The organism is Pacificibacter marinus, from assembly GCF_018860665.1.
In the GTDB taxonomy this organism is placed as follows: Bacteria; Pseudomonadota; Alphaproteobacteria; order Rhodobacterales; family Rhodobacteraceae; genus Celeribacter; species Celeribacter marinus_A.
This window is the reverse complement of record NZ_JAHKPK010000018.1, coordinates 57672-170336: the sequence shown is the minus strand read 5'-3', so window position 1 is coordinate 170336 and position 112665 is coordinate 57672. Positions and strand designations below refer to the sequence as shown.

The following is a 112665-nucleotide window of genomic DNA, read 5'->3' as shown; positions in this document are numbered from 1 at the left end:
CAAGGTTGCGCGATCACCAGCCATCGCGGCGATCATAACGCAGGCCCCCGCGTCTCGCACTGCGGCGAAATCCTCTGTGCCTTCTGGCAACGTAAACTCAACGATTTGCGGTGCGAGATCGTCGAGTGTGTCTTGGAGCGTGGCGTAATCCTGTCGCCGCGCCATGATGTTCGCCTTTGGCGCGAGGACGCGTAACTCTTTGAGGGCGGCGTGATTGAAGGACCAGAAAAACACGCGATCTTGCAGTCCTGCATCACATACCTTCTGCCACGCGGGTGCGGGAGGGGCGGATTTGAGTTCCAAGTAAGCTCGCCCGTCGTAGCGGTGTAGGAGATCGAGAAGCTCGGTCAGTGTCGGTATCTGCGTCCCTGCGAAATGCGGGCTGAACCAATGCCCGGCATCCAGCGCGCGCAACTCAGACAGGGTCAACGCGGTGATTGGCCCCCGTCCATTCGTCGTCCGCTCCAGTGTCTGGTCATGGTGGAGTACAATTTCCCCGTCAGCGGTCAGTTGTAGGTCGCATTCTACATATTCAAATCCAGCGGCGAGAGCACATTCAAATGCGGGCAAAGTATTCTCAGGCGCGATCTTGTTGGCACCGCGATGGCAGGCTGTTTCAAACGGCAAGCCGTGCCCGGGTTGATTGACCAACTCGGGTAGGTCAGAGCAAATGCCGATGACAGGACGGTTGCGGATCGCAGCCATGCGCAGGGGGTCTTCTTCATGCCAGATCGCAATCGTTTGACCATTGGCAAAGGCGCGCTCGAACAGTTCATCCGTTAGGGTGTCCTGCGGGCGTTCCATGCGCTCCCAACACAAATGGATCACATCTGCGCCATCGGCATAGGAAAATGGTTCGGCCCCAAGCGGGACAAGCACGGAACGCGGGTAGGGGCTGTCTGCCTCGGCCAGAATCTGTGCGGCTTTCGGATTAAACGCCCCAAGGATCGCGCGGGTGATACCGTGCTCTTGCAGCATGTGAAGGGTCGGCAAGGTGGCATCCGTGTCTTTGATGTCGGCATAGATGCCCGCACCAAGTTTTGCAGCCTCGGCCACCACATCGCGCAGCAGCGGGCAGGGGCGGTGTTCTGCGGTGGTATGGGCAAGGATCTCGGCAAAGGGCGTGTCGATAATCTTGCGCCCGTCCGAGAGTATTTTGTCGTGGAAGGCGATGATTTCACCATCAGAGGTCACGCGGATGTCAACCTCCCACATATCCGCGCCAATGCGGCTGGCGATGCGAAAGGCCTCTATCGTGTTGTCGGGCGCATAGGCCGCCGCACCTCGATGGGCGATAGAATAAGGGCGCGCGGGGCGGGTCCAATCAATAGCGGTCATAGACGTGCCCCATCGGCGTTAAACAAATGCGTGCGCGATAAATCCACTTGCCAACTGACATCCTGACCAAGTGCGAAGTTATGACCAGCTGGCACGATGGCGCGCAGACGTTGGGTATCGGGCAGGGTCACGTCGATCAAATCCTCGCGCCCCTGCGGTTCGATAAAGCTCACGCGACCAGACACAGAAGGCCCTTGATGCTGCGGCCCGAAATGTTCAGGGCGGATGCCAATGGTGATCGCGCCGCGAGCGGAAATGCCCTGCGGCATTGGCAAGGCGTTTCCTGCGCCGAGTATGAGTTTCCCATTGGCTTCGGCCTGCACAAAGCTGATCGGCGGATTGCCAAGAAAACCTGCAACGTAATGCGATGCGGGGCGTTCATACATCTCGGATGGCGTGCTGATTTGCTCAATCCGACCGTCCCTCATCAAGGCGATGCGGTCACACATGGACATGGCTTCGATCTGGTCATGGGTGACGAGGATCGCGGTGATGCCCGTTTCGCGCTGAAGGCGGCGGATTTCCGACCGCATTTCAAGGCGCAACTTGGCATCTAGATTGGCGAGCGGTTCGTCAAGAAGCAACACGTCGGGCTTGCGCACCAAGGCGCGGGCCAGTGCCACACGTTGCTGTTGTCCGCCGGAAAGCTGCTGCGGTCTGCGTTTTAGAAGGTTTCCGATTTGGACCAGCTCAGCCATTTCCCCCACGCGGCGTTTGATCTCTGCCGTCTTCAGTTTTTGCACCCGCAGCGGAAAGCCGATGTTTTCGGCCACGCTCATATGCGGGTAAAGCGCATAGTTTTGGAACACGACACCCACGGGGCGGTCTTGCGGTGGCAGCGTGGTCACGTCGCGGTCGCCAAAGTGTAGCGATCCACCATCGATGCGGTGAATGCCACTGATGGCGAAAAGCGTTGTCGACTTGCCGCACCCCGAGGGGCCAAGCAGCGCGATCATTTCGCCCGAGGCGATCGAGAGCGACATATCCTCGATGACAGTTGTGTCACCAAAGCGCTTGGTAAAATTTTGCAATTTGATCTGCATTAGCCTTTCGTGCCTCCGCCATAGATGTTCATGAGCCGTTTTTGGAACAGCAGGTAAATAGCGATTACGGGCAATGCGTAGAACATGCCGATCGCCTTGAAGAGCCCGTAGTCTGGGCGTGTGTCGTCCGCGATGACCGCGTTCATGTAAGTGGCCAACACCTGCGCATCGGCGCCAGGGGCCAGCACGAGTGGCAAAATGAATTCTGACCAACCCGCAAGAAAGGAAAAGATCAACAGCGCTAAAAGGCCCGGCTTGACCTGCGGCAGGATCAGTTCCCGCCAGACACGGAACCGCGAGGCACCATCTTGGACGCCTGCCATCTCTATTTCCCAAGGTACAGAGTCGTAAAACCCCTTCATAATCCAAATCCCAAAGGGCAACTCCAATGCGGCTTTGACAAGGATCACCCCCATTAAGCTGTCGTAGAGGCCAAGGAATTGCAGCACGATGAAGATCGCGATGATTAAGGTGATCGTCGGGAATGCGTGCAACATAATCAGCCCCGCGAGGAAGAACCGCCGCGCTGGAAAGTTTAGCCGCGAGAGCGCATAGGCCGCCGTGATGGAGAAGGCGCAGACCAAAAGCGCCGTGCTGCTGGCGAAGACAAAGGTGTTAAAGGTCACGCGCCAGATCGAGGGACGCGCGCTGTCTATAGGCTCCCACAAAAATCGCCAATTGGTCAGTTCCCATTCCTGTGGAATGATCCCACCGGGGGCAGGGCGCGAGATGCTATCGATCAATTGGAAACCATACATGATGACCAATGGGGCGGACATAAGCGACATGGCGAGGACAAGTAGCCAATTGCCTTTGAGTGATGTGTTCATTGTTCGATCCTCGGTTTGGCGACAAGATCGCGGAAATTGAAGAACCGTAAATAAAGCGCGGAAAGCAGAATGCCGATGATGACCAGCGCAAGTGCATAGGCCGCGCCAAGCCCGTATTCGAGGTTGCCACCGTAGTTCGACAGCGCCGTGTGATAGGCCGCAAGCGCCCAAACTTCGGTCTGACGTCCTGGGCCGCCGTCAGTGGCGAGCAGAATGTATTCAAACGAAGTCAACAGTGAGAGCGTTTGGTAGGACGTGATAAATAGGATCGGCCAGCGCATTTGCGGCAGCAGCACAAAGCGCACTTGTTGCCAGCGGTTGGCCCCATCCACTTGCGCCGCAAATAGATGTGTTTCGGGGATCGCGCGCAGGGATGATGAAAACAAAATCATGCCCAAAGACGCGCCCACGCAGCCGTTGATCAGCACGATAAAGGTCCATGCGTGAGTGGCCGTGTGGCGCATCCAGTTGATCGGCTCGATGCCAAAGGGGCGCAATATGGCAGATATGAACCCTTGATCCCAGGTCAGCCATTGCCACATCACCACATAGAGGACGGGCGGCAGAATGCGTGGCAAAAACCAGATGGCGCGGAAGGTCTGTGCCGTGCGTGTTGGCAGGTAAAAGGTAGAGAACGCCAGAAAAAGCCCAAACCCCACGTTGAATGCCAAGGTCAAAACCACGTAGATTGTTGAATTCAGTGCATAGCGCCAGGTGGCGGGAAGCTCCCACAAAAGCTCGAAATTCTGGGTGGTAAAGGTCCAGCCTGTATAGGCGGCCTTGGTCAATGCCGCATGGTCGGCCTCGGGGATGCCTAACTCGCGGATCGCGGTTTGAAATTCGGCTTCGGTAGGATAGCGCTGGCCAAGGATGGAAACGCGAAAAAGCTCTGCCGCCGCCTTGCGCTCGCGTACGACACGGATCGGATCACCGCGTAGGTCCTTAAGCGCCCGCTCCATCGCGCGGCGATCATTGAAAGTGGCTCCGCCATGCAGCGTGTCAAATTCATCGGCGCGATCTTTGCCAAAGTCAGCCGCAAAAAGTGCCAGTGTTTCGGGACGCACGGCATAGCCCGCGCCCGTCAACATTTCGGCGACTTCGTCACTCACTCCCGCTGCGGGGAGGCGACGCAGATCGCTTTCACTGATTTGGTATTCGCCGCCAAGAATACCAGTTGAGGTGCTCATATTGGTGAAGGCAAAAACAACGGTCAAAACGACCGGAAGCAGAAAGAACATCACCACAGCCAGCAGTGCGGGGCTGATAAAGCTCAAGCCCAATAGGGTCTGTCGGTTCATGTTGCACCTCGTCATGAAATAGGAGCGGCGGCACGCATTGGGCGCACCGCCGCAAAGGTTGGATTAAGTGATTTAGCGGATGATCAACTCGTCACCGAGTGTGGCGCTCATCTGTGCTTCGATTTCGGCCACGGCCTCTTCAGGGGTTTGAACGCCTGCCCAAGCGGCCTCTAAGCCTTTGAACATCGCTTCCGAAAACGCCCCGTAGCTTGGGTGGTTCGGCTGCGCATTTGCGTGCGGCAAAAGGACGTCCGTTGCTTCGGAGGCCCAACGATCGCCCGCATAAAGGTCCAGATCAGACTCTGCTTTGCCGATAGCCAAGTGCGAGGATGCAATCGCATGAAGGGTATTCAAGCGCGGCTCGGACGCGATGGAGACCAATTGCGCGGCAATCTCTTCGGCACGATCTTCTTCTTGATCCGTCACGAGATAAACCAGCGGATGTGTGATCGTGTTGGCACGGCCCGCTTCATTGCCCGCTGGGATCAAAGTGAAACCAATGGTGCCAAAAAAGTCGTCGTTGCCTTCTTTGCCAGTGTAGCGGCCATAGTGCCATGTCCCACCGTGCCAGAACGCGGCCTTACCGCTGGCCACTTCAGAATACCATTGGTCCCAATCGGTGCCGATATGGTTCTTACGCGTCACGCCGGCCTCAACAGCATCCACAAAGAATTGATACATCTCGGTCATGGCTGTGCGGTCAAGTACCAGTTTGCCCGTTTCAGGATCCATCAGCTCGCCGCCGAAAGATTGGTAAAATTGAGCATAATCAGGACCGTTAGATACGCGTGGGTAGAAGCCGTATCCCTCGTCCACAAGACCCATATCCACGGCCTTTTTGGCATCTGCAAGCATATCACGCAATGTGTAGTCACCAGCTTGAACGCGGGCGGCCATGTCATTCATGTCAGCGTCGCTATAACCAAGCTTTGCCATAGTGTCTTTCCAGAAGAAAAACGGGCGGCTTTCAGCATCTTGAGGGACGCCCCATTGCGTACCGTCAAAGGTCGCTATTTCCATCAGGTTTGCATAAACGTTGTTCAGCGGCCATGAATCCAGATCGACGTAATCTTCAATCGGCACGATGTAACCGGCACTGGCCCAAGGTGCGATATCCAGATGCGATGTGACGACGATATTGGGCGCATTGCCCGCTTCAGCGCCAAGGGTTACGGCTTGCTTGAAACCGTCCCAGCCATCAAAATCGCGCTTGCCTTCTACGGTGATGTTAAGTTCTTCACCACGGATGGCAGCTTCGCGCGATAAAAGATCGGCTGCGATCATGATGTTATCAATACGGTAATGATCGCTGTCGTTGGACCCACCGGCCCAAACTGTAATGGTTATGTCTTCTGCCAGAACCGGCATAGCGGCTGTGGAGGCGAGCAGCGCGAGAGCGCAAGTTATCTGTTTCATCAGGTCGGTATCTCCAAAAAATGAGGTGCGCGACAACAGTTTGCACACGTGTGCATAGATTTGATGAAGTCTGTAACAGCAGCTTGCGAACTCCGTGACATTTCTGTGAAACATTACTGAGCGGGGTTGGAGGTTGGGTTTTAGGTTAAAGCGAACGCATCAATCTATGTTCCGGCGTAAGTACAGGTAGTTGTTCGCAAATGATTTCTAGCATGTTCTCGGAGGGTGCCATTTCACGAAAGCGCCCCAAAATGTTAGCCAAACCGCCTCCAGCTCTGGCCAGAGGCATCTTGGGAAACTGGAGAGCACTCCGTTCACATTTTCAAGCTGAGGTATGTGGCTTGGCTCCATCCCCGTTGATCGGCGAGACCCAACCTTTGCGATGATAGGCGCTGTCCCAGAACGTCCACTCATGCCAAGACGCTGCGGCAAAGGCTTTTTGCATAGCAGTACGTGTCGAGATGTCGGCGGCTTTTCCCAGAACGTCCGTCAGATCAAGCATGCCTTGCACCGATGCCTCGAAAGCGTCGCTGGCATAGGTATCAATCCAAGCGCGATAAGGATGATTTGCCGCCGCTTGGGCGTGGATAGCGGCGCCAACGCGCTGATATATCCAAAAGCAAGGCAGCAGTGACGCCACAGCGACCGGAAAGGGATCAACGGCCGCCGCGCGGATGAGAAAGTTGACGTAGTGATCGCAGGCGCACGATGGTGGTGTTGCCGCGAAATCCGCAGGCGAGACGCCGTAAAGCACCATATATTCGCTGTGCAACTGTCGCTCCACCGCAATGGCCCCACTGGCGGAGCCGGCCAGCCGCGCGATGGTGTCTGCATCCGGCGCACGGGAGGCCGCAAGCGCGAGGGCCCGCGCGAAGCCTTCCAGATAATGTGCATCCTGAATGATGTATTCACGAAAGGTCTCTGATGGGAGAGTGCCTTGCGCCAGTTCTGTATTGAACGGCATCGTGCGAATTGCGTCTTGGAGGTCGGACGTCATGGTCCATAGGTCTTGGGTAAAGCTCATGTCTAGCCCTCGGTTCGGGGATGAAAATGATGAACGGGGCCGTGTCCTTTACCGACTGACAAATCATCGGCGGCGATAATCGCACCGGTGATATAGATCTTGGCGAGACGGGCGGCGTCGGGCAGGGCGTGGCCAAACCCGATCTGTGTCGCCAGCGCAGAAGACAATGTGCAGCCGGTTCCGTGTGTGTTGCGCGTTTGAAACCGCTGAGCAGGCAGTGTTGTTTCGCCGCGTGACGTGATCAACAGATCCGTCGCCATATCATGCGCCAGATGCCCGCCCTTGATCAAAACGGCACCGCAGCCCATCGCCTTGAGTTGTAAGGCGTGGTCGCGCATTTCGCCCAAGGTTTTGGCCTCAGATGTTTGCAACAGGTCCGCAGCTTCGGGCAGGTTTGGGGTCAACACACTGGCGCGGGGCAACAGGCGCTCGCGCAGGGCCGCAACGGCATCCGCCGCCAACAACCTATCGCCACCTTTGGCCACCATCACAGGGTCCAGCACTATGGGCACATCCAAACCTTCCAGAGCATTCGCCACGGTTTCAATCGTCGCGACATCCCCTAGCATCCCAATCTTGACCGCGTGAATGTCTATATCTGCGCGAAGCGCTGCGATCTGGGCCATAATCATAGAGGCAGACACCATTTCGACAGACGTGACGCCGCGTGTATTTTGAGCCGTCAGCCCAGTGATGACCGCCATTGCATAACCGCCATTCGCCGAAATCGATTTGATGTCAGCCTGAATGCCGGCCCCGCCTGACGGGTCCGACCCCGCGATGGAAAGTATGTTGGGGATCATGTGTCGCTCCATTGATCAAGAAAATCACGCGCTGCACGATCTGGCTGCGCCGCACGCGAAATGGCGGACACCACAGCAATGCCAGCGCAGCCTGCGCGGCGCACGTCAGCCACGTCCACAGAGGTCAGCCCGCCAATGGCCATGCTGGGCAGCGATATCGCTCTGGCGATACTTGCGAGACCATCAAAGCCCAAAGGGCTGGCATGGTCGGGTTTGGAAGCCGTCGCGCGCACCGGACCGACGCCCAAATAGGTAACACAATCACGTGGAATTGCCGCCAGTTGCGTCTGCGTTTCAATTGACAGGCCAAGCACGGCGTCCGGCCCTATCCGTGCGCGAATAGCGGCAGGATCGCCATCTGATTGGCCGACATGTACGCCAAAACAGCCTAAGGCACGGGCGATTTCGACACGATCATTCACAATCAGTTTCGCGCCCAATGGATCAAGCCGCGCAGCTATAGCCCTCGCAAGATCAGCAAACTCTGCGTCATTCAGTGTTTTGTGGCGCAACTGAACCCATTTTGCCCCGCCGCGCGCGGCCTGTTCAGCCTGGTCGACAATGGGCAGCGGCGCAGCGGCATCGGTGATGAAGCAAAGAGGCGGGATCATGCTGCTTCGATCCGCGCCGCCGCGTCCAGCGCCTCGCCGGTCATAGCGAACAAGGCATCTATAAACGCCACCTGAAAACGACCAGGACCACAAGCGGTTTGCGCCGCCACTTCGCCGGCAGCACCATAATAGGCCAATGCGGCAACTGTTGCCTCAAAGGGCGGGGAAACGGCGCAAAACGCGGCCACAATGCCCGTCAGTGAACACCCCAAAGCCGTGATGCGGGGCATCATCGCATCACCGTTGGTTATGCGCGCAGACTGGGTGCCATCCGTGACGAAATCGACCTCTCCGGTCACCGCCACAACGGCGTTTGTGCGCCTCGCAAGATCGCGCGCAGCAGCCTCGGCGGCAAAGACAGGATCGGCAGAATCGGCACCACGCCCTCGTGCTGCCGCGCCCGACAAGGCGAGAATTTCAGACGCATTCCCACGGATGACGGTTGGCCCCAATGCCAGTAAGCGCGCGCCAAGGTCACGCCTCAACGCTGTTGCGCCCACGGCAACTGGATCCAAAACCCAAGGCTTTCCAAGCTCACTCGCCGTTTGGGCCGCGATATGCATGCACGCGGCCCATTCATCATCAAGCGTGCCGATGTTAATGCTGAGTGCGGATGCCAGACCTACGAACTCAGCGGCCTCGCCCCGCGCATGAGCCATGGCAGGCGACGCCCCCGCCGCCAGCATGATGTTGGCCATCACATTCATGGCCACATAATTGGTTATGTTCTGCACCAGCGGCGCTGCAGCACGCATGGCGTTCAGGTGGTGTGATGGTTGGTTCATATGCATCCCTTTCTAAGACGAAGGGAATCGGTCTGGCCCAGTAAATCACAGGGTCCAAAACAACTTCCTACGCCGGTATGAGCCGGTTCAGGTTCAAAGGGTACGTCTCAACCCGACTGATGTCGGATGCCCCTGTTGTGTGGGTGATGCTAACGATTTCAATTCTCGTGTCAAATGCCGAGTTAACTTCGACCCCTCGATGAATCCAGTCAAAGTCAGCCATTTAGTCCTTGCTGAGCAAGGCTAACCTTCGGCCCGTTTCCTCGCTTGTGGCCGCAGACGTGCCCGCGACGACCTTTGCAGCGATTGAGGGTCAGGCGAAGCTAGATGAACGAGCACGGCACGTCGTTTGGCTATCAGGGGCCGCGATGCACGACCCGCTATGGGGCTTTCCGGCCTGCCATGTGGTTAGGGTAGCCGGAGGGCAGCCCCCTTGCTCGGAAAAGGGGATAAATCGCCTTGTCGAACTCATGGGTTCATTCACGGGGTATTCGTAAGGTTTGATTCTAAAATTCTGATTTAATGACATAAAAATGTAAAAATGGCGGAGAGACAGGGATTCGAACCCTGGGTGCCCGTAAAGGCACAACGGCTTTCGAAACCGGCCCGTTCGACCACTCCGGCACCTCTCCGCGGTGGTGTGGTGGCGGGTGATTAGCGTTGCTGCGACCTCTGCGCAAGAGGTTTTCGCATGTCTGAGGTGTTTAGAACTTGTTTGCTTCAGCCTCGTATATGAGATTCACTATTGTGTGTGTTCTGTGTAAGATGCAGCCGCGCCACTTGGAAATGGTCACACGCTTGCTTAACTGTTGGTCATGAATTTATTTTAAAGGGGCGGCAATGCTCAATCTCATCACGTTGAAGTTTGGCGACACCTCTGCGCGCTCACTTGGGGGGGCGGCCTTGCTGTTTTGTATGACAAGCATGCCATTGGCTGCGGCGCCGATTGATCACCTGATGACGTTAATGAAATTTCCCGAAGTGATCGAACTTTTGGCGGAGGAGGGGCGCAGCATGGCTGACGACACTCCCGATATCGACCTTGGAATGCCGCGATACGCTTGGGACAGTATGATCACCAAGCTGTACAACGAGGAGGCGATGCATGAGGCCTTTCGGATCGAGTTGGAAACAGCTTTTGGTGCCACCGATTTGACGCCTATCGTCGCATTTTATGAAAGCGATCTGGGGCGCGAAATTGCCGATCTGGAACTGGATGCGCGCAAAGCGATCACAGATGACGCGGTGCTGAGTGCTGCTGGCGACATGTGGGCAGAGCTGGACCCTCAAAGTCAGCGCGCGCAATTGATCGAAGACTATGTGACCTCAAACGATTTGATCGAGTTGAATGTCGTCGGCGCGATGAATTCTGACATCGCCTATTTTAGGGGATTCAGCGCTGGGGCCCAAGAGGGTATGGGGTTGAGTGAGGCGGATATCATGCGCGAGGTTTGGGCCGGCGAACCAGAGGCCCGCGCGCAGGTGATGGAATGGGTTTACGGGTTTTCCGCCTTGGCCTATCAGCCGCTTGATGAAGACGAGTTTGATGACTATATCGCCTTTGGTAAATCGGATGCGGGGCGGGCGTTGAACACAGCCGTCTTTGCGGCTTTCGATAATGTCTATGCCGATCTGGCACGCGGTCTTGGCGCAGGGACAGCCCTGTTGATCCAGACATTTGATGGGCAAGAATTGTGATCTAAGGCGCTTTGTGCGCTTTTAAGCAATAAGCGCGGCAATAAAGCCAATCGCAGCTTGACTTATAGTATAAGATTCTTGATACACGCGCCACTTGGCGTGCCATCGGTACGACCGAGCGCTATTGTTTTGGGAAAACCCTGTCGCAAGATAGGCCCCAGTCAATGGGTTTAGATAATCTCGTCCCCACAGAGGGACGCGCTGTTTGAGGTAACAAACGCTGGCGCTTATCGGGTAACTGATTGGCAAAGGGACCAAAAAACGCGGGTATATTGAAAGGACGACTGCATGTTCGCAGTTCTGAAAACTGGCGGTAAGCAATACAAAGTCCAAAGCGGTGACGTTTTGCGCGTGGAAAAGCTTGCTGTCGCTGCTGGTGAAAAAATCCAGTTCAACGAGATTCTCATGGTGGGCTCCACTGTTGGTGCCCCTTTGGTCGAGGGCGCTGGCGTCCAAGCTGAAGTGATCGACCAGATCAAAGGCGAAAAGCTTATCAACTTCGTTAAGCGTCGTCGTAAGCACTCTTCCAAGCGTACTAAGGGTCACCGTCAGCAGCTTACATTGTTGCGTATTACGGATATCCTTGAAACAGGTGCAGACGCATCTGGCGTGAAAGCGGCAATCGGTGCAAGCCTTGCTCGTAAAGAAGCCCACGGTTCTGGCGCAGCTGCTGCTCCAAAAGCTGCGGCTGCTAAAAAATCTGCTCCGAAAGCTGCCCCTGCAGCCGCTGGCGCAGACGATCTGAAACAATTGTCAGGCGTTGGTCCTGCTCTTGAGAAGAAATTGCACGCTGCTGGCGTGACAAGCTTTGCTCAAGTTGCAGCTTGGACTGAAGCGGATGTTGAAGAATTCGGCGAGAAACTGTCTTTCAAAGGCCGTATCGAGCGCGAAGGTTGGATTGATCAAGCCAAAGCTTTGGCGAAGTAAGTAGAGTTAAGGAGAGCACACCATGGCACATAAAAAAGCAGGCGGTTCATCCCGCAACGGTCGCGACTCAGCTGGTCGTCGTCTCGGCGTTAAACTCTACGGTGGTCAGTCTGCAATCGCAGGCAACATCATCGTGCGTCAGCGCGGTACGAAATTCTACCCAGGTGAAGGCGTTGGCCTTGGCAAAGACCACACAATCTTTGCAACAACTGACGGCGCTGTGAAATTTCACAAGGGCTTGAAAAAACGGACTTTCATCTCTGTGCTTCCAGTGGCAGAGGCCGCTGAATAAGCCGACCTTGATGGTTTAAAATTCAAGGGATCGGCCTTCGGGCCGGTCCCTTTTTCTGTGTGGGGCTTGTGATTTTTTACCTGCCACACCAAGTACGTTAACGAATGTTAAAATTGCTTAGCTATACGGCTATGTGAAAACGTCCTTCGCCGCAGGCGCCCCTTGGGAGGGGTGGCGTTGTTTTGAGGTACTCTTCGAGGAGGAGAGATATGAAATTAGATCACACCATCGTTCGCGATTTGAAAGTGACACAAGACCCTATTGAGGCTGACCGGTTTACGTTGCGGGGTCCTAAATCCTCTGATGTGGGGCTGTTGTCACTCTATGCCAGCGACAAGCGCGTGGCGAACGCGTCACGGTCCTTGCCGCACCCATTGCCACCAGGGGCGACTGAGGCCTTCATCGCGCGATCTCTTGATCCGGCTGTGCCATTGCACACCTTTATCATCGATGGCGAGGCCGCGGGCCTGTCCGAAGTTCTGGGCGTTATGCAGTTGAAACCGCTTGAGCGCGACCAATCCGAGGTCAGCTTTTGGGTCGCCCCGTCGTTTTGGGGCACTGGCATTGCGTCATCGGCGCTGAAGGCACTGGTTGCAGCAAATCCTTTGGGGGACAAAACCATGTTCGCCGAGATTTTCCAAGACAACCAAGCCTCGGCCCGCGTGGTGACAAATGCAGGCTTTGAATATCTCGGAGACGCCGAAACATTCAGTGTCTCACGTGGCGCGCGGGTCCCGACATGGACCTATGTGTGCAAGCTCGACTGACCCCATGAGCCAAAACGGGGTCGCCAAAATCAAGGACGACCCCGATGACCCAAATATTAACCACCAAAAGACTGATCCTGCGCCCTTTTCGGGGCGATGATGCGCCTGATCTTGTGCGCCTGCTCAACAATCTTGACGTGAGCAGCTGGTTGACGCGCGTCAGCTTTCCCTATTCGATTGTCGAGGCACATTGGTATATCAGCGCGGTGAGCAACCCTTGGCGCTTTGCGATTACTTCGCGCGACACTGGCGCATTTATGGGCAGTGTCGAAGTCGTTACCGAATTCGGCTATTGGCTTGGGCAACCGTTTTGGCGTCAAGGATACATGTCTGAGGCGGCCAATGCGGTCGTCAACCATTGGATGGGCCAATATGGCGACACGCTGGCCTCATCGTATTTTCTGGGCAACAGGGGTTCCAAGGCCATTCTGACCGCCTTGGGCTTTGAACCGCGCGAAATCACCTATAAATTCTCGAAAGCACGGGATAAAGAGGTGAAAACGCGCATTTTAACCCTTACGCCCACGCGCTATCACGCGCATAAGGCACATTGAATTTGCCGCCAACGCAGGCTAAGTCTTCGATCTGAAAGGATCACCACATGAAATTTCTCGATCTTTGCAAAGTTTACATTCGATCCGGCTCAGGCGGCAACGGCTGTGTATCGTTTCGGCGTGAGAAATACATCGAATATGGTGGTCCAAATGGCGGTGATGGCGGACGCGGCGGCAGCGTTATTGTTGAAGCCGTTGACGGTCTCAACACCCTCATTGATTTTCGCTACCAGCAGCATTTCTTTGCCCAAAACGGGCAGGGCGGCATGGGCAGCAATCGCACCGGTAAAGACGGCAAAGACATCTATCTGCGGGTGCCTGCGGGCACTGAGATTATGGATGAAGATCAAGAAACTGTATTGTTTGACATCACCGAAGTTGGCCAAAAGATCGTTTTGATCAAAGGTGGCAACGGCGGATGGGGCAACTTGCACTTTAAATCTTCGACCAACCAAGCGCCGCGAACCGCAAATCCGGGTCAAGAGGGTATCGATCGCACGATCTGGTTGCGCCTGAAATTGATCGCGGATGCGGGGCTTTTGGGCATGCCAAATGCCGGTAAATCGACGTTTTTGTCCGTGACATCAAATGCTCGTCCCAAAGTGGCCGATTACCCGTTCACGACCATGCACCCGAATTTGGGTGTTGTGGGGATCGACAATACAGAATTTGTGGTCGCCGACATTCCAGGTCTGATCGAGGGCGCCTCTGAGGGGCGCGGTCTTGGCGATCTGTTCCTTGGTCACGTGGAACGTTGTGCGGTGTTGTTGCACCTTGTGGATGGAACGTCCGAGGATGTGGCCCATGATTACAACGTGATCATTGGCGAGATTTCGAATTACGCCGATGAACTGGGTGACAAGCCGCGCATCACGGTGCTCAATAAAGTTGACAGCTTGACCGAAGAAGAAATCGCCGAGAAAACAGCAGCACTTGAAAAAGCGTCTGGCGGACGGGTTTACACCATGTCCGGCGTCAGCCGTGACGGGGTGGATACCGTTCTGCGCGCGTTGAAGGCCGAGATTTCAATGGACCGTTTGCGCACCAAACAAGCCGACGGAGGCGATGAGGAAGAAACATCGTGGCGACCTTAAAAGATGCAAAACGCGTTGTCATAAAAATCGGATCGGCCTTACTGGTCGAATCCGGTGATCTTCGCAAAGCTTGGCTGACGGGTTTGGCCGAAGATGTGGCGATGCTTAAAGCCCGTGGCATGGATGTGATCATCGTGTCCTCTGGCTCTATCGCTTTGGGGCGTGGTGTGCTGAATCTGCCCGTCAAAGACTTGCCATTAGAGCAATCACAGGCCTGTGCTTCAGTGGGGCAAATTCGTCTTGCGCGGGCGTATCAAGACTCCTTTGATGCGCATGGCATCATCGCGTCGCAGGTGCTTTTAACGTTGGACGACACCGAAGATCGCCGACGCTATTTGAACGCCCGTGCGTCTCTTGAGGCGCTTTTGGCGCTTGGAGTCGTGCCCATCGTCAATGAAAACGACACGATTGCCACTGATGAAATTCGCTATGGCGACAATGACCGTTTGGCGGCGCAAATTGCGGTCACGGTCGATGCTGATACCTTGGTGCTTTTGTCTGATATTGACGGGCTATACACGGCCAATCCGAATACAGATCCAACGGCAAAGCATATCGCGCAAGTTTCTGAAATTACGCCTGATATCGAAAATATGGCTGGCGATCCAATATCCGGTCTGTCCAAGGGCGGGATGAAAACCAAAATTCTAGCTGCCAAAACGGCGATGGCAGGCGGTTGTGCGATGGCCATCACCCAAGGGGCTGTTGACCGCCCGCTTCAAGCATTAGACAATGGGGCTATGGCGACATGGTTTTTACCATCGGTTGATCCCAAAAGGGCACGCAAAAACTGGATTGGCGCGATGAAATCCAAAGGGACTTTGACAGTAGATGCCGGCGCGATCCATGCGTTGAACAAGGGCAACTCTTTGTTGCCGGCAGGTGTCACAGAGGTGTCAGGTCAATTTGGCCGTGGTGAACCGGTTGAGATTGTGGGGCCGGATGCCGTCCGTGTCGGACTTGGACTGACACGGTATACATCTGACGAAGCCCGGGCCATCAAAGGGGCAAAGACACAAGATATTCAAACGATCCTTGGTCACTCGGGCCGAGCCGCAATGATTCATAGGGATGATATGGTGTTATGACACAAGACGTTAACATAACTGAACTGATGCAAGACATCGGCAAACGGGCCAAAGCAGCTTCAGCGACCTTGGCTTATGCTTCGGCCGAAACCAAACAGGCGGCCTTGATTGGTGCGGCAGAGGCCATTTGGGCCCGCCGTGACGAAATCCTTGCAGCAAACGAAAAAGACATGGCCTTTGGTCGGGACAAAGGTCTGAGTGATGCGATGTTGGATCGGTTGTTGCTGACCGAAGATCGCATTGCAGGGATCAAAGAGGCTTTGCGCACCATCGCAGAGCAAAAAGACCCTGTCGGCGATGTGATTGCCGAATGGGATATGCCCTCTGGTTTGCACATCAAACGTACGCGCACGCCTTTGGGCGTTATCGGCGTGATCTATGAATCGCGCCCCAATGTGACCGCCGATGCGGGGGCTTTGTGTTTGAAAGCTGGCAATGCGGTGATTTTGCGCGGCGGGTCAGAAAGTTTTCACTCTTCAGGTCTGATCCACGACTGTCTGGTCGATGGATTGGTCAAAGCAGGCCTGCCTGCGGATGCCATCCAGCGCGTGCCAACCCGTGATCGCGCAGCGGTCAGTGAAATGCTGTCGATGACAGATTATATCGACGTGATCGTGCCGCGCGGCGGTAAGGGGCTTGTGGGCCTTGTGCAACGCGAAGCGCGTGTGCCGGTGTTTGCGCATTTAGAGGGCATCGTGCATGTATTCATGGATGCCTCAAGCGATCCCAAAAAGGCGATGGAGGTCGTGGTCAACGCTAAGGCGCGCCGCACTGGTATTTGTGGCGCGGCAGAATGTTTGCTTATTCATAAAGACTTAGCGGGCACTCTTGGCGTGGATGTGATCCAGGCATTGATGAAAGCTGGCATCGAAGTGCGTGGTGACGAGACCTTGCAATCGATTGCGGGCGTCGTGCCTGCAACCCAAGACGATTGGGGCTGTGAATATGCTGATGCCATCATTGCGGCCAAGGTTGTTGACGATATCGATGGCGCAATTGCGCATATCCATCAGTATTCGTCGTCTCACACCGACTGCATCATTTCCGAGACGGCTGACAATGTCGCCAAGTTCTTTGAGCGGATTGATAGCGCGATTTTGATGCACAATTCCTCGACGCAATTCGCGGATGGTGGCGAGTTTGGTATGGGCGGAGAGATCGGCATTTCAACAGGTAAAATGCACGCGCGCGGCCCTGTGGGCGCTGAGCAGTTGACCTCGTTTAAATATTTGGTGACATCGGACGGCGCGACGCGCAAGTGATCTGAAACACTAACCGGTCACGGATATAAAGAAGGCGCGCCGGAGAGGCGCGCCTTTTGTGTGACCTTGGGGAGGACAACATCACGGGACTCAAACGGGTTTAAGCTATGAGGCGCAAAACGCCTTCTTGGGTTTGGGCGGTGATGTGTCTGTTGAGCAATTCCGCTTGTAGCGGGGCCAAAATAAACTGAACTTCGGATGGCTTCAGCCCATCAGCGGTGGTGGTGGCGCCCAATCGCGCCCACAAGTCAGGCGAGGGATCCAGACGGTCGGCACGCGCATCAACACACCATTGGCCATTATCATTACTGATTTTGATCATTCCGCCTCGCGGCATCGCGGTTTCAATACACAGCATCATCAAACAGGCGAGTTTCACTTCATCGCGCAGCATATCCGTTTCAGGTTGCCACTCGTATTTCAAACGGGCGGTTTCCAAAGCCTTCAAGATCGTCAACATCTCCATCCGTCCGGTCATTTGATTGGGAGAGGCCATACCGAATGCGATCCGAAAAAACTTTACACGGGCGTTTGCATTGTCAACGCTTTCCGCGATAAGGCTGAGTTCGGGATTGGTGTTTCCGCTAGACATGCCAAGCAATTCAACGCCATTGGAAATCGCGCCGACAGGGCTGATAAGATCATGGCAGATTCGAGAACCGATCATGGCGGCGATGTCGCGGGTCAATTCTTTGGTCATTGTGTCTCCTGAAGTGGGGCTAACATAGGAAAGTACTGCGATGGACGATTTAAATGCTATGCTTGAACCAGGTCAGTTCGTGCGCCACCCTAACTGCGAAGATTGGGGCAGGGGGCAGGTTCAATCCAATATCAATGGCAAACTGACGGTGATGTTCGAACAGGTTGGTAAGATTGTCATTGATAGCCGTCGCGTCGCTCTCCTTCCTGTGTTTGATTAGTCTCGTTATGGTTAAAGTTTCATTGATATGGGCCACACTCTTATTGGGCGTCGTATTGAATTTATTTACAACCTAAAGGTGTATAGAGGCGTTCCTTGGGCAAGCTGTGTTGCATTGATACCGCGAACGCCGTAGAAACCGCCCACCTCTTCCTTTTAAAAAAGACCCCCAATGAGTGAACTCGATCACAAGTTCGAACTGCGCTTTGCAACCTGCACACAAGATATGCGCGCGGCGCAGCGTCTGCGTTATAGGGTTTTTGTCGAAGAGCTTGGCTCTGACGGCGCAATGGTCGATCATGAGGCTCAGCTCGAGGCGGATAAGTTTGATCCCGTTTACGACCATTTGATGTTGATCGATAAATCGCGCTCTGATGACCCGCTTGAACAATGCGTTGGGGTGTACCGCCTTTTGACGGGCGAGAAAGCTGTTGAAATCGGCGGTTTCTATACAGAGGCCGAATATGATCTGAGCGTACTCAAAGCCTCAGGCAAACGTCTGTTAGAACTTGGTCGGTCTTGTGTGGCCCCAGAATATCGCGGCGGCACAGCGTTATACCACATGTGGGCTGGCCTTGCGAAATACGTCTTTGAAGGCGGGTTCGACGTGTTGTTCGGCGTGGCATCTTTTCACGGCACAGACATGACGAAGCTGGCAGAACCCCTGTCCTTGCTGCATCATCGCCACCTTGCGCCGCAAGAATTGCGAGTCCGCGCCACCGATGACTTATTTCAGAACATGGATCTGATCCCTGAGGATCAAATCGACCGACGCTCAGCCATGCTACAGGTGCCTGCGCTGATCAAAGCTTACCTGCGTTTGGGGGGAACTGTGGGCGAGGGCGCTTTCATTGACCACGCGTTTAACACCATCGATGTGTGCTTGATTTTGGATATTGCGCAGGTTTCGCCACGCCAAAAGGACATGTATACGCGCGAGCGTCTGAGATGACGTCGCCACTTTGGAACAGTTCCGTGCCACCTGTTGAACCGCCATGGGAACGTTTCGACGGGCTGCGGGCCGTTTTGCGCGGTGCGCCGATCGTGCTGTTGATATTGGTATGCCTACCGCTGATGATGCTCACAAGGGGCATCGAGCGCCTGAGTGTTGGCGCGCGCAGGCCTTGGTCGTCGTTTTTTCCGCGCTTTGTGTCGCGGATGTCCCTAAGGATTATGGGCATTCCCTTACATACAACCGGCGCGCCGATGTCAGCCCCTGGTGCAGTGGTGGCAAATCATTCCTCTTGGTTGGATATTTTTACGCTGAATGCCTGCCAGAATGTTTTTTTTGTCTCGAAAGCCGAGGTGGCCAATTGGGCTGGTATTGGCCCTTTGGCACGTGCCAGTGGCACAGTGTTTATCGCGCGTGATCGCAAAGAGGCGGGGCGTCAAAAGGCGCTGTTCGAGGCGCGTTTGCACATGGGGCATAAATTGTTGTTTTTCCCAGAGGGCACATCGACCGATGGTTTGCGGGTTTTGCCGTTTAAACCCACGTTGTTTGCGGCGTTTTTCGCGCCAGAATTGCGTGATGAGGTCTCTATCCAGCCGGTTACAGTGCGATACATTGCGCCCTTGGGGGCTGATCCACGCTTTTACGGCTGGTGGGGCGATATGGAGTTCGCACCGTCTTTGATCACCTTTTTGAAAGCCCGCAAGCAGGGATCTATCGAGATCACGTTTCATGATCCAATCGCCGTGAAAGACGTGCCAAACCGCAAAGACATGGCGGTTTTATGCGAAAAGGCTGTGCGCTCAGCTCTGCCTGAAATCTCTGATAAATTCAAAAACGTCTAAAGCGATAGCTGACACTAAAAGACCCCGCTGAGGGGGCCTTAAAGTAAGTTATTCATGTAAATATATGCGTTAGCAGGCCCGATTAGCCCATGGCTGCGATCAAAGTGCCCAATGCTGCACTTGGGTCGTCTTGGCCCCAAATTTCATCACCAATGGCAAAGAAATCAGTGTGTGGCGTCAAGGCTTTGATCGTCTCCACGTCCAAAGCGCCTTCGGCGACAACTGGCACTTCGATCATCAACGACCACCATTCAAACAAATCTTTTTCCGCCTGCTCGCCAGTGCCAAGGCCACTGGCCCCCGCAGGGCCAAAGGCCACGTAATCCGCGCCAATTTCGCCAGCCGTCATGCCATCATGACGCGTGGCCCCACAAAATGCGCCGACAATCGCATCCGCCCCAAGCGTTTTGCGCACATCTCGCACAGAGCGCGCACCGTCGAGCAAATGCACCCCGTCAAGCCCGTGCTTTTCGGCCAAAGCCACATGGGAATCGATGACAATCGCCACATCACGCGCATGGCAAACTTCGCGCACAGCATCGGCGGCACGGCCAAGTTCAACTTCGTCTTTGCTGGCCAAAGCCAAGCGCACACAAGCGACTTCATGATCGTCCAATACTTGTGCCAAAAGGGCAGGAAATGTCTGCACATCAAAAGCGGCAGGAGTCAGCAGATAGATTTGCGGCACTTCGGATTGATCTGTGTGATCGGACATGGGCGACTCCTTTTGACGTTTGGTTTGATATAGCGGCTTTAGACTTTGTGTGGAAGGCTTTGCGCGTGTCCCATGCCGCTCATCGTCCGCAGTCACAGTCCCTTGCGCATTTGGCGATCTGCGCCTATCACGCGCAGGCCCCTTTGCTGTAATCTCATGCTGCAATCAAGCTACGACCAAGAAAGTTCAACACATGTCCGATACGCCCCAAGACTTCGATCTGTCCGGTCCTACACCTGCGTTCATTCTGGTGCGCCCTCAGATGGGCGAAAACATCGGCGGGGCGGCGCGCGCGATGTGGAATTTCGGCTTGGACCGGATGCGCATCGTTGATCCGCGTGATGGCTGGCCCAATCAAAAAGCCGTGGCGATGGCCTCGGGCGCGGGGCGTCTTTTGGACGAGGCGGGCATGTTTGACACCGTGCCAGACGCTTTGGCCGATTGTGACTATGTTTTTGCGACCACCGCGCGGATGCGAGACATCACCAAACCTGTGATGTCGCCTGAACGCGCCATGGAACACGCCCGCGCCATTATGGCCAATGGTGGCAAAGTCGGCGTGATGTTCGGGCCTGAGCGGGCAGGGTTGGAAAACGACGATGTGGTCCATGCCAATGCGCTGATCACCGTGCCGATCAACCCTGAGTTTCCGTCTTTAAATCTCGCGCAATGTGTCTTGTTAACGGCCTATGAATGGCGTCGCCAAACCGCTGACATCGTCCCTGAAGTGGTGGAAATGGCGGGCACCGAATGGGCAGGGCATGTCGAGATGGAAAAGCTCGGCGATCATTATGAAGAGACGTTGGATCAAGCAGGGTTCTTTTTCCCCGAAGACAAAGCCACCAGCATGAAGCTGAACCTGCGCAATCTGTGGTCGCGGATGCCGATGACCAAGATGGATGTGCAGATGATGCACGGAATGATGCGACAAATGAAACGCTGGAAAGAACGCGGTTCGGGTCGCTAGACCCGCGATATGCGCGTTCAATGGATAGTTTTTCAAATTTAAGCGCGTCAAAGCGTCTTTTGACGTCTGGATGTGCTTGCCCTTGGGCGGGGTGCTGCCTAGTTTCCCATGCAAACACCGCACATATAGGGGCGCATCGCATGGCTCAAAAACCAACATCGAAACGCAGTATTTTTGAAGAGGTCGGCGCAGACGCAAAACCTGTATCAGCCCCCAAAGGTGGCTTGATCGATACAGGCAAATCCGGCGCACGCAAAGGCATCCGCGCTTGGCTGTTGATCTTGTTTGCTATGGTGATGGTGATGATCGCTGTGGGGGGCATGACGCGTTTGACGGATTCCGGTCTGTCGATCACGGAATGGAAGCCTGTCACGGGTGCCATGCCGCCGATGAATGCGGCAGCTTGGGCAACAGAGTTCGAGAAATACAAAGAAATACCCGAATATCAGCTGCAAAACGCTGGCATGTCTTTGTCTGAATTCAAGGCGATCTATTGGTGGGAATGGGGTCATCGTCAATTGGGCCGCACCATCGGACTTGTTTGGTTCCTTGGCTTTGCAGGCTTCGCCCTCGCGCGTAAAATCCCCACAGGTTGGACCAAAAAACTGCTGTTCATCGGCGCTTTGGGCGGTCTTCAGGGCGCGATTGGCTGGTGGATGGTCTCCTCTGGCCTCACTGGAGATCGTTTGGATGTGGCGTCCTATAGGCTCGCAACCCATCTTGGGTTGGCCTTTGTGATCCTTGGATTTATTGCGTGGTACGTGTTCCAACTCAGCCAGTCTGAGGGCGAACTCATGCAAGCGCGGCGCAACCGTGATGCCAAGCTGTTCACCAAAGGCACAGGGATGCTGCATATGGTGTTTTTGCAAATTTTGCTGGGGGCTTTGGTTGCGGGTATTGATGCTGGGCGCGGGTTTACCGATTGGCCGTTGATGGGCGGACAATTCTTGCCACCTGATCCGTTAAGTTTGACGCCGATGTGGCGCAATTTCTTTGAAGATGCCGGTCTTGTGCAATTCATGCATCGGATGATGGGATATGTCGTGTTCATTTATGGGCTGACAGTATGGTTGCGCGCGCGTAAATCAGCCAATCGCAGCACGGCTGCGGCCTTTAATATGATGGCTGCGATCTTGTTCTTGCAGGTGGCTTTGGGCATCGTCACAGTGCTGCATGGCGCGCCGATGCATCTTGGCCTTGCGCATCAAATCGGGGCCGTGGCCTTGTTTGTATCAGTCTTGCGGGCGCGGTTTTTGAGCCAATACCCCAAAACCCAATCTGTCCGAGGAACCTGATAATGACTGCATATACTGACTTAATGGCGTTTCAAAAAACCACCGAGGCGCTTGGATCTGTTGCTGGGCGGCTCAATTGGGATCAAGAAACCATCATGCCCGAAGGTGCAGCCGCCCAACGCGGTGAAGAACTGTCCGCGATGGAAACCGTGTTGCACGCGCGGCGCACAGACCCGCGTGTGGGGGCGTGGCTGGCGGCGATCGATCCACAGGGATTGGATGCGGTGCAGGCTGCAAACCTGCGCCACATCACGCGGTCTTATGCGCGTAACACCAAGGTGCCCGCCGATTTGGCCACTGAAATTGCTAAGGTGACATCATTGTCCCAAGGCATTTGGGCCGAGGCGCGCGCCAATGATGATTTCGCCCATTTCGCCCCGACCTTCGAACGCGTGGTGGCGCTCAAACGCGAAGAAGCGGCGGCTTTGGCCGATGGCGGCGATCTGTATGATGCGATGCTGCAAGACTATGAACCAGGCGCAACAGCGGCAGAGTTGTCTGCAATGTTTGGCGCGCTGCGTCCTCGTTTAAGCGCGCTGCGTGATAAGGTTTTGGGCGCTGATCAACCCAAGGGCGTCAGCGGTACCTTCGATGAGGCGGCGCAAATGGCGCTGACCCATGAGGTCGCGAAAAGCTTTGGCTATGACTTCAATCGCGGTCGGATCGACAAGGCCGTGCATCCGTTTTCAAGCGGCTCTGGTTCGGATTCGCGTATCACCACGCGCACATCCCATGATGATCCGTTCAACTGCCTGTATTCTACGATCCACGAAGTTGGCCATGCCTGTTACGAGCTAGGCATTGATGACGCGCATCTGTTCACACCGCTTGGCGGGGGCGTGTCGATGGGCGTGCATGAAAGCCAATCGCGGATTTACGAGAACCAGTTGGGCCGCTCGCGTGCTTATACGGAATACCTGTATGGCAAAATGCGGAGCAGCTTTGGCGATTTCGGTATCAATAGCGCTGAAGGGTTTTACGCAGCTGTGAACCGCGTCACCAAAGGCTTTATCCGCACCGAAAGCGACGAAATTCAATACAACCTGCATGTGCTTTTGCGCTTTGATCTGGAACGCGACATTATCTCTGGTGCTTTGGAAATCAAAGACCTGCCAGAGGCGTGGAACGCGCGGTTCGAAGCCGATTTTGGCGTAAAGGTCGACAAGGTGTCCAACGGCTGTTTGCAAGACGTGCATTGGCCCGTTGGCCTCTTCGGCTATTTCCCGACCTATTCATTGGGCAACGTCTATGCGGGCTGTTTGAACACAGCGATGCGTAATGAGGTTTCTGGCATTGATGCGGCTTTGGCCAAGGGGGACACATCTCTTGCCACGGATTGGTTGCGCGAAAACCTGCAGCAATACGGGGGCCTGCGCACACCGCATGACACGATCGTGCATGCCTGCGGGTTTGAGCCCACGGAAGTGCCATTGTTGGATTATCTCGAAGAGAAATTCAGCGGTATTTACGGCCTTTAAGGCTGCGCTGAAAATCGTCCAAAGTGTGCTTTGTCACAGTGCGTTTTGGGCGGTAAACCAAGGTTCCACACGGGCACGAATGAAGCGCCAAAGGGCAGGGCAGCCACGGGTGATTTTATCGCCAACGCGGGTGTCCAGCTGGCTCAATGAGACCGTGTATTTGCGCCAAGACCCGCCATCGTTTGCCAAGTTGTGCAAAACGGGCTGCGCGCGGTCAATGGATTTGGCGTAGAGCGCCGTTGGTGTCTGTGCCGCTTCAAACTCTTCCCAAATGCCGCGCAGGTTTTGACCTTGATCGCTTGGCAACAGCCCAAATAGGCGATCTGCGGCTTTGATTTCGGCGGCTTCTTGGGCTTGTTGCGCCTCTGCTGTTACGGCACCATGGATAGGCGTGTCGCCTGCGTCCACTTCGACGATATCATGCAAAAGCATCATCGTAATCGCGCGCGAGGCATCAATCGCGCCACGGGCTTGGTCGGTCAAGGTCAGCGCGTAGAGCATCACATGCCACGAATGCTCACCTGAGTTTTCAGGACGCGATCCATCCATGATTGGCGTGGCACGCAAAATGCTTTTCAGACGGTCTGCTTCACACCAAAAGGCATAGCGCTGATCCATCACAGGATCCGTCGCGCGGGTCTCAAACAAGGCCAACGTGAATTCATAAAGCGCAGGAAACAGATCTTTGATTTTGGACGCGCGCCCTCGATATAGATTGCGTTCCACAATCTCGCGTTCCTCGTCCAGTTGCACAGGCGCGCCAAGGCACTGCAGCGCGGGCGCGAGGAAGTCGATGGATTTGGCAAAACGCGCACTTGGCGTCTGCATGGCCTCAAATTCGCGCCATGTGGTCAGATAGTGATCCGCGATATCATCGGGCAGAAGCCCGTAAATACGGGCCGCGGCAGCCTGTTCGGCCAGCTCAATATCTTGGGGATTGTGGGTGATATGGATTGGATGGTCGCCTGCGTCGATTTCAACGATATCGTGTAAGATCAACATTTCGATCACGCGCGCCAAATCAACATCTGCACCCGCCAAAGGCGCGCAGAGCACCGCTAAGAGCGCCGCATGCCATGAATGTTCGGCAGAATTTTCGAACCGAGACCGATCCATCACTTGATTGGCGCGGTCAACGGTTTTGAGCTTATCGGCCTCTAACAAAAACGCGAATTGCGCATTGAGACGCGCCAGATCTTTGGGGTTAGACTTCAAAGTCATCTTCCGCACTTGGGGGCGGGGCCGTTGGGGCCAAACCCGCTTTGTGTTCTTTCACGCGTTGTAAAATATAGTCACGGGCGCGACGTTCGGCCAAACGCACACGCGCGGCGGTGTTAAACGCCTCTTGTGTGGTGGTCGATGTCGCGCCAATCACTTGGGACACTTGCTGGATAAACTGTTCATCGCCGATCACATCCATCGCTTTGATGGCGTCTTTTGCAAGATCGTCCGATAGGTCGTCCATAATCCCCATAGCAGCAGTCCTTAACGTGTGTTTTCGGTCAATCGGCGGCGCACATATGTGTCAACATTGCCGATCATCTCTTCCATATGCGGGTCTTCAAAGAAGTGGCCAGCACCTTCAAGTTCTTGGTGGGTGATGGTGATGCCCTTTTGCTCGTGCAATTTGTTCACAAGCGTATGGGTGTCTTTGGGCGGCGCCACGCGGTCGGCTGTGCCGTTGATGATCAAACCCGATGCCGGGCACGGGGCCAAGAACGAGAAATCATACATATTGGCGGGGGGCGACACAGAGATAAAGCCAGTGATCTCGGGGCGGCGCATCAAAAGCTGCATACCGATCCAAGCACCAAAGCTAAAGCCCGCGACCCAGCAATGTTTCGCGTTCGGGTTCAACGACTGCAGGTAATCGAGTGCGGATGCCGCATCAGACAATTCGCCGATGCCTTGATCGTATTCACCTTGCGAACGACCAACGCCGCGAAAGTTGAACCGCAAAACAGTGAAACCCATTTTGTGAAAGGCGTAATGCATGTTGTACACAACGCGGTTGTTCATCGTGCCGCCAAACTGTGGGTGCGGGTGCAAGATAATCGCGATGGGGGCATCTTTGGCGCGTTGTGGGTGGTAGCGGCCTTCGAGGCGGCCTTCTGGGCCGGGAAAAATCACTTCGGGCATTGCGTCCCTGTCTCCTTAGATGTCTTGTCAGCTGCGCCACCACAACGTCGTGGGACGGGCCGAGACATCCATTATGGGGTGTCGTTTTGTGCTCGTGTTAAATGCCCTGTCCGGCTATAGTTGACGAATAAGATCAGGAACTTTAGAAGCATTCTAAACTAACTGCTCTTTTAGGGCATACGAGTTGCATTGGAGTTAAGGCTCCAAAGCGCTAACGTCAATGATTTTGCTCAAGAATTACCCGTTTTGCGGGGGAATCACTGCAAATATGGGGCAAGGCACTGAGCTAGAGCGGGTGAATCGCGTTTTGCGACGCCTTTGAATGGGAGATCGAGATATGAAGTTATCAACAAAGGGCCGCTACGCGATGGTCGCCTTGGCGGATCTTGCGCTTCAAAATGACGGCGCGTTGCTGTCTTTGTCCGAAATTTCCAAACGCCAAGACATATCCTTGCCCTACCTAGAGCAGTTGTTCGTCAAATTGCGCCGCGCTGAACTTGTCACCTCAGTGCGTGGGCCTGGTGGCGGATATAAGCTGGCGAAATCTCCGTCTGATATTCGGGTCTCTGACATACTTGAGGCTGTGGACGAAACCGTATCTGCAATGCACACTGGGGCAGGGGCGTCAGGTGGCGTGTCTGGCAGTCGTGCCCAATCGGTAACCAACAGGTTGTGGGAAGGGCTTTCAGCGCATGTTTATGTATTTTTGCATCAGACCCGCTTGTCCGACATCACTGGCAATGGTTTGCGCCCATGCCCTGCGGTGCCGAACTTTGTCGAAGTGGTGGATGACAGCAAAGCTGCTGTTGAGGCGCAAGCTCAAGAATTGGCATCAGAGGACCTGAGCGAATAATGGCGCGCGCGCCTCGCACATATTTGGATTACAACGCCACTGCGCCGCTCTGTCAGGCCGCTCGCGAGGCGATGATTGACGCTATGGATGTGGTGGGCAACCCGTCGTCTGTGCATGGCGAGGGACGCATTGCTAAGGGCTTAATTGAAAAAGCGCGTGGACAAGTCTCTGACGCTTTTGGCGCCAGTTCCGCCGATATCGTTTTCACATCAGGCGCGACTGAGGCAGCAGCTTTGGCACTCGCGGGTCGCGCGATGCATTGCGCCGATGTGGAACATGAGGCGGTGTCATCTTGGTGTGAAACAGACTTAACTGTTGATGCAAATGGTGCAGTGACTTGCACAAATCGAACAGAAACAGCACTGCAACTGGCCAATTCTGAAAGTGGAATTGTACAAAACCTACCTGAAGGCCTTGCTGTGGTGGATGCGACCCAAGGGTTCGGCAAACTGCCCATTGCGTTCAACTGGTTGGGTTGCGACATGACGCTAATCTCGGCGCATAAAATCGGCGGTCCTAAAGGCATTGGTGCTTTGGTGCTTAAACAAGGTCTGGATGTTAAAGCGCAGATTTTGGGCGGAGGCCAAGAAATGGGGCGTCGCTCTGGCACTGAAAACCTGCTTGGAATCGTCGGGTTTGGCGCTGCGGCTGAAGCCAGCGCGAAACTGATCGCAGATGGCGTTTGGGATCAGGTGGTCACGCGCCGTGATCTACTGCAAGCGCGGCTTGAAGATGGGGCTGAGGGCATCATATGTGTTGGGAAGGATGTAAAACGTCTGCCCAATACATTGAGTGTCATCACACCCAATTGGAAGGGCGAGACCCAAGTGATGCAAATGGATCTGGCTGGGTTTGCTGTGTCAGCAGGATCAGCCTGTTCCAGCGGTAAGGTGAAATCCAGCCGCGTTTTGCGTGCTATGGGATACTCGGATCTGGAAGCCTCTTGCGCGATGCGGGTGTCTTTGGGACCTGAGACCACAACAGATGAGATCGAGCGGTTTGCCAATGCTTGGCTGAACGCCTATGACCGCTGGAAACAGCGCGCAGCTTGAGAATAATATGGCCCCCTTGCGGTGCCGCACAGATAAAATGGGCCATCAGAGCCCGATAGATACGCACTTGAAGGAGTGATCCGCATGGATGACACATCGGTAAAAGACAAAGTCCAAGTCAAAGACGGCGTCGAGCAAGACACAGTTGATGCGGTGCAGGCGCTTGGCGGCGCTTACAAGTACGGCTGGGAAACCGATATCGAGATGGAATATGCCCCCAAAGGCCTGTCCGAGGATATCGTGCGGTTGATTTCTGCGAAGAACAACGAACCTCAATGGATGCTGGACTGGCGTCTTGAGGCGTACCGCCGTTGGCTAACCTTGGAAGAACCCGATTGGGCGATGGTGGATTACCCTAAGATCGATTTTCAGGACCAGTATTACTACGCGCGTCCGAAATCTATGATGGAAAAACCCAAGTCTTTGGATGATGTGGACCCGAAACTTTTGGCCACCTATGCCAAATTGGGCATCTCATTAAAAGAACAAGCCATCTTGGCGGGCGTCGAAGGCGCGGGCGATGTTCCTGCGGATGGCGAGCGCAAAGTGGCTGTGGATGCGGTATTCGATTCCGTATCTGTTGGCACGACATTCAAAAAGGAACTTGAGGCCGCAGGCGTTATTTTCTGTTCGATCTCTGAGGCGATCCAAGATCACCCTGAACTGGTTAAAAAATACCTCGGCACTGTTGTGCCTGTATCTGACAACTATTACGCGACGCTCAACTCTGCTGTGTTCTCGGATGGGTCTTTTGTCTACATCCCGCCAAACACCCGCTGCCCGATGGAGCTGTCCACCTATTTCCGTATCAACGCGGAAAACACCGGCCAGTTTGAACGCACATTGATCATCGCCGATGAAAAATCATACGTGTCTTATCTTGAAGGCTGTACCGCGCCAAAACGCGACGTCGCGCAATTGCACGCGGCTGTGGTGGAATTGGTTCTGTTGGAAGACTCCGAGATCAAATATTCAACCGTCCAAAACTGGTTCCCTGGCGATGAAGAAGGCAAAGGCGGCATCTATAACTTTGTGACCAAACGTGCTGATTGTCGTGGCGCGCGGTCCAAAGTGATGTGGACACAAGTGGAAACCGGCTCTGCCGTAACGTGGAAATACCCGTCTTGCATTTTGCGCGGCGACGACAGCCAAGGTGAGTTCTATTCCATCGCCATCGCCAATAATATGCAGCAGGCCGACACTGGCACGAAGATGATCCACCTTGGCAAGAACACCAAGTCGCGGATCGTGTCCAAAGGTATCTCTGCGGGGAAGGCGCAAAATACTTATCGTGGTCAGGTCACCATGCACCCGCGGGCGAAAAATTCGCGCAATTACACCCAATGTGACAGCCTGCTGATCGGGTCCAATTGTGGTGCGCACACTGTGCCCTACATCGAAGTGCGCAACAATTCGTCGCGCGTGGAACATGAGGCGACCACATCAAAAGTGGACGACGATCAACTGTTCTACTGCCGCGCACGTGGCATGGGCGAAGAAGAGGCCGTGGCCTTGGTTGTCAACGGGTTCTGTAAAGAAGTCTTGCAAGCTTTGCCGATGGAATTTGCGATGGAAGCGCAGGCCTTGGTCGCGATTTCTCTCGAAGGTTCTGTAGGGTAACAATTGGATTGAAAGGCCCGAGACATGATGAAAACCACATTGCTTTTTGTGATTGTCACGGGCCTGTTTTGTCACTTTGGCACAGGAAGATACTGAGATGTCGTTTTTCCAAAGCAAACGGTTTCGCGAAGCGTGGATGGGCTCCCTTATCTTGGGGTGCTTGTTTCCGTTTTTAGAAGCTATTTCGCTGGACGGGTCTGAGCAATCATATCTTGCACGTGTGAACGACGGGTTCTTGCCAACAGCCTTTAAATTTGCGGCCATCTATTTTGTGATAGTCTCGGTATTTGCCGTTTTCAAACACCGCCGCGATGCCGTTTCGTCAAAAAGTGAGACTTCTGAATGATCATCACCACCACCCAATCCGTCGAAGGGCAATCCATCGCCAGCTATAAAGGTATCGTCACAGGCGAGGCTATTATGGGGGCCAACATCGTGCGCGATATATTTGCGCAAGTGACTGATATTGTTGGCGGGCGCTCAGGTTCATACGAAAAGAAACTGGCGGATGCACGCAGTGCTGCTTTGCTTGAAATGGAACACCGTGCAGCGGCACTTGGCGCGCAGGCCGTGGTCGGCGTTGATCTGGACTATGAGGTGATCAATAACATGTTGATGGTCTCTGCCTCTGGTACCGCCGTGAGCTTTGCCTGATCAGATGCAGCACATCATCGCATCCCCCATATTTGCCTTCCCGTCTGAGGGGCCAGAGCTGACCTTTTCTTTGGGGGCGCATGCACATGACGCGGCGACGACACCCATCATGGAAGACGACTTTGGTGTATCTACCTTGATGAGCTGTAAGCACGCTGGAGAAACTGACTTTCCCATTGCCAGCCAAGGCCACATGATCCAATCCCAACGCGATCCGATCCAGATCGACCCAGCCCGTTTGCGAGATGTGGTCACCGCATTTGGCAACGTTAATTAAAGTGAGGCTTTGAATATGTCCCCTGAACTTCTGTCTCTTGTTGCGATGAAATCTTCTGGCGTCGCGATTGGCGTGTTTCTTGGTGTCGTCATCGGGTTGAGCATTCGTGCCAACAAGGGCAATCGCGAGGGGCTGTTTCGTGATTCTGTTTTCGCGACAGCTTTCCTTGCGTCTATGGCCTCTTGGGCCTTTGTCGTGATTTTGCGGCTGGTGATCGGCTAGGTCAGAGACATGTTTTCGCAATCCCATAAAAATGTAATGGCCGCGCCCACCTCTCGCCATAATCTTTCAGTAACCATACTTACGTTACTGTATGGGAGAGGTCATGTTTATGGACCAGAAAATAGATTTTCAACGACGCATCGCCCGCGTCGCACCAATTATAAGCGATCAACGTGCCGGAGTTGGCCCGTCGAAGTCCCCGCGCATGGAGCGCAACGAACGCATCCAAACGATGTTGGAGCGCCAAGAGGCGTGGGACAAAGGTCAAGAATTTTACGGGGTCAATTTGGACAAACCAGCACCATGGACACCGTTTCTATCGGTGATCTTGGCTGTTGCCATGGGCGCTCTGTCCGCGATGATCGCCCGTTACATACATTTTCAGCTAACAGGGGCCATCGGCGTCAACCTGTCCGCGAATTTGGATGTCACCGTGGATGTGCTATTGGCCATCGCAATCGCCTTTTTGCTGCGCGAGCTGGTGTCTTTGTCAGCCATTCGGCAAATGGGCGCGCAATGCGCGGGCATTTTGCTGGCTTTGACAACGATGCACAACATCGTGCACGAATTTCCGGGACCGTTCACGCGCCTGTTCTCGAGCGAATGGGTTCAACATGTGACCGAGACGACCGAGCTGGGCACTTTGGTTTTCCGTGGTCGCGAAATTCATATCTAACAACACATGTGCCGGCAGACACTAACGCAACGTCAAGGTTTGCCGACACCAGTTTGCCCGATGACTGCCTCGTTCTATCCTTAATTTCCTCGCAACCTGTCAACTGTAACCTGTTACGGACAAGCCGAGGAAAGACCACAGATGCAGCCAGCGCAAAAACAAGCCTTCGCGGATCGTCTGTCACGGATCGGTACAAAGGGTGCAAACACTTGCGGCGTTGTTCATGTGGGCGAGACCTCCAATGCAGCGACATCCCGCAAAATAACGCCAAAGAACGCGATGGCCGCGCCTTCGCACGCAGCGTTGATGTTCAAAGGGCTGCGCTCAGCCGTGATACAGGTTATGGTCTTTGGCACCTGTCTGACTTTGTATATTCGCCACTTCGGTCTGTAGCTGTAACAGCTAACAGCCCCTCTTATTTCGCGTGTTCACCTGCGACTGATGTCGCGCAAGATCACGCTTTCACCCACAACGCACAACTGCGCTTGCCGACTGGATACAGTCGTGCGGGCCTTTCCGTATGAAGGATAGATAAATGTTAGAAATCAAAAATCTACACGTCAAACTTGAAGAAGAAGAAAAACAAATTCTCAAGGGTGTAAACTTGACGGTCGAGCCCGGCAAAGTACATGCGATCATGGGGCCGAACGGCTCAGGTAAATCCACGACATCTTATGTCCTGTCTGGTCGTGATGGCTATGAAGTGACCGAAGGCTCTGCCACGCTGAACGGTGAAGACCTGTTTGACATGGAACCAGAAGAACGCGCGGCGGCGGGCCTTTTCTTGGCCTTCCAATACCCTGTGGAAATCCCAGGTGTGGGCAACATGACCTTTTTGCGTACAGCTGTGAATTCGCAACGTAAATTGCGCGGCGAAGATGAATTGACAGCAGGCGAGTTTCTTAAAATCATTCGCGAAAAAGCAAAAGCGCTGAAAATCGACGCCGAGATGCTGAAACGTCCCGTGAATGTTGGTTTTTCCGGCGGCGAAAAGAAACGCAACGAGATTTTGCAAATGGCGATGCTTGAGCCAAAGGTGTGCATCTTGGATGAAACCGATTCCGGTTTGGACGTTGATGCGATGAAACTGGTGGCCGAAGGCGTGAATGCGCTGCGCGATGGTACACGGTCTTTCGTGGTGATCACCCACTACCAACGTCTGTTGGATCACATCAAACCAGATTACGTGCACATCATGTCCAACGGTCGCATCATCAAATCCGGTGGTCCTGAGCTGGCGTTGGAAGTCGAGAACAATGGCTATGCTGATCTGCTTGCGGAGCAGGAGAATTCATAATGACACGGGCACAAATGAAACAACGCAAATGCGATGACACGGCGGCGCGTCTTGATGGCTTAGCGGTCCCTTCAGGGGCTGCTTGGGCCACTGAACTGCGCCAACACTCGCTGACACGCCTGCTTGAGATGGGTCTTCCGACCAAACGCGATGAGTATTGGAGGTGGACCGATCCTGCGACCTTGACCTCAGCCGCACCAACATCCGCAGAGGTTTTTGACGCAGCAGAGGTGCCAATTTTCGACGCGATTGAGCGTTTGAAAATCGTCTTTGTCGATGGTGTGTTCGATGCCGCGGCGTCTGATGATTTGACGGGCGAGGGTGTTGAAGTCTCATTGCTCAATGACGCGTTAAGTGCCGATATCCATTGGGCGAAAGACAGTTACGGTGTGCTTGAACAAGCCGGTCAAACACCGGTCGAGCGTCCGATTGCGGCGATGAATACAGCTTTCGCGACAGACGGCGTTGTGATCCGCGTCACTGGAAAAGTCGCTCAGCCGATCTCAATTATCTACAAACATACCGACGAGACTTCGGACGCGATTTTGCACAACCTTGTGAAACTCGAAGAGGGGGCTGAACTGACCCTGCTGGAAAATGGTCCAGCGGCTGCGCGTTACAACACTGTGCTTGAAGTCGAAGTCGCTGACGGGGCGTCTTTCCACCACGTGCGTGCGCAAGGGCGAGATCATGAACGTCGTGCTGCGACGCATATCTTTGGCCGCATTGGCGCCAACGCTTTGTTCAAATCCTTCACCATGACGGCGAATGGCATTTTGACGCGCAACGAAGTTGTCCTTGAACTTTTGGGCGACGATTCACAGGCGCATGTCGGCGGTGTGTGCATGGGCGATGGCACATTTTTGCACGATGATACGGTGTTTATCACCCATGATGCAGAACGTTGCGAGTCCCGTCAGGTGTTCAAAAAAGTGCTACGCAATGGCGCGACAGGCGTGTTCCAAGGCAAAATCTTGGTCAAGGACGGCGCTCAAAAAACAGATGGCTATCAAATTTCACAATCGCTTTTGTTGGATGATGACAGTCAGTTCTTGGCAAAACCTGAACTAGAAATCTACGCTGATGATGTTGTGTGTTCGCACGGATCCACGACGGGCGCGATTGATGAAGAGGCTTTGTTTTACCTCAAATCACGCGGCGTTGGCACCCAAGAGGCCACAGACCTGTTGACCTTGGCCTTTTTGGCCGAAGCCATCGACGAAATCGCACGCGAAGACATTGCAGCAAACGTTTTGGAACGTCTGGAAGCATGGCTCGCACGCCGTAAAGGATAGGTTTATGGGCGTCGTCTCTGATATTTTACGCAACTATCGCGCCCCACGCGCGGTGTTGCGCCATCGCATTGGCCCCGAGGTCAATGAAGGCGGTGCATTGATCACAGTGGTGTTGGCCTGCGGCCTCATCTTTGTGGCGCAATGGCCGCGTCTGTCTCGTGAGGCTTTTGAGCAAGGCCAAGACTTGGACATGATGGTCGGAGGCGCGCTTTTGGCATGGGTCTTTATCATGCCTCTGGTGCTCTATGCTTTGGCGGTACTTTTGCACTTTGTGCTGCGCCTTGTTGGTGGAAAACAATCTGCTTACGAGGCGCGCATGGCAACCTTTTGGGCGCTTTTGGCGGCCTCGCCACTGTGGCTGCTTTACGGTTTGTGCGTTGGATTTCTTGGGGCTGGGGCTGGCGTGACGCTTGTTGGTCTGATCGCCTTTGCTGCTTTTACAATTTTCTGGGGCTTGGGACTTGTCGAAGTCGCCTTCCCGAAAGAGGCCCCTCATGTATGACGTAAACGCCATCCGCGCGCAGTTTCCGATCCTGTCACGCAAGGTCAACGGCAAGCCTTTGACCTATCTCGACAGTGGTGCCTCTGCGCAAAAACCGCAGGTGGTGATTGACGCGATCACGCGGGCTTACGCTGAGGAATATTCCAATGTTCACCGTGGCTTGCACTTCTTATCTAATCTTGCGACCGATAAATATGAAGGCGTGCGCGACATCGTCAAAACCTTTCTAAACGCCCCTCATGAAGACGATATCATCTTTACCTCTGGCACCACTGAAGGCATCAATTTGGTCGCCTACAGTTGGGCCATGCCGCGCCTGCAAGCGGGTGATGAAATTTTGATTTCCGTGTTAGAGCATCACGCCAACATCGTTCCGTGGCATTTTTTGCGCGAACGTTTGGGCGTTGTGATCAAATGGGTTGATTGCGCCATGGATGGCAGTTTGGACGCCCAAGCGGTGATCGACGCGATGGGGCCCAAAACCAAACTGGTGGCCATCACCCAGATGTCCAATGTAACAGGCACGCGGGTTGATGTGAAAACCATCTGTACAGCTGCGCGCGAGAGAGGCATCGCCTCGCTGGTGGACGGCTCTCAAGGGTCTGTGCATGGGCCTGTTGATGTCCAAGACATCGGTTGTGATTTCTATCCTATTACAGGTCATAAGCTCTACGGTCCCTCTGGATCCGGTGCCATCTATGTGCACCCCGATCGCCAAGCCGAGATGCGCCCCTTTATGGGCGGTGGCGATATGATCGATGTGGTGGGGCGCGATACTGTCACCTATAATAAACCACCGATGAAGTTCGAAGCGGGCACACCCGGGATCGTGCAAACCATTGGGATGGGCGTGGCTTTGGATTGGCTGATGACTGTTGGCATGGACAATATTGCCAAACATGAATCCGAGATTGCCACTTATGCCAGCGCAAAATTGCAAAGTCTCAATTGGCTGCAAGTCCAAGGCACGGCGCCCGACAAAGGCGCGATTTTTTCCTTCACCATGGAAGGCGCACATGCCCATGATTTGTCGACGGTGTTGGACAAACGCGGCGTGGCCGTGCGGGCAGGGTCGCATTGCGCCATGCCGCTGATGGAGCACTTGGGCGTCACCGCGACCTGTCGTGCGTCTTTCGCGATGTACAACAGCAAGGATGATGTCGACACATTGGTCTCAGCGCTAGAGCTGTGCCATGATTTGTTTGCTTAAAATATGATTGTCGGGGCTGTGCGAAAACTGTTTGCACCCCCCAAACCCTTCGCCTATACCGATTTCAAAGGCACCCATAGCTCAGCTGGATAGAGCGCTGCCCTCCGAAGGCAGAGGCCGCAGGTTCGAATCCTGCTGGGTGCGCCATTATTTTCCATTAAAAACAGTATTATATCGTTCTTCGTGTGTTCGTGGGAAATGCGATTTTACACAATAGATTCGCAGAACGTTTTTTGGGAGGCAATGATGTCAAAGAAAAATCGCCGAAGGGGCTGCAAGCCAGCACGACGGCGTAAAATATCGGCCGAGTTCTTGGTTCGACATGAATAGGTATTCCGTCCTATATCAGGAATCTTATAGGACGTGTCCTGAGAGGTCTGACATAGACTATATGGCAGAACAACAAACGCCTTGATCAAACGCTTTGGGCAGTAGGAAACAAAGGCGCGAAGAGACCGAACATTTAGAATGCCGCAACGCAGGCATTATTTGCGGAATTGATCCAAGGACACAATTTCGGCTTCTTTAGGTTTATCTTCACTGGATGGTTTTTCGTCAGATGCGCTTATGGAGGGCGTGGTGAATTCGGATACATCAGAGCTCGATATCTCGATATCGTCATCTTCTTCGTCAATATCGTCATTTGACTCTTGGGTTTCAAACCGCAGGCCAAACTCGACGGACGGATCCACAAAGGTCCGTATCGCATCATATGGAATGAACAGGGGCTCAGGGCTATCGCCGAAATTCAACGTGATAGAGAAACTGTCCTCATTGACTTCTAGATTGTCAAACCAATGCTGGATCACCACGGTCATTTCTTCGGGGTAGCGATCCGACAGCCAATCGGCCAATTCAACATCAGGATGCATTGTATCGAAGGTGATGAAAAAATGGTGGTTACCGGGTAAACCTTCTTTGCGCACGTTTTCGAGCACTTGACGGATCAAGCCACGCATCGCGTTGTGCATTAGATTTCCGTAGTCAATGGATTTTGCCATCTTATGCATCCTTCCAAGATGTAGTGACCTTAGCATAAGGGATTCTATTCCAAAGGAAAGAGGGGCTGTGCCCAATCGGGATAGCATTTTGGGTTAAAGATGCGGCATTCTTTTGTGCGGGGTTTATTGGCGTCGACCTGAGTTGTGCGATTTTCGATTGTGGTGTGAATCTCGTGCATATTGCAATCTTGATAGAACTTTACCACAGGGCGGAGCCAAGCATGACTGCCTTGTTTCATGGCTTGTAGAAAGTTTAATTTAGAGGCCGTTGAAAGTGTACAAAAGCTGGAACAAGCCTAAGATACCATGGTTGAAAAAGAGGTGTTGCAGGTTTGTCGTTAAGAAAGCTGTTCCCCCGACAAGCACAGCGCAATTGTGTCTTTAGGTAGAAAGCCAAGCTGTTCGAAAAAGCTCATAAAGTCGAAGTGATTGTAGGCTTCGATGATTTTATTGTTTTTTGTTTTAATCATAACCTGACCAGAGCAAACAACAGGTGACATATTTTCGGCATTTTGAGCCTTGATATCAACCAAGGCCCAAGCTTTGTCGCCATCTTCCATACTGTGCGTGATGGTGATTTTAACATTTCGGATCAGGCGCAAGACGGCAGGCACAATGGTTTGGAAATCTTCGAGTTCTGCCGCCAAATCCGTCATCAATCCGTTGGCCATCGCGTCAACGTCAAAGTATTCTGCCACTGCGTCTAAGTCGCCTTGTTCCCAAACGCGTTCATACCATGCTTGTAAAATTTCCACGCCAGTCATGATGCTGCTCCGATTGATCAGATTTGAATGATCATACAATCAGAACAATTAATGAACACTTACCAATCTCATTGGGCGTGTTTCATCAAGCCCGCTCATTGGTTTGATGGTGTCTAAAGTGTAAAGAAATGGGAGGGTGTTAAGTGCAGGTTTCTGTTGCCAGGTACCTGCGAACCCCGCCTGACGCTGCTAGGCGACAGGGCTTAAGATTTCAATGTTTCGCACAGCTTACGCTGCGAGAGCCATTGGAGCTTTGTTGTCATTTGCAACTACTCAGTTTGTACCGATAACGGTGGTAACTCACCGAAACAAAGCTAACCCCTTTAGACGTCCGTCGATCCTATTTCGTCCCCATGTGCCCTAGACCATACCCCAAATGAGAGTTGATACAGGAGTGATTGGTGGAGACGCAGGGTACCGCCCCCTGGTCCGATCCGTGTATTACGAGCGCGTTTATGTCCATAGTCGAGCAAGCCCGACGCATTAGATATAGGGGGTCTGGGCGCGGGCTGCAAGGGGTCGGGGCTATAACAATGATTGCGCGGGCGTGATCGCCGCGTCACAAAATAACGCGCTTGCGCTCTATATCCAATTGCCTGACACTCGCCTGCAACGGGACAATCGATGTGAATTTCATCGGATTATGGGAGGACACAATGCGGGCATTGGTGATGGAACAGGGGGCTGATGGTCTGGCTGAGGCTCAGATCAAAGACATCGACGAGGGTCTATTGCCCTCCGGTGATGTGATGGTTCGGGTTGAATATTCAACGCTCAATTACAAAGACGGGTTGTGCCTATCGCCCAAAGGCGGCGGTCTTGTGCGCAGCTATCCCCATGTGCCGGGAATCGATTTTGCGGGCACTGTCGAGGCGTCTGAGGATGCGCGCTATGTCCCAGGTGATAAGGTTGTATTGACCGGTTGGCGTGTGGGCGAGGTACATTGGGGCGGATATGCCGAGAAAGCACGGGTGAAAGCCGATTGGTTGGTGCCTTTGCCGCAGGGCCTGACAACACGCCAAGCGATGGCTGTTGGCACGGCAGGTTTCACAGCCATGCTGGCGGTTTTGGCGCTGGAAGATCATGGTTTGACGCCAGCAAAAGGCCCTGTTTTGGTCACGGGCGCTGCCGGTGGTGTGGGGTCTGTTGCTACAGCGATCTTGGCCAATTTGGGCTATGAGGTGGCTGGTGTAACTGGGCGCCCAGAGCAAGCGGAGTATCTGACATCTTTGGGGGCGTCACAGATTGTTGCACGCTCCGAGATCAATGAGACCGTGAAGCGCCCGCTTGAGGCGGAAACTTGGGCGGGATGCATTGATGCCGTTGGCGGTGAAATGCTGGCGCGCATCTTAGGTCAATTGAAATACGGCGGATCTGTTGCGGCGATTGGTCTTGCAGGCGGTGCGAGCCTGCCGGCCAGTGTGATCCCCTTTTTGCTGCGCGGCGTGAACCTATTGGGCATCGACAGCGTTATGCAACCTTATGAGAATCGCAATCGAGCTTGGGCGCGGATTGCTACGGATTTGCCGATGAACAAGCTTGAGGACATGATCGTGCCAGCAACACTTGAGGATGTGCCTCAACTTGGGGCTGATATCTTGAGCGGGCAAGTCAAAGGGCGTGTTGTTGTTTCAATGACTTGAAGCAAAAGGCGCGTGGCCTCTTTGATTTCAAAAAAGAAAAAGGTCGCTCTGTCACGGGCGACCTATTTTATTTAAATGACGCAGAACAACGGGCGAGATCAGTCGAGCTTGCGTTTGAGGCGGGCAGCACGTCCGCCGCGCCGCGTGGTTGGGGCGGCTGCGCGATTGGGCAGGTCTGCCATTATGGCGGCGCGCTCGGCAGGTGACATTGTTGACCAACCGCCGATTTCGTCAATCGAGCGCGCACAACCCAAGCACATCCGTGTTTCAGGATGGATTTGGCAGACTTTGGTGCAGGGGCTTTCGATTTCTGCACGCGTCCAAATATTATCTGTGTTGTCTGGCATGTGTTTTAGGTCAAATACTTTATGTCAGGCTTGGGTTTTCAAATGCGCTAAACGATCTAACGCGCCTTGCAAAATCAGCCCTGCAGCAACCTGATCTATTTTTTCGGCGCGTTTGGCGCGCGACATATCGGCCTCAAGCATCACACGTTCAGCGGCGACAGTGGACAGGCGTTCGTCCCAATAGGTGATCGGTAGTTCGATCAATTGGCTTAGGTTGCGGGCAAAGGCGCGGGTTTTTTGACAGCGCGGGCCTTCGGACCCGTCCATATTGCGGGGCAATCCCAAGATAACACCACCGATTTCGCGCTCGGCAAAGACCTTGATCAGCTCTTGCGCGTCCAAAGTGAATTTTTTGCGGCGCACTGTCATGGCTGATGACGAAATCGTTCGAAAGCGATCAGAGACCGCCACGCCAATGGTTTTGTCGCCAAAATCAAGCCCCGCAATGGATGTCATCATGGGAAGCGTTGCCGCGAATTCAGCGATGTCTTCGAAAATTTGGGCGCTCATTGAACAATTCCTGCGGATTGGGCGGCTTTGCGAACCGTGGCTAAGGCTGTGGCGTCTGGTCCAAAGATGACCTGTGCCTCGCCCCATATAGCACGTGCGCGGCTGGTGTCACCCAATACGCCCAAGGCTGAAATGAGCTGCGCCCATTCGTCAGGCGTGCCGCCATCATTGGCCAAACGCGCTGACAGTTGATCGACCATGGATTGAATAAAGGCCATACGGTCGCCTGCGTCCATATCGGCTGCGGCCTCAACGTCGTCGGCTGTTGGGCCTTTAAGCGGAGATTCTGACGCAGCCAAGGGCGGCAAAGTGTAGCGTTCGCCAGCGGCAAAGGCGACGGATTCGATTTGATCCCGAATGGGTGCCACCCAAAGATCGTCTGGCGCGCTATTGCTGAGCAGGCGGGACCAAAGCCGAAAGGTCATATCAGGACGGCCCGTTTGGGCAAACATCAATCCTGCGTAATAATTGGCCGTGCCATTGCCTGCATCGCGGGCCAATGATTTGGTGATCGCGGTTTCGGCCTCGGGTGAGACATAGCCGCCCACGGCCAAGATCATCAAATCAGCCAAAGTGGCATAATCCTCAGCTGTGGCTGCATCGCCTTTGATGGCAATCACGCGGGTCTGGGCGGCATAGGCTTCACGGTATTCACCGACAACTGAAGCATTGCGCGCCAAAAGCATGTGGCCTTGCAGATCATCGGGGCGGGTTTCCAGTGCGGCGCGCAATTGATCGAGCAACTCTAGGTGCTGTGGATTCGGTGTCTCAAGCGGCGGCGACGCAGGGGCGCTGTCTTCGGCGTCAGCCTGCGTGGGCCGTGTTTCGCGGATTTCTTGCGCCAAGGCCAAGCGGGTTTTCAATGGTAAATCTTGATAGGTCGGCGCGCCCTCGACGGTATAAAGCCAAACGCCACCCCCGAAAACCATGGCACCGATCAGCAAAGCGGCCCAAAGGGGCAGGGCGGCATCTTTGGTGGAGTGACGATCTTTTTTGCTGTCCGCCTCTAACATACGCCGCGAAATTTCCAAACGGGCGCGTTTTGCGGCCTCTTCGGTCAGCATTCCGCGTGTCAGATCGCGATCCACCTCATTCAGTTGGTCTTTATAGACGCGCAATTCGATGGCTGTATTGCCGATGTCATCCGCGATCGAGCCACGCTTCCGTAGCAAGACAAGCACCAAAGGCGCTGAGGCAAGAAGGGCGATGATCGTGGCGATGATCCAAAAGGTCATAAGGTGTATCCGCGCTAGGTCAGTGTCAGGTCGTGTCAAATCGTGTCAGGCCAAAGATGTAGACCGCGCGTGCCGCTTGGGAAAGGCCTTATCAAGCAGATGTGACGCTATGGCCTGTTGATGATCTGATCGCGGGGGCGTTTCGTGCTAAACTTTGCCCCCAGTTGCGTTAAATTCGCACAACTTGGCCTGTCGGCCCTTGACCCCGCGCGCGCATCGCATCACCTATAGGGCAATCAAACGCACCATTTAAATAGGGAGCCTTCATCATGGCCTTTTCACTTCCAGATCTTCCATACGCTCACGATGCTCTTGCCGATCTCGGCATGTCCGCTGAGACGCTCGAATTTCACCACGACTTGCACCACAACGCTTACGTGACCAATGGCAACGCTGCTATTGCTGGCACAGAGTGGGAAGGCAAATCTTTGGAAGAGATCATCGTTGGCACATACGACAAATCTTCTGTTGCGCAAAACGGCATTTTCAACAACATCTCTCAGCTTTGGAACCACAACCAATTCTGGGAAATGATGGGTCCAGATGGCAATGCGATGCCAACTGAGTTGGAAAAAGCTTTGGTTGAATCCTTCGGCTCAGTTGATGAATTTAAGAAACAGTTCTGTGCGGCTGGTGCGGGTCAATTCGGCTCTGGCTGGGCTTGGCTTGTGAAAGACACAGACGGCGCTTTGAAAGTCACTAAGACTGAAAACGGCGTGAACCCTGTGTGTTTCGGTCAAACGACATTGCTCGGTTGTGATGTGTGGGAACATTCCTACTACATCGATTTCCGCAACAAACGCCCTGTCTACCTTACAAACTTCCTTGAAAAGCTTGTGAACTGGGAAAACGTAGCATCCCGTTTGGGTTAGGCTCAACAAAGCTGATCGCGTCGTTCCCCAGTTGCTTGCGCAAAGCTATCGCTTAGCAGCTGGACTGGGAAAACGTAGCATCCCGTTTGGGCTAAGCCCTGACGTTTGAGAAAAAAAAGAAAAGGGCGCCTTGGGGCGTCCTTTTTGCATTTTGGCCTCTGTCGCTCTATTTTTACAGAAGGGCTGTGCGCATCTGGGCTATTTTGGTATACCATTTATTCTTGCATGCTGGCAGTCTTTCACGCCAATTGATGCTATGACAGATCGTAAAACCGGATTTCTCGCTCTCTTCTTGGCCTACACCCTATGGGGCATCTCAGCACTGTATTACCGCGAGGTGAATCACGTCCCGGGGCTTGAGGTTTTGGCGCATCGTACCTTTTGGTCTTTTGTCATGTTTGGCGCTATTATTGCCTTGCAAGGGCGCACGCGCGAGCTGCTGTTTTTACTGCATCCCAAAAGCGGCGCGCAGGGGCTGTACCGGATCGCGCCAGCAGCGATACTCGTGTCGCTCAATTGGTTTTTGTTCATCTATGCTATTCAATCCGATCAAACGCTTGAGGCCTCCTTGGCCTATTACATCTTTCCGTTGATGGCGGCTGGCGTTGGGGTTATGATCTTTGGCGAGCGCTTAAAGGGGCTGCAATATATCTCGATGCTGTTGGGATTGGCTGCTGTTGTCGTATTAACGATCGGCCTTGGCGCGGCGCCTTGGCTTGCTTTGACCATGTCGGGCAGTTTTGTCATATACGGCACGATCAAAAAGGGCTTGGCTGTGGGGGCGGTGATTTCTATGGCCGCTGAAGCCGCACTGTTGGCGCCTTTCGCATTGATCTATTTGATCGGAGTTGAAATCTGGGGTTGGGGCGGCACAGAGACGCAGGCGTCAGGGGTTTTCGGGGCGACGATCCGCGACACAGTTTTGCTGATTCTTGCTGGCGCGGTCACAGGCGTGCCGTTGATTTTGTTCTCAATCGCCTCGCGCCGTATGTCTATGATCGTACTTGGGCTTGGCAATTACCACAATTCGACATTGCAGATGATCATCGCCGTTTGGGTGTTCGGTCAGGTGATAACACCGTCGCATATGATCGCCTTACCGATGATTTGGACAGGTCTTGCCCTGTTCACATGGACCGCTTGGCGTGCGGACCGTCAGGCGCGTACAGATAAAATATCTGCTGTCAGCTCTTCAACGGAAGAGACTGTTTTATAAAAGCTTTTGTTGATCTCAGAGGCAAAGCCTTCTGAAATCACGTGATCGATCAAGGCCTCAAGCGGGGCCCAGTAGTCATTCACGGACAACAAATAGATCGGTTTGTCATGCAGGCCGATTTGTTTCCATGTCAATACCTCGAAAAACTCGTCCAAAGACCCAGCTCCACCGGGCAAGACCACAATGGCGTCGCAGTTCATGAACATGACTTTTTTGCGCTCATGCATGTTTTCAGTGACAACAAATGTCGACAAATCGGCTTTGCCGACCTCTTGTTTGAGCAAATGCACAGGAATCACACCAAAGGTCGCCCCACCGGCCTCTTGCGTGGCGCGCGCAACAGTGCCCATCAGTCCAACATCACCGGCCCCATAGACCAAACGCCAGTTTTGATCCGCAATCGCGCGTCCAAGATTTGCAGCAGTCTCAGCGTAGACAGGATCGCCGCCAGAGCGCGCACCGCAAAAAACACAGACAGAAAGGGAAAAATCAGCCATTTTACGGTCCTTTGGCAAGAGATTGGGCAAGGAAGTCTTTGACCCTTGTTAGGCGCATTGTTACCGTGGCTCAACCCCTCTCAAAAGATGAGGGGACTTAGGGAAACGGGAACAACACTATGCCTTTCAAACAGGCTTTTGGGTCAGCGGCTTTACCTGTCGCGGGGGCGTCTGCGATCGCGATTGCAGTCGCAATAGGATATGTCATCTATATAGCCGCGCCAAGCGACGACGCTGCCGTGCCAGGTGAAGTCGAAACAGTCAGTATGTCAGCACCGCCACCCGTTGACGAAACCACTGGTGATGCATTGGTCGAAATGACGGTGCCTGACGTAAGCGCAACCGTTACTGAAGGTGGCAACGAGGAAGGTCACAACGTAGATTCGGTGCCAAACCCTGCGGTTGTGGCGTCTAAACCTGTTGAACCACCCGTTGTGTTGCAGCCTATGGAGGCTCCTGTTCAGCCCAAGCATGCTCCCGCGCAAGAAGATTTTGTTGATACCACGCCGACAGAAACGCTCGCCATAACTGCGCCTGAAATTGTGCCCGCAGACATTGACCAAGCTGTAGACAGTGGAACGGCAACAGCCGCGCTTAGTGCTGCTACACCTCAAGACGTCGCACAAGACCCGACACCGAAACCGAATGACAGTCCCCTTGACGCCGCTGTGCCTAATCTGTCTGTGCCCACGGTCGATATCGTGCGTATTCCGCCAGAGGGCATTTCCACCGTTGCTGGTCGCGCGGATTCTGACGTGGATATTCTGATCTTTATTGATGGGGTTGAATTGACCCGTGTCACAACAGGCGCAAGCGGCGACTATGTTGCGTTGTTTGATATCCCTGCGGTCGATCACCCGCGCGAGATGCAGATCGCAGCGCAAAAGGGCGAGACCCGCGTCTTTGCCAGCAGTTCAATCGTCATCGCGCCCTTTAAGCCTGTTCAGGCACCGGAACCTGTCGAAACCGCGCAGATTGATCCTGTCACTGAGGCCAATTCTGATGTTGCGGAAGTGACCGAAACCGAGGCGGCAAAAACGCAAACCTTACCAGAGACCCCGCCTGTCAGCACCACAGTTTCAAATGAAACGCCCGCAGCGCCTACCGTAATGGTGGCCGATGAGACCGGTGTGAAAATCTTGCAATCGGCAGCGCCCCTCACAGGCGTCAGTATCGACGCGATCACCTATGATCCCGATGGCGCTGTCTTTGCGTCTGGGCGTGGCACGGCGGGCGCGACTGTGCGGTTGTATCTGAACAATGCGGCCTTGATGGACACAACCGTGGGCACTGATGGTCAGTGGCGTGCGAAAATGGATGTCGCGACTGGCATATATTCTTTGCGTGCAGATATGGTGGATGAGGCTGGCAAAGTGCTTAGCCGCGTTGAAATTCCGTTCAAACGCGAAGATGTCACTGTGCTAGAGCGTTTGGCGCAAGGGGCTGCGCAGAGCACGGAACCGGTTGCAGATCAAGTGATGACTACTGAAGCAGGCAGCCAGACCGAAACCGCACGGGCCGCGCGTTCTGATAGGGCGACACAAGATGCACCTCAGCCGCGGATTGCTTCCGTCACTGTGCAGCCGGGCAATACGCTTTGGGGGATTGCCTCTGAAACCTACGGCGATGGATTTTTGTTTGCGCGTGTGTTCAACGCCAATGTGGCCCAAATACGTGACCCTGATTTGATCTATCCCGGACAGGTGTTTGTGTTGCCCGACGAATAACCTCTGCACGTTTTGCATATCGATATTTTAGTAAAAACAGGGGCAGGCGCGTCATTTGCCCCTGTTTATAGACTGGGGCAGCGCCTATATACCTCATCTTGTTTGGTTTTAGCCCGTCATTCGTGCTGGATACCGCTGGCGCCACCTCATTTTGAAAGGCAGCTTTATGTCACCACGCCCGTCGATCACCAGTTCTAAAGGTCCCGAAAACGGATGGTCCGTGGTCAAACAAGTGGCGCCGTACCTGTGGCCCAAGAACAATAGCCCTGCGCGTGTGCGCGTGATTTTGGCCTTGCTGGTGATGATTTCGGCAAAAGTCATCTCTGTCACGGCCCCTTATTTGTATAAACTCGCGGTGGATGTGCTTAGCGGAGATATCGCGGATAAGCCTGAGATGATGTTGGTGTTCGGCGCGGTTGGATTGACGGTGGCCTACGGGTTGGCGCGTTTGATGACCAATGGGTTTCAACAGTTGCGCGATGCGATCTTTGCCCCTGTGGGCCAAGCCGCACTGCGCCAATTGGCTTTGCAGACGTTCCAGCACATTCACGCCCTATCGCTGCGCTATCATTTGACCCGTAAAACCGGCGGTTTGAGCCGGATCATCGAGCGCGGCGTCAAAGGCGTTGCCTTTTTGCTCAACGTCATGCTGTTCGGCGTGTTTCCGTTGATCCTAGAGCTTGGCATGGTTTTGCTCATCTTGTGGCGCGCTTTTGGGTTTTCCTATCTTTTGGTCGTCGCAATTACGATTGCGGCCTATGTGATGTATACGTTTAAGGTCACCGAATGGCGGGTCAAAATTCGCAAGGAAATGAACGACCAAGACAATGATGCCAATCAAAAGGCCGTCGACAGCTTGCTGAACTACGAGACGGTCAAATATTTCAACGCAGATGCCCGCGAAATCGCTCGTTATGACACCGCGATGGCGGCCTATGAGAAAGCGGCGGTCAAAACCGAATATTCTTTGGCGTTCTTGAATTTTGGCCAGTCTGTGTTCATCACCTCTGGTTTGGTCTGTGTGATGGTTATGGCCGCTATGGGCGTGCAAAACGGGACAATGAGCGTTGGTGATTTTGTGATGGTCAACGCCTATATGATCCAAATCACTATGCCGCTGAATTTCCTTGGGTCTATGTACCGTAACATTCGCCAATCTTTGGTCGATATGGAAGAAATGTTCGGTCTGTTAGACCAGCCTGCGGAAGTGGTGGATGCACAGGATGCCAAAGCTTTGCGGGTCGCAGGCGGTGCACTTGAATTCAATAACGTCGATTTCGCTTATGATGCTGAACGCCCCATTTTGCGTGGGCTAGACCTGTCTGTGCCGGCTGGCAAAAAGGTCGCTGTCGTCGGCCCGTCTGGTGCGGGTAAATCCACCATCGGGCGCATGCTGTTTCGCTTTTACGATATCTCTGGCGGCAGTTTGTTGATCGATGGCCAAGATGTGCGCGATGTGACGCAAACCTCTTTGCACGCTGCCATCGGTGTGGTGCCGCAAGACACTGTTTTGTTCAATGACACCGTGCGCTACAATATCGCTTACGGCAAAGACAATGCAACATTTGACGAAATTGTTGCGGCCTCCAAAAAAGCGCAAATCCACGACTTTATTCTAAGTCTTCCCAATGGCTATGAGACCCAAGTGGGCGAACGCGGGCTGAAACTTTCCGGAGGCGAAAAACAACGGGTGGGCATCGCGCGCACCCTGTTGAAAGATCCGCCGATTTTGCTGCTGGACGAGGCCACGTCGGCGCTAGATACCCAAACCGAACGCGATATTTTGGGGGCTTTGAAAGCTGCGGGCGAGGGGCGTACTGTCATAACCATCGCGCACCGCCTGTCCACTGTGGCCGATGCAGACGAGATCGTGGTGCTGGAAAAAGGTCAGGTGACAGAGCGCGGCACGCATGAGGAGTTGCTGGAACGTCACGGAAAATACAGTGCCATGTGGGCGGCACAGGCCGAAGATCGTGAAGATGTTGCTTAGTGTTTTTAACCCGTATGGGTCTTAATGACCTGAATCTCTTGTCAAAGTGATCCAATCACATCACGCTTGCGTAACCTTTAAAACAACAGGTTACGACTGGGGCGATTGATGACGGCACTGTGGTGGATACGGCGCGATATGCGGCTTGCGGACAACCCAGCACTATGTGCGGCGGTGCGTGCTGGCGATGTGATCCCTGTGTTCGTTCGTGATGGCGTTGTTGACGTTTTGGGGGCCGCGCCCAAGTGGCGCATGGGGCTGGGCCTTGCGCATCTGCAAAATCAACTGAAAGCGCTTGGCGGTGACGTGGTGCTGCGCAGTGGTGATCCGCGCGATATTTTGCTGCAGCTTGCCCAAGAGACAGGCGCAACATCGGTGTTTTGGTCGCGCTTATATGATGCAGGATGTATTGCGCGTGACACCGATGTGAAATCCAATCTGCAGGCTCATGATATTGCGGCTCATTCTCTTGCGGGGCATTTGTTGTTTGAGCCGTGGTCGGTTGAGACCAAACAGGGCGGGTTCTACAAGGTCTACACGCCCTATTGGAACACGGTCAAACATCGTAATGTAGATGCGGCTTTGCCAATTCCAGTTTTGAAATTTGCGCCCATGCCGCCAAGTGAAGCGCTAGAAGACTGGCATCTTGGGGCCGCCATGAAACGCGGGGCAGATGTCGTAATCCGCCACGTTCACGTGGGTGAGGATGCAGCCCAAACGCGTCTGACGCGCTTTATCGAAGACCATATAGGCCATTACAAAGCCCGCCGTGATTTTCCGGCAGAGCCCGTATGCTCTGGCCTGTCTGAAAACCTGACTTACGGCGAAATTTCGCCCCGCCAAATCTGGCAGGCGGGCCTACGGGCGCTGGAAGAGGGGGCCGCTGGGGCAGAGCATTTTTTGAAAGAACTGGTCTGGCGCGAGTTTGCCTATCATTTGTTATATCATCGCCCTGATTTGCCGACCGAGAATTATCGCCCGCATTGGGGGGATTTCCCGTGGAATACGGATGTATCGCGCCCAGAGGTCGAACGATGGCAGCGCGGGCAAACAGGGATCAAATTTGTCGATGCCGCCATGCGCGAACTCTATGTAACGGGCACGATGCACAACCGCGCGCGGATGATCGTAGCCTCTTATTTGACCAAACATCTGATGACCGATTGGCGTGTGGGGCGCGCTTGGTTCGAGGACTGTTTGATTGATTGGGATCCCGCTGCGAACGCGTTGGGCTGGCAATGGGTTGCGGGCTGCGGCCCAGATGCGTCACCTTATTTTCGTATCTTTAATCCTGATGGTCAGATCGAGAAATTCGACAAGCAGGGTGTGTATTTGGCCCGATGGCTTGCCGAAGGCCAATCTCATCCTAGTGAAACGGCACTTAGCTATTATGACGCCATTCCAAAATCATGGGCTTTGGCACCGCAAGATCGATATCCAAAGCCCATAGCACCTTTGAGCGAAGGGCGACTTCGTGCGCTTGATGCATACAGCGCTTTGCCAAAATCCGCTTAAAATTAAGGCTGCCACGCGACGTGTCGCGCAAAATATGATAAATTTGACGGGACATCCTTTGAAGAACAGGTGGGACCGACAACCGAAAAAGGGGCTATTATGCTTGATTATGCTGCAACACCGTTTGACGATACTGAGGTTTTGACCAGCACAAAGGGTCAAAGCAATCTGCCGCGTTATTTTGCTCAAGCCTTTGCGATGATCAGCAGATTAGAGCGGGGTCAACTTGATTTCGTGCTCACCGATGGGCGTGTTTTTCGCGCCAAAGGTCTGTCTGACGGCCCGCACGCCGTGGTTGTGTTGAAAAACGATGATGTTTTTGCGCGCCTCATTCGCGAAGGCGATCTGGGGTTTTGCGAAGATTACGTGCAAGGTGGCTGGGATACACCTGATTTACAGGCGTTCATGGATTTGGTCCACGCTGACAATGACGAGATGTATGACAGCTTTCCGGGCATGGGAATGGTGCGCGCCTTTGAGCGTCTGCGCCATTGGTTAAATTCAAATTCCAAGCGCCAAGCCCGCAAAAACATCTCGCATCACTATGATTTGGGCAATAGGTTTTACGGGCTGTGGTTGGATGACAGTATGACCTATTCTTCGGCCTTGTTTGAAACCAATACACAAAGCCTTTCTGACGCACAGATCGCCAAATATCGCTCTATGGTGGATGAAATGGGCGTGAAAGCTGGGGATCACGTGTTGGAAATCGGCTGTGGTTGGGGCGGATTTGCAGAATATGCTGCCAAGCATCGTGGTTTGAGGGTAACGGGGCTGACCATTTCGCAAAAGCAGTTTAACTTTGCGACGGATCGCATTGAAAAAGCTGGATTAACTGATCTGGTGACTCTCAAGTTGCAAGACTATCGCGACGAGGTTGACCAGTATGACGGTATCGCGTCCATCGAGATGTTCGAAGCCGTTGGCGAGAAATATTGGCCAGTCTATTTTGACACGGTTCGGCGGTGTTTGAAACCGAAAGCCCGCGCCACGTTACAGATTATCACTGTGCAAGATCGCCGGTTTGAAATTTACCGAAAGTCCGTCGATTTTATCCAAAAGCACATCTTTCCGGGTGGCATGTTGCCAAGTCCGACTGTTTTGCGCGCGCAGATCGCTGCCTCTGGATTGGAATTTGAAACATCCAAAGAATTCGGCGAAAGCTACAGCAAAACACTGCGGCTCTGGTATGAGGCTTTCAATGCCAATTGGGACCAGATTGAACCGCTCGGATTTGACACAGAGTTCCGTAAAATGTGGAATTTTTATCTGACCTCTTGCGCTGCGACGTTTCACAGTGGAAATTGCGACGTAACACAGATCACAATGTCCAAACCGGATCGGTAACTCATGCCCACAGCGCCCAAACTCGCAGCTCTCTTTTGGTACGCCCTCGTTGGCTGGTTCTCGGCACAATTGGTTATTCCCTATCTTCCTGAAGGGTCGCAGGTTGGCCAACTGCTGTTGATCAGTGCGGGGTTCGGCGGTTTGGTCGGTTGGACCTTTGCAGGCAGGCGCGCAGGCGATTCGATGCGTGCAGCTTACGGATATGGCCTGACTGCAATATTTCTGCTCGTTTTATACTGTGTGTTTTATTTTTCATTCGAAGAAATGATCCGCCGCTCATTGCGTAAACGCTACGACGGCCCGATGCATGCACTGACAAATTGTGTCGAACTGATGGGCAAACACTTTTTATTGTTGCTGAAGTGGGATATTCTGATCGTATTGGTATTTGGCGGCCTGTTCGGGGGCTGGATTGTCGAAAAAGTAGGACGCAAATGGTCGTAAATTCAGCGTTTGAAGCGCTCAAAGGGCGTTTTTCAAACGACGAGCTTGCCTATCTCTGCGAGGTCTTGGATGGATCAGAGTCTGAGCTAACGGCTGATTTGATCACCGCCGCCGCGCATGAAGTTCTGGCGTATATGCCGTTTGAGCCCGCCAAAGAGGTCGCACAACGGCGCGGCATGATTTTGGTGCGCGCCGATAGTCGTCTGAGGGCTGGCATGGGGCGTCCAATGGGGCAGGGCACATCTTTGCGGCGGCGTGGTCGTGGACTGGATGCGGTCAATGTTCATGCCAAAGCCTATCCTTATTCCGATTTTTTCGCTGTTGAGGATCTGAAACTAAGCCACACACGTTTTGATGGCGGCACCTCGGCCACGATGGATCGCGCAGCTTTTGTGTCTGCCGATGCTGTGACTGTCTTGCCCTATGACCCTGTCCGCCAACGCGTGATGCTGATTGAACAATTTCGAGTTGCCCCTTTCGTGCGCGGTGACACACAGCCGTGGTTGCTTGAACCTATTGCCGGTCGCGTTGATGCAGGTGAAACAGAGGTCACAACGGCGCGGCGTGAAGCCATGGAGGAAGCGGGGATTGCCTTGCGGGATTTGCATCTCGTAAGCGGCTATTACCCTTCCCCGGGCGCGTTGACGGAATATGTCACCTCTTACGTGGGCATTGCTGATCTGCCTGATGGCGTGGTTGGCATCGGTGGTTTGGCATCTGAGCAAGAAGATATCGCCAGTCTGATCTTAAGCTTCGATGAGTTGATGGTTTTGGCCGATCAAGGCGCGTTGGACACGGGGCCTTTGATGGTGTCAGCACTTTGGCTGGCCCGCCACAAGGACAGGCTAGACCAAATTTAGTTTTTGCCTATTTTTGCTTAGCTATAAGCTGTTACGCCTTTTTTGGCTGCATCCATAGCCAAATCAGGGCTGCCCCCGCCAAGGTTAAAAGCGGAATCATCGCAAGGTTCACGGCGCTCCACCCGTCTTGCGCAGTGCCGCCCGAGCAGTTCATCAACCCACCTGAGGCCAGCGAGGCAAATGTCACGCCGCCAAACACCAGCAGATCGTTCATGCCTTGAACGCGTCCACGCTCTGATGGCTCATGCGACGATGACAACATCGCTGTGGCTCCGATAAAGCCAAAATTCCAACCGATCCCAAGGAACACAAGTGCGACAAAAAAGTTGCCAAGGGATATGCCCGACAGCGCCACAAGACCAGCCACGCCCAAAATGGCCAATCCGGTGGCCATGATTTTTTCGACCCCAAAACGTGCAATCAAGGAACCAGTGAAAAACGAGGGAATGAACATCGCTAAGACGTGAAAAGACACCACATCGGCGGCATTGTTTTGGGTGAATCCACAGCCCACAACCGCCAAAGGTGTCGCGGTCATCACAAGGTTCATCAAAGCGTAAGACACCATGCCCACGATGATCGCCACGGCAATACGTGGTGTTTTCAACAGCTCCCATTTTGTTCGCCCAAGGCTTTCGCCCTCTTTGGCCACAGGGGGCTTGGGAATGTTGAGGAATAAAAACAGCATTGAGCCGATAATATTGATCGCGATCACTGCCAAATAGGTGCCCAAAAACGGCACGACCATGGCCTGCGATGTGAGCTTAACCAATTGCGGTCCGATGATGGCCGAAGCCAATCCGCCCGCCATCACATAAGAAATCGCCTTGGGACGAAATTCTTCTGAGGCCGTGTCGGTGGCTGCAAAGCGAAAGAAGCCTTGGGATGATTGATATATGCCGGTGAACAAACCACCGACAACGAACAACCAAAAGTTTTGTTGCAGCAAAGCGATGGCGCCAATGGCTGCCCCTAGCGCGCCAGCGCCAGCGCCGATGAAAAACCCGACCCTGCGCCCATGTTTTTGCATGATGTTTGACATCGGCGTCGCTGTCAGCATTGATCCCAGCACAGTCGCTGTGATCGGCAGGGTCGCGAAACACAGGTTCGACGCTAAAGATTGTCCCGCAAGCCCAGCGATGGTGAAAATCATTGCCATCTGCGCACCCAAAAAGGCTTGCGCCGCCACCAAGATATAGACATTGCGTTTGGCGCGGGCGTGATCGGCAGGTAAAATAGAGCTTATCATGATGAAACTTCTTTTGGCCAAGGCGTCAGGCCTATGTGTGTAACGTTTTTATGTGCAAAAAACACGTGACAAATTGTGCGTATGGGGCATCACAATTGTGATCATTCGGCGTTATACGCGGTCGATCAAATGCATGAACGACCCTGACACCGAGCCGTTGATCAATCCTGTGTCAGGCAATTCCTGATCCATAGCGTCTTTGACCTTGAACAAAGGTCTGCCTGAGGCTTTCAACGTGGAGGCGTAATGAAATTCATGCGCACGCCATGATCCTTGGAACGGCCCGCAATCTGATTGCACCGCGCGATACCCCAAGTGTAATTTGCGTGTTGCAAAGGAAGTCTCTAGCCCCAAAAGCCCCGCCATCTTATGCCGCTGACCTGTGGCATCGATCATGCCATCGCCCAAAACCATATAGCCACCGCATTCGCCGTAAACGGCGCGACGCGCGGCGGCTTCGCGCAGGCCCTGCATGAAATGATGATTGTTCGCCAGCTGACCGGCATATAATTCGGGGTAGCCACCGGGCAAATAGGTCAACTCAACTGCGGGCGGTGCTTGATCTGCGAGAGGCGAAAAGACCGACACCTCGGCACCTTGAGCGCGCCAATCTGCCAAAAGATGCGGATAGGCAAAGGCAAAAGCAGCATCTTGTGCCACGGCAATGGTTTGGGCTGGTGGTGTCAAAGCGGCATGCGTCGGGGCAGGGGCGACATCACTCGCGAGCGACAAAATAGATTTCAAATCGACATGAGCGGCAAGGCTGTCTGCCACTGTGTTTAGATAAGCATCCAAATCATGACGCTCTTGGGCTTGAACCAATCCAAGATGACGATCGGGGTGAATAATATCAGCGCTGCGCGGCACCGCGCCCAAAACAGGCACATTCACATGGGCCAAAGCGCGCACAAGCATATCTCGGTGACGCTGTGATCCGACCTTATTCAAGATGATGCCCGCGATGTTGATGCGTGGGTCATGAGCAATAAATCCTGCCACCACCGCACCAATGCTTTGCGCCATACGCGCCGCATCAATCACCAAGATCACCGGAATATCAAAGAGACGCGCCAAATCGGCCGAAGATCCTTTGCCATCCAAGGCGGGATCAAGGCTTGGCGCACCGTCAAACAGCCCCATCGCGCCCTCGATGATCAAAGTCGTGTCTGAATCACAATGCGCAAGGGATTTCAGGCGGCTTGGACCCATCGCCCAAGCGTCCAGATTGAAACAGGGTTGCCCGCAGGCGGCTTCGTGAAAGCGTGGGTCGATATAATCAGGGCCTGATTTTGCGCCACGTACAGTATGACCTCGTCGCGTCAGCGCGCGCAAAATTCCCAAAGTCAACGTGGTCTTGCCAGATCCAGAGCTGGGGGCGGCGATCAAGACGGCACGGGTCAATCGCGCAACTCAGCGGGTTTGCCGCGTCCCAAAGGGTCCAGATTGCGTGGTTTTTCGCCCCGCTCCAAAGCCTGCCAATCCAACACCTGACGCATCAAAACGGAACGCCCCACGCAGATAATCGCGGGCGGCCCCATTTCGGTATTGGCGATGTCGTCCAGCATTGCGCCCAAAGTGGTCTCTAACACCTTTTGGTTTGGTGTCGTCGCTTGGGACACAATCGCAACGGGTTCATCCATTTCGCGTCCGGCCCCAAGCAGGCCTGCACGAATAGAGGGCGCATGTTTCATGCCCATATAGATGACCAAGACACCTGAGGCGCGTGACAAAGCATCCCAATCAAGCGTCTTCGTCGCTTCGCCAGTTTGATCGTGGCCCGTGACAAAGGTGACGGCTTGGTTCACATCACGGTGGGTCACAGGAATACCCGCATAGGCCAAACCGCCGATGCCCGCCGAAATGCCAGGAACAATACGCACATTGATCCCGTGTTGGATCAAGGTCTGCGCTTCTTCGCCGCCACGACCAAAGACAAAAGGATCGCCACCTTTGAGCCGCATCACCCGTTTGCCTTGCTGTGCCAATTCCACCAAGGTCAGAGAAATATCGATCTGTTTGGCAGAGGGTTTGCCTCCACGCTTGCCCGCATATATTTTTTCAGCGTCATCACGCGCCCACTCTAAAATCTCAGGCGCGACCAATGCGTCATATACAATCACATCCGCTTGGCGCAGCGCATTCACAGCATGCATTGTCATAAGACCGGGGTCACCGGGGCCTGCGCCACATAGCCAAACCCATCCAGGTTTGATCTCGGGCCAATTGCCTGTGGGCAAAGTGAGTGTTGATTCTGTCATATGCGATTTATGACGCAGCACGCAGGTCTAGGAAAGACCCGTCAGATGCAGTTGCTTGGCCTTTGGACAAGAAAACGCATAGCAATTCGTCACAGGCCCGTTTTATAGTCAGCACAATGACACATACACCCACACCATTGCGCCGCGGCTGGACCACGGGCGCTTGTGCCACCGCCGCCACCCGTGCGGCGTTGATGCAGCTGTGGGGCGAAGGCTTTCCTGATAAGGCGCGCATCACGCTGCCAAAGGGCGAACGGCCTGAATTTGCCTTGTCTTATAAAGCGTCTGGGATCGATCATGGCACGGATTGGGCCGAGGCTGGCATCATCAAAGATGCCGGCGATGATCCTGATGTCACCCATGGGGCCGAAATTCGCGCCAGAGTTTCGCGCTCAAATGGTGGTGTCGTGTTCAAAGCGGGCGAGGGCGTGGGCACTGTGACCAAAGCAGGCCTGCCGATTGGCGTGGGCGAACCCGCGATTAACCCTGTGCCGCGCGAGATGATGACAGCACAAGTCATCGAGATGGCCGCACGTTTGGGGCAACGCCCTGATGTCGAGATCACCATTTCTATTCCCGATGGCGCAAAAATTGCTCAGAAAACATGGAACCCGCGCCTTGGTATTTTGGGCGGATTGTCTGTTTTGGGCACCACAGGTGTTGTGCGGCCGTTTTCTTGTGCCGCTTGGATTGCCTCTATTCATCGCGGTGTCGATGTGGCGCGCGCCGAAGGTCTAACCCATTTGTCTGGCTGCACAGGGGCCACGTCTGAACGCATTGTTCAAGCGCATCATGGGCTGACTGATGCAGCTATGTTGGATATGGGCGATTTCGTCGGCGGAATGCTGAAATATATCGTCAAACATCCCGTGCCGCGTGTCACTATTGGCGGGGGGATCGGCAAAATTGCAAAGCTCGCTCAAGGTGAGATGGATTTGCACTCCAAGCGTGGCCAAGTGGATTTGCCATTTTGGGCGGCGCGACTTGATATGCCAGACATTGCCTCTGCCAATACGGCCCTTGAAGCCAGTCAGATCGCTGGGCCTGTCTTTGCAAAGGCTGTGGCTGAAACAGCCTTAGACACTGTCAATGCGCGGTTCAAAACAGGTTGTGATGGCACAGCTATTCAGTATGACATTGTGGTGATTGACCGCGCAGGCGCCATTTTGGCCACAGCTTCTTAAGAAAGACCAATTCTATGATCCTACTTCTCGCGGGCACCGCCGAGGCGCGTAACTTGGCGGGCTATATGAAAGACGCCGGCATCGCCTGTATAGCCTCTTTGGCAGGGGCGACGCGTCATCCTATGGATTTGGGGGTGCCCACGCGCATCGGCGGTTTTGGCGGGGCTGAGGCTTTCGAGGCCTTTTTGATCGGTGAAAACATCACGGCCGTGATCGATGCCACACATCCCTTTGCCGATAAAATCACCGCCCGCACGGCGCAGATTTGTAAAGCGCGCGACCTGCCATATTTGCGCTTTGAACGTGCCCAATGGATTTCGCGCACTGGTGATTCTTGGCACCGCGCGGATACTTACGCGGATTTGGATCGGTTGATCCCCAAAGGCGCGCGGGTGTTTGTGGCGACAGGACGTCAAAGCCTTGATCATTACGGCCCGTTGCAAGATCGCCATCTGATGTGTCGTGTGATTGACGCGCCGACAGAACCGTTTCCGTTAGGGACGGGCGAATGGATCATCGGGCGTCCGCCGTTTTCTGAGGCTCATGAACGTGACATGTTCGCGCGGCTCAAACCTGATTGGCTTGTGGTGAAAAACGCAGGCGGGGCAGGTGGTAAAACCAAACTGGCCGCCGCGCGTGCTTTGGGTATTCAAGTGGCGATGATGACACGCCCCGAAGCGCCTGAAGGGATAGAGCGGCGCGAACAGATTTGTGATGCGCTTGAATGGGCCGAGCAATTCGCATGAGGCGCATCACCTGTCAGGCAGATGTGGATGCGGATGCCGCTGTTTTGGCGGACAAATACCCGCAGTTTGCCAAAGCTTACGGTATGACAGGGCAATTGCCTTTGCGGTTGCGCCAAGATGGTTTTGAAGAATTGATGTCGACGATTGTCTCTCAGCAGGTATCAGTGGCCTCTGCCAAGGCCATCTGGCAACGGCTTGTGGATGCTCAGTTGCACACCGAATCCGCTGTGTGCGCCGCCACAGATGACGAATTGCGTGCTTGTGGATTGTCGCGGCCTAAAGTGAAATATGTCAGAGCTTTAGCTGAGGCGCGGATTGATTTTGACGCGCTGCGCAACGCCTCAACGGATGAGGTCATAACTGTGCTGACCCAAGTCAAAGGCGTTGGGCGCTGGACGGCAGAAATCTATGCCAAGTTTTCGCTGGGCCATGCGGATGTCTTTGCTGCCAATGATTTGGCCCTGCAAGAGGCCGCTAAAATCTTGTTTGAATTGGACACCCGCCCGAATGAAAAACAAATGCGCGCCATGGCAGCAGATTGGGCTCCCTATAGATCAGTTGCAGCGCGGCTTCTATGGGCCTATTACCGTGTTGAGAAAACCCGTGAAGGAATACGTTGATGTCTGTGCTCGACCATAAAATGAAAGAAAGCCAATCTGGATCCGCCCACTCCGTTGTGGTGTTTTTGCATGGTTACGGGGCCAATGGCGCGGACCTTTTGGGGCTGGCTGACCCAATGGCCGAACATATGCCTGACACGATTTTTTATGCCCCAGATGCGCCGGAACTTTGTGCCGGCGCGCCCGGTGGATTTCAATGGTTTCCGATTCCTTGGATTGATGGTTCATCGGAAGAGGAATCGCGGGTGGGTTTGGAACGCGCGTCGCATGAATTGAACGCCTATTTGGACGATATTCTTGTCGATCTTGATCTTGAACCTGCACAGATGGCCGTGGTTGGCTTTTCACAAGGCACCATGATGGCGCTGCATGTCGCCCCGCGCCGCGAAGATGCTGTTGCGGGTGTTGTTGGCTTTTCGGGCCGTTTGCTAGAACCTGAGATGCTAGAAGATGAATTGCGCGTAAAAATGCCAATTCTGTTGGCCCATGGCGATGAAGACAATGTTGTGCCACCGCAGTCTATGCCGGATGCCGTGCAAGCATTAGAGGCCGCAGGGTTTGAGAAAGTCTATGCGCATTCTATGGAAGGTACGGCTCATGGAATCGACCCAGAGGGGCTTTCCGTGGCCTTGGCTTTCTTGCGCGAACGGCTTGGTTACGAATAAACCTATAACGCAAGACTGTTGAGGTGGGCGCGCTTTGACATGGAAATGACTGGTGCCTTCAAGTTACCTAACGTTATTTACAATAATTTTAGGTTTTTCGCGGATTACAGACAGAACCGCTTGACGATCTGCGCCACATTGTTACCATTTTGTTAAGAACCAGTTGGAGGAGAGTCCCATGGACCTGATTATCACTTTGAGCGCCGTATCTGTTTTACTGATTGCTGGCGTCGCGTATGTTCCTCAGCAGCAGCCACGTAAAATTCGCGTCCGCGTCGAAGACAAGCGTCGTTAAAATTTAGCTGCGAACAGCTTTAGGTTCGGTTGATATATCCGGTGTACCGGTTTTGGTCACACCGTAGCAAATCAAAGATCGTATGGATTACCATGCGATCTTTTTTTATGCACTCTGTCACACAGACGTCATCACACAGGTCTTATTATGCACCCCATATCGATCATATATACAGGGGTCTTGCCAGCTACCATCCCCGATATATAGTGAGGGTATGTTTAGGACGCGCGCCTGACCAAAGACGCCCGAGCCTTGGCATATGTGCAAGAGGTGCGATTGGAAGTACAGATGGACAGTGAGTTTCGAACCGATTTTGTAAGAGAACCGAATATCCGCAAGGCGCATCCCGCTTTGGTACTCAATGCGGATTACCGTCCCTTGTCCTATTATCCTTTGTCTTTGTGGCCATGGCAGGAGGCGATCAAAGCCGTTTGGTTGGATCGTGTCGAAATCGTTGCCGAATACGATCAAGTGGTGCGCAGTCCCAGACATGAGATTAAGATCCCGTCTGTTGTCGTCCTGAAAGATTATGTCAAACCTCAAAAGCGCGTGGCCTTCACGCGCTTTAATTTATTTTTACGGGATGAATTTTGCTGTCAGTACTGCGGTTCGATGGGCAATCTGACCTTTGATCACGTAATTCCACGTGCACGGGGCGGTATCACTTCATGGGAAAATGTCGTTGCGGCCTGTCAGCGCTGTAATCTGCGTAAAGGGTCAAAATCTCTGCGTCAGATCGGAATGCAGCTGCGCAAAACACCGCGTGCGCCGGAATGCGAGCAATTGCGCAATGTCGGACGTAAATTTCCGCCAAACCACCTGCATGACAGTTGGATCGACTTTTTGTATTGGGATTCAGAGTTGGAAGCTTAAGAGCAAGAACTCACGATCCAAGGCTTCACGTGATGTTGCACAGGGGGCCGTCTTGAGCCAAAGCTTGTGCGGATTTTTGAAAGAACCGTCACGCGGCTGTCATTGTTGGCGATGACCTTAGGTTCGATGAATTTTTCACCATGGAGTACATTCAGGTGGGGCGCGTCAAAGTCTTTCATGGGGGCGCCCGTTGCGACTTGTTCTTTCTGTGATATGCGTTTGTGACCTGTTAAAAAAGCATCTCATGCCATGCTACCATATTGTGAAGTTGGCCATCATTTATGATGCAAATGGTATGCCAAAAGAGCGGCAGACGATTGAGGCATCAGGTGCTAGACTTTGCAGAATTGGGGCGTTAAAGCTTACGCGTTAGCGCTAACGATGCTCTGGGAAAAGCTGTCGGAGCGGTGAAATACAATGGTTAAGTCGGTCCGCGTAAACAGCGTCGCTTGAACACACAAAGGAGACACAACATGGCGTCACGCGTCATTCCGGTCGAGACCTTCGACTTGGTTATTTTTGGTGGCACGGGCGATCTGGCCCGCCGCAAAATTTTGCCGGGCTTATACCGTCGTTTTTGTTCTGGCCAAATGCCCAGTGACGCCCGCATCATTGGTGCGGCACGATCTGACTTTGGCACATCAGAGTTCCGTGATCTCGTGCGTGACGCCATACATGAGTTCTCTGAAAAGAACGATTGCGACGAATGTAACATCGAAGAATTCTTGGCGCAGTTGGACTATGTCACCATCGATGCGAAAGGCGAGGGCGGTTGGTCTGAATTAAAAGCCTTGATGCGCAACGATGTTGTCAAAGCCTTTTATTTCTCAGTCGCGCCCAGCCTGTTCGGCCCGATTGCAGAGCGGTTGCACATGAACGGTATTTCTGATGCTGACAGCCGCATCGTGGTTGAAAAACCATTCGGGCGTGATTTGGCGACAGCTAAGGCTTTGAACGGCGATTTGGCGGCTCATTTCGACGAGACGCAAATCTACCGCATCGATCATTACCTTGGCAAAGAAACCGTGCAAAACCTTATGGCTGTACGGTTTGGCAATATCTTGTTCGAACCTTTGTGGAACGCGCAATACATCGATCACATTCAGATCACAGTGGCGGAAACTGTCGGTGTGGGCGGGCGCGGTGAATATTATGACCGTGCAGGCGCCATGCGCGATATGGTGCAAAACCATTTGATGCAGCTGTTGTGCCTGATCGCGATGGAACCACCAAGCAAATATGATCCTGACGCTGTGCGTGACGAAAAGCTAAAAGTTATCCGTGCCTTAGAACCTATTGCGCCGCATCACATCGTGCGCGGTCAGTATGACGCGACGGAGACTGAGCAATCCTACCGCGACGACGCGGGTGATCCAAAATCACGGACCGAAAGCTATATCGCGCTGCGCTGTCAAATCGCCAACTGGCGGTGGGCGAATACGCCGATCTACATCCGTACGGGCAAAAAACTCAAAGCGCGCGCCTCTGAAATTGCTGTTGTGTTCAAAGAGACCCCGCATTCGATATTTGGCGAAGAGGCAGGCACACATGCCAATGTCTTGCGCATTCGGTTGCAGCCCAATGAGGGCATGACGTTGCAGGTGACGATCAAAGAACCTGGTCCCGGCGGGATGCGTCTTGTCGATGTGCCGCTGGATATGTCATTTGCCGATGCTTTGGGCGATGAGGATGATGTGCCAGATGCCTACGAACGTTTGATCATGGATGTGATCCGTGGCAACCAAACCCTGTTTATGCGTGGCGATGAAGTCGAGGCCGCTTGGGCGTGGACCGACCCGTTGATCAACGGCTGGAAAGCACGCAACGATGTGCCAAAACTCTATGATGTCGGCTCTGCTGGGCCCGAGGATGCGGCTTTGATGCTCAAGCGTGAAAACCGTGCGTGGCGGGAGATCAAAGAATGAACTTTATAGAGTATGCTGACCGTGATGCCTTGATGCTTGATTTGGCGGATATCATCGCGGGGGAATTGCGAGCGGCGCTGGACCACTCGGATCGTGCGTCTTTATGCGTGCCGGGCGGCACCACGCCGGGGCCGATTTTCGACACGTTGTCAGGGGTCCCTTTGGCGTGGGATCGGATCGATATTTTGCTCAACGATGAACGCTGGGTATCCGAAACCTCTGATCGGTCTAACACGGCTTTGCTCAAACGACGCTTGGTCACGGGACATGCCGCAGGGGCGGCTTTGATTCCGTTGCACACGGACGTGCCAACACCTGAAGAGGGCTTGGATGGTTTGATGCCTGCCGTTGATGCCGCATTGCCACTCGATGTTTTGGTGCTTGGCATGGGGCTTGATATGCATACGGCAAGCCTGTTTCCCGGTGCCGATCAACTCGCGCTTGGTCTATCTGATGATGCACCGACCTTGCTTGCGATGCGTGCGCCCGGTGCGCCAGAACCGCGGATCACCCTGTCTGCTAAGGCTTTGAAATCAGCCGTCTCTACACATATTCTGATCACAGGTACCGAAAAACGTGATGCTTTGGAACGGGCTCGTAAATTACAACCTTTCGATGCGCCGATTGCTGCTTTCTTGCAAGGTGCAACTGTGCATTGGGCTGCATAAAACCTGTTGTAGATGGCCCAATCTGTGCGCTGATTTCGCCTTACCCCATTAGGGACACATAAACTGTTTAAGACTAAAATGGGGTCACCCCCTGATAGGAGATACCATGTCCGTTGATTTTTCCGGATTGAAAGCATTGAACGCAGCAGCCGCAGATCGCCACATTCTTGATCTGTTTGCCGATGATGCCGCGCGGGCTCAGTCGTTTTCTGTCGAAGCGGACGGGCTTTTGTTTGACTACTCAAAAACCAATATCGATGCAGCGCAAAAGGCCGCTTTGATTGATCTGCTTGAACAGGCCGATGTGGCTGGAAAACGCGATGCGATGTTCAGTGGTGAAAAGATCAACGACACCGAAGGGCGCGCCGTTTTGCACACGGCGCTTCGCAATCTTGATGGCGATGACATCACCGTCGATGGCGTAGGCATCATGAAAGATGTGCGTCATGTTTTGGCACGCATGGACGATTTTGCAGATCGCGTGCGCCGTGGAAACATCACCTCATCGTCCAATGCGCCGTTTGAAAATATCGTCAATATCGGGATCGGCGGATCTGATCTTGGGCCAGTTATGGCCTATGAGGCGCTGCGCCCCTATACCGATGGGCCGCAGTGTCATTTTGTATCCAACGTTGATGGTGCGCATATCTATGATGTGTTGAAGGGTCTTAACCCTTTGACGACATTGGTTATTGTTGCCTCTAAAACCTTCACGACGATCGAGACAATGACCAACGCCCAAACCGCACGGGATTGGCTTGTTGAACATGTCGGCGAAGACGGTATTTCAAGCCACTTTGCGGCGCTCTCAACCGCGCGTGACAAAACGGCAGCCTTTGGCATTGATCCTGATCTTGTCTTCGGATTCGAGGATTGGGTCGGGGGGCGTTATTCTGTTTGGGGCCCTATCGGTCTGCCTTTGATGCTGGCGATTGGTCCACAGAATTTCGCGGATTTCTTGCGTGGTGCGCAAGCGATGGACACACATTTTCGCACTGCAGCTTGGGGCGAAAACCTGCCTGCGCTTTTGGCTTTGACGGGGATTTGGCACAATCAAGTCTGCGGTCACGCCACGCGTGCGGTTTTGCCATATGAACAACGTCTTGTGCGATTGCCGGCCTATTTGCAGCAGTTGGAAATGGAAAGTAACGGCAAACGCGTGTCAATGGATGGTGAAGATTTGCCATTTGAGTCTGGCCCTGTTGTTTGGGGCGAACCTGGTACCAATGGCCAACACGCGTTTTATCAACTGATTCACCAAGGGACACGGGTTGTTCCATGTGAATTTATGGTTGGAAAATACGGCCATGAAGCGGGTCTTGAGCATCAACATGAATTGCTTGTGTCCAATTGCTTGGCGCAATCGGAGGCGTTGTTGCGCGGCCGGTCCTTGGATGAGGCGCGTGCCATCATGCGTGCCAAAGGTTTTGAGGGGGCGGAACTTGAACGCCAAGCACGCCATCGCGTGTTCCCAGGCAATCGCCCAACAACAACACTGGCTTACGAGCGCTTAACCCCATTCGTTTTGGGACAGATTGTTGCTCTATATGAGCATCGCGTCTTTGTCGAAGGTGTCGTCTTGGGGATCAATTCTTTCGACCAATGGGGGGTTGAACTTGGCAAAGAGCTTGCTGTTGCCTTGCAACCTGTATTGGCAGGCACTCAGGATGGCGCTGACAAAGACGGATCAACACGAAACCTTGTAAAGTTTTTGCAGGTTTAAACTCGCCAAACGGTGTTTACGGGGCTCGCTAAGGAAACTTAGCGGGTCCTTTTGTTGTCAAAAACCACATTCAAAAACCACATTCACAAGAGTGTTTTATCCGCAGGGGCGCTCTTGACCTTTTTCCTGACCATCCGTAAATTCAAATCAGTTCTCAGGGCGGGGTGTAATTCCCCACCGGCGGTTATAGTCCGCGAGCGCCTCGCACGTGAAAAGGCTTGGGTCAGCAGATCTGGTGAAATTCCAGAACCGACGGTTAAAGTCCGGATGGTAGAGAATGGAATGCGGGCAGGGGGCTTTGGCTCGCAGTGCGCGTTCCTTCGAGCTCTGGGACCTAACAGTGTAAACTCAAGGGTTCCAAAATGACAAATATGACTTCAAATTTCGAAACATCTTCTCCTCGTATCGCGTTCATTCGTGCCCGTTGGCACGCCGATATTGTGGATCAAGCCCATGTTGGTTTTCTCGCACAAATGAAGGAGCATGCGCCAAACGCCACCACGGATGTTTATAATGTCCCCGGTGCATTCGAGGCGCCGCTTTTGGCGAAACGTTTGGCAAAAACCGGTAAATATGATGCCATCGTTGTCGCGGCATTGGTCGTTGATGGCGGTATTTACCGCCATGACTTCGTCGCTGACGCTGTGGTGTCAGGGTTAATGCAAGCACAACTGGAAACAGAAGTGCCGATGTTCTCGGTGTCTTTGACGCCGCATCATTTTCATTCCACCGAAGATCACATCAAGTTCTATACAGAGCATTTTGTGAAAAAGGGTTTAGAGGCCGCAAATGCGGTGCGTGATATTCTGGAATTGGAATTGCCAGAGCTGGTTTGTGAATAAGTGCATTTGCCTGACTGGGCTTTTCGACAAATAAACAAGCCGCCCTTTGGGGCGGCTTTCATTTTTGACAGTCAATGCTGTTGAGGCTGTGATGCGATGGGGGCCGTCTAGCCGTTCCAAGTGCGGATGGGACCGCAATCCATATGTACAAAGTTAGAGCCACGATAGGCTCCAACACCGCCAGCAGAGCAGGTTTTGGCAGCAGATGCCATTTGGCTCACAGAGCGAGATTTAAGGCGCAAATCTGCAGCTTCGCCCTTCATGTGTAACGAATTCTTGGCAACTCCGCTTGAGCGAGAGCGCAGCATGTTGTTCGTTTCAGGGGAGCGATAGCCGGAGAGCAACATGTAAGGCTCATTCACGTCCATCAATCCATGCGCGGCGGCCATAATGTCGATGGTGCGGGCGTCGATGGATTTTACTTTGTTGTTGCGCCAGTCGCGGAAGAAATAGGTGACTTCTTTGAGGGCTTCTTTGATATATTCGCCTTCGACCCAATAAATGGTATCGATGCTTTCGCCGGTACGGCCTGAATACATGCGCAATCTACGAATGTCGCCAGACCCGCGCAGAAACCCTGCTGCATTGGCGTAAACTGGAGCAGCAGAAAGACTAGCGGCTGCAAAGCTGCGCAAAAGTGTGCGCCGTGTAAGTGTACTGGACTTGTCTGTCGTCATGATCTCAAGCGTCCCGTTTTTATCATTCCCGCCTCAACGCGGTTTGTTCGTTTGTGCCGTTTTGCGACATTCTAACGCATTCACTGTCTTCAATATTAACCCAGATCGTCCCCAAAAGAGGATACAAAAAGGTCAGGGCTTTGCCTCAAGGAGGTCTTGGACGCAAACCATAGTCGCGCTGATGAAATATTGGGTGGACCAAAGCAATTTTGAAACTTTGGCTTGATCAATCTTATTCATCAGTCTGAATTCACTGATATGCCTGTCAGTCTTATGGCATAAAGTGAATCACCCTCCAAGCCTCCCTTTATCATGCGGCATTAAATGGCCGAAAGTAGGCAGAAATTTGCGCATTTAGACTGAAAACTCTAGCTGGCATTGGAAGATACGATCGGACACATGTCTGTTTTTGAAAAAAACAAGGGGAACTGCGGGGGCTTTTGATCACGATAAAATGTGTGCCTTGGTGACCACAGGGGGCATTTCTGGCCAGTTTCCCCCTCACATAGTGAGGGAAATTGTGTATTTTGAACGCTAGTTTTCTGACTTTTTTGAGGATGATCATGTTTTTCTTTTCAGCACCACGCGCAGCACTCACGTCGCGTTTAGCGTCCGCCGCGTCGCAGAGCTTACGGTTCGGTTTCATTGCCATTTTTTCGATGGCCTTTATCGCTGCGGCCCCTGATAAAGCTTCTGCCCAGCAAGTGACTGCTATGATGCAATCCATCGCTGAGGCCGCATCCAAATCCAAAGATCTGTCGGATTACTATCGTGCGACAGGCTATAAACCGATCTTTGCCGATAATACGGGTCGTGCCCGCAATCGTCGTCAGGCTTTGTTGCGTGCGTTAGATGCTGCGCCGGAACATGGGATTGCGCCCTATGACACGAGCCTGTTGAAAGCGAATATGCGCGCGATCAAATCCGAACGTGATTTGGGCCGTGCAGAAGTGGCAATGGCGACGTTGTTTTTGGACTACGCCAGAGACATGCAAACAGGTCAATTGATCCCATCACGCATCGACGGCGAAATTGTGCGCCAAGTTCCGTACCGTGATGGTGTGTCGCTTATGGACAGTTTCGCAAAGTCTACGCCAGCGGCTTTTTTGAAAAGCTTGATGCCTAAGTCGCCAGAATATACGCGTTTGCTTAAAGAAAAACTTGTGCTGGAAAAAACACTTGGCAAGGGCGGTTGGGGACCTCAGGTCAGCGGCAAGGCGCTTGAACCAGGTCAATCCAACGCGAATGTTGTGGCCTTGCGCGACCGTTTGATCGCGATGGGGTATCTCAAGCGCAATGCAAGCACTGTTTATGACGCAAACATCCAAAAAGCGGTGCAATTGTTCCAACAGCGTCATGGTTTGTCTGCTGATGGTGTCGCGGGTGCGGGGACATTGAAAGAGTTGAATGTCGAGCCTGAACAGCGCCTCGCGTTGGTTCATGTGGCGCTGGAACGTGAACGTTGGATGAATATCGAACGCGGTAAACGCCATATCTGGGTGAACATCACCGATTTCACGGCCAAGATCATCGACAATGACAATGTGACGTTTCAAACGCGCTCAGTTGTTGGTGCCAATGATTCCCACCGCCGCACACCAGAGTTTTCGGACGTTATGGAGCACATGGTGATCAATCCAACTTGGAATGTACCTCGCTCTATTGCTGTTCGCGAATATTTGCCTTTGATGCAAAAGAACGCAGGGGCTGCGGGACATTTGCGTTTGGTGGATTCGCGTGGTCGTACGGTGAACCGGGCCAATGTGAACTTCAATGCCTACACATCAAAAACCTTTCCGTTTAACCTGAAGCAACCTCCGTCGGACGGCAATGCTTTGGGTCTGGTGAAGTTCATGTTCCCAAACAAGTACAACATTTACCTACACGACACACCGTCCAAGAGCCTATTCGCACGCGAAGCCCGCGCGTTTTCACATGGCTGTGTGCGCCTGCAAGATCCGTTTGATTTTGCTTACGCTTTGCTTGCCAAGCAATCCAACGACCCAGTGGGGCTGTTTCAGGCACGTTTGAAATCTGGCGTTGAATCTGTTGTCGGGTTGGAAGAGCAAGTGCCTGTGCACATCGTTTACCGCACGGCGTTGACGGTTGCGAAAGGTGGCATGGAGTACCGTCGTGACGTTTATGGCCGCGATGCGAAAATTTGGTCTGCTTTGCAAAAACAAGGCGTTCAACTGCGCGCAGTTGGCAGCTAAACGACCGTTCATATAAGTTTAAAGGGCGTCCTGCGGGGCGCCCTTTGTCGTTTGTGGCGCAAGCGAGACGACAAAACTTGCGGCCAAGTTTGGCCTCGGTCCTTTCCATGCGTGCCTTGAGGCATTATGTCAAAGGAACACATGTATTCTCAAAGGTTTCATCATGACAGGCATCACAATTTCAGACTTGGCACAGCGCATCGGCGCGCCATTTGAAGGCAATGGCGCATTGCTTGTGAGGTCTGCCAGTGAGCCCAGAACCGCTGATGCCGATCACATCGCTTTGGCGATGGACCCAAAGTTTGCACCAGAACTGGCCAATGGGTCTGCGCGTGCGGCAGTGCTTTGGGAGGGGGCGGATTGGACGTCGTTCGGATTGGAGGCAGCCATTTTGGTGCGCCGTGGGCGTTTGGCAATGGCCACGATCACAGCCAGTTTTGATGCAGGTCTTGGCCTTGCAAAAGGCATTCACCCCAGCGCCGTGGTCGATCCTACGGCGACCTTAGGCGCTGATGTGTCAATCGGTCCGCTGGTGGTGATTGGCGCTGGCGCTGTCATCGGTGATCGTTGCCAGATCGCGCCGCAAGTGACTGTGGGCGCAGGTGTTCACATCGGCCCTGACGCGGTAATCCATGCCGGCGTACGGATTGGCGCGCGGGCACAGATTGGCGCAAGTATTTATATTCAACCCGGTGCCGTGATTGGTGCCGATGGATTTTCGTTTGTCACGCAAGAGGTCTCTGCCGTTGAGCAAGCGCGCGAAAGCCTTGGGGCCAATGTAGAGGCCAAGGGCCAAAGCTGGCTGCGCATCGCCTCAATCGGCGGTGTAATCATTGGCGATGATGTTGAGATTGGGGCCAATGTTACCATCGATCAAGGCACCATTCGGGCCACACAAATCGGATCGGGCAGTAAGCTCGATAACCAAGTACATATCGGTCACAATGTGATTGTCGGCCAGCACTGTTTGCTCTGCGGGCAAGTTGGTATTGCGGGCTCAACGGTCTTGGGCGATTTCTGCGTCATGGGCGGCCAAGCTGGGGCTGCCGACAATATTACCATTGGATCGGGTGCCATTATCGGCGCGGGATCTGGTGTGTTGTCGAATGTCCCCAAAGGCAAGGCGATGATGGGCTATCCTGCGGTCGCTATGCAAACCCATATCGATATGTATAAGTCCTTGCGACGCTTGCCACGTATTCTTAAAGACCTCACGTCTCAAAAGGATAAGGGCGCTTAAGCCCACAGTTTTTGACACCCAACTGTCATATTTTTCTGTTTTACAGCCAAATGTTTCGGTCTAAATCCTATACAGGCCGTGAAAGATGGAGACACCGAAATGTCTGATGAGATCAAAACAAAGATTATCGCAATCATCGCCGAGCAAGCCGTGCTTGAGCCCAGTGACGTGCGCGACGACCAAGGCCTAGATGACCTTGGAATCGACAGTCTCGGCCTTGTGGAATGTATTTTTGCCATCGAAGAAACCTTTGATATTTCAGTGCCGTTTAACGCAAACGAGCCTGATCAATCAGATTTTGATATCTCTTCCGTGGCGGCGATTGTCAAAGCAGTTCAAGGATTGATAGCAGAGCAATCGTCATGAAACGCGTGGTGATTACGGGGGCGGGCACAGTCAACGCTCTGGGGCTCGATGTGCCTTCAACCTTAGAGGCCATGCGCGAGGGCCATTGCGGCATATCAGAACTGAAATTTCGTGATGTGGACCGGCTGTCGATCAAAATTGGCGGACAGATTCATGGCTGGACCACTGAAAACCGCTTCAATCGTCAGCAAATCGCTTTGTATGACCGTTTCACGCAGTTTGCGTTGACGGCAGCGAAAGAGGCGATCGAGCAATCGGGTTTGGAATTCATCGGCGATCTTGCAGCTAAGTCAGGGGTGATTTTTGGCACCTCTGGTGGCGGTTTGAACACCCAAGATGACAATTACCGCATGGTTTATGAAGAGGGCAAAAACCGCGTTCATCCTTTCGTGGTGCCCAAGCTGATGAACAACGCATCCTGTTCGCATGTCTCGATGGAATACAACCTTAAAGGGCCAAGTTTCACGGTGGCCACGGCCTGCGCCTCAAGCAATCACGCGATGGGGCAGGCGTTTAACATGGTGCGTTGTGGCATGGCGACGGCGATGGTCACAGGCGGATCAGAATCCATGCTGTGCTTTGGCGGCGTCAAAGCATGGGAAGGTCTGCGGGTGATGTCGAAAGACGCCTGCCGGCCATTCAGTCTCAACCGCAATGGTATGGTACAAGGCGAAGGTGCTGCGGTCTTCGTGTTCGAAGAGTATGAGCACGCGAAAGCCCGCGGTGCTGAGATTTTATGTGAGGTGATCGGGTTTTCTATGACTTCGGATGCCTCTGATATTGTGATGCCCTCCAAACAGGGCGCAGCGCGGGCCATTGCTGGCGCGATGGCTGATGCGCAGATCAACCCCGAAGACATTGGCTATATCAACGCCCATGGCACTGGAACGGCTGCCAACGATAAAACCGAATGCGCCGCAGTGGCAGATGCGCTGGGACATCATGCGGATACTGTTATGATGTCTTCGACCAAATCGATGCATGGGCATTTGATTGGTGGTACTGGTGCTGTTGAGCTTTTGGCCTGTATCATGGCGCTTAAAGACGGGGTGATCGCGCCTACGATCAATTATGAAGAGCCCGATCCCGAATGTGCGCTGGACGTGGTGCCCAATGAGGCGCGCGATGCGGATGTGGATGTGGTGCTGTCAAACGCCTTTGCTTTTGGTGGTTTGAATGCGGTGATTGCCCTGCGCAAAGCCTCTTAGTTTAAAACGCGATGAGCCATAAAAAACGACCGTCACATCATCTGTGACGGTCGTTTTTTTGAGTGTGCAGTTGGTTTATTCTGCGGCAGGTGTTGCCGCGGCACGCGCTGCCAAGTTAATTTCTGTCACGCGGTTATAGGCCGCGGTAAAACCGGTCAAAGACACGGACACAGGCACTTGCACGTCAGGCGCTGCAGAGGGCACGATGGTCAATGTGGCTTTGGAGCCTTTTTTCAACAGATCTATATCTGCAGTGGCAAGACCAATGCGTGCTTGGCAACCCGCTGGAGCACATACTGAGAATGGGTAACGACGCCCATTTGCCCCATCGACAGTCAATGTCAGTTGCTCTGTGAGTAAAGTGTCTAAAGGTACAGTGACTGTGGCCGCGCCTTCAATGCCGCCATTGCCAAGGTGAAACAAAGACATCTCGGCCACTGGATTGTCTTGGTCATCCTGAAGCAATTGGAACATGGAACAGGGGTCTGATTGGCCTTCTGGCGCTTTGAGGCAATTGATGTTCCAATCGCCGTGCTGCTCAAGCGTGTAAGGTTGACCGATGCCGCCGGTTTCATCAACGGGCGTGCCTGTGCTGAGACCTGGGACCGTGGCTGTTGCCTCTGGTGCGGCAGGCTCTGCGTCTTGCGCCGCAGCAGAAAAACACAATCCAAGTGAAATGACTGTGCTCAGGGTGAACGTTTTAGTGCTGTTCGCGAAGTTCATATGAAATCCATAAATGCTTGGGTCAATTTGAATATTTTCTATCATGTAGATTTGGGAGTGTCAGGCGGGATTCACTCGATTTCGCCCAAAAACACTGGTTATTGGCAAAACAGGCAAACTCTTGCTTGCGCAGGTTTGAGACAGATGACCAGCCTTCAAAAGTCTCAAAGGGGTGCCATTTTTCGCATGGCACCCCTTTGGTGATCTTGTCAAACTGTCAGATCAATTTGCTCCCTGTCGGACATGGCCGACGCATTGATGAAAAATCTAGGCAAGAAGATATATGCCGTCAACTATAATTTAGATGAAAAAATGCTGAGTTTGAGGTTTGACAAAAAAAGAGGCCGCGGTGGCTTTCGTCACGCGCGGCCAGTCTGACAGGGAGGAAGTCTGTTCTGACCTAGGAGGACATGACCAGAACATATGTGATACTGACATCACTTGGTTAAAATTGTATTGTTACGCGCAACGATAGATATAGTGATCCGCAACAGGCGCGGAATCAGTTGGAGAAACAATAAGATGAGTGACGGAATTTTTATTGGCGGTGGCGGGATCGATTACAAAGAACCACAACAGCTTTTGCTGAAATACGGCAACCGCCATGGGATGATCGCAGGGGCCACGGGCACTGGAAAAACCGTCACTTTGCAAATTCTGGCTGAAGGGTTCTCTAACGCGGGTGTGCCTGTGTTCTTGTCTGACGTCAAAGGAGACCTGTCGGGGCTTGCCAAGGCTGGGTCCAAAGATGGCAAACTGCATGCGCCTTTTATGGCGCGCAACGAGACGATCAATTTCACCACATTCCTATACGAAAGCTTTCCCGTCACCTTTTGGGATCTCTTTGGCGAGCAAGGCCATCCCATTCGTACAACTGTCGCCGAAATGGGGCCGCTGTTGTTGTCGCGGATGTTGCAACTGACCGACGCCCAAGAAGGCGTGATCAACATCGCGTTTCGGGTCTCCGACGAGCAAGGCTGGCCCTTGCTGGACCTCAAAGATCTGCAAGCCTTGTTGGTCTGGTGTGGTCAAAACGCCGATGATCTGACCCTGCGCTACGGCAATCTTTCCGCATCCTCGATCGGCGCTATCCAACGCGGTCTCTTGGTGCTTGAAAACCAAGGTGGTGACAAATTGTTTGGCGAACCGGCGCTGGACCTGTCGGATATTATTCGCACTGATGCCGATGGGCGCGGGCGTATTTCGGTTTTGGCGGCGGATAAATTAATGTCTTCGCCGGGGCTTTATGCAACGTTTTTGCTGTGGCTCTTGTCTGAGTTGTTCGAAGAGCTGCCGGAAATCGGCAATCCTGACAAACCGAAATTGGTGTTCTTTTTTGATGAGGCACATTTGCTGTTTGATGATGCGCCCAAAGCATTGGTCGATAAGGTCGAACAAGTGGCACGTTTGATCCGGTCCAAAGGTGTTGGTGTCTATTTTGTGTCTCAAAACCCTGCCGATGTGCCGGATGATATTTTGGGCCAGTTGGGCAACCGCGTTCAACATGCGTTGCGGGCGTTTACGGCGCGGGACCAAAAAAATCTTGAGCGCGCCGCTGAAACTTACCGAATCAATCCGCGTTTTGACATTGAAGAGGCAATCAAATCGGTGGGCACAGGCGAGGCCGTGACATCTATGTTAGAGGCCAAAGGTGTGCCATCAATTGCGGAACGCACGCTAATTCGCCCTCCGTCGTCGCAACTTGGACCTTTGAGTGCGTTAGAGCGGGCAGGGGTGATTGCAACCTCGCCGATTGCGGGCAAATACGAGACCGTTTTGGACCGCGAAAGCGCGTTCGAGCTTTTGAGCAAACGCGCTGATGAGGCCGCAAAAGCCGCACAAGAGGCCGAGGCCGCTGAAGAGGCTGCAGAATTGGCTGCCAAAGAGGCAAAATCCGAGCAAAAGCACCGCGCAGAATTGGAACGCGAGTTCAAAAAAGCGCGCCGATACGAATCTAAATCCTATGGAAAGTCGTCATCTCGTCGGTCGTCCTCGTCGGATTCGATTGGGGAATCTGTCGCCAATCTGGTGATTAAAGAGCTAAAAGGCACAACAGGACGGCGCATCGTACGCGGTATCTTGGGCGGGCTATTTAAGGCGCGTTGAGACCTCATCTCTCAGACGAATGATAGTCAGAACTCGAACGGTTAAAATGAAAAGATGCGCAGCCTAACAGGTGCGCATCTTTATTTTTCAATATGTTAAATGGTTTACTTCATGTTTGCGAGAACGCGGTCACGCTGTGCGGTGTAAATGTTGTCCGAGCGGCCAGACCAACCAGATGTTGCCGCCATAGAGGCTTCAGCGGATGCGCGGATATCAGCGAAAAGGCTGTCGTCCATGTAACCGTCGAGAACCTCTTTAGAGGCTGATCCAAAGGCATCCCAAACATCGTCAGAGAATGACATGATTTGAGTTCCGCCAGCGATAAGACGCTTAAGCGCAGGGCCATTGCTCGCCATGAACTGAGCATAACTTCCCTGATGAGCCGAACTTGCAGCCACTTCGATGGCCCGCTGTTGTCCTGTGGTCAGATCGTCGAAGACTTCCAAGTTCGTTGCAACGGTCATCGCACCATTTGGCTCGTGGAAGCCCGCTGGGTAGTAGAAGTCACAGACTTCTTGAAGCCCCAGCTTTTCGTCTGCCCAAGGCCCGATCCACTCTGTGCCGTCGAGAGCGCCAGTTGAAAGCGCTTGATAGATTTCTCCGCCCGGAATGGTTTGCACTGACGCGCCGAGTTTAGAAAGTGCTTCACCACCAAGACCTGGAATACGGAATTTAAGGCCTAGGAAATCATCTGCGGAGTTGATTTCCTTGCGGAACCAACCGCCACCTTGCGCCGCTGTTTGGCCTGCAATGAACGGTTTCAACCCGAAGATTTCCCCTAGCTCGTGGTGCTTTTGCATACCGTCAGCACCGTAATACCATGTCATCATTTCCGGCGCAGACATGCCGAATGGAACAGTTGTAAAATAGGCCCAGGCTGGATGTTGGCCGACAAAGTAGTAATCCGCACTGTGGTACATGTCAGCTTGACCGGATGTGACGGCATCGAAGACTTCAAGACCGCCGACCAATTCGCCCGCAGCTTTGGGTTCAATCATCAGTTGGCCTTCGGAAATGTCAGTGACGGATTTTGCAAAGGCTTCAACGGCGTCCCAAACGCCCGCTAAACCGCGTGGCCAGCTTGTGACCATTGTTAAAGTCCGTTTGCCTTGTGCGTATGCGGGGGCTGCCAATGTTGTGGTTGCTACTGCGGACGCGCCACCAAAAGCTGAGGTTTTCAAAAAAGAACGGCGATCCATGTGTGATTTCCTTGTGATAAATAGATATAAGATTCAAAGCGGTACTGCGAAAAATGAATCTTTTGATGGCTATCGATTTAAAATTTGGAAATAAACATCCAAGACTGCATAGGATGTATGCGTATTTTACATGTCTGTATGATTTTCCTGCCTCAGGATCACAGCGTGTTGAACAATTTGCTCAGGCGCCGCGCCTCATCGGTCAATCCCCATGGTGTATTCACGATAAACATACCCGATCCGATCATGCCATGTCCCTCGCGTGCTGGGGGGAAACGCACCTCGTGATGCAGCACATCTGGCAGGTCTAGACCTAGCAGCATATCTGTCATCGTCTTATGCGCGCCGCCCTCTAAGATCGGATACCACAACGCGATGATGCCGACATTCCACTTGCGATGCAGCTTTTCGATAAAGCTCGGCAAGGTGTTGTAATCGGATTTCATCTCGTAAGGCGGATCGATCAGGCACAATCCCCGACGCGGGGTCGGGGGGCAGACACTTTGCGCGAATGCCATGCCGTCTTGTTTGAGCATATGCAAACCCACGTAAGATTTTGAGGAGCGCATAGAAGTGCGCAACAGATCAAATTCCGCTGGGTGCAGTTCGGCCAGATGCATGTTGTCATCATCGCGCAACAAGGCCTGCGCCAAGGCAGGCGACCCTGGATAGATGTTTTTGCCTTGTGCATCTGAAACGGTTTTGCGCGCACGGGCATAAGGGTGGTCCGGCTTGAACCATTTGGCGACCTTTAATATGCCGGTCTCTGCTTCACCCGTCTTTTGTGCTTGCGAGCCTTGCAGATCATACAGTCCACGCCCCGCGTGCGTTTCAATATAGGACAGCGGTTTGTCTTTGCGGGTGAGATATTCGATCATCACCGCCAATAACGCGTGCTTTTGCACATCTGCCAAATTGCCCGCGTGAAACCCGTGCTGATACGACAGCATTATAAGCCACGGCGCAAAGGGCGCACTTTCAAGGTTGAAAGGCGGTTGTCTTTGCGGGCGACCACTTCAAAACGGTGTCCGTGGAAAGAGAAAACTTGTCCAGCTGTGGGAATCATTTGAGCCTCGTGGATGACCAGACCGGCCATGGTGTTGGCCTCGTCATCTGGCAGGTTACATTCTGTGGAACGGTTAAAGTCGCGGATTGTCATTCCGCCATCGACGACCCAGCCGCCTTCTTTAGATTTAACGGGCGCATTTTCGGATTGGTCAAATTCGTCGGTGATTTCTCCGACGATTTCTTCCAAAATATCTTCCAAAGTGATCAAACCTTGCAGCGCGCCATATTCATCAACGACGAGGGCAAAATGGGTTTGGCGGCGCAAAAATTGACGCATTTGATCATCAAGCGTTGTGGTCTCGGGCACGAAATAAGGCTCCATTGCCACGCCCATGACATCGAATGCAGCAAATTCTGTATCGCCCAACGCATCAACGCGTTCGGCATACATGCCACGCAACAGGTCTTTGGCATGGATGACGCCAACGATGTTTTCAGGATCATCACGGTAAAGCGGCAAACGTGTGTGCGGCGATTTCAAACAGGCCTCAAGCACGTCACGTGGCGGCGTATCGGCATCAATCATTTCGATTTTCGAACGGTGAAGCATGATTTCCTCGACCGTGCGCTCGCCCAAATCCAGCGCGCCAAGCAGGCGATCACGGTCTTCTTTCTCAACAGCGCCTTCGACGTGGCCAAGGGCAATCGCACCTGCGATTTCGTCTTTTAGGGCCAAAAAATGACTGTCAGGGTCAGTTTGGACGCCAAACAGACGCAACATGCCGCGCACCAACATGCGTACAAAGCTCACCACAGGGGAAAAGATCAACACAACAGCCGAAATGGGTTTTGCCACTCGAGCAGCCGCTGATTCAGGATTGGTGATGGCATAGGTTTTGGGCAAAACTTCTGCAAAAACAAGCACAAGACCGGTCATCACCAAGGTCGCCAATGCCACACCGCTTTCACCAAACACCCGTGTGAACAGCGCCGTCGCCAAAGAGGTTGCGAGGATGTTCACAAGGTTATTGCCCAGCAACACCGATCCAATCAGACGTTCGTTGTCTTCGGTGACATCCAAGGCTTTTTGCGCCCCCTTTGCGCCTTTGTCGGCTTGCGCGCGCAGTTTCCCGCGCGAGGCAGCCGTCAAAGCCGTTTCGGACCCCGAAAAGAACCCCGACAACACAAGCAAGCCAAAGATGGCAGCAGATGTCATCCAAAAGGCGGCGTCAAGCATGGTGAGGTCCATAGGTCAGGCTCCATTTTTCACAGGGGGCGGCAAGGTGCGATGCACGGTGCGAGGTATTGTGCATTGTTATGGGGCCGCGCTGCACGACGCGCAAGGGATGGCCCAGTCGCAGACGCAAATTCGATCAATATTTTTATGTGTCAGCGAGGGGATGATGGGTCAGCACCAATTCCTTGAGACGTTCATCCAACACATGGGTATAAATCTCAGTGGTCGACAGATCCGCATGACCCAAAAGTGTCTGGATCGCCCTTAAATCGGCCCCATGCGCCAACAAATGCGTGGCAAAAGCGTGACGCATCACATGCGGAGTGACTTTGTCAGGTGACAGGCCAGCCTGTACCGCGATCTCTTTGATCAGTTGATAAAAGCCCACGCGGGTTAAATGCCCTGATTTGGCGCGTGAAGGAAAGACAAATGGTGATGGCTTTTTTCCCTTTTCAATGCGCGCGATGTCTTCTGCCGCGTCGCGATGGACCAACCAATCCGACAGCGCGCTGCGTGCAGGCGGTGACAGGGGCACCATGCGTTCTTTATCGCCTTTGCCGCGCACCAAAATCATCCGTGGATCGCCGCGTACGGCCGATATCGGCAACTCGACCAATTCTGACGCCCGCAGGCCCGTGGCGTAAAGCACTTCGATTAAACAGGTGTTGCGCGCACGATCATAAGCGGTTTTTCCCATATTGCGCGCTGCCGTCAAAAGCGATGATACCTCATCCTCGGATAGGGTTTTAGGCAGACGCTTGCTGCGCCCCGGTCCGCGAATTTGTAAGGTGGGGTTGTCAGTACGCCAGCCTTCTTCAAAGGCAAAACGGTACAGTTGCTTGATCGATGACAACCGGCGCGCCCGTGTAGATTGCGCTAAACCTTCGGCCTCGCAAGCGATCAAATAGGATTCTATGTCGGCGCGTTCGGCGGTCTCAAATGAACGCCTCTGACGCCCAAGCCAGTCAGAAAACCCTAGCAAATCACGCCCGTAAGACAGTCGCGTATTCTCGGCGGCGCCAAGTTCAGCCGCTTGGGCTTCGGCGTAAAGCGAAATCCAATTGTGGTCTGCGCTCATCCGCGACGCTCCAACAATAATATCTCAAGCGCTGCGCGGCGTGCTGTGGCCTCTAACCCGACAGCCCTGAAAAACTGCAACGCATCCGTCAGCTCGTCCAAGTCGCCAGTGGCCCCCCCTTCAAGCAATTCGATGGCGCGCAAAATTGCCTCGCCCAGACGATTGCTTTGCACCAATCCGCTGAGGCGCACAGGGATGCCAGTGTTGCGAAACCCGTCAACGATAGCACGTTTGCGCGCCTCAAATATGCGTTCTGAAGGGGCTTCTCCCAAAGCAATGTCGCGCGCGAATGCGGCGTTTTTGGACAAAGGCTTGTCCCAGTTGGCGGCGATGATTTCGTAAGATGGCGAGAGCAGCGCGACTTCAAATGCAACGTCGGCCGCCTCTCCAGCAAGCGGTGCATCGCTGAGTTTTTGCGCGAAAAGATCAGCAAAGACGATTTGCAGCCCAGATTCGCCCATCTCGGTCCAGACCCGACCAAGGCTGTGCGAAACGCCGTTGGGATCACCGGTGTTCAGCGCGGTCTCAAACCGTTGCAATGCTTCAATTCTATCCCAAATCCCCCCCGAGGCAGCAGGCAAATGTTCTGACCAAATGCCAAGCCAACGATTGGGCGTCAGCGCGCCGACGCGGGCCAAACGTTCGGCAGCGGTTGCGCGCAATTTCCAGCCTGATGTTTGGCGCAAATCAGATTGCGCAAAGGCAAGCGGCAAGGATTGCGTGGGAATAGGTTCACCAATCGCGTCCATCATTGTAAACGTCAGCGGGGTCGGGGCGTCAGGAATCGGCAAGGCGGGCTCGCCTTCGAACAGTTCTGGGTCCAAGAACCGTGCCAATAAGTTGCCGTCGTCAATAGAAATCAACCCCAAGGCGGTGCTGGTTTCCAGTGTCAGCGCAGCGGCGCGCCAATCACCATCCCTTGCGAGGCAAAAAATCCGTGTGGGCAATGCAGGCGACAGCCCGCGTGTGGTCTTGAGTTGCGCGCAGGCCTCATTTTCGGTGCCCATCAACAGCTTGGCGTCAAACGAGCGGCGAAAGACCTCTGGCGCATCTGATCCCGCGCGCTGCATCAAAGCGTCGGCTTCCTCAATGAGACCTTGTGACAATAAGGCATCCACGCGCGCGAGAAACAATCGTCCATCATTTTGAATGCCCAATGGTGGGTCGAGTTCAGCCAAAATAAGCGTGTTTAGCAACCGCCTTGAGGCTGGCAACAGATCGGTATTTTGGGAAATGGACGTCAATCTGCGGCTGAGGTCCAAAGCTTTGGACGCCCCCCAAAGATCGCGAGGCAATCCGGTTTGGGCTGTACTGAGCAAGCCGACAGCGTCGATACGCGGCGCATCTATCGGGCCTGATGTGACGTCCTCTGGCAGTGCGTTCTCAGAAATATCGTCGCGCGACGATGGGGATGGCACAAGAGCGGTTGGTGTGGAGCGGGGCGCATCAAGCGATTGTGTCAGCCAGTTGATGGCCGACAGAGGCCTCTCCGCAACAGCGTCTTGCGCAACCCCCTTTGTGGGGCCGCCAAGGTTCAGCAACAAAGCCAAAGCCGTGCCGGTTAACAATGTCCAACGTGACAGGGGCCAATGTGATGGTGTTACAGCCCGTGCGCGAACTGCGGCCGTTTGGCCCCCAAAGACGGTCATGGACATGCCTATTGCAACGTGAGCGTCACGGGCAGGCTGACGTCTGCGCGGGTCGGTGACAAATCCCCGACATAGGCAAAGGCCACAAAACCGATTGTGCACAACGCCAGCGTCATGATCAAAAGTCGCCCTAAAAATTTTCGCATCGATTGCCTCCTTTTGCCCAGTCTTTTGTTTAGTATGACTGGTTTTTTGTCGCTATGACATGTTTTCCTATATTTATATATGGAATTTCCGACAATATCACGTCATTGAGGCATACAAATGAATGTGAGCAAGAATTTGCCGTGCGGCGCACCCGCAAAGACACTGGGGAAAACATGTACAAAGGGTTGGACAAAACAGTTGCACTCGTGGGGATGATGGGCGCAGGAAAAACGGCTGTTGGCAAGGCGATTGCACAGATCCTTGAGGTTCCTTTTTTGGATTCGGATACTGAAATTGAACGTGCAGCAGACCGAACCATTGCTGAAATTTTTGAACGCGATGGCGAGGCGTTTTTTCGCAGCAAAGAAACCCAAGTGATCACGCGTTTGCTGGAAGACGAGCGCTGCATTCTGTCCACTGGTGGCGGTGCTTTTATGAGTGCTGAAAACCGTGAAACCATAGCGGCCCAAGGAGTTGCTGTTTGGCTTAAGGCGGATTTGGATATTCTTTGGCAACGCGTGCGCCATAAAAACACGCGGCCTTTGCTGCAAACAGATAACCCATTCGAAACGCTGAAATCATTGGCCGAATTGCGCGACCCTATTTATGCAATGGCCGGTATCGTTGTGGATGCAGAACCCAGTTTGAGCATTGAGCAAATGGCCCAAAAAGTCGTGGATGCGCTGGTGGCGCATGGCGGGATAGTAAAGGACAGCAAATGAACGATATCGGATCTTTAGGCGCTTTGGGAACCTTTCAAACCGTGCATGTGCCACTTGGGGATCGCGCCTATGATGTGCGCATTGGCGAGGGCTTGGTGGCCTTGGCGGGCGCACATATTGCACCGTTTTTGGGTAAGAAAAAACGCGTCTGTGTGATCACCGAAGACAACGTCGCGGCTTTGCATTTAGAAACATTGCGAGGCGGTTTGGCCGCGGCCGGTATCGAGATGGAAGCGCTTGTTTTACCAGCGGGTGAAAGCACGAAATGCTGGGCTGAGCTGACCAAATCCGTCGAATGGCTCCTGGCGCAAAAGGTTGAGCGCAACGATGTAGTGGTGGCCTTTGGCGGTGGTGTGATTGGCGATCTGGCGGGCTTTGCCGCGTCTATTTTGCGGCGCGGCGTGCGCTTTGTGCAAATACCGACCTCGCTTTTGGCACAGGTTGACAGCTCTGTCGGCGGCAAGACCGGTATCAATTCGCGCGATGCGGGCAAAAACCTGATCGGTGCCTTTCACCAGCCGTCTTTGGTCTTGGCCGATGTGTCTGTGCTTGGGACTTTGACTGCCCGCGATTTTTTGTCGGGCTGCGGAGAGGTCGTGAAATACGGCATGTTGGGCGACGAGGCGTTTTTTGAGTGGCTTGAGGCAAATGGGCCTCTGATGGCTTCTGGTGATGTCGCTGCGCGCACTTATGCGGTGAAACGATCCGTTGAAATGAAGGCTGAAATCGTTGTGCGCGACGAGACAGAGCAGGGTGATCGGGCACTGTTGAACTTGGGGCATACCTTTTGCCACGCTCTTGAGGCCGCCACTGGATATTCTGATCGATTGCTGCACGGCGAAGGCGTGGCGATTGGCTGCGCTTTGGCTTACGAGCTGTCCGCGCGTTTGGGTCTCTGTTCGCAGGAAGCCCCAAGCCGGGTGCGCGCACAGATCAAAGCCATGGGCATGAAATGCGACCTGAAAGACATCGAGGGCGATTTGCCTTCAGCCGAGGCGCTGGTCGATCTGATGGCGCAAGACAAAAAAGTTCTGGATGGTCAGTTGCGCTTTATTTTGGCGCGTTCCATCGGCGAAACTTTTGTCACATCAGATGTGCCACGCGAGGCCGTGCTAAAAGTGATAAAGGACGCCCTGCGCGAGTGCTAAGACTTAACGCGAGAAAAGCCCTTTTCGTTTGGGCTTTTGCGCTTTGAGATGTTTTTGCAAATCGGTGAAACCGCCGATTTTCACGCCGTCGATAAAGATCAACGGAGTTGTCGTGATGTGATGTTTGTCTTTGAAAGCGTCTGTCTCATGACGCGTGCGTAAGACATGATCTTCGACATCAAAACCGTTGCTTTGAAGCAGCTTTAAAGCCGCAGTGCCATAGCCACAGGTGTAATTCGGCAAATCCATACGGTGAAGAACGGCTTTGGGCAGTTGGGAGGACTGGCTTGGTGCGGTCATATGCGTGTTCCTTTTGTTGCCTTAGATAAAGGGCGCATCAAAGTCCGTCACAACCCCTATGGCGTTCACATATCTGTGCGTGCTGCCTGTGCCTTACACAATAATACCCTTGCACACTAAAAAAGGGCCAGCGAATGCCGGCCCTATTTTCAAGATATCGATTTGAGTTGATCAAACGCGTTGGATTTAGAACGGGATTTCGTCGTCATCCATGCTGGAGCGACCGCCACCGGCTGGCGCAGAAGACCCACCATCACCATAACCGCCTGATGACGCGCCTTGATCGTAACCGCCAGAGCCGCCACCATAATTGCCGCCGCCACCTTGGCCACCTTCATTGCGTCCATCAAGCATGGTCAAAACGCCGTCAAACCCCTGCAAAACCACTTCTGTGGAATAGCGGTCAGCGCCAGATTGGTCTTGCCATTTACGGGTTTGCAATTTGCCTTCGATGTAAACTTTCGAGCCTTTGCGCAGGTATTGTTCAGCGATGCGGACAAGACCTTCTTGGAAAATCGCGACGGAGTGCCATTCTGTGCGCTCTTTGCGCTCACCTGTGGTTTTGTCTTTCCAGGTGTCGGATGTCGCGATGCGCAGGTTGCACACTTTGCCGCCATTTTGGAAATTACGCACTTCGGGATCGCGTCCCAAATTGCCAATGATGATCACTTTGTTGACCGAACCCGCCATATCGCGTCTCCCGTTAGATTCTCGTTTGGTCTGTTACACCATCCCACGCGGCAGTTTGAAAGGGCAAAAGCGGCGGATCGGCGCTCTTTGCCGATGTCTGGGCTTGGAATGTGACGTGCTGCGCCCTATATTGCGCCGGTACTTAAGGCGGACGATTTTATATGACCCTTGCGACCAAGTTATGCGCCACCTCAATCGGTTTGACCTGTCTTTTGGCAGGTCCCACTGCGCAGGCCGAAGATTTGATCTTTGGCACTAAATCGCGCGGATCAATTTATGCGTCGCAATTGAGTGTTCTTGATGGGCGCGCAAGTGAACAATATTCTGGGTCTGTGTCGTTGAAGCCTGTGACGACAATGATCCCCGGCGCATCGGGCTTGCCCTATACTGGATCATACAAAGGTGAATATTTGGCTGTGGCGCGCAGCATCGCGCAACGCCACAATGTTCCGCCTGATCTGTTTTTGCGCCTCATTCAGCAAGAAAGCGGTTGGAACCCAAGTGCAAAGTCGCATAAGGGCGCACTTGGCTTGGCGCAGCTTATGCCGCAAACCGCGCGCGTTTTGGGTGTGAACCCCAATGATCCGCATCAAAACCTAGAAGGCGGTGCGCGGTATTTGCGTCAGATGTACAATAAGTTTGGCACATGGCGTTTGGCCTTGGCGGCTTACAATGCGGGGCCAGGGGCTGTTGAAAAATACGGCGGCGTGCCACCTTATAAAGAGACGAAAAACTACGTGCGTGTGATCTGGGGCAGTTAAGCCTTTTACGGCTCATGCCTCAGCTTTGGACGCCCTCTTTAGACTGCCCTGTTGGTCTAGCCTGCTTTGCGAAAAGCACTTGGCGTGAGGCCCGTCTGCTTTTGAAACGCCCGCGTGAAATAGGCAGGCGAGTGAAACCCAAGGCTTTCACTGATGGCTTTCACAGGATATTTGGTTTCCTTAAGCATGCGACGCGCTTCAAAATACACCCGATCCGCAACAATGGCAGACGCGGGACGTCCAGAGGCAATGTTGCAGGCCCGCGATAAATGCGTGGCCGTGACGCCCAAGGCGGCTGCGTAATCGTTCACACTGTGCGTTTGTTTGAAATCTTGCTCTACCAAAGCCGTGAAGGCCGCAGCCAAACGGCGCGATGCGTCTGGTGTCATATCGTAGTCAGGCATGTTTTCGATCTGGCGCTCAAGCCAAACAGAAATCAAGCCCGCTTGTAAAAATAGGGCGCGATCTTTGTTGGACCCATCATGATCAATCTCGCGGGCGAGATTTTCAATCATATGAGTGACTTCGTTTTGTTGTGCCAAGTCCGAAAACCGCATGTGAAGCGGCTCGTCGGGCAGATTGAGCGCGGGATCATCTGCCAAATGCACGATGGACCCATAGGCTTGGCCGATAATTTCAAAGCCATACATTGTATGTTTGGGCAAGAATATCAAATTGTGACCGCCAAAGCCGCGGGCGACGCCTGAAATGGTGATCCGACCTTGACCGCGTGTGAACCATAGCAATGTTGGCGAACGATGGCTGCGCATCGCTTCTGTGCGCCATTTTGAATTTTGCGATGACATGCGCGCCAAAGCGGTAACGCGATATGCTGCAGGCATCGGAATGTCCGGCGCATCGTCAGACAGATTGCGCGCGCTTACAGTCTGAGGACCCGATTGCGCCGCAAGGGTGCCAATAGGGGGCGTTTGGAAAATTTTTATCGACATAAGGACGCTGAAAGCCTGTTTATTTTTATATGATTTCAGTTTAATCGGTGCATACCAGAGGTCAATGAGATTTTTTGTTTAAAAACAATGGTGTATGTCGGCATTTACTCATGCCACAACCAATAGTTAGGGCAGCGATATCTTGTGGTATTGCTTCATGCGCGCCCTAAACCAAGTGCGCTGACGTTTGGCAAATTGACGCGTTGCGATGGTTGCGGCCTCTTGTGCGGCTTGCAATGTCATCTCACCTTGTAGATGCGCGATCAATTCAGGCGCGCCGATGGCCTTTGAGGACGGCAGTTTTGGATCCCAAGTTGCCAAATTGACCTCAGCTTCCTCTAGAGCGCCTTCATCAAGCATCATTTGAAACCGCCGCGCGATTCGCGCGTTCAGCCAATCTTTATCTGCATCCATAACGATGGGGTAGGCGCGGTTCAAAGCCAATGCTGGGGGCGGGGTCATGGCCTGCCATGCGGCCAAACCACGGCCCGTGGCGCGCAAAACTTCCCACGCGCGCTGCACACGCATGGGGTTCAAGCGATCGACCCTTTGCGCTGTTTTAGGGTCTTCGGCGTCTAATTCTGCCAAAAGCCCCAAATGATTGCCTTCATCTGCGCGCCGCGCATTGCCTGTGGCGCGAATGTCGTCCGGCGTGGGGGGAATTTCGACCAAGCCTTCTGTCAGCGCCGAAAAATAAAGCCCTGTACCACCGACAAAAATAGGGCGTCGAGGGCCAGAAAGATAGGGTACAGCGTCACGCAACCAATGACCGACAGAATATCCAAAGTTGTGGCTCACGTGACCGTAAAGCGCGTGGGGGGCGCGGGCCTCGTCATCTGTGCTTGGGCGTGCGGATAAAACGCGCCAGTTGTCAAAGACTTGCAGCGCATCGGCGTTGATAATTACACCACCTTGAGCCTCGGCAATCTCAAGCGCCAAAGCAGATTTTCCAGAGGCCGTTGGCCCTGCGATCAAAACCGGTTGATCAGGGGACAGTGCATCCAAGTGCCTTGATATTTGCGCGGACAAAGACATGAAAAGCCCTTAAATTTATGACTAAGGCGGCCTCGAAATGGCCGCCAAAGATTTTTATCTGCAAGGCCATCAACTTTTTGGCACTGGCTCATTGAATATTGCTGAGAATTGGCGCATTTTGCGAAAAATCAGCGGACATATTAGGGGATACCTCATGAGCGATCAGGATCAAGGCCAAACCAGCAAGAAATATAAGCGGGTGATGCTTAAAATCTCTGGAGAGGCGCTGATGGGAGACCAAGGGTTTGGTTTGCATCCTCCAACCGTTGAACGCATCGCACGCGAAGTCAAAACGGTGCACGACATGGGCGTCGAGATTTGTATGGTCATTGGCGGGGGCAATATTTTCCGCGGGCTGCAAGGCTCAGCGCAAGGCATGGAACGCACCACAGCAGATTATATGGGGATGTTGGCCACCGTGATGAACGCCTTGGGGGTTCAGGCTGCGATGGAAGATTTGGGTATCCACACGCGGGTGATTTCCGCGATCACCATGAATGAAGTGGCCGAACCCTACATTCGTCGTCGCGCCGTGCGCCACTTGGAAAAAGGCCGCGTGTGTATTTTTGCAGCGGGCACAGGTAACCCATATTTCACCACCGACACAGCCGCAACGCTTCGGGCCAATGAAATGGCCTGTGAAGCGATTTTGAAAGGCACCAAAGTTGATGGCGTTTACGACAAAGACCCAGCCAAACACGCCGATGCCGTGCGCTATGATAACGTCACTTACGACGAAGTTTTGGCCAAGCATTTGAATGTTATGGATGCTTCTGCCATCGCGCTGGCCCGTGACAATGATTTGCCAATCATCGTATTCTCATTGGATGAACCCGGTGGTTTCAAAGGTATCTTGGCGGGCGAAGGCACGTATACACTCGTTAATTGATTGATCTGACAGAAGTGAGAGGCGGCGATGCTTTGGGGCGATGTTGTGCGATATGCGCAGCTTGCCCTGAACGCGCTGCCTCTATACAACGTCACTCAGACCGCTGAACCACACGAAACATATACCATTACAACCGAGGCCACGAACACTATGTCCGAAGATTTCATGCTTGATACCGATGATCTGTCCAAACGTATGGATGGCGCGATTGCCAACTTGCGTGTCGAACTGGCGTCTTTGCGCACCGGACGCGGGTCTGGATCTATGCTCGAGCCAATTATGGTCGACGCCTACGGATCTATGACGCCGATCAACCAAGTGGGCACCGTCAATGTGCCTGAACCTCGTTTGGTCACGATCAACGTTTGGGATAAGGGTCTTGTGGGCAAAGTGGAAAAAGCCATCCGCGAAAGTGGTTTGGGCATCAATCCACAGCTTAACGGCACAATCATTATGTTACCAATCCCTGAATTGAACGAAGAACGCCGCCGCGAATTGACCAAAGTGGCAGCTGGCTACGCTGAAAGCGCCCGTGTGTCTGTGCGCAACATTCGTCGTGATGGCATGGATCAGATCAAGAAAGCCAAAAACGATGGCATGTCTGAGGATGATCAAAAGATCTGGGAAGACGAAGTCCAAGAGATGACCGATCTCCACATCAAAAAAGTGGACGAAACCCTCGAAAGCAAACAAGCCGAGATCATGCAGGTTTAACACGTTTCAGTGTAGTTTCTTGGATCCGCGCAGGGGCTGGCTATCCGTGCAGGTCTTTGATTTTTTGTCCATATGGTGTCTTATAGGGCGTCACTGGACGCTTTAGGAGACCTTAGGTTGATGTCCGACAGTCAAACTGGCCCAAAACATGTCGCCATTATCATGGACGGCAATGGTCGCTGGGCCCAGATGAAGGGGAAACCCCGACTGTTTGGGCATCACGCGGGCGCCAAACGCGTGAAAGAAATCGTAAGGGCCTGTCCTGATGTGGGCGTGAAATACCTGACGATATTTGCCTTTTCTACGGAAAATTGGAAACGGACCCAAACCGAAGTTTCTGGTCTTATGTCCTTGTTTCGCCGCTATATCACTGGCGAAATGAAAGACCTTGTCGCTGAAGGCGTGCGAGTACGGTTTATCGGGGATCGCCCGCGTTTGGATGCGAAACTGATCAAACTGATGGACGGTTTGGAAGAGGCCACATCAAAAAATGATAAAGTGCATTTGACCATTGCCTTGAACTATGGCGGTCGTGACGAGGTGGCCCGTGCCGTCAAAGAAATGGCGCGCGATGCAGCTGCAGGCAAGCTTGACGCGGAAACTGTCGATGAAACCACTTTGGCGGGGTATCTCGACACCCGCGTTTTGCCCGATCCTGATCTGGTGATCCGCACTTCCGGCGAGGCACGCATTTCCAACTTTTTGCTCTGGCAATCGGCTTATTCTGAATATGAATTTATCGACACGCTCTGGCCTGATTTTACCAAAGACGTGTTCGCTGACTGTATCGCGCGTTACGGTGTGCGGGACCGCCGTTTTGGTGGCGTGAAAATATGAGCGCGCAAAGTCCTAAACCCGCACGTAATTGGCGTGACCTTGGACCGCGTGTGGCCTCTGCCGCCGTGATGATTGGCATAGGTATTCTTGTGATCATTTCGGGCCATATCGCTTTTGAAGTGCTTTTGGCAGGGCTCGCGCTTATCGGCGTATGGGAATTTTACAAGATGGCGCGGTTTAAGGCCGATGTGACGGGCTTGATTGCAGAGGATTTCTATGCCCTCGGAGCTTATTTTATTCTTTTTGTGCTTGGACTTGCTGGTCTTTGGGCTGTGTCATTTCTCACCGGACCTGCGGGGCTTATATTCGTGGTGTCCTTGGTCGTGGCCACAGATTCTATGGGCTATTTTGTCGGTCGCGCCATTGGTGGCAAAAAATTCTGGCCAAGTGTCAGTCCCAAAAAAACATGGTCTGGCGTGCTTGGCGGTTGGGTTGGCGCGGCCTTGATCGCCTTGATCGCCGTTCTCTTTTTGCGCTTGGAACTGCGTGAAAGCCTGATGATCGTCGGTTTTGCGATTGTCTTGTCCTTCGCATCTCAATTGGGCGACATCGCGCAAAGTGCGATCAAACGTCGGATGGGAGTCAAGGACAGCTCAAACATCATTCCCGGTCATGGCGGTGTTCTGGACCGCTTTGATGCGCTTTTGGCCGTCGGGGCCGTGTTGTTTTTCTTACGCCTTGTGACATGGACAATGTGGGGCGCGTCTTGAAACGGATTTCTATTTTCGGTGCGACGGGCTCAATCGGTCAATCCACCATCGACCTGATCAAACGCGATAAAGCCTCATATGATGTAATTGCGCTTACAGGGGGCGCAAATATCGCGCAATTGGCCCAAGATTCCCGCGATCTATCCGCCGATATTGCCATCACTGCCTATGAAGAACAGTTGCCCGCATTGCGCGATGCGCTCTCTGGCACTGGTATCGAAGTGGCCGCGGGGCAGGCGGCGCTGGTAGAGGCCGCGGCACGCCCTGCAGATTGGATCATGTCAGCGATTGTTGGTGCAGCGGGTCTTGCGCCGGGGTTTGAAGCCCTCAAACATGGCACCAGTTTGGCCTTGGCCAATAAGGAAAGCCTTGTCACCGCTGGACCGCTGTTGCTGGCTGAGGCCGCAAAACATAAAGCCCGCATTCTGCCAGTTGATTCCGAACATTCCGCCGTCTTCCAAGCTCTTGTCGGCGAACAGATTTCCGAGGTCGAGCGGGTGATTATCACCGCCTCAGGCGGTCCGTTTCGCACATGGTCTGCCGAGCAGCTCAAGGGCGCGACATTGGCGCAGGCCTGCAAACATCCGTCATGGGATATGGGCCAAAGGATCACGATTGACAGCGCTTCCATGTTTAATAAAGCATTGGAAATCATTGAAACCAAAGAATACTTTGGCCTAGAGCCTGAGGAAATCGAAGTCATCGTTCATCCAGGTTCTTACATTCACGCATTGGTCGGGTTTAAAGATGGCGCGCTGATGGCGCATATGGGCGTGCCTGATATGCGTCACGCCATCGGATACGCGCTGCACTGGCCTGAACGCCGCGCATTGCCTGTGGAACGCCTTGATCTGGCCAAGCTTGGATCATTGCAGTTCGAAGCCCCGGACGAGGTCCGCTTTCCCGCACTGCGGCTTGCGCGCGAGGTGATGCAAACGGGTGGATTGGCTGGAGCCGTGTTTAACGCCGCCAAAGAAACCGCACTTGATCTGTTCATTGCAGGGCAGGTCGGGTTCACTGATATGGCGGTAATGGTCGAACGCGTCCTCGCGCAAATGTCACCTGATTTGGGTCATCAAGATGTCCAAATCACCCTTGATATGGTGTATCAAGCCGATGCAGAGGCGCGCGCGCGAGTGCTGTCCTTGCAGGCAGGGGCCTAAGCGCATAGCGTGCAGCGCAAGATAACGGGCCAAAAGAGCCCAAAATACAGTAATACAGGACGTTTTTAGACAATGAGCAGTCTCTTATCTCTCTTCGGTGGCGGTCTTTTTACGGTGGTGGTGTTCATCATCGCGCTGTCGATCATCGTCGCGATCCATGAATATGGTCACTATATTGTCGGCCGATGGAGTGGCATCAAAGCAGATGTGTTTTCAATCGGCTTTGGCAAACCGCTGTACCAGCGCACTGACAAACGCGGCACAGTATGGCAACTCGCGGCTATTCCTTTGGGTGGCTATGTGAAATTTGCGGGCGATGCCAATGCGGCCTCGGCTCCAGATAGTGCTTCCACGGAAGGTCTGACTGACGAAGAGCGCCGCCATACGATGCACGGCGCGCCGTTGTGGGCGCGCACATTGACTGTGCTTGCAGGTCCGATGTTCAACTTCATCTCTGCTGCGATTATTTTCGTGTTTTTGATGATGTTTTACGGTCAAGTGCAAGATCGTTTGATCGTTGACAATATTACAGATTTGCCAAGCGAAATCGGTTTAGTTGCTGGCGATGAATTGCTGACCATTGAGGGGCTTGATGTGCCCGATGTCTCTGGCGTTGGAAGCTTTTTCCAAGACTTGCCTCGCAAGGATACGCTTGAATATACGGTGCTGCGTGATGGCGTTGAGCAGACTGTGACGGCGCCACACCCATTCCCTGTGCTGGTCAATACCGTTCAGATTAAATCCGCAGCCAAGCGCGCAGGTATTGAAGCGGGCGATGTGATTATGACCGCGGATGGCGTGTCCTTGCCAACGTTTTACGACCTACAAGACGTAGTGAAAGCCAAAGAGGGCGCGGATATCGCGCTGGAAGTTTGGCGCGATGGCGAAGTGTTACAGATGACGCTCGCAGCCTTGTCACGCGATATTCCCTTACCCGAAGGCGGGTTTGAAAAACGCTGGTTGATCGGGATTGAAGGCACGTACTTTTTCTCACCCGCCACAGAAACCATGCCCCTTGGCAAAGCGATTGTGTCCTCTATTGAGCAGGTTTGGACCATTATCGTGATGTCCCTGTCTGGGATCGTCCATATGATTACCGGCGCGATTTCGACCTGTAATATGTCGGGTGCTATCGGTATGGCGCAATTCGTGGGCAGTGCGCCGACGATCGCAGACTATGTTGGTAAGATTGCCTTTATTTCAGTCGCCATTGGGTTGCTGAACCTATTGCCAATTCCCGTTTTGGACGGGGGCCATTTGGTGTTCTACGCCTACGAAGCCGTGCGCGGTAAACCGCTGCCTGACAAAGCCGTCAACGTGATGATGATGGTGGGTATGGCATTGATTTTGTCGATGATGGTGCTGGGTCTTGGCAGTGATTTATTCTGCAAATAGGCACAGGCCAAGACTGCAATAGATGAATAAAACTTTAAGGGCCGCCAAGTGCGGCCCTAATCTTGCCATATTCAGCCATTATTCCTTTTGATCAGGGTGCAAACCCAATGGTTTTTCTCGGCATGCCCAAGGGCATCGACATAACGACAAGAGGTCAGTCATGACATCGATCATCACAAGCTATAGGGGGCTGTCTCTGTTGGCGCGTTTGAATTGGGACCGTCTGATGTATGGTATCACAATTGCTGTGGCATTGGTGGCTGGGTCCGTTTTCGCAAATATGTTTTTGTAACAGGATGCGACCGATCTTTGACCCGCGTCGCTCTAGGTCAGAACATCAAAGTCAACGCGTATTTCAAGGGCAGCCGGTTGGCCGCCCTTTTTCGTTTGATGGCGAGGGTTTGCCCGCGTATTGGATTCTGCGGCACATGCTTTTGACAAGGGCAAGTATTCCCGTTACTCAAGCTATAACTTGGGTAAATGGATGAGCTGTCATGCGGTTTCAAAAACGTGGAATTCACACTGTACTAAGCGGAGACTTGCCACGCGCTTTTGCGCTGTCGTTTTCAGTTTTGGCATTGGGGTCAACGGCTTATATAGCGACGCCGGGTGCCGCATACGCACAAGAATTCCGGTTTTCTACCGTTGCTATTGAAGGCAATGGACGTGTTTCAGCTGAAACCATTCTATCCTATGCGGGAATCGCGCGCGGACAAGGTGTCTCAGCGGGCGAATTGAATGACGCTTACCAGCGTGTTTTGGGGTCAGGATTGTTTGAAACTGTTGAGTTTACCCCTCAGGGATCGCGTTTGGTGATCAAAGTTGCCGAATATCCAACGGTGTCGCGGATCAATATCGAGGGCAATTCAAAGATCAAAGACGAACAGCTTTTGGCGTCGCTGCAAACCCAAGTGCGCCGCGTTTATTCGCCCACTACTGTTGAATTTGATGCCGCAGCGATCACAGAAATTTATGAAACCAAAGGCCAATTGGCTGCGACGGTGACCCCGCGTATCATCCGCCGGTCTGACAACCGCGTTGATGTTGTGTTTGAAGTGACCGAGGGCAAAGGTGTTGAAGTCGAACGCCTGACCTTTGTTGGCAACCGCGCGTTTCCTGATTCCCGCCTGCGTCGCGTTTTGGAAACCAAACAAGCGGGGCTTTTGCGCTTTATTGTGGGCCGCGATACCTTTGCAGAAGATCGTGTCGAGTTCGACAAGCGGGTCTTGGCTGATTTCTACACATCACGTGGCTATATCGATTTCGAAGTTCTAAACGTTGCTGCCGAATTTTCGCGCGAGCGAAACGCTTACTTTTTGACGTTTAATGTCCGCGAAGGCCAAAGTTTTGATTTTGGCACCATGACCACCGTGTCCAATTTTGACGGCGCAGACGCCGCAGATTTTCAAAAAGTTCTGAATATCCGGTCTGGCCAAACATATTCACCGGTTGCCGTTGAAAACGTCGTAGAACGGATGGAAATTCTCGCGACCAAAAAAGGTCTCGACTTTTTGCGTGTGGAGCCGCGTGTCACCCGCAATGATCGTGACCAAACTTTGGACATCGAATTCGTTTTGGTGCGTGGGCCACGTGTGTTTGTGGAACGCATTGATATCGAAGGCAACGCCACCACACTTGATCGCGTTGTCCGCCAAAAATTCCGTGTCGTTGAAGGTGATCCCTTTAACCCACGCGAAATTCGCGAGGCGGCCAGCCGCATTCGCGCCCTTGGGTTTTTCTCTGACGTTCGTGTCAACGCGCGCGAAGGCACAAGCAGCCAGCAAGTTGTTGTGGATGTCGATGTGGATGAAACACCCACAGGCAGTTTCTCATTCGGTGCGAACTATTCTGTGTCCTCAGGGATGAACCTTGTCGCGTCGTTTTCTGAACGTAACTTTTTGGGGCGGGGGCAATCCTTGTCCTTCAGTCTGACCACAGCCTTAGAGGATGGCAGTCTGAGCTTTAACTTCACAGAACCTGCATTTTTAGGACGTGATGTGGCCTTTGGCTTGTCAGCGGGTTACGGATTTTCAGAGCCAACTTATACAGATCACACTGAAAAAAATCTATACGTATCCCCAAGCTTGACCTTTCCGGTGTCTGACCTCGGACGGTTGTCATTACGGTATCGTGCGGGCCTGAACGAGCTCACAAATCCCGATGACAACGATTTGCCAGACATCATTGAAGATGACATCGCCGCAGGCGAGGTGTTCCAACAATCTGTCGGATACACCTATAGCTTTGATACAAGCCGCAGTGGCGTGGAAACGGAAACGGGTTTTGCGTTCAAGTTTAGCCAAGACTACGCAGGACTTGGTAGCGACGCTGAATACTTGCGCAATTCTGCAGAAATAGTCGCTAAGTCCTCTTTGTTCAACGAAACGATCAATGTGAGCGCCTCTATTGAAGGCGGTATGATCGACGGTCTCGGGGCGAACACACGGGTTTCAGATCGTTATTTTTCTGGCACCTCGATTATTCGCGGGTTCGAACCCGGTGGTATTGGTCCACGCGATGAAGACACGGATCTCGCTTTAGGTGGTAATTTCTATGCTGTGGCCCGCTTGGAAACCGATTTTCCATTGGGGTTGCCTGAAGAATACGGCATCAAGGGTGGGTTGTTTTTGGATCACGGTGCCATTTGGGGCTTGGATGACGCCACTGGCGCAATAGATGGCAGTGAAGATTTGAGCTGGCGTACTGTTATTGGTGCTTCTGTGTTCTTGAGAACGCCTATTGGTCCGTTGCGGTTCAATTTCACCCATGCGTTGCAAAAAGAAGATTATGACATCGAACAAAACTTTGATTTGACGATCGCGACTGAATTCTAATGCGGGTTTGGGGCTGGATAATTTGCGCGGTTCTTTCCGTCAATGTGTCCGGCCCTTTGTCGGCTCAAGACGCTGAAAACGACGCCGCAGAACAATCTGTTGCCTCAGAGCCTGAAATGGAATCTCAACCTCAAAACACAATCGCTCATGTCCCTGTGATCGCGTTTGATCGCGAACGCATTTTTGAGAACACCGACATTGGGCGCGCACTTGAAGCCAAAATTGAAACATTGCTCAACGACCTCGTGGTCGAAAATGATACGATCTTCGCGGCCCTTGAGGCGGAAGAACAAGAGCTAACAGAGCTAAAAAGCACACTGTCGAAAGAAGACTTTGCCAAAAAAGCTGACGCATTCGACGAAAAGGTCATTGCCATCCGTGCAGAGCAAAAAGCCAAGTCAGAGGCCATTGAGCAAACGAAAGATCAAGGTTTGCGCGCGTTTGAGGACATGCTGAACGTGGTTTTAAAAGATATCGCTCAAGAAGTCCGTGCTGTGGCTGTTTTCGAGAGAGCGCAGATTTATCTCATGTCTGGGTCAATCGATATTTCGCTTGAGGTCATCAAGCGGCTCAATGCCAGCAGTCAACAAACAGCGGAGGCCGAGGCTTTGGCGCAAGACCCGCAACCCGATATTGAAGATCAGTAACCACACACCTAACGCCTGTGCTGCCTTGTCATAGGGGCAAGCCATTGATACAGACACCACCTGATGTATTGGATATAAAGACTTAAGGGCTCGTGATAGAGCAGCATGACAGGTTGCAACCTTGGTCATATATATGGCGCCTAAGCATGATCTTCATGCAACACAATACCCCTGACGGGGCAAAGATACGAAAAGACAAGGGACGGACATGACAGAGAGCTTCAAAACCGCAGATATTGATCTCATTCAACGCATTATCCCGCATCGTTATCCGTTTTTATTGGTGGATCGTGTGGTTGATATCGATGGTGACAAGACCTGTACTGGCATCAAAAACGTGTCCTTTAATGAACCCCATTTCCAAGGTCATTTCCCTGGCGCGCCGATCATGCCGGGTGTGACAATTGTCGAAGCCATGGCGCAAACCGCCGCTGTGATGGTTGGCGTTGAAAACGGCCTCGCGGATAAAGACTTTCTTGTCTATTTCATGTCGATCGAATCCTGTAAATTCCGCCGCAAAGTCGTTCCCGGTGACGTGTTGAAAATGCACATCACAACGAAACGCGGTGGCGGCAAGGTTTGGAAATTTGAAGGCCGTGCAGAAGTTGATGGCGAAGTGGCGTGCCAAGCGTCATTCACAGCGATGATGGATCTTCCAAAAGAGTGACCCATCTCGGGTCAGGTCATATTTTCCAAATTCGGAGCCCGTTATGAGCATCCATCCAAGCGCAAATATTCACCCCTCATCTGTGATCGAAGACGGTGCTGTTATCGGTGAAAACTGCCACATTGGCCCGTTTTGCCTTGTAGGGCCTGATGTCGTGTTGGGCGCTGGCGTTGTGTTGAAAAGCCATGTTGTTGTCTCTGGTGACACGATTATTGGCGACGAGACTGTGATTTTCCAGTTCTCCTCCATCGGCGCAATCCCACAGGATTTGAAATATGATGGCGAACCGACCAAATTGATCGTCGGCAAGCGCAACCGCATCCGCGAATATGTGACCATGAACTTGGGCACAGTTGGCGGTGGCGGCGTGACACGTGTGGGCGATGACAACCTGCTGATGGCCAGCGCCCATGTCGCCCATGATGTGCAAATCGGCAATCGGGTGATTTTGGTCAATTCCGTTGCGGTGGCCGGCCATTGTGTGATCGATGATGACGTGATCATCGGTGGGCTGTCCGGCATCCACCAATGGGTGCGGATCGGGCAGGGCGCGATCATCGGCGCTTTGTCTATGGTGACGGGCGATGTCTTGCCGCATGCTTTGGTCCAAGGCCCGCGGGCCGAGCTTGATGGTCTTAATCTTGTGGGGCTGAAACGTCGCGGCGTGGCGCGTGATGACATCAACCAATTGCGCGCAGCCTTTCAAATGCTCAAACAAGGCGACGGATCATTCAAAGAACGCGCCGCACGTCTGCATGAAGATTTCGACAGCGATTACGTGGCGCGAATGGTTGCCTTTGTAATGGGCGACAGTGATCGCGGTTTTTTGACCCCTAAATGATATCAAATACACACATAAGGTGACGCGCGTGTCCAGAACGGCCATCATCGCAGGATCAGGGGATTTGCCACGCCTGTTGGCCGAGGCTTTGGATAGGCCTGTCTATGTGACTTTGGATGACAGTTTTGTGCCTAAGGGCATTGATCATCTCACCGCGCGAATCGAAAAACTTGGTCGCCTGTTCAAAGACTTAAAAGACCGTGACGTCACCTCGGTGAGTTTCGCAGGTGCCATGGCGCGCCCCAAAGTGAATCCTGTTTTACTCGATCGCCACGCCTTGCGACTGGCCATGTCGATGGGAAAGGGCGATGACGCTTTACTGCGCGAGGTTTTGGCGGTGTTTGGCGATCAGGGCTTTGACATCAAAAGTGCGGTCGATATTTGCCCCGATCTGGTGCTGCCCAAAGGCACGGTCTGGGGCGTAAAGCCCAGCAAGCAAGATGATAAAGATGCCGCACGCGCTTTAGAGGTGCTCACTACATTGTCGCCGCTTGATGTTGGCCAAGGCGCCGTTTGTGCAGGCGGGCTGATCTTGGGCATTGAGACGCTGCAAGGCACAGATTCTATGCTGTCTTATGTCGCGGCCACTCCAGATCACCTGCGCCGCGCCAAGGGGGTGTTTGTGAAATCGCCGAAACGCAACCAAGACCTGCGTATTGATATGCCGACCATTGGCCCCAAGACCATCGAATCTGTCATCAAAGCCGGCCTTGCGGGGCTGGTGGTTCCGTCTGACACCGTGATCGTGCTTGATCGTGCCACGCTCAAATCCCGTGTTGAAGAGGCAGGTATTTTCCTGAAAGCCATATGAGCGCTTTGAAAGTCTTTGTCATCGCAGGCGAGCAATCCGGCGATAAATTGGGGGCGGCGGCTATGGCAGGTCTCAAACAGCTGGCTGATGTCGAGTTTCGCGGCGTTGGCGGGCCCCTGATGGCGGTTGAAGGGCTGGACAGCCTGTTCGCGATGGATGAATTGTCGCTTATGGGTATCATGGAAATTCTGCCAAAGTATTTCCACCTCAAACGCCGCATCCGCGAGACCGCTGAGGCCGCTTTAGCGTGGCAACCTGATGTGATCTTGACCATCGACAGTCCTGATTTTTGCCTACGCGTGGCCGATATTGTGAAATCGCAATCCGATCTGCGCATTTGCCATTATGTGGCCCCAACGGTTTGGGCATGGCGACCTGAACGCGCTGCCAAGATGGCAGCCAAAGTCGATCAAGTCTTAGCACTTTTTCCGTTTGAACCACCCTACTTTGACGCCGTGGGTCTGCTCTGTGATTTTGTTGGGCATCCTGTATCGACAGAAATTGTGGCCACAGATGCGCAAGTGTCCCAGTTTCGCGCTGCGCAGGGTATCGACGATGCGCCACTGGTCTTGGTTCTGCCGGGGTCGCGCAAGGGCGAAGTTGCAAGGCTGTCTGATGATTTTGGTGAGGCGCTTGGTGTCTTTGCAAAGGCTAATCCCGATGCACGCTATGTTCTGCCCATGGCTGGACCCGTTGAGACGCTCGTGCGGGAGAAAACGGCCCAATGGCCCGTGCAGCCAATCTTGATCCAAGCCACGGACAAAACCGCCAAACGCACCGCTTTCAAAGCCGCCGACATTGCGCTGGCCGCTTCTGGCACCGTGTCATTGGAGCTCGCCGCCAACCAAACACCGATGGTGATCGCCTATAAAATGCAATGGTTGACCCAGACAATCGTCGAACGCAAACTGCTGATAGATACGGTGACTTTGGTCAATCTAGTATCCGAGACCCGCGTCGTGCCTGAGTTTCTGGCGAACAACTGCCAGCCAGAGAAAATAGCGACAGCGCTCGGCGATGTTTTGCAAAATCCAAGTGCCCAAAGTGCAGCACTTAATCTCACCATGCAGCGTTTGGGGCAGGGTGGTGAGGCCCCTGGTTTGCGCGCCGCAAAAGCTATTGTCGCAGGGCTATCTCAGTAACCACCCAAGCCCACCGCCCCACCAATTGGGCGCTGCTCACGGCATGATCACGCATATATAATCAGGTGTGAAAAGACGTTTCTTGTTGTTGATGCAGCCCGTTCGTAAGTAAGGGCGACACATCAAAAGAGAAAAATATGCACATCTTTCAATCGCTTACAAACAAGAAATTACTACTCTCCATTGCACTGTCCGGCCTAATTGGAGAAATCGCTTTTGAGCTTTATGCGTGGCTCATTTCACCGGTTTTGTTCGGCGTCACCTTACAGCCATCCAATTTGGTGATTGCCTTGACCGCAAAATTTACCGGTGTGAAGCTGTCTCATGCCGTAGCCTTCCCGCTGCATTTCATCATCGGTGCCTTAGGCTTTGGTCTGTTCACATATTTTATCCGCCTCGTTATGCCAAACAAAGTTTGGCTGACAGGTATTGCCTCTGGCTTTATCTTATGGGTTGTCGCCCAAGGGATTTTGGCGCCAGTGATCGGACGGACATTTATGATGGGCTTTGGCACTTACACGCAGTCGTCATTTGTCGGCCATGTTGGCATGACGCTAATCATGGCGCATGTGATGGCTCTGGCGTTTCGCCGTTTGGGCAGCGGATCTGCGACACCTGCCCATTAATTGACATGGCCCGCGCATTAATTTGGATATCGTCCAACATGTGCGCGGGTCATTTTTATAATAAAGCTATTGCCTTAATACCCACGCCAAATCCAGCCGCCGCCAAAGATACGCGTGCTATCGGAATCATAAAATACGCAAGCTTGACCGGCTGACACACCTTCTTCGGCGACGATCAGTTCGACCTCTGCCTCAGTATCAGAAATTGGCCGGATGATCGCCTCACGCGGGGGGCGGGTCGAGCGCACGCGCACCAGAACATGCCATTCTTCGCGGCTTGTTAAAGGCTCATCGCCCAACCAATTGATTTCGCGAACAGGAATTTTACGGGTGGCAAGCATCTCTTTAGGGCCAACGATGACGTGCTTTTTTTCGACATCCAATTTGACCACATATAAAGGATCAGCCAAACCGCCGATGCCAAGACCGCGACGTTGCCCGACAGTATAGTGCAACACACCGTTGTGTTGCCCCAATACGTTGCCATCGGTGTCAACAATATCACCAGGTTCAGCTGCACCGGGGCGCAATTTTTCGATCACAGAGGCATAGTTGCCGTTTGGCACAAAGCAAATGTCTTGGCTGTCAGGTTTATCCGCCACGGCCAAACCATATTTTGACGCCAGCGCACGGGTTTCATCTTTGGACGCCAGATGGCCCAAAGGAAAGCGCAAGTAATCGAGTTGCGCTTCTGTGGTCGAGAATAAGAAATACGACTGATCGCGGTTGGCGTCGGCGGCGGAATGCAATTCTGCACCGCCTTTGCCCATTTTGCGTTGAATATAGTGACCCGTCGCCATGCAATCGGCATCCAAATCTTTGGCCGTCTCTAGTAGGTCCTTAAATTTCACCCGCTCGTTGCAGCGAATACAGGGCACAGGTGTCGCCCCCGCCAAATAGCTGTCAGCGAATTCATCGATCACTGCATCCTTGAACACATTCTCATAATCCAAGACATAATGCGGAAAGCCCATTTCTTCGGCCACGCGTCGCGCGTCATGAATGTCACGTCCCGCACAGCAAGCGCCTTTTTTCGACAAAGCAGCCCCATGGTCATACAATTGCAATGTCACCCCGACCACATCATAGCCCTCTTCAGCCAGCTGTGCCGCCACGACAGAGCTGTCCACTCCGCCAGACATAGCGACGACAACCCGCGTTTCAGACGGGGGCTTGGCAAAGCCAAGAGAATTGATCGGATGCGTCGTTGTATCGGGTGCAGCAACAGTCATGAACAAAACCTTTCCAGAACATGCTCAGAATATATGAAAATCCTATATATTCTCAATGACAGGTTTCACCACCCATTAAGACCCTTGCGTCAAAACAAATACGTAAAGTTGATGAGGGTGAGCCCATGTATCTAAAAAAAGTAGACGGACCGCGTGCCGTCACCTTGCCAGACGGCAGTATCATGACACGTGCAGACCTGCCACCGCCTGAAACACGACGCTGGGTGGCCTCGCGCAAAGCGATCATCGTTAAAGCAGTGGTTTATGGATTGATGCCTTTGACCGAGGCTTTGAAAACCTATGGCTTGAGTGAAGAAGAGTATAATTCATGGAAAACAGCGATCCAGAACCATGGTGAAATCGCGTTAAAAGCCACTTCTTTGCAAAAATATCGACAACCTTAGGTTGAGAGTGCTAAAAGGTTAAATCTAGTAACGTGTAGTTAACCATTTTTGGCCAATATTTTTATCGAACGAACGCTCGAAAAAAATTTAGTAACGGAGACTCTAGGTAATGCGTATTCTTCTGGTCGAGGACGATCCAACGACATCAAAAAGCATTGAATTGATGCTGACTCATGCAAATCTTAACGTCTATACGACGGATTTAGGCGAGGAAGGCATCGATCTCGCAAAACTTTATGATTATGATCTGATCCTTTTGGATCTTGGTCTGCCAGACATGAACGGACACGAAGTGTTGCGCCAATTGCGCCTCGCGCGAATCGAAACGCCTATTTTGATTCTCTCTGGTGCTGACGATACCGAAAACAAAATCAAAGGCTTTGGCTTTGGTGCGGATGATTATCTGACCAAACCTTTCCACCGCGAAGAACTGGTGGCCCGTATCCACGCCATCATCCGTCGCTCAAAAGGGCATTCACAATCTGTGATTGGCACTGGCAAGATCGAGGTCAATCTTGACGCAAAAACAGTGTCTGTTGCCAACAAACCTGTGCACCTCACTGGTAAAGAATATCAAATGTTGGAACTTTTGTCGCTGCGCAAAGGCACAACTTTGACCAAGGAAATGTTTCTCAATCACCTCTACGGTGGCATGGATGAACCTGAACTCAAAATCATCGACGTCTTTATTTGTAAATTACGCAAGAAGCTTTCAAACGCCACTGACGGTGACAATTACATCGAAACGGTTTGGGGGCGCGGCTATGTTTTGCGTGACTCTGATCCTGTTGACATGGAAACCCCAATGGCAATTGGTGCCTAAATATTTTCAGGGCTGACGCAGTTTTTAGCGGCATCCCCTCATTCCGTTGCATCTCGACTGGACCTCTTCGACTTGCTCTCCTAAACAATTAGGGGACCAAAGTTGGAGAGGTTTTTTTATGTCTGCGGACATCGCCGTCGAAGTCATGACCGAAGATCAAGCGCGGGCCGAACTCGCACGTTTGTCAAAAATCTTGTTGGCGGCCAATGCAGACTATTACACTGCCGAGCCTAAAATCATCGATGCCGACTACGATGCGCTCAAAGCGAGAAACGCAGAGATTGAAACGCGTTTTCCAGATCTGAAACGTGCCGATAGCCCTTCAAATGTTGTCGGCGCAAGTCCCGCAGCGGGATTCGGTAGAATCACCCATGCGGTGCGCATGCTATCTTTGTCGAATGCTTTTGAAGACAGCGACGTCGATGATTTTGACACTTCCATCAGAAAATTCTTAGGCAGCAACACTGCGTTGCAATACACAGCAGAGCCCAAAATCGATGGGCTGTCGTTGTCGATCCGCTATGAAAATGGTACTCTTGTCTATGCTGCGACACGAGGTGATGGTGAAACGGGCGAAAACGTCACCGAAAATGCCAAAACCATCGCAGATATTCCGCACCATATTTCCGGCGCGCCTGACATTTTGGAAGTGCGCGGCGAAGTTTATATGAGCCACGCCGATTTTACCGCTCTTAATGCACGTCATTCTGAACGTGGTGGCAAAATATTCTCAAATCCTCGTAATGCTGCGGCTGGTAGTTTGCGCCAACTTGATGCGGATATTACGCGCGCGCGGCCTTTAAAATTCTTTGCCTATGCTTGGGGCGAACTCTCACAGCCTTTGGCCGACACCCAAATGAATGCGATAAATGCGCTGAAATCATTCGGGTTTTCAACCAATCCGCTGACCAAACTCTGCAGCAGCCCACAAGAGTTGGTTACACATTATCACCACATCGAAGAACAGCGTGCTACGTTAGGCTATGATATCGACGGAGTTGTCTACAAAGTTAACGATCTGGCATTGCAAGCGCGCCTTGGCTTTCGCTCCACCACACCTCGTTGGGCCATTGCCCATAAATTCCCTGCCGAACTGGCTTGGACCCGCTTGGAAGCCATCGATATCCAAGTTGGTCGCACTGGTGCGCTCAGTCCCGTCGCTCGGTTGACACCTGTCACAGTCGGCGGCGTGGTTGTGTCAAATGCCACGCTGCACAATCAAGATTACATCGAAGGCCGCGATAGCAAAGGCGATGAAATTCGTGGTGGCAAAGATATTCGTATCGGTGATTGGGTCCAAGTCTACCGCGCTGGCGATGTCATTCCGAAAATTGCAGACGTTGACATCGACAAACGCACTGGATCTGAAACCGTCTTTGCCTTTCCGAAAACCTGTCCAGAATGCGGATCGGACGCCATCCGCGAAGAGGGCGATGCAGTTCATCGATGTTCTGGCGGCATGATTTGTCCCGCTCAAGCTATTGAAAAACTGAAACACTTTGTTTCACGCGGCGCGTTCGATATTGATGGGTTTGGCGCCAAACAGGTCGAACAATTTTACAATGACGGTTGGATCAAAGAGCCTGCGGATATTTTCAAGCTCGAAGAACGATACGGATCAGGGCTTCAACAACTCAAGAATCGTGACGGTTGGGGGGCAAAATCTGCGCAAAAGGTTTTTGACGCGATCAATGTCAGTCGACAAGTTGACTTAGCGCGGATGATTTTTGGCCTTGGGATACGCCATGTCGGGGACAGTTCAGCGGCTTTACTTGCGCTCAATTATGGCAGTTGGGACCGTTTTGAGGCGGCGATGACCAGCGCCTCGGTCGGCGAGGGCGAAATCTGGGATGATCTTTTGTCTATCGATGGTATCGGCGCTGTCATGGCCAAATCATTGGTGACAGCCTTTCATCAAACATCGGAACGCGCATCGATTGACCGTCTCGCGGCTCAGTTGACCATCATTGATGCCAAACAGCCTGCAAATGATAGCCCCGTTACCGGAAAAATCGTTGTATTTTCTGGTACGTTAGAGAAAATGAGCCGCGCAGAAGCCAAGGCCAAAGCAGAAAGTCTTGGGGCCAAAGTTTCTGGGTCCGTGTCTGCGAAAACGGATATTTTGGTCGCAGGGCCTGGGGCTGGGTCAAAGGCGAAAAAGGCGGCTGAATTGGATATTCTCACGTTGGACGAGGATGGTTGGCTCGACCTGATTGCGCCCAAATGACCAGCGTGCGACCAGAATCCTTATTTCCACTCTTTGCAGACCTGTCCACCTTGGCGGGTGTCGGCCCCAAAACGGCCAAGGCTTTTGCGGGTCTATCGGTGGAGCGCCCTAAAGACCTGCTGTTTACATTGCCGCACGCGCTCATCGATCGTCGCCGCGTTCCAACTGTCATCGGGGCACTTTCAGGCGATGTGGTCACTGTCGAAGTGACCGTATTGCGCCATTTGTTTCCCAGCCGTAAGGGGCTGCCTCATCGTGTTTTCGTGAGCGATAGTGCCACGGAATTCCAGCTTGTGTTCTTTAGAGGAGCCGCAGATTGGATCGAAAAACAACTGCCCGTCAATGAAAACCGACTCGTGTCAGGGAAGATTGAATTTTACGATTCACAAATTCAAATGCCGCATCCAGATCACATTTTGACGCTGGACAAAGAAGACGAGCTGCCAAGGTTTGAACCGGTGTATCCATTGGCTGCGGGGGTGACGCAAAAAATCATGGCCAAATCCTGCCTTGATGCCATTGGTAAAACGCCTGATTTGGAGGAGTGGATTGACCCGAATTTGAGGGCACGAGAATCTTGGCCCGCATTTAAATCTGCACTCACAGGGTCTCATAATCCAATGAGCGTGAATGAGTTGGCCCCGACATCGCCGGCGCGTCAAAGGCTTGCTTATGATGAGTTGTTCGCGCATCAAATTACGCTGGCACTGGCACGCAAAGCGGTGAAATCAAAGCCTGGCCGCAGCTCGGTCGGGACCGGAAAACTGCGCGCTCGCGTGTTGAAAGCTCTGCCATTTCGACCAACAGGCGCACAGAGCCGCGCCATGGATGATATTGAACACGATCTGTCGTTATCTGAGCGCATGAACCGCCTTTTGATGGGGGATGTCGGGTCAGGTAAAACCTTGGTCGCGTTGATGTCTTTGCTCATAGCGGTGGAATCTGGCGGGCAGGGTGTGTTGATGGCCCCCACGGAAATTTTGGCACGACAGCATTTGGCAGATTTGCGGCCATTGGCAGAGCAGGCTGGGGTTGTGCTTGAATTGCTGACGGGGCGCGACAAAGGTCGGGAACGCAAAGCCAAATTGCAGGCCTTGGCGCAAGGCGACATTCATATTCTTGTGGGCACACATGCTGTCTTTCAAGACGATGTTGTCTTTAGTGACCTTAGGCTGGCGATTGTTGACGAACAGCATCGTTTCGGGGTGACACAGCGTATGGCTTTGGCCGAAAAGGGACAATGCGTTGATATGCTGGTGATGACTGCGACACCGATCCCGCGATCTTTATCCTTGGCGCAATATGGCGATATGGATGTGTCGATCTTGGATGAAAAGCCCGCAGGACGCACACCGATAAAGACCGCGTTGAGTGCGACGGATCGGATGGACGATGTCGTGGCTCATTTGGGCGCCGCTGTGGCGGCAGGCAAGCAGGCCTATTGGGTCTGTCCGCTTGTTGGCGAAAGCGAAGTCATGGACTTGATGGCTGCAGAAGAGCGTTTCAAACATTTGCGTGCCGCCCTGGGGGAAGGCAAAGTCGGGTTGGTTCACGGTCAAATGGCTGCGGAGGAAAAAGATGCAACCATGGCGCAGTTTGTCCGTGGTGATCTGTCAGTTCTTGTGGCGACCACTGTGATTGAGGTGGGCGTCAACGTGCCCAACGCCTCTATTATGGTGATTGAGCGGGCCGAGCATTTTGGCCTTGCGCAGCTACACCAACTGCGTGGACGGGTGGGGCGCGGCACCGTCGCGTCAACCTGTTTGCTGCTCTATCAAGCGCCTCTAAGCGAAACGGGACGCAGGCGTTTAGAAATTTTACGCGAAACAGAAGACGGGTTTCGCATCGCCGAAGAAGATTTGACGATGCGTGGCGCTGGCGATGTGCTTGGCACAGCGCAGTCAGGTGTGCCGAAATTCAGAATCGCCGATATCGAAACACAGTCTGCACTGATGGCGCTGGCGCAAAATGATGCGCGAAAACTGCTGCATGATGATCCAGAGCTGAAAAGTGAACGCGGGCAGGCCGTGCGTGTTCTACTTTGGTTAATGGAAAAGGATCGTGCAATTCGTTTAATGTCAGTGGGTTAGCCTGTTTTCGTTCGTTTTGTTCGCGAATGTTCTCAAAAAGTTCTTTACACAAGTCGTTAAAAATGAGAACAAATAGGCAACAACCTATTAACCTCACGAAAGGACGACATAATGATCCGCGATATCAAATCCGTTGTAGAGCGCTCACAAGGTACTTTGGTCGAAGATATGATCGGTGCTGCCGCCCTTTTGGTGATCCTATTCGGAGGTCTTATAGCCCCTGCATTTTTCTAAGTTTCTGCCTGTGATTCAAACAACCAACCGACACCTCATGTCCCAACGGGTGTTGCAGACGTCTTACCTATTCCCGTCCGCCTGCGGAGCCTCATCCCGCTGAATTGTTGTTCGAATCCCAACTTTACCCGCCGTCTTCAATTTGAAGTGCGGCGGTTTTTTTTTGCGCTATAGGCGCGCGTAAAATGGATGCAGATATGGATTAGCTGGTGGACGCCAAATCTGCATCGATCATCGCTTTTTGTGCGGCGATGACAGACAACATTATAGAGGCGTGACGGTTTGTATAAGCGCGCGCAGGCAGCAGCGCTTCAAAGCCTTCAAAGGGCATAGAAGGGACCGGACCATCCTCTTTGAGAAACGCGCGGAGTTCAGTCAAAGCGGTGGTCAGCTCGTCAACCGATCTGCCAATGATATTTTGTCCCAAGACAGCCGCAGCGGCTTGGCCGAGCGCGCAGGCTTTGACGTCTTGTGCAAAGTCGATAATGCGGCCATCGCGCACCACCACATCTGCCGTCACAGTTGATCCGCACAGCGGCGCACGTTCGCGTACAGTGGCGTCCGGCGCGTCAAGACGACCAAGATGCGGAATGTCTGCGGCCAGCGCCAAAAGGCGACCAGAATAGAGGGATGCAAGATCTGCGGACATGATTTGCCTTTCATCAATTACAGTCTTAGATAGGGCATGCGATAGGCATAGGAAAGGACCCGCCATGACCTTTGATCCCAACTCTCTAAAATATGATGACAAAGGTCTCATTCCCGCCATTGCCCAAGATGTACAAACGGGCGAGATTTTGATGCTGGCCTGGATGAATGCCAAATCCGTCGCCATGACTTTGGACACTGGCAAAGTGACCTACTGGTCGCGGTCACGTCAGTCGTTTTGGATCAAGGGCGAAAGTTCTGGTCACGTGCAAGAACTGGTTGATTTTCGCTTTGATTGCGACAAGGACTGCATTTTGGTCACCGTCAATCAAGCTGGCCCTGCCTGTCACACCAATCGTCGCTCGTGTTTCTACACCGCCGTGCGCGACGGCGAGACGGTTGAATTGATGCAACCAGAGGCCTGATAGAGCTTAAACAAGCCCGACCAACATCTTGATATCTGAGGGTGAATAACCATCTGCGCGATATTTCGATATCGCGCGGGCATCGTCACGCTTGGCCAATCGTTTGCCCGCGTCATCGCGGATCAGCTTGTGGTGATGATAAAGCGGCGCTCTATGCCCCAGAAGGTGCAGTAATAGAACTTGTACTTGAGTGAATTCGAACAGGTCGACACCGCGCACGACATGCGTGATGCCTTGGCGTATATCATCCACAGCAGAGGCCATGAAATAGGCGGCGGTTTGAATATCTTTGCGCCCGATAACAATATCACCAACGTCGCGCATAAGTGTATTTTTATCAATAGAGTATATGCCACAGTTAATGTCACCCATTTCATGAAAATTCAGATTGAAATCCCCTAAAGCCTTGCAAGCCCGATCCATATGAAGGCGTATCGCGTCACCGTTTTGGCGATCTGACATCGAACGGTGTTTGCAGATTTGGGGATAAAGATGGTGCGGCACACCTTCTTGTGGGGCGGATAAGGCGGCTGCGATCTCTTTGCGGCTGCACCGACACGGATAGGTTAGATCGCGCGAAATTAGGGATTCAAGGCTCTGATTATAAACATCTAAAGACTGAGATTGGAACGTAGGGTCTTCATCCCACGTCACACCTAACCATGTGAGATCTTCAATAATTTGAGCGATGTATTCAGGTTTGGAGCGCTCTAGGTCTGTGTCTTCAAAGCGTAGCAAAAATCGCCCACCATGGGTGCGAGCCATGTCGTGGGCGATCCAAGCCGAATAGGCGTGCCCGAGATGCAAAGGCCCTGTAGGGCTGGGTGCAAATCGTGTCACAAAAGACATTAAGACTGACCTTCAAGCCATTCATTAAATTGTGATTTTGCGCGATCTGTATAGGCTTTGTAGCGGTCTTTGCGTCCACGTCTGCCGGATTTTAGACCTTCGACAGGCGGGAATAATCCAAAGTTCACATTCATCGGCTGAAAGGTTTTCGCCTCAGCGCCGCCGGTGATGTGATGGATCAATGCGCCCGTTGCGGTTGTGCCGGGGGGCGATGTGATGGGCTTGCCCAGAATTTCATGCGCCGCCAAACGCCCTGCCAGCAATCCCATCGCAGCAGATTCAACATAGCCTTCGACGCCTGTGACTTGACCGGCGAAACGTATATTTGGCTTTGATTTCAATCGCATCTGATCATCAAGCAATGTTGGTGAATTCAAAAATGTATTGCGATGGATACCGCCAAGACGGGCAAATTTGGCATCTTCCAAACCTGGGATCATCTTAAATACATCCGCCTGCGCGCCGTATTTCATTTTGGTTTGAAACCCGACAATATTATACAGCGTGCCAAGTTTGTTGTCGCGGCGCAGTTGCACCACGGCGTAGGGTTTGTTTTCAGGATCATTGGCATTGGTCAGGCCCACGGGTTTCATCGGACCAAAGCGCAAGGTTTCACGCCCCCGTTCGGCCATCACTTCGATGGGCAAGCAGCCGTCAAAATAGCCAGCGGTTTCGCCCTCGTGGAATTCGGTCTTATCCGCCTCCAAAAGCGCGTCGATGAAGGCCTCGTATTGGTCTTTGGTCATTGGGCAATTGAGATAGGCTTTTTGCTCTTCCTCGGTCTCGCCTTTGTCATAGCGTGACTGCATCCATGCCACATCCATGTTGATGCTGTCATGATAGATGATCGGCGCGATGGCATCGAAAAAGGCCAAACGATCTGCACCGGTCTCTTTCGCAATTGCTTGCCCGAGTGCGGGCGAGGTCAGGGGGCCTGTGGCGAAAATCCAAGTGCCCGTTGATGGAATCTCATTCACTTCGCCGAACTCAACAGTGATATTCGGATGGGCGTTGATTTTCTCAGTCACAAATTCAGCAAAGGCATCGCGGTCCACTGCCAAAGCGCCACCAGCGGGCAGGCGGTGCTGCTCTGCTGCGGCCATGATCAGGCCATTTGCGGCGCGCATTTCCCAATGCAACAGCCCAACAGCGTTTTGTTCAGAGTCGTCAGAACGAAACGAGTTGGAACAGACCATTTCGGCCAAATTGCCCGTCTGATGTGCAAAGGTTTCTACCTTGGGCCGCATCTCGTGGATCACCACTTGAATACCCAAATTGGCCGCTTGCCAAGCAGCCTCTGATCCGGCCATGCCGCCGCCAACGATGTGGAGTGTTTTATCTGTCATAAGGGGGATGTAGCCCGATTGAGGGGCTTAGAAAAGCAAAAAGGGCCGCACGTGGCAGCCCTTTTCGATGTGTTAAGAAAGCGTAGAGCTTAGATGCCGCCGAGTACTGGCAGAGTTGACAAGTAGTCGTATGCTGTCATCACGCGCTCAGAGGCACGCAAACCACGGTCGCCAGTTTCAAAGGAAACAGCCAAACCAAAGCCGTCAACGCTATCGCCGTCGATTTCGAGTGAGTTGTATGATGCATCAACCCAGATGTTGTCTGCAACCATGTAGCCAGCGCCGATGCTCGCTTGTGTCAAGTCGTCGCCATATGCGTCGAAGTAATCAACAGAAGCGTTCAGACGGATGTTGTCACGGATGTTGTAAGAACCGGACAATGTGTAAACGTTGAGTTCGTCAACAACGATTGCGTCGAATTCAACTTCGTATGCGGCAACGTCACGTGACAGGCCTGCAAAGTAGATGTCATCCATGTCGTCACCGAAAGCAACGCCGAAGTAAGCGTCGAGTGCGGCTGTGTCATAGTCAACGTAAGCTTGGCCGCCATCGGATTCGAAACCGTCGACTTCAGTGTTGGTGTAAGCCGCACCAAAAGTCAGATCACCCAAGGCATATTCTGCACCTGCGGTTAAAGATGTGAATTCTTCGTCTTCAATTTCAAAAACGCTGGCGCCTGCAAAAACTGTGATTGCCGAGGTAATATCATAGCCAAGAATTGCTGAAATTTCTGAAATATTCAGATCGCCGCCACCAATTGAGAACTTTGCGCCTGACAATTCAGCGCCGTAAGTAAACTTACCTGATTTACCCTCAAACGCTGCTGCACCTGACAAATTTTCAAGTGTATCACCGCCTTCAGACAATTCGGAGTAGCCCAAGTCGAACGACAGGTATGTTGTTTCTGCAAAAGCTGGCGCTGCGGAAATTGCGGCCAAGCCTGTAAGTGCAAGAGCGATATTTTTCATTGTTTGGGATCTCCATTATAAATACAGGCCGACCTCTACGGCGTATTGCAGGAGAAAGACCAGCGCCTAAATTGGCAATGAATGGCGCAGTTGCAATGCGGCAACAAATGGGTCAGATTAGTCTTATGCTCAACATGATTTGAGGGCCCTAAGGCCCTCAAATGTAAAGTTTAATCAATTTATCGTGAGTGGAGTTTAGCTTGTGGGCGCATCCGGCGTCTCAGCCGCTGTGCCATCAACCACATCGGCCTCATCTTCATCGCTTTCCGCAATATAGGCCACGGACACAACCACTTCGCCTTTTCCTGTATTGAACACCTTCACACCACCAGCTGAGCGCGAGCGGAAGGAGATGCCTTGCACAGGGCAGCGGATAGATTGGCCTTTAGAGGTCGCAAGCATGATCTGGTCATCCAGCGAGACAGGGAAGGACGCAACAAGAGGCCCGCCACGCATCGCTTTATCCATCGCCGTGACGCCCATACCACCACGGCCCCGAACGGGATAGTCATGGCTGGACGACAGCTTGCCAGTGCCGCTTTCAGAAATGGTCACCAGCAGTTCTTCTGCGGCTTTCATTTCCTCGAAACGCTCTTGGCTGATGGAGCCCTCGACGGCTTCTTCGTCATCATCGGTTCCCTCAGCCTCATCCGCACCAGCTTGCGCACGACGCATTTTAAGGTAAGCAGCGCGTTCAGAGGCCTCCGCTTCAAAGTGACGGATCACAGACATCGACACAACTTCATCGTCGGTCATCTTGATACCACGAACCCCCAATGAAGCACGCGAATTGAACACACGCACGTCAGTGACAGGGAACCGGATGGCGCGACCAGAAGACGTCACAAGCATAACGTCATCATTTTCATCGCAAATGCGCGCATTGATCAGGCGCGTGCCCTCATCTTCGCCCTCGAATTTCATCGCAATCTTGCCGTTTGATTTCACATTGGTGAAGTCAGACAGGCGGTTACGACGCACAGAGCCTTTGGATGTTGCAAAGACGATTTGCAGGTCGTCCCATTCCACTTCGTCACGGTCCACCGGCATGATCGCCGCAATGCCAACACCTGTTGGGATAGGCAGAATATTGACAATCGGTTTGCCCTTAGCGGTACGTCCCCCAAGCGGCAAACGCCATGTTTTCAACTTGTAGGCCATGCCATCGTCAGTAAAGAACAGCAGCTGCGTATGGGTGTTGGCCACAAAGAGCGTGGTGATCACATCTTCGTCTTTGGTCGCCATGCCAGACAGACCTTTACCACCACGTTTTTGTGCGCGGTAATCGGCCAATGGCGTGCGTTTGGCCCAACCGGACGAAGTAATGGTCACGACCATGTCTTCTTTTTCGATCAGATCTTCGTCAGAGGAATCTCCAGACCAATCGACAATCTCGGTCCGACGCGGCACAGCGAACTGGGTTTTCACTTCGATCAATTCGTTCGAAATGATCTCCATGATGCGTTCGCGTGAGGCCAGAATTTCAAGGTAGTCTTTGATTTTACCAGCAAGTTCTTGCAACTCGTCGGTGACTTCTTTGACACCGATCTGTGTCAGGCGCTGCAAACGCAGTTCCAAAATCGCGCGGGTTTGAACTTCTGACAGGTTATAGGTGCCATCTTCATTGATCGTGTGCGACGGATCATCAACCAGTTTGATATAGGGCGCGATGTCATGAGCAGGCCAGCGACGCGTCATCAATTTGGCACGCGCTTCGGCCGCATCGGCAGAGGCGCGGATGGTGGCGACGATTTCGTCGACATTGGTCACAGCCACAGCCAAACCACACAAGATATGCGCGCGATCACGGGCTTTGCGCAGTTCAAACGCGGTGCGGCGCGCCACAACTTCTTCACGGAACGAGATGAAGTAGGTCAAGAAATCACGCAAGGTCAGCTGCTCAGGACGACCAGAGTTCAGCGCCAACATGTTACAACCAAAGTATGTTTGCAATGGCGTGAAGCGGAACAATTGGTTCAACACGACTTCGGGCGTGGCATCGCGTTTCAATTCGACCACAACCCGCACGCCAACGCGATCAGATTCATCTTGGACGTGGGCGATGCCTTCGACCTTTTTATCGCGCACAAGTTCGGCGATTTTTTCGATCATCGTGGATTTATTCACCTGATAGGGAATCTCGTCCACAACAATCGCATAACGGTCCTTGCGCAGTTCCTCGACATGGGTTTTGGCGCGAATGATCACAGATCCACGGCCCTCAAGATAGGCTTTACGCGCACCAGAGCGGCCCAACATGATCGCGCCAGTCGGGAAGTCAGGACCAGGGATGATTTCCATCAACCGCTCCATCGACAAGTCAGGATTGTCGATCAGCTCAAGCGTGGCATCGATCACTTCGCCCAAATTATGCGGCGGGATGTTCGTCGCCATGCCGACCGCGATACCGCCAGCACCGTTGACCAACATATTCGGGAAACGTGCAGGCAAGACGGTGGGTTCGCGCTCTTTGCCGTCGTAGTTGTCGGTGAAATCGACAGTGTCTTTGTCCAAATCGCCCGTCATGTAAGAGGTGACTTTTTGCAGACGCGATTCCGTGTAACGCATCGCCGCCGCACTATCACCGTCCATAGAGCCAAAGTTACCTTGACCATCGACAAGCGGTAAAGACATCGAAAAATCTTGCGCCATACGCACCAAAGCGTCGTAGATCGCGCTATCGCCATGCGGGTGGTAAGAGCCCATCACATCGCCGACAGATTTTGCCGATTTACGGTAGGTTTTGTCGTGGGTGATGCCTTTTTCGTACATCGAATAGATGATGCGACGGTGCACAGGTTTCAAACCATCGCGCAAATCCGGAATAGCGCGGCTGACGATTACGCTCATCGCGTAGTCCAAATAAGAGCTTTTC

115 protein-coding genes, 2 tRNA genes, 1 other RNA gene and 2 riboswitches (2 of these 120 running past the window's edge) are annotated in these 112665 nt (G+C 53.1%); of the genes, 74 read left to right on the top strand and 44 right to left on the bottom strand.

Features of this window, described 5'->3' with window-relative positions; genetic code table 11:
- From KO497_RS05355 to KO497_RS05310, 10 genes are all read right to left on the bottom strand, one after another.
- On the bottom strand, positions 1-1338 hold the 5' portion of the coding sequence (locus tag KO497_RS05355) for a glycerophosphodiester phosphodiesterase (RefSeq protein ID WP_215942935.1). 78 nt of this gene lie to the left of the window's left edge; 1338 of the gene's 1416 nt are visible here — the first part of the coding sequence; its start codon is at positions 1336-1338; its stop codon lies off the left edge, out of view.
- Positions 1335-2381 carry an ABC transporter ATP-binding protein gene (locus KO497_RS05350; RefSeq protein WP_215942934.1) on the bottom strand — a complete coding sequence of 349 codons (1047 nt, stop codon included), beginning with the start codon at positions 2379-2381 and terminating at the stop codon, positions 1335-1337. The genes KO497_RS05355 and KO497_RS05350 overlap by 4 nt, the downstream gene beginning before the upstream one ends.
- Entirely contained in the window at positions 2381-3211 is an 831-nt protein-coding gene (locus KO497_RS05345) for a carbohydrate ABC transporter permease (protein WP_215942933.1), read from the bottom strand. Before KO497_RS05345 ends, KO497_RS05350 begins: the two co-directional genes overlap by 1 nt.
- Positions 3208-4509, bottom strand: coding sequence for a carbohydrate ABC transporter permease (locus tag KO497_RS05340; RefSeq protein ID WP_215942932.1), 1302 nt, complete (start codon positions 4507-4509; stop codon positions 3208-3210). Before KO497_RS05340 ends, KO497_RS05345 begins: the two co-directional genes overlap by 4 nt.
- A 72-nt stretch (positions 4510-4581) precedes the next feature.
- Positions 4582-5925 carry an ABC transporter substrate-binding protein gene (locus KO497_RS05335; protein WP_252729525.1) on the bottom strand — a complete coding sequence of 448 codons (1344 nt, stop codon included), beginning with the start codon at positions 5923-5925 and terminating at the stop codon, positions 4582-4584.
- A gap of 322 nt (positions 5926-6247) precedes the next feature.
- Positions 6248-6949 carry a TenA family protein gene (locus tag KO497_RS05330; RefSeq protein ID WP_215942931.1) on the bottom strand — a complete coding sequence of 234 codons (702 nt, stop codon included), beginning with the start codon at positions 6947-6949 and terminating at the stop codon, positions 6248-6250.
- A gap of 2 nt (positions 6950-6951) precedes the next feature.
- The gene (thiD, locus tag KO497_RS05325; RefSeq protein WP_289846659.1) at positions 6952-7752 is read right to left on the bottom strand and encodes a bifunctional hydroxymethylpyrimidine kinase/phosphomethylpyrimidine kinase; all 801 of its coding nucleotides are present in this window, start codon (positions 7750-7752) and stop codon (positions 6952-6954) included.
- Positions 7749-8363, bottom strand: coding sequence for a thiamine phosphate synthase (thiE, locus tag KO497_RS05320; RefSeq protein ID WP_215942929.1), 615 nt, complete (start codon positions 8361-8363; stop codon positions 7749-7751). The genes thiD and thiE overlap by 4 nt, the downstream gene beginning before the upstream one ends.
- Positions 8360-9148 carry a hydroxyethylthiazole kinase gene (gene thiM / locus KO497_RS05315; RefSeq protein ID WP_215942928.1) on the bottom strand — a complete coding sequence of 263 codons (789 nt, stop codon included), beginning with the start codon at positions 9146-9148 and terminating at the stop codon, positions 8360-8362. Before thiM ends, thiE begins: the two co-directional genes overlap by 4 nt.
- Before the next feature lie 47 nt (positions 9149-9195).
- A riboswitch (TPP riboswitch) is annotated at positions 9196-9292 on the bottom strand.
- A 398-nt stretch (positions 9293-9690) separates the two neighbouring features.
- Positions 9691-9780: transfer RNA gene (locus KO497_RS05310), tRNA-Ser, on the bottom strand.
- Positions 9781-9988: 208 nt separating this feature from the next.
- On the opposite strand from KO497_RS05310, the gene KO497_RS05305 reads away from it, so the two are divergent.
- The 8 genes from KO497_RS05305 to KO497_RS05270 all read left to right on the top strand — a co-directional run bounded on the left by KO497_RS05305 (position 9989) and on the right by KO497_RS05270 (position 16830).
- Positions 9989-10846: a DUF2059 domain-containing protein gene (locus tag KO497_RS05305; protein WP_215942927.1), complete on the top strand. Its 858-nt coding sequence runs from the start codon at positions 9989-9991 to the stop codon at positions 10844-10846.
- A 288-nt stretch (positions 10847-11134) separates the two neighbouring features.
- Positions 11135-11773 carry a 50S ribosomal protein L21 gene (locus KO497_RS05300; RefSeq protein ID WP_215942926.1) on the top strand — a complete coding sequence of 213 codons (639 nt, stop codon included), beginning with the start codon at positions 11135-11137 and terminating at the stop codon, positions 11771-11773.
- A 22-nt stretch (positions 11774-11795) separates the two neighbouring features.
- Complete coding sequence (gene rpmA, locus KO497_RS05295; RefSeq protein ID WP_215942925.1) at positions 11796-12065, top strand: 50S ribosomal protein L27; 270 nt, start codon at positions 11796-11798, stop codon at positions 12063-12065.
- Between the two features lie 209 nt (positions 12066-12274).
- On the top strand, positions 12275-12832 hold the full coding sequence (locus KO497_RS05290) for a GNAT family N-acetyltransferase (RefSeq protein ID WP_215942924.1): 558 nt from the start codon (positions 12275-12277) through the stop codon (positions 12830-12832).
- A gap of 44 nt (positions 12833-12876) precedes the next feature.
- Positions 12877-13386, top strand: coding sequence for a GNAT family N-acetyltransferase (locus tag KO497_RS05285; protein ID WP_215942923.1), 510 nt, complete (start codon positions 12877-12879; stop codon positions 13384-13386).
- Positions 13387-13433: 47 nt separating this feature from the next.
- A complete protein-coding gene (gene obgE / locus KO497_RS05280; protein ID WP_215942922.1) occupies positions 13434-14480 on the top strand; it encodes a GTPase ObgE in 1047 nt (348 codons plus the stop codon).
- The gene (gene proB, locus KO497_RS05275) at positions 14468-15568 is read left to right on the top strand and encodes a glutamate 5-kinase (RefSeq protein ID WP_215942921.1); all 1101 of its coding nucleotides are present in this window, start codon (positions 14468-14470) and stop codon (positions 15566-15568) included. Before obgE ends, proB begins: the two co-directional genes overlap by 13 nt.
- The gene (locus tag KO497_RS05270; protein WP_252729524.1) at positions 15565-16830 is read left to right on the top strand and encodes a glutamate-5-semialdehyde dehydrogenase; all 1266 of its coding nucleotides are present in this window, start codon (positions 15565-15567) and stop codon (positions 16828-16830) included. Before proB ends, KO497_RS05270 begins: the two co-directional genes overlap by 4 nt.
- A 100-nt stretch (positions 16831-16930) precedes the next feature.
- On the opposite strand, the gene KO497_RS05265 is transcribed toward KO497_RS05270, so the two are convergent.
- A complete protein-coding gene (locus KO497_RS05265; protein ID WP_215942920.1) occupies positions 16931-17530 on the bottom strand; it encodes a histidine phosphotransferase family protein in 600 nt (199 codons plus the stop codon).
- Positions 17531-17570: 40 nt separating this feature from the next.
- Here KO497_RS05265 and KO497_RS05260 point away from each other — a divergent pair, with 40 nt between their 5' ends.
- The 3 genes from KO497_RS05260 to KO497_RS05250 all read left to right on the top strand — a co-directional run bounded on the left by KO497_RS05260 (position 17571) and on the right by KO497_RS05250 (position 19543).
- Entirely contained in the window at positions 17571-17750 is a 180-nt protein-coding gene (locus KO497_RS05260) for a DUF3553 domain-containing protein (protein ID WP_215942919.1), read from the top strand.
- Between the two features lie 171 nt (positions 17751-17921).
- The gene (locus tag KO497_RS05255) at positions 17922-18701 is read left to right on the top strand and encodes a GNAT family N-acetyltransferase (RefSeq protein ID WP_215942918.1); all 780 of its coding nucleotides are present in this window, start codon (positions 17922-17924) and stop codon (positions 18699-18701) included.
- Positions 18698-19543, top strand: a complete 846-nt coding sequence (locus tag KO497_RS05250) for a lysophospholipid acyltransferase family protein (protein ID WP_215942917.1) — start codon at positions 18698-18700, stop codon at positions 19541-19543. Before KO497_RS05255 ends, KO497_RS05250 begins: the two co-directional genes overlap by 4 nt.
- An 82-nt stretch (positions 19544-19625) precedes the next feature.
- Here KO497_RS05250 and KO497_RS05245 read toward each other — a convergent pair whose 3' ends face one another.
- Positions 19626-20258, bottom strand: a complete 633-nt coding sequence (locus KO497_RS05245; RefSeq protein ID WP_215942916.1) for a thiamine phosphate synthase — start codon at positions 20256-20258, stop codon at positions 19626-19628.
- Between the two features lie 193 nt (positions 20259-20451).
- Here KO497_RS05245 and KO497_RS05240 point away from each other — a divergent pair, with 193 nt between their 5' ends.
- From KO497_RS05240 to KO497_RS05230, 3 genes are all read left to right on the top strand, one after another.
- Positions 20452-21225: an RNA methyltransferase gene (locus KO497_RS05240; protein ID WP_215942915.1), complete on the top strand. Its 774-nt coding sequence runs from the start codon at positions 20452-20454 to the stop codon at positions 21223-21225.
- Positions 21226-21365: 140 nt separating this feature from the next.
- On the top strand, positions 21366-22520 hold the full coding sequence (gene ctaA / locus KO497_RS05235; RefSeq protein ID WP_215942914.1) for a heme A synthase: 1155 nt from the start codon (positions 21366-21368) through the stop codon (positions 22518-22520).
- Positions 22521-22522: 2 nt separating this feature from the next.
- Positions 22523-23998, top strand: a complete 1476-nt coding sequence (locus tag KO497_RS05230; protein WP_215942913.1) for a carboxypeptidase M32 — start codon at positions 22523-22525, stop codon at positions 23996-23998.
- A 33-nt stretch (positions 23999-24031) separates the two neighbouring features.
- Here KO497_RS05230 and KO497_RS05225 read toward each other — a convergent pair whose 3' ends face one another.
- Genes KO497_RS05225 through KO497_RS05215 form a run of 3 tightly spaced genes read right to left on the bottom strand, consistent with a single transcriptional unit; the run spans position 24032 to position 26137 of the window.
- Positions 24032-25219 carry an HD domain-containing protein gene (locus KO497_RS05225; RefSeq protein WP_215942912.1) on the bottom strand — a complete coding sequence of 396 codons (1188 nt, stop codon included), beginning with the start codon at positions 25217-25219 and terminating at the stop codon, positions 24032-24034.
- Positions 25203-25472: a hypothetical protein gene (locus KO497_RS05220; protein ID WP_215942911.1), complete on the bottom strand. Its 270-nt coding sequence runs from the start codon at positions 25470-25472 to the stop codon at positions 25203-25205. Before KO497_RS05220 ends, KO497_RS05225 begins: the two co-directional genes overlap by 17 nt.
- Positions 25473-25483: 11 nt before the next feature.
- Positions 25484-26137: an alpha/beta hydrolase gene (locus KO497_RS05215; RefSeq protein ID WP_215942910.1), complete on the bottom strand. Its 654-nt coding sequence runs from the start codon at positions 26135-26137 to the stop codon at positions 25484-25486.
- Positions 26138-26474: 337 nt separating this feature from the next.
- Here KO497_RS05215 and KO497_RS05210 point away from each other — a divergent pair, with 337 nt between their 5' ends.
- The 14 genes from KO497_RS05210 (at position 26475) to KO497_RS05145 (ending at position 35942) form a co-directional block, all read left to right on the top strand.
- Positions 26475-26990, top strand: a complete 516-nt coding sequence (locus KO497_RS05210) for an Rrf2 family transcriptional regulator (RefSeq protein WP_215942909.1) — start codon at positions 26475-26477, stop codon at positions 26988-26990.
- The gene (locus KO497_RS05205; protein ID WP_215942908.1) at positions 26990-28042 is read left to right on the top strand and encodes a cysteine desulfurase family protein; all 1053 of its coding nucleotides are present in this window, start codon (positions 26990-26992) and stop codon (positions 28040-28042) included. Before KO497_RS05210 ends, KO497_RS05205 begins: the two co-directional genes overlap by 1 nt.
- 84 nt (positions 28043-28126) lie before the next feature.
- Complete coding sequence (sufB, locus tag KO497_RS05200; protein WP_215942907.1) at positions 28127-29662, top strand: Fe-S cluster assembly protein SufB; 1536 nt, start codon at positions 28127-28129, stop codon at positions 29660-29662.
- 97 nt (positions 29663-29759) lie between these two features.
- The gene (locus KO497_RS05195; protein ID WP_215942906.1) at positions 29760-30008 is read left to right on the top strand and encodes a hypothetical protein; all 249 of its coding nucleotides are present in this window, start codon (positions 29760-29762) and stop codon (positions 30006-30008) included.
- The gene (locus tag KO497_RS05190) at positions 30005-30316 is read left to right on the top strand and encodes a heavy metal-binding domain-containing protein (protein WP_215942905.1); all 312 of its coding nucleotides are present in this window, start codon (positions 30005-30007) and stop codon (positions 30314-30316) included. Before KO497_RS05195 ends, KO497_RS05190 begins: the two co-directional genes overlap by 4 nt.
- Before the next feature lie 4 nt (positions 30317-30320).
- The gene (locus KO497_RS05185; RefSeq protein ID WP_215942904.1) at positions 30321-30593 is read left to right on the top strand and encodes a hypothetical protein; all 273 of its coding nucleotides are present in this window, start codon (positions 30321-30323) and stop codon (positions 30591-30593) included.
- 15 nt (positions 30594-30608) lie between these two features.
- Complete coding sequence (locus KO497_RS05180) at positions 30609-30815, top strand: hypothetical protein (RefSeq protein ID WP_215942903.1); 207 nt, start codon at positions 30609-30611, stop codon at positions 30813-30815.
- Between the two features lie 109 nt (positions 30816-30924).
- Complete coding sequence (locus KO497_RS05175; protein WP_215942902.1) at positions 30925-31491, top strand: hypothetical protein; 567 nt, start codon at positions 30925-30927, stop codon at positions 31489-31491.
- 141 nt (positions 31492-31632) lie between these two features.
- On the top strand, positions 31633-31884 hold the full coding sequence (locus KO497_RS05170) for a hypothetical protein (protein WP_215942901.1): 252 nt from the start codon (positions 31633-31635) through the stop codon (positions 31882-31884).
- A gap of 142 nt (positions 31885-32026) precedes the next feature.
- Complete coding sequence (sufC, locus tag KO497_RS05165; RefSeq protein WP_215942900.1) at positions 32027-32788, top strand: Fe-S cluster assembly ATPase SufC; 762 nt, start codon at positions 32027-32029, stop codon at positions 32786-32788.
- Positions 32788-34083: a SufB/SufD family protein gene (locus tag KO497_RS05160; protein ID WP_215942899.1), complete on the top strand. Its 1296-nt coding sequence runs from the start codon at positions 32788-32790 to the stop codon at positions 34081-34083. Before sufC ends, KO497_RS05160 begins: the two co-directional genes overlap by 1 nt.
- 4 nt (positions 34084-34087) lie before the next feature.
- Complete coding sequence (locus KO497_RS05155) at positions 34088-34585, top strand: YIP1 family protein (RefSeq protein ID WP_215942898.1); 498 nt, start codon at positions 34088-34090, stop codon at positions 34583-34585.
- Positions 34578-35795: a cysteine desulfurase gene (locus tag KO497_RS05150; RefSeq protein ID WP_215942897.1), complete on the top strand. Its 1218-nt coding sequence runs from the start codon at positions 34578-34580 to the stop codon at positions 35793-35795. The genes KO497_RS05155 and KO497_RS05150 overlap by 8 nt, the downstream gene beginning before the upstream one ends.
- A gap of 70 nt (positions 35796-35865) precedes the next feature.
- Positions 35866-35942 (top strand) — tRNA-Arg (locus tag KO497_RS05145).
- Positions 35943-36280: 338 nt separating this feature from the next.
- On the opposite strand, the gene KO497_RS05140 is transcribed toward KO497_RS05145, so the two are convergent.
- From KO497_RS05140 to ssrA, 3 genes are all read right to left on the bottom strand, one after another.
- Positions 36281-36796 carry an SspB family protein gene (locus KO497_RS05140; RefSeq protein ID WP_215942896.1) on the bottom strand — a complete coding sequence of 172 codons (516 nt, stop codon included), beginning with the start codon at positions 36794-36796 and terminating at the stop codon, positions 36281-36283.
- 338 nt (positions 36797-37134) lie between these two features.
- Positions 37135-37560 carry an ester cyclase gene (locus tag KO497_RS05135; RefSeq protein WP_215942895.1) on the bottom strand — a complete coding sequence of 142 codons (426 nt, stop codon included), beginning with the start codon at positions 37558-37560 and terminating at the stop codon, positions 37135-37137.
- A 142-nt stretch (positions 37561-37702) separates the two neighbouring features.
- Positions 37703-38079: a transfer-messenger RNA gene (gene ssrA / locus KO497_RS05130) on the bottom strand.
- Positions 38080-38216: 137 nt separating this feature from the next.
- Here ssrA and KO497_RS05125 point away from each other — a divergent pair.
- Complete coding sequence (locus tag KO497_RS05125) at positions 38217-39203, top strand: MDR family oxidoreductase (RefSeq protein ID WP_215943029.1); 987 nt, start codon at positions 38217-38219, stop codon at positions 39201-39203.
- Between the two features lie 98 nt (positions 39204-39301).
- On the opposite strand, the gene KO497_RS05120 is transcribed toward KO497_RS05125, so the two are convergent.
- From KO497_RS05120 to ccmI, 3 genes are read right to left on the bottom strand one after another with little or no spacing between them, the layout of a single operon-like run.
- Positions 39302-39550 carry a DUF1289 domain-containing protein gene (locus KO497_RS05120; protein WP_215942894.1) on the bottom strand — a complete coding sequence of 83 codons (249 nt, stop codon included), beginning with the start codon at positions 39548-39550 and terminating at the stop codon, positions 39302-39304.
- Between the two features lie 24 nt (positions 39551-39574).
- A complete protein-coding gene (gene ruvX, locus KO497_RS05115) occupies positions 39575-40060 on the bottom strand; it encodes a Holliday junction resolvase RuvX (RefSeq protein WP_215942893.1) in 486 nt (161 codons plus the stop codon).
- Positions 40057-41295 (bottom strand): c-type cytochrome biogenesis protein CcmI, encoded by a 1239-nt coding sequence (gene ccmI, locus KO497_RS05110; RefSeq protein ID WP_215942892.1) that lies wholly within the window; start codon positions 41293-41295, stop codon positions 40057-40059. The genes ruvX and ccmI overlap by 4 nt, the downstream gene beginning before the upstream one ends.
- Positions 41296-41564: 269 nt before the next feature.
- Here ccmI and KO497_RS05105 point away from each other — a divergent pair, with 269 nt between their 5' ends.
- Together KO497_RS05105 and rarD are read left to right on the top strand one after the other, a co-directional pair.
- The gene (locus tag KO497_RS05105) at positions 41565-42167 is read left to right on the top strand and encodes a superoxide dismutase (RefSeq protein WP_215942891.1); all 603 of its coding nucleotides are present in this window, start codon (positions 41565-41567) and stop codon (positions 42165-42167) included.
- Positions 42168-42423: 256 nt separating this feature from the next.
- Positions 42424-43383, top strand: a complete 960-nt coding sequence (rarD, locus tag KO497_RS05100; protein WP_215942890.1) for an EamA family transporter RarD — start codon at positions 42424-42426, stop codon at positions 43381-43383.
- Here rarD and KO497_RS05095 read toward each other — a convergent pair.
- Positions 43323-43880, bottom strand: a complete 558-nt coding sequence (locus KO497_RS05095) for a TIGR00730 family Rossman fold protein (protein ID WP_215942889.1) — start codon at positions 43878-43880, stop codon at positions 43323-43325. The two genes, rarD and KO497_RS05095, sit on opposite strands and share 61 nt — an antisense overlap.
- A 119-nt stretch (positions 43881-43999) precedes the next feature.
- On the opposite strand from KO497_RS05095, the gene KO497_RS05090 reads away from it, so the two are divergent.
- The 6 genes from KO497_RS05090 (at position 44000) to KO497_RS05065 (ending at position 51763) form a co-directional block, all read left to right on the top strand.
- Positions 44000-45607 (top strand): LysM peptidoglycan-binding domain-containing protein, encoded by a 1608-nt coding sequence (locus tag KO497_RS05090; RefSeq protein ID WP_215942888.1) that lies wholly within the window; start codon positions 44000-44002, stop codon positions 45605-45607.
- 166 nt (positions 45608-45773) lie between these two features.
- On the top strand, positions 45774-47597 hold the full coding sequence (locus tag KO497_RS05085; RefSeq protein ID WP_215942887.1) for an ABCB family ABC transporter ATP-binding protein/permease: 1824 nt from the start codon (positions 45774-45776) through the stop codon (positions 47595-47597).
- A gap of 108 nt (positions 47598-47705) precedes the next feature.
- A complete protein-coding gene (locus KO497_RS05080; RefSeq protein ID WP_215942886.1) occupies positions 47706-49112 on the top strand; it encodes a cryptochrome/photolyase family protein in 1407 nt (468 codons plus the stop codon).
- Positions 49113-49211: 99 nt separating this feature from the next.
- Positions 49212-50459, top strand: a complete 1248-nt coding sequence (locus KO497_RS05075; RefSeq protein ID WP_215942885.1) for an SAM-dependent methyltransferase — start codon at positions 49212-49214, stop codon at positions 50457-50459.
- 3 nt (positions 50460-50462) lie between these two features.
- On the top strand, positions 50463-50903 hold the full coding sequence (locus KO497_RS05070; RefSeq protein ID WP_215942884.1) for a TrgA family protein: 441 nt from the start codon (positions 50463-50465) through the stop codon (positions 50901-50903).
- A complete protein-coding gene (locus tag KO497_RS05065) occupies positions 50894-51763 on the top strand; it encodes an NUDIX domain-containing protein (protein ID WP_215942883.1) in 870 nt (289 codons plus the stop codon). Before KO497_RS05070 ends, KO497_RS05065 begins: the two co-directional genes overlap by 10 nt.
- A gap of 31 nt (positions 51764-51794) precedes the next feature.
- On the opposite strand, the gene KO497_RS05060 is transcribed toward KO497_RS05065, so the two are convergent.
- The 3 genes from KO497_RS05060 to cobA all read right to left on the bottom strand — a co-directional run bounded on the left by KO497_RS05060 (position 51795) and on the right by cobA (position 55270).
- Positions 51795-53012, bottom strand: a complete 1218-nt coding sequence (locus tag KO497_RS05060; protein ID WP_215942882.1) for an MFS transporter — start codon at positions 53010-53012, stop codon at positions 51795-51797.
- A 111-nt stretch (positions 53013-53123) separates the two neighbouring features.
- Positions 53124-54413, bottom strand: coding sequence for a cobyrinate a,c-diamide synthase (locus KO497_RS05055; protein WP_215942881.1), 1290 nt, complete (start codon positions 54411-54413; stop codon positions 53124-53126).
- Positions 54410-55270 carry a uroporphyrinogen-III C-methyltransferase gene (gene cobA / locus KO497_RS05050; RefSeq protein ID WP_215942880.1) on the bottom strand — a complete coding sequence of 287 codons (861 nt, stop codon included), beginning with the start codon at positions 55268-55270 and terminating at the stop codon, positions 54410-54412. Before cobA ends, KO497_RS05055 begins: the two co-directional genes overlap by 4 nt.
- A 116-nt stretch (positions 55271-55386) precedes the next feature.
- Here cobA and KO497_RS05045 point away from each other — a divergent pair, with 116 nt between their 5' ends.
- From KO497_RS05045 to KO497_RS05025, 5 genes are all read left to right on the top strand, one after another.
- Positions 55387-56454 carry a cobalt-precorrin-5B (C(1))-methyltransferase gene (locus KO497_RS05045; protein ID WP_215942879.1) on the top strand — a complete coding sequence of 356 codons (1068 nt, stop codon included), beginning with the start codon at positions 55387-55389 and terminating at the stop codon, positions 56452-56454.
- A gap of 14 nt (positions 56455-56468) precedes the next feature.
- Positions 56469-57200, top strand: coding sequence for a cobalt-precorrin-6A reductase (locus tag KO497_RS05040; RefSeq protein WP_215942878.1), 732 nt, complete (start codon positions 56469-56471; stop codon positions 57198-57200).
- On the top strand, positions 57197-57820 hold the full coding sequence (locus tag KO497_RS05035; protein WP_252729523.1) for a DNA-3-methyladenine glycosylase family protein: 624 nt from the start codon (positions 57197-57199) through the stop codon (positions 57818-57820). The genes KO497_RS05040 and KO497_RS05035 overlap by 4 nt, the downstream gene beginning before the upstream one ends.
- Positions 57820-58485 carry an alpha/beta hydrolase gene (locus KO497_RS05030; RefSeq protein WP_215942876.1) on the top strand — a complete coding sequence of 222 codons (666 nt, stop codon included), beginning with the start codon at positions 57820-57822 and terminating at the stop codon, positions 58483-58485. Before KO497_RS05035 ends, KO497_RS05030 begins: the two co-directional genes overlap by 1 nt.
- 583 nt (positions 58486-59068) lie before the next feature.
- A complete protein-coding gene (locus KO497_RS05025) occupies positions 59069-59653 on the top strand; it encodes an HNH endonuclease (protein WP_215943028.1) in 585 nt (194 codons plus the stop codon).
- On the opposite strand, the gene KO497_RS05020 is transcribed toward KO497_RS05025, so the two are convergent.
- Positions 59650-59832: a hypothetical protein gene (locus KO497_RS05020; protein ID WP_215942875.1), complete on the bottom strand. Its 183-nt coding sequence runs from the start codon at positions 59830-59832 to the stop codon at positions 59650-59652. The genes KO497_RS05025 and KO497_RS05020 overlap by 4 nt on opposite strands.
- Before the next feature lie 294 nt (positions 59833-60126).
- On the opposite strand from KO497_RS05020, the gene zwf reads away from it, so the two are divergent.
- From zwf to KO497_RS05000, 4 genes are all read left to right on the top strand, one after another.
- Entirely contained in the window at positions 60127-61578 is a 1452-nt protein-coding gene (gene zwf / locus KO497_RS05015; RefSeq protein WP_215942874.1) for a glucose-6-phosphate dehydrogenase, read from the top strand.
- Positions 61575-62246 (top strand): 6-phosphogluconolactonase, encoded by a 672-nt coding sequence (pgl, locus tag KO497_RS05010; RefSeq protein WP_215942873.1) that lies wholly within the window; start codon positions 61575-61577, stop codon positions 62244-62246. Before zwf ends, pgl begins: the two co-directional genes overlap by 4 nt.
- Positions 62247-62352: 106 nt before the next feature.
- Positions 62353-63969 (top strand): glucose-6-phosphate isomerase, encoded by a 1617-nt coding sequence (gene pgi / locus KO497_RS05005; RefSeq protein ID WP_215942872.1) that lies wholly within the window; start codon positions 62353-62355, stop codon positions 63967-63969.
- A gap of 146 nt (positions 63970-64115) precedes the next feature.
- Positions 64116-64252: riboswitch (FMN riboswitch) on the top strand.
- Between the two features lie 88 nt (positions 64253-64340).
- On the top strand, positions 64341-64811 hold the full coding sequence (locus tag KO497_RS05000; protein WP_215943027.1) for a 6,7-dimethyl-8-ribityllumazine synthase: 471 nt from the start codon (positions 64341-64343) through the stop codon (positions 64809-64811).
- Between the two features lie 107 nt (positions 64812-64918).
- Here the strand turns inward: KO497_RS05000 and KO497_RS04995 are convergent, their stop codons facing one another.
- Positions 64919-65488, bottom strand: a complete 570-nt coding sequence (locus KO497_RS04995) for a YcbK family protein (RefSeq protein WP_215942871.1) — start codon at positions 65486-65488, stop codon at positions 64919-64921.
- A gap of 563 nt (positions 65489-66051) precedes the next feature.
- Here KO497_RS04995 and KO497_RS04990 point away from each other — a divergent pair.
- The 4 genes from KO497_RS04990 (at position 66052) to KO497_RS04975 (ending at position 70515) form a co-directional block, all read left to right on the top strand.
- The gene (locus tag KO497_RS04990; protein WP_354668090.1) at positions 66052-67701 is read left to right on the top strand and encodes a L,D-transpeptidase family protein; all 1650 of its coding nucleotides are present in this window, start codon (positions 66052-66054) and stop codon (positions 67699-67701) included.
- A gap of 163 nt (positions 67702-67864) precedes the next feature.
- A complete protein-coding gene (gene lpxD, locus KO497_RS04985) occupies positions 67865-68941 on the top strand; it encodes a UDP-3-O-(3-hydroxymyristoyl)glucosamine N-acyltransferase (protein ID WP_215942870.1) in 1077 nt (358 codons plus the stop codon).
- Positions 68942-69040: 99 nt separating this feature from the next.
- A complete protein-coding gene (locus KO497_RS04980) occupies positions 69041-69307 on the top strand; it encodes an acyl carrier protein (protein ID WP_215942869.1) in 267 nt (88 codons plus the stop codon).
- Positions 69304-70515 carry a beta-ketoacyl-[acyl-carrier-protein] synthase family protein gene (locus KO497_RS04975; RefSeq protein ID WP_215942868.1) on the top strand — a complete coding sequence of 404 codons (1212 nt, stop codon included), beginning with the start codon at positions 69304-69306 and terminating at the stop codon, positions 70513-70515. The genes KO497_RS04980 and KO497_RS04975 overlap by 4 nt, the downstream gene beginning before the upstream one ends.
- A gap of 75 nt (positions 70516-70590) precedes the next feature.
- Here KO497_RS04975 and KO497_RS04970 read toward each other — a convergent pair whose 3' ends face one another.
- The gene (locus KO497_RS04970) at positions 70591-71238 is read right to left on the bottom strand and encodes an invasion associated locus B family protein (protein ID WP_215942867.1); all 648 of its coding nucleotides are present in this window, start codon (positions 71236-71238) and stop codon (positions 70591-70593) included.
- A 522-nt stretch (positions 71239-71760) separates the two neighbouring features.
- Here KO497_RS04970 and KO497_RS04965 point away from each other — a divergent pair.
- Positions 71761-73344: a helicase HerA-like domain-containing protein gene (locus KO497_RS04965; RefSeq protein WP_215942866.1), complete on the top strand. Its 1584-nt coding sequence runs from the start codon at positions 71761-71763 to the stop codon at positions 73342-73344.
- Between the two features lie 104 nt (positions 73345-73448).
- Here the strand turns inward: KO497_RS04965 and KO497_RS04960 are convergent, their stop codons facing one another.
- The 6 genes from KO497_RS04960 to KO497_RS04935 all read right to left on the bottom strand — a co-directional run bounded on the left by KO497_RS04960 (position 73449) and on the right by KO497_RS04935 (position 79661).
- A complete protein-coding gene (locus KO497_RS04960; protein WP_215942865.1) occupies positions 73449-74543 on the bottom strand; it encodes a TRAP transporter substrate-binding protein in 1095 nt (364 codons plus the stop codon).
- 158 nt (positions 74544-74701) lie between these two features.
- Positions 74702-75493, bottom strand: a complete 792-nt coding sequence (locus tag KO497_RS04955; protein ID WP_215942864.1) for a 23S rRNA (adenine(2030)-N(6))-methyltransferase RlmJ — start codon at positions 75491-75493, stop codon at positions 74702-74704.
- The gene (locus KO497_RS04950; protein WP_215942863.1) at positions 75493-76800 is read right to left on the bottom strand and encodes an HlyC/CorC family transporter; all 1308 of its coding nucleotides are present in this window, start codon (positions 76798-76800) and stop codon (positions 75493-75495) included. The genes KO497_RS04955 and KO497_RS04950 overlap by 1 nt, the downstream gene beginning before the upstream one ends.
- A gap of 133 nt (positions 76801-76933) precedes the next feature.
- The gene (locus tag KO497_RS04945) at positions 76934-77866 is read right to left on the bottom strand and encodes a site-specific tyrosine recombinase XerD (protein ID WP_215942862.1); all 933 of its coding nucleotides are present in this window, start codon (positions 77864-77866) and stop codon (positions 76934-76936) included.
- Positions 77863-79515, bottom strand: a complete 1653-nt coding sequence (locus tag KO497_RS04940) for a hypothetical protein (protein WP_215942861.1) — start codon at positions 79513-79515, stop codon at positions 77863-77865. The genes KO497_RS04945 and KO497_RS04940 overlap by 4 nt, the downstream gene beginning before the upstream one ends.
- An 8-nt stretch (positions 79516-79523) precedes the next feature.
- A complete protein-coding gene (locus KO497_RS04935) occupies positions 79524-79661 on the bottom strand; it encodes a hypothetical protein (RefSeq protein ID WP_215942860.1) in 138 nt (45 codons plus the stop codon).
- Between the two features lie 141 nt (positions 79662-79802).
- On the opposite strand from KO497_RS04935, the gene KO497_RS04930 reads away from it, so the two are divergent.
- Together KO497_RS04930 and aroB are read left to right on the top strand one after the other, a co-directional pair.
- Entirely contained in the window at positions 79803-80384 is a 582-nt protein-coding gene (locus KO497_RS04930; RefSeq protein WP_354668089.1) for a shikimate kinase, read from the top strand.
- Positions 80381-81532, top strand: coding sequence for a 3-dehydroquinate synthase (gene aroB / locus KO497_RS04925; RefSeq protein ID WP_215942858.1), 1152 nt, complete (start codon positions 80381-80383; stop codon positions 81530-81532). The genes KO497_RS04930 and aroB overlap by 4 nt, the downstream gene beginning before the upstream one ends.
- A 3-nt stretch (positions 81533-81535) precedes the next feature.
- Here the strand turns inward: aroB and KO497_RS04920 are convergent, their stop codons facing one another.
- Together KO497_RS04920 and ssb are read right to left on the bottom strand one after the other, a co-directional pair.
- Entirely contained in the window at positions 81536-81832 is a 297-nt protein-coding gene (locus KO497_RS04920; protein ID WP_215942857.1) for a glutaredoxin family protein, read from the bottom strand.
- Positions 81833-82018: 186 nt separating this feature from the next.
- Positions 82019-82522 (bottom strand): single-stranded DNA-binding protein, encoded by a 504-nt coding sequence (gene ssb / locus KO497_RS04915; RefSeq protein ID WP_215942856.1) that lies wholly within the window; start codon positions 82520-82522, stop codon positions 82019-82021.
- 161 nt (positions 82523-82683) lie between these two features.
- On the opposite strand from ssb, the gene KO497_RS04910 reads away from it, so the two are divergent.
- Positions 82684-83283 carry a lytic transglycosylase domain-containing protein gene (locus KO497_RS04910; RefSeq protein ID WP_215942855.1) on the top strand — a complete coding sequence of 200 codons (600 nt, stop codon included), beginning with the start codon at positions 82684-82686 and terminating at the stop codon, positions 83281-83283.
- A 56-nt stretch (positions 83284-83339) separates the two neighbouring features.
- Here KO497_RS04910 and KO497_RS04905 read toward each other — a convergent pair whose 3' ends face one another.
- Together KO497_RS04905 and miaA are read right to left on the bottom strand one after the other, a co-directional pair.
- Positions 83340-84233: a helix-turn-helix domain-containing protein gene (locus KO497_RS04905; RefSeq protein ID WP_215942854.1), complete on the bottom strand. Its 894-nt coding sequence runs from the start codon at positions 84231-84233 to the stop codon at positions 83340-83342.
- Between the two features lie 126 nt (positions 84234-84359).
- Positions 84360-85268, bottom strand: coding sequence for a tRNA (adenosine(37)-N6)-dimethylallyltransferase MiaA (miaA, locus tag KO497_RS04900; RefSeq protein ID WP_215942853.1), 909 nt, complete (start codon positions 85266-85268; stop codon positions 84360-84362).
- Between the two features lie 154 nt (positions 85269-85422).
- Between miaA and pyrH the strand changes: the two genes are divergently transcribed.
- The 14 genes from pyrH to KO497_RS04835 all read left to right on the top strand — a co-directional run bounded on the left by pyrH (position 85423) and on the right by KO497_RS04835 (position 98544).
- Positions 85423-86157, top strand: coding sequence for a UMP kinase (gene pyrH, locus KO497_RS04895; protein ID WP_215942852.1), 735 nt, complete (start codon positions 85423-85425; stop codon positions 86155-86157).
- A gap of 150 nt (positions 86158-86307) precedes the next feature.
- Positions 86308-86871, top strand: coding sequence for a ribosome recycling factor (frr, locus tag KO497_RS04890; protein WP_215943025.1), 564 nt, complete (start codon positions 86308-86310; stop codon positions 86869-86871).
- A 120-nt stretch (positions 86872-86991) separates the two neighbouring features.
- A complete protein-coding gene (locus KO497_RS04885; RefSeq protein WP_215942851.1) occupies positions 86992-87708 on the top strand; it encodes an isoprenyl transferase in 717 nt (238 codons plus the stop codon).
- Positions 87705-88418 (top strand): phosphatidate cytidylyltransferase, encoded by a 714-nt coding sequence (locus tag KO497_RS04880; RefSeq protein ID WP_215942850.1) that lies wholly within the window; start codon positions 87705-87707, stop codon positions 88416-88418. Before KO497_RS04885 ends, KO497_RS04880 begins: the two co-directional genes overlap by 4 nt.
- Complete coding sequence (gene dxr / locus KO497_RS04875; protein WP_215942849.1) at positions 88415-89581, top strand: 1-deoxy-D-xylulose-5-phosphate reductoisomerase; 1167 nt, start codon at positions 88415-88417, stop codon at positions 89579-89581. The genes KO497_RS04880 and dxr overlap by 4 nt, the downstream gene beginning before the upstream one ends.
- Positions 89582-89653: 72 nt before the next feature.
- Positions 89654-90976, top strand: coding sequence for an RIP metalloprotease RseP (gene rseP / locus KO497_RS04870; protein WP_215942848.1), 1323 nt, complete (start codon positions 89654-89656; stop codon positions 90974-90976).
- Positions 90977-91136: 160 nt separating this feature from the next.
- Positions 91137-91268, top strand: coding sequence for a hypothetical protein (locus KO497_RS19275; protein ID WP_289846658.1), 132 nt, complete (start codon positions 91137-91139; stop codon positions 91266-91268).
- A gap of 202 nt (positions 91269-91470) precedes the next feature.
- Positions 91471-93810: an outer membrane protein assembly factor BamA gene (gene bamA / locus KO497_RS04865; protein WP_215942847.1), complete on the top strand. Its 2340-nt coding sequence runs from the start codon at positions 91471-91473 to the stop codon at positions 93808-93810.
- Positions 93810-94457 (top strand): OmpH family outer membrane protein, encoded by a 648-nt coding sequence (locus KO497_RS04860; RefSeq protein WP_215942846.1) that lies wholly within the window; start codon positions 93810-93812, stop codon positions 94455-94457. Before bamA ends, KO497_RS04860 begins: the two co-directional genes overlap by 1 nt.
- Positions 94458-94665: 208 nt before the next feature.
- Entirely contained in the window at positions 94666-95124 is a 459-nt protein-coding gene (gene fabZ / locus KO497_RS04855; RefSeq protein ID WP_215942845.1) for a 3-hydroxyacyl-ACP dehydratase FabZ, read from the top strand.
- A 43-nt stretch (positions 95125-95167) separates the two neighbouring features.
- Positions 95168-95965: an acyl-ACP--UDP-N-acetylglucosamine O-acyltransferase gene (gene lpxA, locus KO497_RS04850; RefSeq protein WP_215942844.1), complete on the top strand. Its 798-nt coding sequence runs from the start codon at positions 95168-95170 to the stop codon at positions 95963-95965.
- 28 nt (positions 95966-95993) lie between these two features.
- Positions 95994-96776 (top strand): LpxI family protein, encoded by a 783-nt coding sequence (locus KO497_RS19390; RefSeq protein ID WP_215942843.1) that lies wholly within the window; start codon positions 95994-95996, stop codon positions 96774-96776.
- Positions 96773-97918 carry a lipid-A-disaccharide synthase gene (gene lpxB, locus KO497_RS04840; protein WP_215942842.1) on the top strand — a complete coding sequence of 382 codons (1146 nt, stop codon included), beginning with the start codon at positions 96773-96775 and terminating at the stop codon, positions 97916-97918. Before KO497_RS19390 ends, lpxB begins: the two co-directional genes overlap by 4 nt.
- A gap of 137 nt (positions 97919-98055) precedes the next feature.
- A complete protein-coding gene (locus KO497_RS04835; protein WP_215942841.1) occupies positions 98056-98544 on the top strand; it encodes a hypothetical protein in 489 nt (162 codons plus the stop codon).
- 74 nt (positions 98545-98618) lie between these two features.
- Here the strand turns inward: KO497_RS04835 and mnmA are convergent, their stop codons facing one another.
- Complete coding sequence (gene mnmA / locus KO497_RS04830) at positions 98619-99776, bottom strand: tRNA 2-thiouridine(34) synthase MnmA (protein WP_215942840.1); 1158 nt, start codon at positions 99774-99776, stop codon at positions 98619-98621.
- Positions 99777-99901: 125 nt separating this feature from the next.
- On the opposite strand from mnmA, the gene sciP reads away from it, so the two are divergent.
- The 5 genes from sciP (at position 99902) to KO497_RS19260 (ending at position 105554) form a co-directional block, all read left to right on the top strand.
- Positions 99902-100180: a CtrA inhibitor SciP gene (gene sciP / locus KO497_RS04825; RefSeq protein ID WP_215942839.1), complete on the top strand. Its 279-nt coding sequence runs from the start codon at positions 99902-99904 to the stop codon at positions 100178-100180.
- A gap of 109 nt (positions 100181-100289) precedes the next feature.
- Complete coding sequence (ctrA, locus tag KO497_RS04820; protein WP_215942838.1) at positions 100290-101003, top strand: response regulator transcription factor CtrA; 714 nt, start codon at positions 100290-100292, stop codon at positions 101001-101003.
- 118 nt (positions 101004-101121) lie between these two features.
- Positions 101122-103230 carry an NAD-dependent DNA ligase LigA gene (gene ligA / locus KO497_RS04815; RefSeq protein WP_215942837.1) on the top strand — a complete coding sequence of 703 codons (2109 nt, stop codon included), beginning with the start codon at positions 101122-101124 and terminating at the stop codon, positions 103228-103230.
- Positions 103227-105320: an ATP-dependent DNA helicase RecG gene (gene recG, locus KO497_RS04810; RefSeq protein WP_215942836.1), complete on the top strand. Its 2094-nt coding sequence runs from the start codon at positions 103227-103229 to the stop codon at positions 105318-105320. The genes ligA and recG overlap by 4 nt, the downstream gene beginning before the upstream one ends.
- Positions 105321-105431: 111 nt before the next feature.
- Positions 105432-105554: a hypothetical protein gene (locus tag KO497_RS19260; protein WP_289846657.1), complete on the top strand. Its 123-nt coding sequence runs from the start codon at positions 105432-105434 to the stop codon at positions 105552-105554.
- A gap of 202 nt (positions 105555-105756) precedes the next feature.
- Here KO497_RS19260 and KO497_RS04805 read toward each other — a convergent pair whose 3' ends face one another.
- Entirely contained in the window at positions 105757-106203 is a 447-nt protein-coding gene (locus KO497_RS04805; RefSeq protein WP_215942835.1) for an iron-sulfur cluster assembly scaffold protein, read from the bottom strand.
- 64 nt (positions 106204-106267) lie between these two features.
- Here KO497_RS04805 and hisI point away from each other — a divergent pair, with 64 nt between their 5' ends.
- Positions 106268-106627, top strand: coding sequence for a phosphoribosyl-AMP cyclohydrolase (hisI, locus tag KO497_RS04800; RefSeq protein WP_215942834.1), 360 nt, complete (start codon positions 106268-106270; stop codon positions 106625-106627).
- A gap of 6 nt (positions 106628-106633) precedes the next feature.
- Here hisI and gluQRS read toward each other — a convergent pair whose 3' ends face one another.
- From gluQRS to gyrA, 4 genes are all read right to left on the bottom strand, one after another.
- Positions 106634-107476: a tRNA glutamyl-Q(34) synthetase GluQRS gene (gene gluQRS, locus KO497_RS04795; RefSeq protein ID WP_215942833.1), complete on the bottom strand. Its 843-nt coding sequence runs from the start codon at positions 107474-107476 to the stop codon at positions 106634-106636.
- Positions 107476-108822: a methylenetetrahydrofolate--tRNA-(uracil(54)-C(5))-methyltransferase (FADH(2)-oxidizing) TrmFO gene (gene trmFO / locus KO497_RS04790; protein WP_215942832.1), complete on the bottom strand. Its 1347-nt coding sequence runs from the start codon at positions 108820-108822 to the stop codon at positions 107476-107478. Before trmFO ends, gluQRS begins: the two co-directional genes overlap by 1 nt.
- 89 nt (positions 108823-108911) lie before the next feature.
- On the bottom strand, positions 108912-109790 hold the full coding sequence (locus KO497_RS04785; RefSeq protein WP_215942831.1) for a hypothetical protein: 879 nt from the start codon (positions 109788-109790) through the stop codon (positions 108912-108914).
- Positions 109791-109985: 195 nt separating this feature from the next.
- Positions 109986-112665, bottom strand: the 3' portion of a protein-coding gene (gene gyrA, locus KO497_RS04780; protein ID WP_215942830.1) for a DNA gyrase subunit A. Its footprint extends 95 nt past the window's final position; only the last 2680 of its 2775 coding nucleotides appear in the window; its start codon lies off the right edge, out of view; its stop codon occupies positions 109986-109988.

What these genes read in the sequence shown, in the direction of transcription:
- KO497_RS05350 (WP_215942934.1), bottom strand. Translation starts at nt 2,381, where the DNA reads ATGCAGATCAAATTGCAAAATTTTACCAAGCGCTTTGGTGACACAACT.
- KO497_RS05345 (WP_215942933.1), bottom strand. Translation starts at nt 3,211, where the DNA reads ATGAACACATCACTCAAAGGCAATTGGCTACTTGTCCTCGCCATGTCG.
- KO497_RS05340 (WP_215942932.1), bottom strand. Translation starts at nt 4,509, where the DNA reads ATGAACCGACAGACCCTATTGGGCTTGAGCTTTATCAGCCCCGCACTG.
- KO497_RS05335 (WP_252729525.1), bottom strand. Translation starts at nt 5,925, where the DNA reads ATGAAACAGATAACTTGCGCTCTCGCGCTGCTCGCCTCCACAGCCGCT.
- KO497_RS05330 (WP_215942931.1), bottom strand. Translation starts at nt 6,949, where the DNA reads ATGAGCTTTACCCAAGACCTATGGACCATGACGTCCGACCTCCAAGAC.
- thiD (WP_289846659.1), bottom strand. Translation starts at nt 7,752, where the DNA reads ATGATCCCCAACATACTTTCCATCGCGGGGTCGGACCCGTCAGGCGGG.
- thiE (WP_215942929.1), bottom strand. Translation starts at nt 8,363, where the DNA reads ATGATCCCGCCTCTTTGCTTCATCACCGATGCCGCTGCGCCGCTGCCC.
- thiM (WP_215942928.1), bottom strand. Translation starts at nt 9,148, where the DNA reads ATGAACCAACCATCACACCACCTGAACGCCATGCGTGCTGCAGCGCCG.
- KO497_RS05305 (WP_215942927.1), top strand. Translation starts at nt 9,989, where the DNA reads ATGCTCAATCTCATCACGTTGAAGTTTGGCGACACCTCTGCGCGCTCA.
- KO497_RS05300 (WP_215942926.1), top strand. Translation starts at nt 11,135, where the DNA reads ATGTTCGCAGTTCTGAAAACTGGCGGTAAGCAATACAAAGTCCAAAGC.
- rpmA (WP_215942925.1), top strand. Translation starts at nt 11,796, where the DNA reads ATGGCACATAAAAAAGCAGGCGGTTCATCCCGCAACGGTCGCGACTCA.
- KO497_RS05290 (WP_215942924.1), top strand. Translation starts at nt 12,275, where the DNA reads ATGAAATTAGATCACACCATCGTTCGCGATTTGAAAGTGACACAAGAC.
- KO497_RS05285 (WP_215942923.1), top strand. Translation starts at nt 12,877, where the DNA reads ATGACCCAAATATTAACCACCAAAAGACTGATCCTGCGCCCTTTTCGG.
- obgE (WP_215942922.1), top strand. Translation starts at nt 13,434, where the DNA reads ATGAAATTTCTCGATCTTTGCAAAGTTTACATTCGATCCGGCTCAGGC.
- KO497_RS05270 (WP_252729524.1), top strand. Translation starts at nt 15,565, where the DNA reads ATGACACAAGACGTTAACATAACTGAACTGATGCAAGACATCGGCAAA.
- KO497_RS05265 (WP_215942920.1), bottom strand. Translation starts at nt 17,530, where the DNA reads ATGACCAAAGAATTGACCCGCGACATCGCCGCCATGATCGGTTCTCGA.
- KO497_RS05260 (WP_215942919.1), top strand. Translation starts at nt 17,571, where the DNA reads ATGGACGATTTAAATGCTATGCTTGAACCAGGTCAGTTCGTGCGCCAC.
- KO497_RS05255 (WP_215942918.1), top strand. Translation starts at nt 17,922, where the DNA reads ATGAGTGAACTCGATCACAAGTTCGAACTGCGCTTTGCAACCTGCACA.
- KO497_RS05250 (WP_215942917.1), top strand. Translation starts at nt 18,698, where the DNA reads ATGACGTCGCCACTTTGGAACAGTTCCGTGCCACCTGTTGAACCGCCA.
- KO497_RS05245 (WP_215942916.1), bottom strand. Translation starts at nt 20,258, where the DNA reads ATGTCCGATCACACAGATCAATCCGAAGTGCCGCAAATCTATCTGCTG.
- KO497_RS05240 (WP_215942915.1), top strand. Translation starts at nt 20,452, where the DNA reads ATGTCCGATACGCCCCAAGACTTCGATCTGTCCGGTCCTACACCTGCG.
- ctaA (WP_215942914.1), top strand. Translation starts at nt 21,366, where the DNA reads ATGGCTCAAAAACCAACATCGAAACGCAGTATTTTTGAAGAGGTCGGC.
- KO497_RS05230 (WP_215942913.1), top strand. Translation starts at nt 22,523, where the DNA reads ATGACTGCATATACTGACTTAATGGCGTTTCAAAAAACCACCGAGGCG.
- KO497_RS05225 (WP_215942912.1), bottom strand. Translation starts at nt 25,219, where the DNA reads ATGACTTTGAAGTCTAACCCCAAAGATCTGGCGCGTCTCAATGCGCAA.
- KO497_RS05220 (WP_215942911.1), bottom strand. Translation starts at nt 25,472, where the DNA reads ATGGGGATTATGGACGACCTATCGGACGATCTTGCAAAAGACGCCATC.
- KO497_RS05215 (WP_215942910.1), bottom strand. Translation starts at nt 26,137, where the DNA reads ATGCCCGAAGTGATTTTTCCCGGCCCAGAAGGCCGCCTCGAAGGCCGC.
- KO497_RS05210 (WP_215942909.1), top strand. Translation starts at nt 26,475, where the DNA reads ATGAAGTTATCAACAAAGGGCCGCTACGCGATGGTCGCCTTGGCGGAT.
- KO497_RS05205 (WP_215942908.1), top strand. Translation starts at nt 26,990, where the DNA reads ATGGCGCGCGCGCCTCGCACATATTTGGATTACAACGCCACTGCGCCG.
- sufB (WP_215942907.1), top strand. Translation starts at nt 28,127, where the DNA reads ATGGATGACACATCGGTAAAAGACAAAGTCCAAGTCAAAGACGGCGTC.
- KO497_RS05195 (WP_215942906.1), top strand. Translation starts at nt 29,760, where the DNA reads ATGTCGTTTTTCCAAAGCAAACGGTTTCGCGAAGCGTGGATGGGCTCC.
- KO497_RS05190 (WP_215942905.1), top strand. Translation starts at nt 30,005, where the DNA reads ATGATCATCACCACCACCCAATCCGTCGAAGGGCAATCCATCGCCAGC.
- KO497_RS05185 (WP_215942904.1), top strand. Translation starts at nt 30,321, where the DNA reads ATGCAGCACATCATCGCATCCCCCATATTTGCCTTCCCGTCTGAGGGG.
- KO497_RS05180 (WP_215942903.1), top strand. Translation starts at nt 30,609, where the DNA reads ATGTCCCCTGAACTTCTGTCTCTTGTTGCGATGAAATCTTCTGGCGTC.
- KO497_RS05175 (WP_215942902.1), top strand. Translation starts at nt 30,925, where the DNA reads ATGGACCAGAAAATAGATTTTCAACGACGCATCGCCCGCGTCGCACCA.
- KO497_RS05170 (WP_215942901.1), top strand. Translation starts at nt 31,633, where the DNA reads ATGCAGCCAGCGCAAAAACAAGCCTTCGCGGATCGTCTGTCACGGATC.
- sufC (WP_215942900.1), top strand. Translation starts at nt 32,027, where the DNA reads ATGTTAGAAATCAAAAATCTACACGTCAAACTTGAAGAAGAAGAAAAA.
- KO497_RS05160 (WP_215942899.1), top strand. Translation starts at nt 32,788, where the DNA reads ATGACACGGGCACAAATGAAACAACGCAAATGCGATGACACGGCGGCG.
- KO497_RS05155 (WP_215942898.1), top strand. Translation starts at nt 34,088, where the DNA reads ATGGGCGTCGTCTCTGATATTTTACGCAACTATCGCGCCCCACGCGCG.
- KO497_RS05150 (WP_215942897.1), top strand. Translation starts at nt 34,578, where the DNA reads ATGTATGACGTAAACGCCATCCGCGCGCAGTTTCCGATCCTGTCACGC.
- KO497_RS05140 (WP_215942896.1), bottom strand. Translation starts at nt 36,796, where the DNA reads ATGGCAAAATCCATTGACTACGGAAATCTAATGCACAACGCGATGCGT.
- KO497_RS05135 (WP_215942895.1), bottom strand. Translation starts at nt 37,560, where the DNA reads ATGACTGGCGTGGAAATTTTACAAGCATGGTATGAACGCGTTTGGGAA.
- KO497_RS05125 (WP_215943029.1), top strand. Translation starts at nt 38,217, where the DNA reads ATGCGGGCATTGGTGATGGAACAGGGGGCTGATGGTCTGGCTGAGGCT.
- KO497_RS05120 (WP_215942894.1), bottom strand. Translation starts at nt 39,550, where the DNA reads ATGCCAGACAACACAGATAATATTTGGACGCGTGCAGAAATCGAAAGC.
- ruvX (WP_215942893.1), bottom strand. Translation starts at nt 40,060, where the DNA reads ATGAGCGCCCAAATTTTCGAAGACATCGCTGAATTCGCGGCAACGCTT.
- ccmI (WP_215942892.1), bottom strand. Translation starts at nt 41,295, where the DNA reads ATGACCTTTTGGATCATCGCCACGATCATCGCCCTTCTTGCCTCAGCG.
- KO497_RS05105 (WP_215942891.1), top strand. Translation starts at nt 41,565, where the DNA reads ATGGCCTTTTCACTTCCAGATCTTCCATACGCTCACGATGCTCTTGCC.
- rarD (WP_215942890.1), top strand. Translation starts at nt 42,424, where the DNA reads ATGACAGATCGTAAAACCGGATTTCTCGCTCTCTTCTTGGCCTACACC.
- KO497_RS05095 (WP_215942889.1), bottom strand. Translation starts at nt 43,880, where the DNA reads ATGGCTGATTTTTCCCTTTCTGTCTGTGTTTTTTGCGGTGCGCGCTCT.
- KO497_RS05090 (WP_215942888.1), top strand. Translation starts at nt 44,000, where the DNA reads ATGCCTTTCAAACAGGCTTTTGGGTCAGCGGCTTTACCTGTCGCGGGG.
- KO497_RS05085 (WP_215942887.1), top strand. Translation starts at nt 45,774, where the DNA reads ATGTCACCACGCCCGTCGATCACCAGTTCTAAAGGTCCCGAAAACGGA.
- KO497_RS05080 (WP_215942886.1), top strand. Translation starts at nt 47,706, where the DNA reads ATGACGGCACTGTGGTGGATACGGCGCGATATGCGGCTTGCGGACAAC.
- KO497_RS05075 (WP_215942885.1), top strand. Translation starts at nt 49,212, where the DNA reads ATGCTTGATTATGCTGCAACACCGTTTGACGATACTGAGGTTTTGACC.
- KO497_RS05070 (WP_215942884.1), top strand. Translation starts at nt 50,463, where the DNA reads ATGCCCACAGCGCCCAAACTCGCAGCTCTCTTTTGGTACGCCCTCGTT.
- KO497_RS05065 (WP_215942883.1), top strand. Translation starts at nt 50,894, where the DNA reads ATGGTCGTAAATTCAGCGTTTGAAGCGCTCAAAGGGCGTTTTTCAAAC.
- KO497_RS05060 (WP_215942882.1), bottom strand. Translation starts at nt 53,012, where the DNA reads ATGATAAGCTCTATTTTACCTGCCGATCACGCCCGCGCCAAACGCAAT.
- cobA (WP_215942880.1), bottom strand. Translation starts at nt 55,270, where the DNA reads ATGACAGAATCAACACTCACTTTGCCCACAGGCAATTGGCCCGAGATC.
- KO497_RS05045 (WP_215942879.1), top strand. Translation starts at nt 55,387, where the DNA reads ATGACACATACACCCACACCATTGCGCCGCGGCTGGACCACGGGCGCT.
- KO497_RS05040 (WP_215942878.1), top strand. Translation starts at nt 56,469, where the DNA reads ATGATCCTACTTCTCGCGGGCACCGCCGAGGCGCGTAACTTGGCGGGC.
- KO497_RS05035 (WP_252729523.1), top strand. Translation starts at nt 57,197, where the DNA reads ATGAGGCGCATCACCTGTCAGGCAGATGTGGATGCGGATGCCGCTGTT.
- KO497_RS05030 (WP_215942876.1), top strand. Translation starts at nt 57,820, where the DNA reads ATGTCTGTGCTCGACCATAAAATGAAAGAAAGCCAATCTGGATCCGCC.
- KO497_RS05025 (WP_215943028.1), top strand. Translation starts at nt 59,069, where the DNA reads ATGGACAGTGAGTTTCGAACCGATTTTGTAAGAGAACCGAATATCCGC.
- KO497_RS05020 (WP_215942875.1), bottom strand. Translation starts at nt 59,832, where the DNA reads ATGAAAGACTTTGACGCGCCCCACCTGAATGTACTCCATGGTGAAAAA.
- zwf (WP_215942874.1), top strand. Translation starts at nt 60,127, where the DNA reads ATGGCGTCACGCGTCATTCCGGTCGAGACCTTCGACTTGGTTATTTTT.
- pgl (WP_215942873.1), top strand. Translation starts at nt 61,575, where the DNA reads ATGAACTTTATAGAGTATGCTGACCGTGATGCCTTGATGCTTGATTTG.
- pgi (WP_215942872.1), top strand. Translation starts at nt 62,353, where the DNA reads ATGTCCGTTGATTTTTCCGGATTGAAAGCATTGAACGCAGCAGCCGCA.
- KO497_RS05000 (WP_215943027.1), top strand. Translation starts at nt 64,341, where the DNA reads ATGACTTCAAATTTCGAAACATCTTCTCCTCGTATCGCGTTCATTCGT.
- KO497_RS04995 (WP_215942871.1), bottom strand. Translation starts at nt 65,488, where the DNA reads ATGACGACAGACAAGTCCAGTACACTTACACGGCGCACACTTTTGCGC.
- KO497_RS04990 (WP_354668090.1), top strand. Translation starts at nt 66,052, where the DNA reads ATGTTTTTCTTTTCAGCACCACGCGCAGCACTCACGTCGCGTTTAGCG.
- lpxD (WP_215942870.1), top strand. Translation starts at nt 67,865, where the DNA reads ATGACAGGCATCACAATTTCAGACTTGGCACAGCGCATCGGCGCGCCA.
- KO497_RS04980 (WP_215942869.1), top strand. Translation starts at nt 69,041, where the DNA reads ATGTCTGATGAGATCAAAACAAAGATTATCGCAATCATCGCCGAGCAA.
- KO497_RS04975 (WP_215942868.1), top strand. Translation starts at nt 69,304, where the DNA reads ATGAAACGCGTGGTGATTACGGGGGCGGGCACAGTCAACGCTCTGGGG.
- KO497_RS04970 (WP_215942867.1), bottom strand. Translation starts at nt 71,238, where the DNA reads ATGAACTTCGCGAACAGCACTAAAACGTTCACCCTGAGCACAGTCATT.
- KO497_RS04965 (WP_215942866.1), top strand. Translation starts at nt 71,761, where the DNA reads ATGAGTGACGGAATTTTTATTGGCGGTGGCGGGATCGATTACAAAGAA.
- KO497_RS04960 (WP_215942865.1), bottom strand. Translation starts at nt 74,543, where the DNA reads ATGGATCGCCGTTCTTTTTTGAAAACCTCAGCTTTTGGTGGCGCGTCC.
- KO497_RS04955 (WP_215942864.1), bottom strand. Translation starts at nt 75,493, where the DNA reads ATGCTGTCGTATCAGCACGGGTTTCACGCGGGCAATTTGGCAGATGTG.
- KO497_RS04950 (WP_215942863.1), bottom strand. Translation starts at nt 76,800, where the DNA reads ATGGACCTCACCATGCTTGACGCCGCCTTTTGGATGACATCTGCTGCC.
- KO497_RS04945 (WP_215942862.1), bottom strand. Translation starts at nt 77,866, where the DNA reads ATGAGCGCAGACCACAATTGGATTTCGCTTTACGCCGAAGCCCAAGCG.
- KO497_RS04940 (WP_215942861.1), bottom strand. Translation starts at nt 79,515, where the DNA reads ATGACCGTCTTTGGGGGCCAAACGGCCGCAGTTCGCGCACGGGCTGTA.
- KO497_RS04935 (WP_215942860.1), bottom strand. Translation starts at nt 79,661, where the DNA reads ATGCGAAAATTTTTAGGGCGACTTTTGATCATGACGCTGGCGTTGTGC.
- aroB (WP_215942858.1), top strand. Translation starts at nt 80,381, where the DNA reads ATGAACGATATCGGATCTTTAGGCGCTTTGGGAACCTTTCAAACCGTG.
- KO497_RS04920 (WP_215942857.1), bottom strand. Translation starts at nt 81,832, where the DNA reads ATGACCGCACCAAGCCAGTCCTCCCAACTGCCCAAAGCCGTTCTTCAC.
- ssb (WP_215942856.1), bottom strand. Translation starts at nt 82,522, where the DNA reads ATGGCGGGTTCGGTCAACAAAGTGATCATCATTGGCAATTTGGGACGC.
- KO497_RS04910 (WP_215942855.1), top strand. Translation starts at nt 82,684, where the DNA reads ATGACCCTTGCGACCAAGTTATGCGCCACCTCAATCGGTTTGACCTGT.
- KO497_RS04905 (WP_215942854.1), bottom strand. Translation starts at nt 84,233, where the DNA reads ATGTCGATAAAAATTTTCCAAACGCCCCCTATTGGCACCCTTGCGGCG.
- miaA (WP_215942853.1), bottom strand. Translation starts at nt 85,268, where the DNA reads ATGTCTTTGTCCGCGCAAATATCAAGGCACTTGGATGCACTGTCCCCT.
- pyrH (WP_215942852.1), top strand. Translation starts at nt 85,423, where the DNA reads ATGAGCGATCAGGATCAAGGCCAAACCAGCAAGAAATATAAGCGGGTG.
- frr (WP_215943025.1), top strand. Translation starts at nt 86,308, where the DNA reads ATGTCCGAAGATTTCATGCTTGATACCGATGATCTGTCCAAACGTATG.
- KO497_RS04885 (WP_215942851.1), top strand. Translation starts at nt 86,992, where the DNA reads ATGTCCGACAGTCAAACTGGCCCAAAACATGTCGCCATTATCATGGAC.
- KO497_RS04880 (WP_215942850.1), top strand. Translation starts at nt 87,705, where the DNA reads ATGAGCGCGCAAAGTCCTAAACCCGCACGTAATTGGCGTGACCTTGGA.
- rseP (WP_215942848.1), top strand. Translation starts at nt 89,654, where the DNA reads ATGAGCAGTCTCTTATCTCTCTTCGGTGGCGGTCTTTTTACGGTGGTG.
- KO497_RS19275 (WP_289846658.1), top strand. Translation starts at nt 91,137, where the DNA reads ATGACATCGATCATCACAAGCTATAGGGGGCTGTCTCTGTTGGCGCGT.
- bamA (WP_215942847.1), top strand. Translation starts at nt 91,471, where the DNA reads ATGCGGTTTCAAAAACGTGGAATTCACACTGTACTAAGCGGAGACTTG.
- KO497_RS04860 (WP_215942846.1), top strand. Translation starts at nt 93,810, where the DNA reads ATGCGGGTTTGGGGCTGGATAATTTGCGCGGTTCTTTCCGTCAATGTG.
- fabZ (WP_215942845.1), top strand. Translation starts at nt 94,666, where the DNA reads ATGACAGAGAGCTTCAAAACCGCAGATATTGATCTCATTCAACGCATT.
- lpxA (WP_215942844.1), top strand. Translation starts at nt 95,168, where the DNA reads ATGAGCATCCATCCAAGCGCAAATATTCACCCCTCATCTGTGATCGAA.
- lpxB (WP_215942842.1), top strand. Translation starts at nt 96,773, where the DNA reads ATGAGCGCTTTGAAAGTCTTTGTCATCGCAGGCGAGCAATCCGGCGAT.
- KO497_RS04835 (WP_215942841.1), top strand. Translation starts at nt 98,056, where the DNA reads ATGCACATCTTTCAATCGCTTACAAACAAGAAATTACTACTCTCCATT.
- mnmA (WP_215942840.1), bottom strand. Translation starts at nt 99,776, where the DNA reads ATGACTGTTGCTGCACCCGATACAACGACGCATCCGATCAATTCTCTT.
- sciP (WP_215942839.1), top strand. Translation starts at nt 99,902, where the DNA reads ATGTATCTAAAAAAAGTAGACGGACCGCGTGCCGTCACCTTGCCAGAC.
- ctrA (WP_215942838.1), top strand. Translation starts at nt 100,290, where the DNA reads ATGCGTATTCTTCTGGTCGAGGACGATCCAACGACATCAAAAAGCATT.
- ligA (WP_215942837.1), top strand. Translation starts at nt 101,122, where the DNA reads ATGTCTGCGGACATCGCCGTCGAAGTCATGACCGAAGATCAAGCGCGG.
- recG (WP_215942836.1), top strand. Translation starts at nt 103,227, where the DNA reads ATGACCAGCGTGCGACCAGAATCCTTATTTCCACTCTTTGCAGACCTG.
- KO497_RS19260 (WP_289846657.1), top strand. Translation starts at nt 105,432, where the DNA reads ATGATCCGCGATATCAAATCCGTTGTAGAGCGCTCACAAGGTACTTTG.
- KO497_RS04805 (WP_215942835.1), bottom strand. Translation starts at nt 106,203, where the DNA reads ATGTCCGCAGATCTTGCATCCCTCTATTCTGGTCGCCTTTTGGCGCTG.
- hisI (WP_215942834.1), top strand. Translation starts at nt 106,268, where the DNA reads ATGACCTTTGATCCCAACTCTCTAAAATATGATGACAAAGGTCTCATT.
- gluQRS (WP_215942833.1), bottom strand. Translation starts at nt 107,476, where the DNA reads ATGTCTTTTGTGACACGATTTGCACCCAGCCCTACAGGGCCTTTGCAT.
- trmFO (WP_215942832.1), bottom strand. Translation starts at nt 108,822, where the DNA reads ATGACAGATAAAACACTCCACATCGTTGGCGGCGGCATGGCCGGATCA.
- KO497_RS04785 (WP_215942831.1), bottom strand. Translation starts at nt 109,790, where the DNA reads ATGAAAAATATCGCTCTTGCACTTACAGGCTTGGCCGCAATTTCCGCA.